Genomic DNA, 113,800 nt, shown 5'->3' on the forward strand with positions numbered 1-113,800 from the left:
GGTCCGGAAGCAGGCGTGAGGACCAGGCCGTGTGGCCGGGATCCGCAAGGCGGCGGCATTCCCCGCGTCTGAGGCACCACGCCGCTCGCGGGGGTTCTCCTGCCCCGACGCGAGGGTGGGGCATATCGCTGGGGTTATCCCCAGGTGAGATGGGACGGATGGGTGGCGTGCGCGGATAGTACTAGCACGTCATGTACCACACCCCGGAGGTCCCATTGCGCGCCACCGGCGCCTTAGCCGCCCTCTTGCTGGCCGGATCCCTTCTTGTTCACCCCCTTCCCGCCAGCGCCGCCGAGCCCGGCGCGGGGACGGTGGTTCCGGTGCAGGTCACCGGGGATCCGGCCAAGCGTTTCAACCTGGTGCTTCTCGGTGACGGGTATACCGAGAGCGAGCAGGCCGCCTTCAAGACCGACGTGGACCGGCATCTCAACGTGATGTGGTCCATCGAGCCGTTCAAGAGCTACCGGAACTACATCAACGTCTACCGCGTGGACATCGTCTCGGCCGACTCGGGGATCAGCTGCGATCCCGATCTCGGTTCACCGCGTAAGAACACGCCCCTGAGCATGGGGTTCTGGGGGCAGTGCAACGCGCAGAGCGTGCAGCGGCTCATCACGATGAACAACTCCGCCGCCAACCGCTACGCCAACATGGTCACGGGCACCACGCCGGGCAATCGGCAGATTCTGGCGCTGGGCAACAGCAAGACGTACGGCGGCGCGGGCGGCTCCTACGCCACCGCCTCCGGCAGCAACGCGATGTCGGCCCTGATCAGCCCGCACGAACTGGGCCACTCCCTCGGCGGGCTCCAGGACGAGTACGACTACTACCAGCGCGGCGTCCCGGGCGGTGCCTACGCGGGGCCGGAGCCGTCCAGCGCGCACCACTCGTTGCTGACCGAGCAGCAGATGCTCGACCAGAAGCGCAAGTGGTGGCGCTGGCTGGGCGAGGAGAGCGAGTCCGGCGGGCCGATCGCGCGGTTCGAGGGCGGGCTGTACGCCTCGACGGGGGTGTGGCGGCCCTCGCGGCACTCGATGATGAAGTCGCTCGGCTACTACTTCGACCAGGTCAGCCGCGAGGTGATGGTGCAGCGCATCACCGCGAAGACGGACGTGATCCAGGGTTCGACGCCGGTGAACGCGCCGGTGGGGGCGGACCGGGTGCTGTGGGTGGAGCCCATGCGGCCGCTGGGTCACGCGTTGAAGGTGGCCTGGAGTGTGGACGGCGCCGCCGTACCCTCGACCGAGGATGCTCTTGACCTGCGTGCCCTGAACCTGTCGCCCGGGACGCACACGGTCACGGCGACGGTGGCGGACACCACGGAGTTCGTGCGGGACCCGGCGGTGCGCGCCGCGCTCACCCGCAGCAGGACCTGGACGGTCGACACCGCGCTGACCACGCCGCCCGACGGGCTGGCTCCCGGCATCGTCTCGGCCGCCCCCGCGACCAGGCCGGCCGGGCGCGACGACGTCATGTACGTGGAGACCACGCATCCGGCGCGGCAGCTCGTCCCGGTGACCTGGAAGCTGGACGGCACGAAGGTGGGCGACTCGGGCAGCGACTTCGTGCTCAAGGACCTGAGCCCGGGGGTCCACACGCTCACCGCGAGCGCCGGGGCGGACACGGTGACCTGGACCGTTGACGGCACGCCGCCCACGACCGGCTACGAGTTGTCCGAGCCTGTGGTGAAAGACGGTGATCTGTATCTGTACAACGGGCCGTTCACGATGCGGCTGACCGGCCGCGACGACAAGGACGGCTACGTGGTGTCCGAGTCGCGCGTGGACGGCGACGGCTGGTTCAACTACTTCGGCTGGCCGACCTCGGCCGACCTGCCGTGGACGTTCAGCGAGAGCGGCACCGTCATCGACCATCTCGTGTACGGCAAGCTCGCGCGCGGCCGCCACACGATCGAGTACCGATCCATCGACGCCGCGGGCAACTACGGCAGGGCCGGCAGCTTCCGGGTGGCCACGATGGCGCCGCCGCCCGCGTGCGACCGCACGGTCACGGGCACCCACCGCGGCGCGCTGGTGGTCACCTCCGGTGTCACCTGCCTGGAAGGAGCGAAGGTGACCGGTCCCGTTTCGGTACGGCCCGGCGCCTCCCTGGTCATGCGGGGCGGAAGCATCTCGGGCGTTCTGAGCACGTCCAAGGCGGCACAGGTGCACCTGCTGAAGGGCCGCGTGAACGGCGCGGCGGAGATCAAGGGCACCACGGACGCCCTGGTCATCGCCGGGACCGAGGTGCGCGGGGCGCTCGTTCTCACCGGGAACCAGGCGCCGGCGCTGGCCGGGAGCACCGTCCGCGGCGCGCTGGTGTGCACCGGAAACAGCGCGGCCCCCGCCAACCTGGGCGCGGCGAACCGGATCACCGGCGCCGCCACCGGCCAATGCGCGCACGCGGGCCGTCCCGACCCGGCCGCCGCCGTCTCCGGCGCGATGGCCAAGGTGGCGGCGGTGCCGTACACGGCGGTGGAGAACTCCGCGGAGCCGCAGCACGGCGACGACGGCCACCGGCACTGACCTCGAAGGGGCGGGCGCTCCCCTCCCGCGCCCGCCCCTTCGACTCCCCCGGCGGCTACTCGAGGTTGCCCAGCCGCAGCGGCTCGCCGACCTCGTGCATGTGCTGCAGGGCCTCGCGGTGCGACTGGATCAGGCTCGTCTCGTAGTAGGGCACGTCGATCTCGGCGCAGTGGTCGCGGACGATCGACTGGGCGAGGGGCAGGTGCGGGCTGGGCATGTTCGGGAACAGGTGGTGCTCGATCTGGTAGTTGAGGCCGCCCATCGCGATGTCGGTGACGACGCCGCCGCGCACGTTGCGGGTGGTCAGAACCTGGCGGCGCAGGTAGTCGAGCTTCTCGCCCTGCTTGAGCGTGGGCATGCCCTTGTGCCCGGGGGCGAAGACCGAGCCCATGTACAGGCCCCAGAGTCCCTGGTGGACGGCGAGGAAGATCAGCGCCTTCACCGGCGACAGCACCATGAACAACGCCGCCAGGTATCCGACCACGTGAACGGTCAGCAGCACGCCCTCGATGGCCTTGAACTTGAGCTTCGGGTTGGTCAGCGAGCGGAAGCCGGACACGTGCAGGTTCAGGCCTTCGAGCAGGAGCAGCGGGTAGAACAGCAGCGCCTGGCGGGGGCCGATGATGCGGGCCAGGCCCTTGCTGGAGCGCGCCTGCTCCTTGGACCAGACGATGACGTCGGGGCGGACGTCCGGGTCGAGTTCCTCGTGGTTCGGGTTGGCGTGGTGGCGCGTGTGCTTCTCCATCCACCAGCCGTAGCCCATGCCGACGAGCAGGTTGCCGGTGACCCAGCCGGTCATCCTGGTGGGCTTCTCGGTACGGAAGACCTGACGGTGGGCGATGTCATGGGAAACCAGCGCGACCTGGGCGAACATGACGGCGAAGAACACGGCCACGCCCACCTGCCACCAGGAGTCGCCGAGCGCGAAGAAGGCGGCCAGGCCGCCGGCGTACAGGCCGAGGATGAGGCCGATTCGCACCACGTAGTAGCCGGGGCGCCGGCGCATCAGGCCGGCATCGGTCACGCGCTGGAGTAGCCGGGCGTAGTCGCTGCCGGTACCCGGCCGCGCGATCGTCTCGGTGGTCATGCTGATGAGTCTGTTGAAGATCTCCCCCCGTTCTAAGCCCGTGGACACCCCGAACCATAGGGGGGCTAGCCCTACCTTCTGACGTGGACCCGGCAGCGGGCCTGGTACTTGTCCTCGCCGCCCACGTGCTCGGCGACCACATCGGTCGCGCTGCCGTCCACCTGGGTCACCCGCTCGTGGAAGATCGCGTCGTTTCCGCAGACCAGGCAGATCGCGGTGAGCTTCGTCACGTGCTCGGCCAGCGCCATCAGAGATGGCATCGGCTCGAACGGCCGGCGGTCGAAGGTCACGTCCAGACCGGCGACGACCACGACGGCGCCGCGTACTGCCAGCCGGTCGGCGACCTCGGCCAGATCGGGGCCGAAGAACTGGGCCTCGTCGACCGCGACCAGATCGGCGGCGGGGTGGGCCATGGACTCGATCTCGGCGGCGGTCGCGGCCGAGCGGGCCGGGTGGCCGGCGCCGGCGTGGGAGGAGATCCGGTCCGCGCCTCTGCGCACGTCCAGCCGGTGGGTGAACACCTCGACCCGGCGGCCGGCGATGACGGCCCGCCGTACCCTCCGCAGGAGCTCTTCGCTCTTGCCCGCGAACATCGGCCCCGCGATGACCTCGACCCGTCCCTGGCGCACCCGCACACGTTAACCGCAACCGTGGCCAGGGCGGGGTGACACACGCCCTAAGCTAGAGGGCATGGCCGAGTACATCTACACGATGCAGCGCGTACGCAAGGCGCATGGCGACAAGGTTGTCCTGAACGACGTCACGATTTCGTTCCTGCCCGGTGTGAAGATCGGCGTGCTCGGCCCGAACGGCACCGGCAAGTCGACTCTGCTGCGCATGATGGCGGGCCTTGATCATCCCTCCAACGGCGACGCCAAGCTCATGCCCGGCTACACCGTGGGCATGCTCCAGCAGGAGCCGCCGCTCAATGAGGACAAGACCGTCCTCGGCAACGTCGAGGAGGCGGTGGCCGAGACCAAGGCGATGCTCGACCGCTTCAACGAGATCGCCGAGCTGATGGCCACCGACTACAGCGACGCGCTGCTGGAGGAGATGGGCAAGCTGCAGGACGAGCTCGACCACCGCAACGCGTGGGAGCTCGACTCGCAGCTCGAGCAGGCGATGGACGCGCTGCGCTGTCCGCCGCCGGACGCCGACGTGACGACGCTGTCCGGTGGTGAGCGCCGCCGGGTGGCGCTGTGCAAGCTCCTGCTTGAGGCGCCCGACCTGCTGCTGCTCGACGAGCCCACCAACCATCTGGACGCCGAGAGCGTGCAGTGGCTGGAGTCGCACCTGGAGAAGTACCAGGGCACCGTCCTGGCCGTCACCCACGACCGCTACTTCCTGGACAACGTGGCCACCTGGATCCTCGAGCTCGACCGTGGGCGCTGCTACCCCTACGAGGGCAACTACTCCACGTACCTGGAGGCCAAGGCGCAGCGTCTGAAGGTCGAAGGCCAGAAGGACGTCAAGCGCAAGAAGCGCCTGGAGGACGAGCTGGAGTGGGTCCGCTCCAACCCGAAGGCCCGCCAGACCAAGAGCAAGGCCCGTCTGCAGCGCTACGAGGAGATGGCCGCCGAGGCCGACAAGCACCGCAAGCTGGACTTCGAAGAGATCCAGATCCCGCCGGGCCCGCGCCTGGGCACCACGGTGATCAGGGCCGAGAAGCTCACCAAGGGCTTCGAGGACCGCGTCCTGATGGAGAACATCACCTTCGACCTGCCCCGCAACGGCATCGTCGGCATCATCGGCCCGAACGGCGTCGGCAAGACCACGCTGTTCCGCATGATCACCGGCCAGGAGAAGCCCGACAACGGCGCGATCATCGTCGGCGACACTGTCAAGATCTCCTACGCCGACCAGTCGCGTGGCGGCATCGACCCGAGCAAGAACGTCTGGGAGGTCGTCTCCGACGGCCTCGACTTCATCAAGGTCGGGCAGGTCGAGGTGCCCTCGCGCGCGTACATCGCGGCGTTCGGCTTCAAGGGCCCCGACCAGCAGAAGAAGGCCGGCGTGCTGTCGGGCGGCGAGCGTAACCGCCTCAACCTCGCACTCACCCTCAAGCAGGGCGGAAACGTCCTCCTGCTCGACGAGCCCACCAACGACCTCGACACCGAGACGCTGGGCTCACTGGAGAACGCCCTGCTCGACTTCCCGGGCTGCGCCGTCATCACCTCCCACGACCGGTGGTTCCTTGACCGGATCGCCACGCACATCCTGGCTTGGGAGGAGGGCTCGAACTGGTTCTGGTTCGAAGGCAACTTCGCCGACTACGAGAAGAACAAGATCGAGCGCCTGGGCGCCGACGCCGCCCGCCCCCACCGCGTCACCTACCGCAAGCTCCACCGCGACTAGCCCGTTTCTGGTCGCTCGCCGTACAAGGCCGCCGTCCTCGTCCGCGAGGGTGGCGGCCTGCGCGTTTCAGGCGCTTCTCTGGTTCCCGGTCGTGGGGCGTTTCAGGCTCTGGTGCGCGCCTTTCTCCGGCCTGTGATGGATGGCTGGTGGTTCGCGGCCGCTTGAGGTGTTTCGCTCCGTGCGCCGCCCATCCGTTACGGCGGAGCCGCCCCCACGCCACCCGCCGACGTGCGCTCGCGCCGATCGGGGGGATCGCTTCTCACGTCGGACGTGGTACCCGCCGTCACGGCCCCGCCTGCCCAGACAAGTGCCACAACGGGACCGGCGGCGATCACGAGCATGGTGAGGGCGGCGGCGCCCAGAGGCGGGGTCGCCTGCATGAGGGTTCGCAGGAGGGCGAAACCCCGGCCGCGCAACGGGGCAGGGATCCTGGCCATCCTGAGCGACTCGACGACGACCTGACGGTCGTTGGGCCACTGCTGGAAGTGCTCGTGGACGGCAGCCTGCGCCTGGACGAGGCCGCCGACCCGCAGCAAGCCGGCAAGCGGCTCGCCGACCTCCCCGGCCTGGGCGAGCGGGAGGCCGCCCTCATCCGGATGCGCGCCCTGCACGACCCGGACGTCCGCCTCAACCACCCCGGCGAGGACCGATGGCGCCCCTGGCGCTCCTACGCCGCGCAGCACCTGAAAGCCGCGCAGAGCCTGTAAGCCACGCAGCACCTGAAGGCCGCGCAGCAACCTGTGAACGCCGCGCAACATCGGCCCGCCGCGCGGCACCTGCCCGTCCATGTCTAGAATGAAATTCTAGATGGCGCGAGAGGAGCCCAAGCGTGGGACTGGAACAAGATCTTGACGGCCTCGGCGTGACGTTCGACCACACGGCGGTGGCCGCCCCCCGGATCAGGGACCTGCTCCCGATCTACCAGGACCTTCTGGGCGGACGGCACCTGGGCGGCGGTGGCGACAGCCGGGCGGCCGGGTACCGGACCGTGCAGCTCACCTACACCGGAGGCGGCAAGGTCGAGCTCATGGAACCCCTGGCCGGATCGGCCTTCTTCGACAGCTTCTTCGAGCTGACCCGCGGCAGGGGCGGGGTCCATCACCTCAACTTCCACGTCACGGACATGGACGCGGCGGTGGCCAGGCTGACCGGGAAGGGGTACCGGCTGCACGGGCTGAACACCGGCGATCCGCGCTGGCGCGAGGTGTTCCTGCACCCGAAGGAGGCGCACGGCGTGCTGATCCAGCTGGCCCAGTCCGACGGCGACCACGGCGGGACCCGGGTGAGCCTCGACGATGTGCTGGCCGGACGTGGATTCGACGGCAACGGCATCCCCAGCCCATGACCACGCGATGACAGTCGATAGCGTGGTGGGGTGGTCAAGAGATCCCCGGCCAAGCGGCACATCTTCCCGAGGATGGTCAGGTTCGCCGACATCGACTCGCTCGGGCACGTCAACAACGTGCGGTTTTTCGACTATCTGGAGGACGCCCGGCTGGGGATGCTGCACATCGACCCGTACCGTGCCGGGGACGCGCCGTTCAAGGGGCTCGTGGTGTCCCGGCATGAGATCGACTACCGGCGGCCGCTCACGTTCCGGGCGGATCCGGTCAGCGTGGAGACGTGGGTGACCGAGGTGCGGCCGGTGCGGTTCACGCTGGAGTACGAGATCCGGGACGAGCACGAGGTCTTCGTGACCGCCCGGTCGGTGCTCGTGGCCTATGACGTGGACCGTGCGGCGCCGCGCCGGCTGCTGGAGGACGAGCTCATCTATCTCAAGCGGTATCTCGCGGAGTAATACGGGCTCGCGCAAACAGCCTCAGGTCGTGAAATATCGGAGGTTGTGGGCGATAAGAGGCGTTGGGGGATGCTGGGACTCGGCGTCAATGCCCACACGAGCGTCACGCTCGGGCTCTTCGGGCTTCCGCTGGTCATGCCGGACATCCAGCGCGACTTCCAGGTGTCGCTGCCCGTCGCGGCGGTGATCGGGAACGCTCCCGGCATCGGGATCCTGTTCGCCCTCGTCGCCTGGGGCGTGCTGGCCGACCGGCGCGGCGAGCGGGTGGTGCTCGGCGCCGGGGTCGGGCTGGCCTCGGTGTTCTTGGCGGCGGCGGCGTTCGCGCAGGCGGCGTGGGCGGTCGTCGCGCTGCTCGCGCTCGCGGGCGCGGCCGGATCGGCGGCCATGGTGGGCGGCGGGCGCATCGTGCTGCGCTGGTTCGACCCGCCGGAGCGCGGCGTCGCGATGGGGCTGCGGCAGGTCTCCTACACGCTCGGGATGGCGGTGGCGGGCTTCCTGCTGCCGGCGGTGTCCAGCGCGTACGGGCTGTCCGGCGTGCTGCTGGTCTGCTCCGGGTTCTGCCTGGTCGCGGCGGTCCTGGCCGGGCTGCTGCTGGCCGAGCCGCCGCGCGAACTGTCCGCGGCGAGCGCTCCGCAGGCGGCCTCGCCGTACCGGAAGAGCGTGTTGTGGCGGGTGCACGGCACGAGCGCGCTGCACGTCGTGCCGCAGATCGCGGTCAGCACGTACGGCGTGGCCTGCCTCGTCGGCACCTACGGGTGGGACACGGTGCACGCGGGGCAGCTTTTCGGGGCGGCGGCCATCGGGGGAGCGGTGGTGCGGATCGCGGTGGGGCGCTGGTCGGACCGGACCGGGTTGCGGATGGCGCCGTTGCGGATCCTCACGGTCACGACGGCGGCGGTGCTGGCGCTGCTGGTCGGCGCGCAGGCGGCCGCCGGGGCGGCGGCGATCGCGTGGGCGGGGCCGGTGACGCTGGCGCTGGCGGCGGTGCTCACCGTGGCGGGGAACGGGCTGGCCTATCTCGCGGCGGGGGAGCTGGCCGGGCCCGGCTGGGCGGGGCGGGTGCTCGGCACGCACAACGGCATCCAGAACGTCGTCGCCCTGGTCGCAGCGCCGCTGCTCGGTGTGCTGATCGCGCACGCGGGGTTCTGGGCGGGGTTCGGGGTCGGGCTGGTGTTGTGCCTGGCCTCGCTGCCGGTGGTCCCGGTCGGGTCGGAGCGGGGCCGGGGGGCGCCATGACGCCCGCGGGCTGTCCAGTGCTGTGACCGGGACGTCCACCGTGATCGGAAGGCGGCTCGCGGGACGAGCGCACGCGCAACGGCTGGTATTACTGGGGCATGCAGGAAGAGACGGCACGCTCCGCGATCGACACGTTCATCTCCGCGTTCAACGCCTCGGACGACAGCCATGTGACCGCCCTGCTCTCCCAGGCCCTGACCTCAGACGTGGTCTTCTGGGGGCCGTTGGGCCGCAGCGAAGGAATCGCGGCGGTCGAGCGGTTCGTACGGGACATTCGGCGCCACCCTGCGGGGACCGGCACGATGGTGCGCTGCTCAGCGGTGGACATGCCTGACGAGTGGGCCCGGTACAAGTGGGTCTTCACCACGCCGGGCGGAGGCCCCCGCCTGGCGGGAACGGACGTCGTCCATCTGCGGCGGAGCCTCATCGACCAGGTCATCGTCTTCGCGGGGGAGATCGGGCCGTCCGCCTCCTGAGCCGTTCTTCTGTCGCCGTCCTTCGCGGGAACTTGTCCCTTTCGGCACTCCTGGACTGCGGTGTTGAGGGGGCGCCCGCCACCGCCGGCACAGGTAGCGCGTAGGTCGGGGTGAGGCACAGCAGAAGCCTGCGGTGGGCCGGATCCCAACCTACGCGGTCACAGCGCTAGGGGCGCTGGAGCCAGGCCGCCGTGTCGGGCGGGAGCAGGCCGCCGTCGAGCGGGCCGCTCGACAGAAGCACGCTGTCGTACGGCGGAAGCCGCACGGGTTCCAGGCCGCAGTTGAGCACGCAGGTCAGCGGGCCACGGGTAAAGAAAAGCGCGCCCTCGGGGGAATCCAGCCACTCCACGGTGTATGGCAGGGAATGTACAAGTTCACGGCGGGTGGTCAGGGCTTGGCGGTAGAACTCGAGGGTCGAGGTGGTCTGCCCGGTCTGGGCTTCCGCGCTCAGTTCGCCGAAGGCCTCCGGCTGGGGGAGCCAGGGTTTGACGTCGCCGGGGGAGAAGCCGAACGAGGCGCCTCCGGCGGTCCAGGGAATCGGCACGCGGCAGCCGTCGCGGCCGGGGAGCTTGCCCTCGGACTGGAGGAAGACCGGGTCCTGGCGGGCTTCCGGGGGAAGATTCTTCACCTCGGGGAGGCCTAGTTCCTCCCCCTGGTAGAGGTATGCACTACCGGGCAGGGCAAGCATGGTGAGCAATGCGGCTTTTGCCCGCTTGAGGCCGGTGCCCGGGTCTTCGGTGTCGTAGCGGGTGCGGTGCCGTACGACGTCGTGGTTGGACAGCACCCAGGTCGCGAACGGGACCGTCGCCATCGTCTCGTCGATCACCTTCTTGAACGCCGTCGGCGACCACGGCGCCTGCAGCCACGCGAAGTTGAAGCTCTGGTGCAACTCGTCGGGGCGCACGTACTGGGCCAGATCCTCCGCCTTGTCCGTCCAGACCTCGCCGACGGCCATCCGCTCGCCGGGGTAGGAGTCCAAAACCTTGCGCCACTGCCGGTACACCTCGTGCACCTCCGGCTGCCCCCACACCGGCGAGACCGACGTGAACGACTGGTCCTCGACGTCGGGCAGCCCCTCGGCCTTGTACAGGCCCATGGCCACGTCGATGCGGAAGCCGTCCACACCGCGATCCAGCCAGAACCGCAGGACGTCCAGGAACTCCGCGTGCACCTCGGGATCGCGCCAGTTGAAGTCCGGCTGGCCCGGCGCGAACAGATGCAGATACCACTGCCCGTCCGCCGCCCGCGTCCACGCGGGCCCGCTGAACGTCGACTGCCAGTTGTTCGGCGGCAGCGCCCCGCCCTCCCGGAACAGGTAGCGCTCGCGCCGCTCGCCCCGCAGCGCCTCCTGGAACCACGGATGCCGGTCGGAGCTGTGGTTCGGCACGATGTCCACGACCACCCTCAGCCCGAGCTCGTGCGCGTCGGAGACCAGCGACTCGAAGTCGCCCAGCGTCCCGAACAGCGGATCGACGTCACGGTAGTCGGCCACGTCGTACCCGCCGTCGGCCATCGGCGAGGTGTAGAACGGCGTCAGCCAGATCGCGTCCACACCCAGGTCTCTGAGGTACGGCAGGCGCTCCCGGATCCCGGGGAGGTCGCCGACACCGTCACCGGAGGCGTCGGAGAAGCTGCGGACGTAGATCTCGTAGACGATGGCATCACGCCACCAGGGGATATCCATGTGGCGTGTCATGCCCGCTATGTCGGAGTGTTCACCATGCTGTGCGCCGCGTACACCAGATAGTCCCAGAGCCGCTTCTCCAGGTCCTCGGCCAGCTCCAGATCCTCGACCGCGTCGCGCATGTGCCGCAGCCAGGCTTCCCGCGCGGCCTCGTCGACCTGGAACGGCGCGTGGCGCATGCGCAGCCGCGGATGGCCGCGCTCCTGGCTGTAGGTCGTCGGCCCGCCCCAGTACTGGATCAGGAACCCGCGCAGCCGGTCCTCGGCGCCGGTGAGATCCTCCTCCGGGTACATGGGCCGCAGCAAGGGGTCCTCCTTGACGCCCTCGTAGAAGCGGTGCACGAGGCGCCGGAACGTCTCCTCGCCTCCGACGGCGTCGTAGAAGGAAATCTCAGTCACGGTATAAGCCTAAGTGTTAGGGAGCGATGGCTATTCCCGCCGCGTCCAGGGCGGCCTTGACCCGGAGCCTCAGCTCGCGGGCCACCTCGGCCTGGCGGGCCGGCAGCGTCTTGGCCGAGACCCGGAAGACCAGCGAGCTGTCCGACAGCTGCTCCACGCCGAAGACGCTCGGCTCCTCCACGATCACCGACTCGCGGTACTCGGGGTCCTCCCACAGCTCCGCGGTGACCCGCTGCAGCAGTTCGCGTACGGCGGCCACGTCGGAGTCGTAGGCCACCGGGACGTCCATGTAGGCGCGCGACCAGCCCTGCGACTCGTTGCCGACGCGGGCGATGGTGCCGTTGCGCACGTACCAGACCCGGCCGTCGGCATCGCGCAGCCGCGTCACCCGGAGCGTGACCGCCTCCACCGTGCCCACGGCGGCGCCCACGTCCACGACGTCGCCGACGCCGTACTGGTCCTCCAGCAGCATGAACATGCCCGCGATGAAGTCCTTGACGAGTTCCTGCGCGCCGAAGCCGATCGCCACGCCGAGGATGCCGACGCTGGTGAGCAGCGGGGCGATGGGGATGGTCAGCCGGTCCAGGACGGTCAGCACGGCGGTGCCGATGATGACGATCGAGGCGATGTGCTTGAGCACCGAGCCCATGGTCTCGGCGCGCTGCTTGCGGCGCTCGCTGAGGAGGGCGTCGATGCCGTCGGTGGCGGCGCCGTTCTTGCGGAAACGGCCGGCGATCGGGGTGGTGTTCGACGCCCGGTTGACGACCCGGCCGATGAGGCGGTGCGCCACGTTCCTGATGACGATGGCGATGACCAGGATGAGGATGATCGTGATCGTGGTGGCCACGACGGGCGCCCAGCCGCTGTTGCCCATCAGTTGCGCGAGGCCACTGCAGAACACCGTGTCCTTGCTGCAGAGGTCGGCCATGCCCGTGCCGAACTTGTCGATCGTGTCACTCAAGCCGGTGGAGGACGACGGCGACGGCGACGGTGATGGCTGTGGCGTGACGAGCACGAGGTGGATCCCCTCCGGATGCGGTTCGGTCGACGGTCACTAATGAGCAAATCGCCTCAAAAGATACCGCCGACCGAACCGGCCGCCGTCACATCACGCCGGGGAAGACGGGGTCGCCAGGGCCCGGGGCCGCGGAGGGCGGGCTTGGCGCTCCGGTGACGGACAGCTCGGACGGGACACACACCCGGAAGCATGTCCCGTGCCGTTCTCCGGGAGGGATCCCCCGATGCACCCTCCGGTTCGACCCGGAAGGCGGTCCAAGCGTTACGAGCTGAGAAAGGGCCGGAACCGGCGAGATGCCCAAGGATTCCGCAAACGGAAACCCTCCGCACCGGGCACCCCGCCGGCTCCGAGAGGCCGCGCTGGGCGCGGTGAGCCGAGGTGGCTGCGCTCCACCCGGATCACCGCATGGTCACTCCCCCACCGCGGCGAGCACGCGTGCGACCTTGGTCGCTGCACCGGCCGGATCGTCGGCCGTGTGCATCCGTTCGCCCCATGACCAGCAGTACCACCAGTCGGGGACGTCGGCGTTCGGCCGGCAGGTGACGTTTTCGGACAGGCTGGTGGCCGCTGGATTGATGACCCGTACGAAGAGCCGGCCGGACTGCGTCCGCACTACTCTGGCGAGCAGCCCATGGCTGCAGAGTTCCGCCGCGAGCCTCTCCAAGTGTCCGACGTTGTCGCCTCCCACCTCGATGCCTCCCTTGAATCGTTGCTGGTGAGCAAAAGATGACTCAAGTCGGCCGGTGACGCAACGAGGCCCCCCCGTGCACAGGGAGCGACCTTCTCCCTAGTGGGTTGTAAGAAACAGTCCGCGGGGGGACGATCCTTAACCGTAAGCTTCAAGAGGACGTTTTCAACCTGTCATTAATGGGCCATAGTTCTTGGTAGGCGCAGTGCTATCTTCGGATTACGCTGCGTCAGCGGTAGCGGACCCGTCGGGACGTGTGTGAGAGGGGCCGGGATGTCCGGCAGACAGCACAGGGAAACGGAAATGGCACGGCGGATCCGGGCCAAGGGCCTCGCCGCCGGCCGGACCGCTGCCCAGATCGCTGAGGAGATCCACGAAGCCTGTGAGCCACAGTTCGGGACGACCAAGATCAAAGGTCATCGCCTGAGCCACGGCATCGCGCTGGCAGACGTCATCGAGCAGGTGCGCGCCCTGTTCGAACGAGATGAGAAGCCGCCGCCGGGCATCGGTGAGACGTTGCTGTCGGCGTACGAGAGCGGGCTCAAGCGGCCCGGACCCGAATACCTCCACTACCTGTGCAGCGTCTACCGGGTCGAGCCCAAGTCGCTCGGTTACGACGGCCCCTGCATCTGCGGACACGGGCACCGGATGCCCGGCGTGGTCCGCAGCGAGACGATCGACACCATCGAGATCGACCGCCCGCGCGACATCTGGGTCCCGGCCTCCTCGGCCGAGCCGACGGACGAGGCCGGGGAAGAGCACGAGAACGTCATGCGCAGGACGTTGTTAAAGCTGCTCAGCGGCGACACGTCGCTCAAGCTCGACGCCCAGGTCATCGGCGCCGCCGAGGGCATCAGGAGACGGATGGACGAGATGCTGGTCTCGTCCTCCGTCTCCGCCGCCATGCTCGACCAGTGGGAGGACGCCACTCTCGCGTTCGGCCGGCAGTACACCACGACCGCCCCGCTGCGGCTCCTGTGCGACGTGCTGCTGGAGCTGAGCGCGGTGCGCACCGCGATGTCGCGCAGGCAGCCGATCGACCTTCAGGAACGGCTGTGCCGCATGGCCGCCCAGCTCGCCGGGCTGAGCGGCATGATCATGATCAACCTGGGCGACCACCGGCTGGCCCGATCCTTCTTCCGCACCGGCCGTACCGCGGCCGACGAGACGGGCGACCGGGCCCTGCGCGCGTGGGTCACCGCTCGCGAAGCCCTCGTACCCCTCTATTACGGCGACGCCCGCGAAGCGCTCAACCTCGCGAAGAAGAGCCGCGACCTGGCCGGCCAGACGTCCTGCGCGGCGCAGGCCATGGCGCCGGTCGTCGAGGCCCGCGCGCTCGCCATGATCTCCGGCACCGACAGCAAGAAGGAGATCGTCGACCAGGCCAAGCGCGCGCTGACGCGGGCCAGGACGGCCTTCGCCCACATGAAGGCGCACGAGCAGGAAGACGTCGCCTTCGGCTACACCGAGAAGCAGCTCTACTTTTATCAGGGTGACGTCCTCACCAAGCTCGGGCAGACGCTCGAAGCGGAGGTCGTCCTCGGCCAGGCGCTCGACAAGTACTCCGACCACATCCTCGACCAGACGCTCATCCGCCTGGACCAGGCGCAGTGCCGCCTGATCGAGGGCGACGTCGACGAAGCCCTCAAGATAGGCACGGCCGCTCTCACGAAACTGAGCGACGAGTACCGCACCGAACTCGTCATGCGGCCCGCTCTGCAGCTGGAGCAGTCTGTGAGAGCCAAGGAACCCAACCACCCCGACCTGCCTGGCTACCGGAGTCAGCTCTTCAAGGCGCCCGTCGGGGAAGGGAGCAATGGTGCATGAACCTGAAGATCAGGCGCTACCGCTGGTCTGACCTTGACACGATCCTCGCTCTGCACCGGATCTGCCTCGCGGAGGTGGGCCTGGCACCGGGCGACGGCGTCTACTACGACGACGACTTCCCTCGCATCCAGGAGATCTACCTGGCCTGCGGCGGCGAGTTCCTCGTCGGCGAGGTCGACGGCCGGGTCGTGGCCATGGGCGGTGTCAAGCCCGTCGACGCCGGCATGGCCGAGATGTGCCGCCTGCGGGTGCATCCGCAGTTCCAGCGGCGCGGGTTCGGCCGGGCCATGGTGCAGGCTCTGGAGGCGCGGGCACTGGAGCTCGGCTTCCACAGCGTCCAGGGCGACACCACGCTCAACCAGAAGGCCGCCTTGGCGCTGTACTTCGCGCTGGGGTGGCTGGAGGTCTCACGGCGGCGCGTGGGGTCGCTGACCGTCGTGTTCATCGAGAAGCGCCTCACCTCCGCGGCGGTCGCGGACCGCTGATCCGTCCTTCTCCGGGCGCCAGTCACCACTGGCGCCCTTTCCGCGTCCGGGGGCGCGTGGGAAGAGATGCCCAAGGTGGGCGGGAGAATTGTGGGGAATGGACGATTCGTCAAAGGGGCCGGGTAGGGGTGTGCGGACCCGTGAGTGAGGCCCTTCACTCCGAGTGGTAGAGGAGCCTCACCAGCTCCGGGCTGTACACCGGCGGCTGCTGATTGTAGTGCCATGCTTTTCCCATGGCAGGCGTGCCCGCTCCCCGACCCCTCCTGGGAGCCGTGCTTCTGTTGTTCGTCAGCGCCGCTTGGGGGTCGGCGTTTCCGCTGATGAAGGACCTCATTCACCGGTTACCAGTGGAGGATCTGCTCGCCGAGCGATACACCATCGCGGCGATCACACTCGTTCTCCTCCGGCCGGGGTGTCTGCGGGGGCTTTCGCGGTCCACCTGGACCAACGCGATCGTTCTCGGGGTGATGTTCGGTGTGGGGCAGACGGCCCAGGCGGTCGCGCTGGAGAGTCTGCCCTCCTCGGTGTCCGGTTTCGCGGTGGGGTGCAGCGTGATCATCACGCCGCTCCTCGCGCTGGCGCTCTTCCGGGTCCGCGTCCCGACGCGGGTGTGGATGGGAGTGGCGCTGGCGATGGCGGGGATGACGGTGTTCACCCTGCTGAGCGGGGCCGAGGACCACGAGCTATCCATTGTCGCGCTGGCCGTCACGCTCGGGGCGGCGGCGCTCTACTCGGGGCACACGCTGCTGCTGGCGCGGGTGTCCAGGGCCGGGCAAGGCTACGACGCCTATGCCGTCACCGTCATCCAGCTGGCCACGATCGGCCTGTTCACCGGCGCCTTCGCGGCGCGCGACGGGATCGTGGTCCCGTCCACCGGGGGCGACTGGATGATCCTGGCGCACCTGTCCGTGGTGGCGTGCGCGCTGGGCTTCCTGGCACGTTCCTACGGGCAGATCCACGTGCCGGCGGTGCCGAGCGCGGTGCTGATGTCGTCGCAACCGCTCTGGGTGGCGGCGATCGCGGTGCTGTGGTTCAGCGAGCCGGTCGGGATGAGCCTGATCATCGGCGGCGGGCTCATGGCGGGGGCGATGCTGCTCGTCGTGCCCGGCCGCGGCGGTCCGCCGATGGCGGGCGAGGCGGAGAAGACCGAGCAGCCGCCGCCGGGCTCCGACGCCGGGCTGCTGCGGGTCTCGCGCCGCGCGGCGAAGGTCCTCGCGGACCTTCGGGTCAAACGCGACGATCCACTCAGGTTGGTCCGTACGGCGCTGCCGATCGTTCCGGTCAAGGCGATGGCCTGCGCGGAACGGGAGTCGTGCCCATGGAACAACCGAGCCGTCAAGGGCAGCGGCGAGCCGAGTCTCGACCGCCTGCTCCAGCGTGCCACGGCGATCGTCCGGGCGCGCTCGGCCACGGGACCGGGGTGCTGCCAGTCGGTGACCTTGCTGGGTCGCTGCCTGTGCACGCTCATCGAGGAAGCCGAACAGCAGAAGGTCACGGCCGCAAGCTGGTTTCGGCCCAACTAATCAACAAATAACGGCCAATAAGCTACAACAAGTTCTAACCTATTGGCCTCCGGCTTATTCCTTATAAATCTTGATATTCGGTGGAGTGTCCGAATAATGGTGAATTACCCCGTACTAGAGAGGTACACCATGAAGCGCATCGTCGTCCGTAAGCCAGGAACCGCGAAGCTTACCGGGACCTCCAGCGTCATTCACCAGGGGTGATCGAGAAGAGGTCCCATCTCAGGGTTCAGGGTGCACCACCGGCCCGAGTGGACGACATGGCGTTGCTGGTGCCGCCGATCGACGCGCACCGGCTGCCTCATGGTCCCTATACCGTCGGGGCAGCGCTACTGCACCACCTCGTGCCGGCCGCCATGGAACGTTCCGAACGTCTCGTGGCGGCCCACGACATCGAGATCCGTGCGGCGGCGCCCGGTCTTCGCGACCGGGTGCCGGCCCGCCGGGTGACGCTCGACGCCGAACTGCCCGACGACGAGCGGATCCTGGTCCCCGCGCCCCGCCGTACGCTGAGGATCGCCAACGGACTGGCCGAGTTCGTGCGCGCCGCCGCTGCGCCCGGCGGCGCCGTCGTGGTGAGCAACGCGGCATGGGCCGACCCCACCGACGCCGAACTGCTGACCGTGCTGATGCGCAGGGTTCCGGCGGAGGTGCTGAGCTTCACCGTCTATGAAGACGGTCCCGACCATCCCGGCGACGAGCGCGACGCCGAGGAACTGTGGCGCGTCGTCGATCGGTGCGTGCGGGAGGGATTCCTGCACGCGGTGGCCGAACTGGGCGAGCGCGGCATGGACCGAGCCCCGGCCGGAGGAACCCTGTGGTGGCGCTTCGCCCAGCGCACCGCGACCGCGCTCGGCGGGCTCGGCCGTACCCGGGAGGCGCGGGCGCTGTGGGAGCATGTGCGGCGCGTGAGCCAGGATCCGGCCGTCCACGCCGCCGGCGCGTACGGCACCGCCATGCTGGACGCCCGCCACCCCGATCCCGCGCAACGCGACCTGGGCCGGGCCCGCGCCTGGCTCAACCAGGCGATCGCCATCTCGACCCTGCTGCCCGACCCGGTCGAGCGCGCCTTCAAGCTCGGCTTCGACCGCAACGGCCTGGCCCTGGTGGAGCTGCGGCTCGGCAACGCCGGGCGGGCGCTGGAGCTGGTCGAGTCGGCGCTTCAGCTGGCCAAGGAACTGGGGGAGCGGCACCCGGTGCACCGGATGGTGCTGCTGGCCAACCGCGCGCAACTGCTGGCCGGAGCGGGCCGTACACGCGAGGCGCTCCAGGACTACGACGCGGCGATCGCGCTGGACCCGGCCTTCCCCGACTACTACGTCGACCGCGGGAACCTGCGCTTCCGGCTCGGCCGGTACGCCGAGGCGCTGGCCGACTACGAAGCGGCGATCGAGGCGGGCCCGCCGCTGCCCGAGGCGTACTACAACCGGGCCGAGCTGCGCCTGGCCGAGGGCGACGAGGAAGGCGCCCTGGCCGACCTGGGCCACGTGATCGTGCTGGATCCCGGCTACCTCGACGCCTACATCAACCGAGCCGGCCTGCTGGCCGCCGCCGAGCGGGACGAGGAGGCCAGGACCGACGTGACGGCCGGGCTGCTGCTGGCGCCGGGCAACCCGCACCTGCTGGCCGTGCTCGGTCAGCTGGAGACGTCCGCGGGCCGGTACGACGCCGCGCACGAGGCGTTCGAGCTGGCCCTCGCGGCGGCGCCCGAGCTGGCCGCGGCCTGGGCCAACCGGGGCGTGCTGCGCTACGAGACGGGAGATCTGGAGGGCGCGGTGGCCGACCTGACGCGGGCGCTGGAGCTGGAACCGCAGGCCGACGTGCACGCCAACCGGGCCGTCGCGCTGCGCGAGCTGGGCCGGACCACGGAGGCCGCCTGGGACGAGAAGCGGGCCGCCGACCTCGCGTAGATCACGATGATTGGCCATGATGGGGCCATGCGGGGGCGGTGGGCGAGGGCGGCGGCGGTCTACGCCGCGCTGGGGCTGGTGTGGTGGGCCAGTGTCGAGCTGGTCTACCAGGCCGTCGGCTGTGAGGACTGGGGATGCCTGGCCACGCTGCTCGGGTCCCAGGCGGCGATCTCGGCGGCGGTGCTGGTCGGCGCCGGGTACCTGCTGCGGCTGGTGAACGTGGCACGGGCGGCGGCGACCGGGTGGCTGGCCGCGGTGCTGGCCGCGCTGGTCCTGCTGGGGCAGTGGGTGCTGCCGGTGTGGACCGACACGGTGCCGGACAGCGTGTCGGCGGTGATGGCGTTCGGGCTGAGCGGGGCGGCCGCGGCGGTGGTGACGGAGCGCGGGCTGCCGGGATGGCTGCGGGTGCTGGTGCTCCTGGTCGTGGGGTCGGCTGTCCCGCTGACGCTGGCGTGGGTCCTGGCCACCGGAAACGGCTGACCGGGGTGAACGCCGGGCCGCGTTCGCGCTGGACGGTCGGGGTGGGCGCCTGGGCGGGCTTGTGCCGGGCGATCGGGTGAGCACCCGGCGGGGCCGTACCGGAAAAGTCAGGCGGGGAAGACCTGGACGTGCGCGTCGGCGACGCGCAAGCGGACCTCGTCGCCCGGTGTGAGGCCGGATGCCGCGCGCGAGGAGATGTCGGCGAAGACCGTGGCGGGGTGGCCGTTGACCTGGACCTGTGTGTAGACGCGGGTGGTGGCGCCGAGGAAGACGGTGACGTCCACGGTGGCGCGGGCGCCCTCGCCTTCGCCTTCGCGGGAGAGCTCGACGTCCTCGGGGCGGAACATGGCGAGGACCCGCTCCGACGGCGCGGGCACGTCGAACGCCCCGCCCGCGCGCACCCTGCCGTCGACCGCGGACAGTTCGAGCGTGTTGCGGTTGCCGACGAAGCCGGCGGCGAAGCGGGTCGAGGGCGCGGTGTAGATCTCGGCGGGCGGGCCGCACTGCTCGATGTCGCCGGCGTTCATGACCGCGACGCGGTCGGAGATGGCCAGCGCCTCGGCCTGGTCGTGGGTGACGAAGACGGTGGTGATGCCGACCTGGTGCTGGATGCGGCGGACCTCGTCGCGCAGCCGGGTGCGTACCTGGGCGTCGAGGGCGGACAGCGGCTCGTCGAGCAGCAGCACCTCGGGGCCGGGCGACAGGGCGCGGGCCAGCGCGACGCGCTGCTGCTGGCCGCCGGACAGCTGGTTCGGCAGCCGGTCGCCCAGCTGGTCGAGGCCGACGAGGGCGAGCATCTCGTCCACGCGCTCCCGCGTGCGCCCGCGGTCCTCCTTGCGCACGGTGAGCGGGAAGGCGACGTTGCCGCGGACGGTGAGGTTGGGGAAGAGTGCGTAGGACTGGAAGACCATCCCGATCGGCCGCTTCCTGACCGGCACACCGGACATGTCGGCCCCGCCGATGGTCAACCGGCCGCTGTCGAAGGCGGTCAGGCCGGCGATGCAGCGCAGCAGCGTGGTCTTGCCGCAGCCGGAGGGTCCGAGCAGCGCCAGCATCTCGCCCTGTTCCACGTGGACGCTGACGCCGTTGAGCGCGGTGTGGCCGGAAAAGCGCTTGGTGATGCGGTCGAGTACGACATGGCTCATGAGATGGTGTTCCCTCCCATGCTCGCGCTCACCCGGCCGCGGCCGAGCCAGACGACCAGGGCGGACAGCGCGAACAGCAGGCCGAAGGTGAAGATGGTGACGACGGCGAGCGCGTTGGGGTCGCCGAGCGTGCGGGAGACGAACTGGCGGGCCGACCACAGCGGAAGCGTCTCGAAGCTGACGCCGGTGAGGATCTTGGCCAGCGCGAACTCGTTCATGGCGGTCGCGATGACCAGCAGCGCGCCGGAGACGACGCCGCCGCGGATGGCCGGCACGATGACCTTGACCAGCGTCCGCATCGGGCCGGCCCCGCACGTCGCCGCGGCCTCGCTCAGCTGTACGGCTCCCGCCGCCAGCAGCGAGCTCTCCACCGCCCGGTACATGAACGGGAAGGCGATCGCCGCGGTCGAGGCCGCCAGCAGCCAGAACGTGCCGAACAACTGCGGCGCCACCGACTTGGTGACGAGCTGGATCCCCGCCCCCACGACCACCCACGGGATCGCGAACGGGATGACGGCGATCGTCTGGATCATCGAGCCGATGCGCGGATTGTGCACCACCGACCAGTACGCGGCGGGCACGACCAGCACGATCTCGATGGCGACCACCACGGCCGACAGCAGCAGCGAACGCCCGAGCGCGCCGACCACGTCCGGCTTGGCGAAGACGTTGATCCAGTGGCTCAGCGTGTAGCCGTCGGGCAGCGGGGTGTCGGTCCACCGCGTGGCCACCGAGTAGAGCAGCGCGGCCAGCAGCGGCAGGCCGAAGTAGACGGCCAGCAGGCCGAGGAGGACACGTCTGGTCACAACCACCTCGCGGCGCGCTTGAGGCAGAGCCGGTAGAGCACGGTGGCTCCGATGGCCAGGATCATGAGCAGCACCGACAGGACGGCGGCGCGGCCGAGGCCGAAGACCGAGGTCTCCAGCGTGGTGCCGATCTGCAGGGTGATGAGCTTCTGCGAGCCCGGCGAGGCGGCCACCGCGTACGCGACGGCGTAGACCCCGATCGTCCAGGTGAAGACGAGCAGCCAGCCGGCGGCCACGAACGGCGCCAGCACCGGGACGCCGACATACCGCCAGAACTGCCAGCGGGTCGCCTTGCAGACCTCGGCCGCTTCCTGCCAGTCGTCCTTGAGCACGCTCAGCGCGGGCAGCGTGAGCAGGACGAACATCGGCACGTTGAAGTACAGGTAGACCAGGTTCATGCCGTTGAAGGAGCCGGTCGAGGGGAACGGGTTGCCCGCGATGCCGAGCAGCGCCTTCAGGATGAGCGTCAGCATGCCGGTGGAGCCGATCAGCGCGACGAAGCCGAAGGCCAGGCCGATGCCGGCGAAGTTCGACGCCACGTTCATGAGCGAGAGCCAGAAGGCGCGCCCGCCCAGCCGCATCCGGGTGATCAGCCAGGCCGCGGGGGCGCCGATCGCGGTGGCCAGCGTGGCCTGCGCGACGCCGAGCGCCAGCGAGCCGCCGATGGCCTGGCGGTCCACGGGGTTGCTCGCGACCTTGGTGATGTGCTCGAAGCCGAGACCGCCGTCCGGCAGCGCGAAGCTCTCGTACACCAGCATGATCGCGGGCAGCACCAGCGTGGCCGCCGTGAACAGCAGCAGGGGCAGCGCGGGCCCCCACCTGGTGAGGAATCTGCGGGGGGATGACCGGCGCGTGAGGATCGCCGGTCGTCCCTCTACGTGGGAGGTCACGCGAGAACCTTGGCCTCCCAGTCGGCGACGATCGTCTCGACGTTGACCTTGGTGATCTCGATCTCCTTCACGGGGGCGTACGCGCTTTCCGGCAGCCAGTTGGCCTTCGCCTCGGCCGGGACCCGGAGGTCGCCGTTCAGGGCGCGGATGGGGCGGGCGCCGAACTTGGCGAACAGGAGCTGGGCCTCGTCGGACAGCACGTACTCGAGGAAGCCCTTGAGAAAGTCGCCCTTCTGGGTGTTGTACCTGTTGATGATCAGGCCGGAGGGCGACCAGACGGAGCCGTCGGCCGGGATGATCACCTCGACGTTGACGTTCTTCTCCTTCAGCGCGGCCTTCTGCGCGATGCCGTTGAAGTCGTAGTTGATCTGGATGGGGGCCTCGCCCTTCTCCAGCGTCTCCTCGCTCATCTTGACGTCGCTGAGGTTGCCGGCGTCCTTGAGCTTCTTGAAGTAGCCGTAGGCGGGGGCCAGGTTCTCGGCCGAGCCGCCGTTGGCGACGGCGGCGGCCACGACCATGGCCTGGCCGGTGCCGGACGAGGCCGGGTTCTTGGTGGAGATCATGCCCTTGTACTCGGGCTTGAGCAGGTCGGCCCAGCTCTTGGGCGGGTTCTTGACCTTGTCGGTGTTGACCACGAAGGCGGGCGCGCCGACGAAGGTGGCGACCCAGCCGCCCTTGCCCTTCTGCCAGTCCTTGAGCTTGGCCGCCGACGGCGGCTGGTAGACGGGCACCACGCCCTTGGCCTCGGCGACCGGGCCCCACATCAGGCCGATGTCGCTGGCCGTGGCGATGGGGTTGGCCTTCTCCGCGTCGATGCGGACGATCTCCTCCGAGGAGGACATGTCGGTGTCCTTGTGGGCGCAGGTGCCGTTGTGCTTGGCGCAGAACGCCTTCACCACCTCGCCGTAGTTGGCCCAGTCGGGGGCCAGGCCGTACGTGGGCAGGTCCTTGCCCTGCTCGGCGATCTTCGCTGCGTCCGGTGCGGCGGCCCAGTCGTAGTCACTCGCGCCCGCTCCGCCACAGGCCGTCAGCGCGAACAGGGATGCGAGAGCAACCCCGATACGAAGTTTCATCCTTTATCTACCCTTCTGAGGGATTTCGCACCGAATGCTGGCTTATGTCGGATATCCCTCGGGCTTCAAGGAGGTGAATTCGGGGTGAACTCGCGCCTTGCCATCGAGAGGGGTGGCTTTCGGCATGTCTAGTCCAGGTGTACGGCCCGGCCAATGTGTGAATTGCCTATGGCGGCCATAGGCAGAGGCGTATAGCCGCTGTCTATCGGGGGCATCAGGCTTATCCCCCTTGTCCGGAACATCCCTGGCAATGAGGCTTTGCCGTACTAGACCATGAGAGGAAAGGAACTCGATGGCGACGATCCCGAGTCGCTACCTGCTCAACCACATCGGAGGCGAATGGCGTGCCCCCGAGAGCGGGCAGACCCGGCCGAACATCAACCCGGGCGACGTCTCCGACCACATCGGGGACTTCGCCGAGTCCGGCGGCGCCGACGTCGAACTGGCCGTCGAGGCGGCCGCCGCGGCCATGCCGGCGTGGAAGGCGCTCGGGCCGATCAAGCGGGCCGAGTACCTGCGGGCAGCCGAGCGCCTCATCGAGGAACGGGCCGAGGACTTCGCCCAGGCGATCACCCGTGAGCAGGGCAAGCTGCTCAAGGAGGCCCGCGGCGAGGTGAAGCGGGCCCTCGCCATCCTCGACTTCACCGCGGGGGAGGGGCGGCGGCTCAAGGGCGAGACGCTGCCGGCGGAGGAGCCGCGGACGTTCGCCTACACCTTCCGCACGCCCATCGGCGTCGTCGGGCTGGTCACGCCGTGGAACTTCCCGCTGGCCATCCCGATGTGGAAGGTCGCGCCCGCGCTGCTGGCCGGGTGCGGGGCGGTGCTCAAGCCGTCGCCGTTCACGCCGCTGACCGCGGCGCTGCTGGTCGAGGCGTTCGTGGACGCGGGCGTGCCCGCCGGGGTGCTCAACCTCGTGCAGGGCGACATCGCCGCGGGCGAGGCGCTGGTCTCCCACCCGAGGGTGGCCGGCATCAGCTTCACCGGATCGCTGCCGGTGGGCCTGGCCATCCACACCGCCGGCGCGCCCCGCCTGCTGCGCACGCAACTGGAACTCGGGGGCAAGAACGCCGTGCTGGTGCTGGCCGACGCGGACCTCGACAAGGCGGTGAAGGCCACGGCGTTCGGCGCCTTCGGCCAGTCCGGGCAGCGGTGCAGCGCCACCTCACGGGTCATCGTGGACAAGGCCGTCAAGGAGCGGTTCCTGGACAGGCTGGTCGCCGAGGTCGCCCAGATCAAGGTCGGCGCCGACATCGGCCCGGTGATCAACGAGGCGCGCATGCAGGCCTGCCTGGACGCGATCAGAACGGCCCAGGAGACCGGCGCGAAGGTCGTGGCGGGCGGCGGCCGCGCTCCCGGCGACGGCTTCTACGTCGAGCCGACCGTGCTGCGCGACGTGCCGTGGGACAGCGAGATCGCCCAGGAGGAGATCTTCGGGCCGGTGCTCTCCGTGGTCGACTGCGACGGGTTCGACGACGCCATGCGCATCTCCAACTCCGTCAAGTACGGCATGAGCGGCACCATCTTCACCCAGGACCCGGCCCTCATCTTCGAGGCGCTGGAACGCTTCGAGGCCGGGATGCTGCACGTCAACCGGCCAGGTGTGGGCGCGTACGCGCACCTGCCGCACATGGGCGCCAAGTTGTCGCAGTTCGGCCCGCCCGAGTGTTCGCCGCAGGTCTGGGACTTCTACACCGAGTGGCGGTCGGCGTGCGTAAGTTACTGACCGCCACCGAGGCCGTGTCCCGGTTCGTCGAACCCGGCGCGGTCGTCGGGATGGGTGGGCAGAACATCAACCGTTGCCCGATGGCGCTGGTCCACGAGGTGATCAGGCAGGGGATCGGCGGGCTCACCGTGGTGGGCTGCAACCTGTCGCTGCCGCTGGACATGCTGGTCGCGTCCGGGCTGGTCGCCCGTACCGAGCAGGGCACGGGCAACCTTGAGCGGTACGGCACGCTGTTCGCCTGGCGGCGGGCGGTGGAGCGGGGCGAGGTGTCGGTGGGCGACCACTCCCACCTGGCCATGGCCACGCGGTTCGCGGCGGGGGCGCTCGGGCTGCCGTTCCTGCCGACGCGCAGCCTGCTCGGGACGGATCTGCTGGAGGACCTGGTGACCTCCGGGGTGGCCGTCGAGTCGGTGGATCCGTGGACGAACAAGCCCGTGGTGCTGCTGAAGGCGTTGACACCGGACGTGGCGGTGATTCACGCGAATCGCGCCGACACTTCCGGAAATATCGTGATCGAGGGGGTTACGTCGCATGAAGTGGACATGGTCCGGGCGGCGCGCGTCACCATCGTCTCGGCCGAGCAGGTGCTGCCCGCCGGCGCCTTCGCCGACCGGCCCGAGCAGGTGACCATCCCCGAGGCGTACGTCACCGCCGTCGTCGAGCAGCCCTTCGGCGCCTTCCCGACCTCCGTGTACCGGGCCTACGACTTCGCCGAGGCGGAGATCAAGGAGTACCAGGCGCTGGGCCGTACCGGGGACGGGGAGTTGCGCGCCTGGATCGCGGCCAACCTCGGCGGCGGTTTCGACGACTACCTCAAGACCCGCGACGCGTCCGGCGCCCTGCGCGACGGCCTCGTGGAGCAGATGCGGAGACTGGTGTGAGCGACGTGACCAGGGGAGGCGGCGAGGCGCTGCCGCGCGAACTGCTCGTGGTCGAGGGCGCCCGGCAGATCCGCGACGGCGACCTGGTCATCGTGGGCACCGGGCTGCCGCTGCTGGCCGCCACCCTGGCGCAGAAGACGCACGCCCCCGAGGCCAAGCTGGTCATCGAGTCGGGGGTGGTGTTTCCCAAGGTGGTGCCCACCCCGGTCTCGGTCGTGGACCCGAGGCTGATGCGCGGCGCCGCCCGGCACGGCTCGCTGTTCGAGGCCCTCGGCGGGCTCGTCCAGCGGGGGCTGGTCAGGACCGGGTTCCTGGGCGGCGCGCAGGTGGACGAGTACGCGAACATCAACTCCACCTGGGTCCCCAGGCCGGACGGCTCGCAGGTGCGGCTGCCGGGCAGCGGTGGGGCGAACGACATCGCCAGCCATTGCTCGCAGGTCGTCATCCTGACAAATCATGAAAGGCGGCGGTTCCCGGCTCGGTGTGACTACATCACCAGCCCGGGGTTCCTGGGCGGGCCGGGGGAACGCGCCAAAGCCGGACTCGGCCCCCTGCGCGTCAAGGTCGTCACCGATCTGTGCGTGATGGAGGCCGAGGACTCGGCCCTCACCGTCACGGCGCTGATGCCGGGCGCGACGGCGGACGCCGTACGCGAGCACACCGGGTTTGTCCCGAAATTTCGTGAGTCGCTGGACCTTGTGGTCCCGCCGGACCCCGAGGAGATCCGCCTCCTGCGCGAGGAGATCGACCCGGCATGTGTGTACTTCCCAGAGAGGAAACCCCGTTGACCGACAAGAAGCCTTTCGCCTGGGAAACGGCGATCGCGTGGAAGAACAAGGACCGCATCGTCGTACGCGGCTACGACGTCAACGAGCTGACCGGCAACATCTCCTTCGCCGAGCACTTCCACCTGGTGCTGAAGGGCGAGCTGCCCACGCCCGAGGTCGGCAGGATGACCGACGCGATCATGGTGAACATGGCCGAGCACGCCATGTCCCCCTCTTCGGCCACGGTCCGCTTCGCCACCAGCGGCGGCGCCGAGCTCAACTCCGCCGTGGCCGCCGGCGTCGCCGGCATCGGCCGCCTGCACGGTACCGCCGACCGCCCGGCCGAGCTGTTCCTGAAGGTCGCCGCGCGGGCCGAGGCGGAGGGCATCGCCGACACCGAGGCCGCCGCGAAGGTCGTCGCCGAGATGCGCGCGATCAAGGAGCGCATGCCCGGCTTCCACCACGCCCAGCACATCCGCGACCCGCGCACGGTCCGCCTGATGGAGCTGTCGGACAAACTCGGCGTCACCGGCCGGTACGTCACGATCGCCCGCGCGATGGAGGACGCCACCGAGGCCGTCTTCGGCCGCCGGATCTGGATCAACGGCCCCGGCGCCATGGGCTGCATCGGCCTCGACATGGGCTACGAGCCGCCGCAGCTCAAGGCGTTGTTCATCGTGTGCAGGTCGCTGTCGCTGTGCGCGCACTCGATCGAGGAGATGACCAGGGAGAAGGGCTGGCGCGCCTCGTCGAACTCGCACATGGTCCAGCCGCTGGACCTGTCGATGCAGGGTCCGGACAACTACGACGGTCCGGCCGACCGCACGCTCGGCTAACCAGCGGTGACGCCTGGGACCAGTGATGTCCATTAGCGGACAAAGGGCATTCTGGTCCTCCGGGTAGGCGATAACGTGATCGCTTCGGGGTCGGGGGGCTTCGCGCTCAGGCCTGGAGGCACGCATGGCGGTGAGGTCTCCCGTGTCCGCGGTGATCTCGATGGTGATGGCGTTCGGACTCGGGACGGCGGGCGGGTGCGGCCACGCCGACCGGCCGGGAGCCCGCGTCCCCGAGACCGCCGCCCTGTCCTTCCTGCCGCAGGTCGCGGTGCCCGACCTCGTGGGGCGCCAGCTGGCGGTGGTCCAGCGTGAGGTGCAGGGCCTCGGTCTGGTCCTCACGCCGAAGGGCATCTCGCCGCTGTCGGTCTGCCGCCCGGACGAGGTCTGCCGCATCTTCGCGGTACGGCCCGCCCCCGGCACCAAACTCGCCTGGGGCGCCAAGGTGGAGGTCTCGTTCCTGACCGCCGCCGAGTCCCGCTTCTACCGCGAGCACCCCCGCATGCCGCGCGTCGTGGGCAGGAGCGGCGCCTGGGCGGCGATCGTGTTCCAGCCGGTCATGGGCCTGGTGGACGTGGCGACCCAGCCCGAGCGCGGCCTTCCGCGCGGCACCGACCGGGTGCTGCTCCAGTCGCCGCAGCCGGGCACTCCGCTGGTGTTCGGCCAGCCGGTCAAGTTCGTCGTGGGTGAGAGCCGGGCCGGCCGGCCGTGCGGCGTGCGCTGGTGGTGCTGACGCCGGTCACCCGGGCCGGTGATCACTGCCGTAGAGGTGCACCCGCCGGCCGCGGTAGTCGAGGTCGCGCAGGTGGCGGTGGCCGATGCGCTCGGCGACCGAGATCGAGCGGGTGTTTCCCGGCAGGATCAGCGAGATCACCTGTTCGGCGCCGAGTTCGGTGAAGCAGAAGGCCAGGGCGGCCCTGGCCGCCTCGGTGGCATAGCCCTTGCCCCAGTGCTCGCGGGCCAGGCACCATCCGACGCCCAGGCCGGGGAAGCCGTGCGGCTGCCAGGGTCCCGCCCGGCCGACGAAGCGGCCGCTCGCCTTCTCCACCAGCGCCCAATGGGAGTAGCCGAGGATCTCGCGATGGCCGATGAACGTGGCCAGGCTGCGCCAGGCGTCGGCCGGCGTGGTGCCCACGGTCTCGGCGAGCCCGCCGGCCACGTCGGGGTCGGCGAGCATGGCGGCGTAGGCGTCGAAGTCGGACCCGGTCAGCGGACGCAGAATCAGCCGTTCAGTTTCCATGATCCCAGTATTGACAGCAGGGCCGCGCGGAGAGACCGTGTTCCATATGCGGAACAACGCCCGCTTTGCCCATGTCCAGACCTTCGACATCGACCGGGTGGCCGCGGCCGCCGGAGCCGACCCCGACGTGCTGCGCATGGAGAACCTCGACACCGACGTGCCACCGCCGCCGAACGCCGTCACCGCGACCGCGCAGGCGCTGGCCACCGGCCAGGGCAACAGCTGGCTGCCCTTCAACGGCCTGCCCGTGCTGCGTGAGGCGCTCGCCGCCGACCTGCGCGAGCGTACCGGCCACGACTACGACCCCGCCCGCCAGATCGTCGTGACCTCCAGCGGCACCGCCGCGGTCATGCCCGTCCTGCTCGCCACCACCGAGCCGGGCCAGCGCGTGGTGCTCACCGACCCGACCTACGCCGGCCTCCTGCAGCGCGTACGGCTGGCCGCCGCCCAGCCCCACCTGGTGCCGCTGCGTGTCGACGGCGGCATGTGGCGCCTCGACCGCGACGCGCTCGCCCAGGTCACCGAGGCGGCGGCGATCATCATGATGAGCCCGTCGATGCCCGCCGGCGTCGTCCTCACCCACGAGGACTGGAGTGCCGTGGCCGAGGCGTGCGAACGCCTGGACGCCTACCTGATCTACGACGCGGCCATGGAGCGCATCGTCTTCGACGGCCACCCGAGGATCAACCCGTGCCGGGTGGACGGCCTGGCCGCGCGGACGATCGTCATCGGCTCCATGTCGAAGGAGTACCGGATGATCGGCTGGCGGATCGGCTGGGTGGCGGGACCCGCCGACATCCTGTCCCGCGTGCTGACCGCGGTCACCTACAACACCACGGTGGCCAGCGGCTTCGCCCAGATCGGCGCGGCCGTCGCGATCAGCGAGCCCAGCGGGGTGGCCGAGGCGGTCGCGGAGTACCAGGCCCGGCACGAGGCCGTGGTCGGCCAGCTCGCCGGCCTCCCGCTGGTCCGGGCGGCGGGCGGCTGGTCGTGCCTGGTGGACGCCGAGGAACTCGGCATCGGCGCCAGGGAGCTGTCCGACCGCCTGCTGGCGCGCGGCAGGATCGCCGCCACCCCGATGACCGCCTGGGGCGAGGAGGTCGCCCGCCGCTACGTCCGGCTGGTGTACAGCAACGAGCCGGTCAAGCGGCTCAACGAACTGCGCGACCGGTTCGCCGCCGCCCTCGCCTAACCCGTCCGGGGGAGCAGCAGGGTCTTGCCGGTGACCGTCCTGGCCTCCATGGCGGCGTGCGCGTCGGCCGCGCGCGCCAGCGGCAGCCGCCGGCCGATGACCGGCCGCAGCCGTCCCGCCGCGGCCTCCGCCATCGCCAGCCGGGCCAGTTCGCGCGGGTCCGTCGAGGGAAACGTGACGGCGGTGAGGCGCGCCTCTGGCACGGTCATGGGACCGCCCGCCATCCCGTAGGCGCTGATCCGGCCGCCGTCGCGCAGCAGCGCCTGCGCCGCCGCGCCGATCTCGCCGCCGACGCCGTCGAAGACGACGTCCAGCCCATCCGGTACGGCCGCGCGCACCCGCCCCGTCCAGCCCGGATCGGTGTAGTCGACGGTCAGCTCGGCGCCGAGTTCCTCCGCCAGGGCCCGCTTGCCCGCGCTGCTCGCCGCGCCGATCACCCGGGCACCCGCCGCCGCGGCCAGCTGCACCAGCAGACTGCCCACCCCGCCGCCGGCCGCCTCGACCAGCACCCACTCACCCGGCCGGGGCGCGGCGGCGGTGAACAACCCCATGGCCGTCCTGCCGTCGGCCAGCAGCGCCACCGCCTCCTCGGCCGACAGCCCGTCCGGCACCGGGATCAACTGCCCGGCCTGCGCGACGGCCAGTTCTGCGTAGCCCCCGGTGCCGCCCAGCGTCGTCACCACGCGGCGCCCGGCCGGCTCTCCGGTCAGCGCGCGGCCGGCCACGCCGTTGCCCAGCACCGCGGGCAGCTCGACCCGGCGCGGGCCCCGGCCCGCGCGCACCTGCGTCTCCACGAACGTCACCCCGGCCGCCGCCACTTCGACCAGCACCTCGCCGGGTCCCGGCACCGGATCGGGGACCTCCTCCTCGGTCAGCCGGTCCGGCCCGCCGTACTCCCGCAGGACGATCGCCTTCATCGCACACCTCACCTCAATAACGGAGCGCAACGCTCCGGAAAGAAATCTATAACGGAGCGGAACGCTCCGCAAACCGCTATCCTGACCGCATGAGAGGCAGGCAGGCCGAAGCCCGGCGTAACGACCTCAAGCTGCTCGAAGCCGCCCTGGAGGTCTTCACGACCCAGGGCTTCGACGCGCCCGTCTCGGCCATCGCCAAGCGGGCCGGCGTCGGCATGGGCAGCCTCTACCGGCGCTACCGCACCAAGGAGGAGCTCCTGCAGCGGCTCGCCGTCATCTCCATGGAGCGCGCGGCGGGCGCGGCCGAGGACGGGCTGCGGGAGGAGGACCCCTGGCTGGGTCTGGCCGGATACATCCGGGCCTGCGTGGACTTCGGCTCGGGCAGCCTGGCGCCGGTGGCCGGGACGATCGCGGTCACCGAGGAGATGTGGCAGGTCAGCGAGCGGGCCGGCGCCGCCATCGGCGAGCTCATCGGCCGTGCCCGCACCTCCGGCGCGCTGCGGCCCGACGTCACCGACCTGGACATCGCGCTGCTTATCGAGCAGTTCAACCGGCCCGTCGCCGGGGTGCCGCACCTCAGGGACCGGCTGCTCACCCTCGCCCTCGACGGGCTGCGCGCCCCGGAGCCGACGCCGCTGCCCGGCCCCGCTCCAGATCGTCATTGGTATGAATCCCGATGGGGTGAACGGCTACCGTAAGACACGTGGCGGTTACCAGTTTCGACGACCTCTTCCGCGACCTCGCGCCGGGCGCCAGCGCCCAGGCCGCCGGCATCGCGCGCGGCTACGCCGGTCCGCCGGCCAGATCCATCGCCGCCAGGGCCGGGCTCGACCGGCTGCGCTGCGCCTCCCTGCTCAAACCGCTCTACGCATGGGCCGCCGCCGGGCACATCGGCGACACCGAGCGCTGGCGCCGCCACGCCGAGCCCGCCGTCGTCGTCTCCTCCAACGCCGACACGCTCAACCTCTGGCTGTCGGTCGGGCCCCGGGTCATCCTCGACACGATCGCCCGCCGTACCGGGGTCTCCTGGTCGCCGCCCAACTCCGACCCGTCGCGCTTCGGCTCGGTCGAGATCGCCGCCGACGAGGTGGCCACCGCCTACGCCGTACTCGCCCAGGCCGCCCTCGCCGGTGAGCCCGTCGCCGCCGCGATCCTGGGCTGGATGCGCGCGGTCGGGACCGGGCAGACATACGGCGCGCGCGAGGCGCTGGGCGATTCCGGCGCCGCCGTCAAATGCGGCTGGTACGGCGCGGCCGACGAGACCTGCCTGCGCACGCATGCCGTCGGCGTCCTGCCCGGCCCCGGCACGCGGGTCGCGGTGGTGGTGGCGCTGACGGCGCAGCCGTACACCGACGAGATGGAACGGGAGATCTACCAGGCCAGGGTCGCCGAGGGCCTCGCGGTCGAGGCCGAGCATGAGAAGGTCGGCGGCGAGCTGCTGCGCGGCCTGATGGCCACCACCCTGTCCGAGCTGGGCGATCGCTCCGCCTAGAGGTCCAGCACGAGCCCGGCGCGGGCGACGGAGACCTTCCCGGCGAACTCCGCTCCGGCGGCCTCCAGCGCGGGCCGGTCGGTGTGGCCCGGCCACAGATGGGTCAGCACGAGATGGGCCACTCCGGCCGTGGCGGCGACCGTCCCGGCCTGCCGCGCGCTGGACAGGTAGGGCGCGTCCTCCTCGGGAACCGTCTCCGGATAGGTGGCCTCGGCCAGGTAGACGTCGGCCTGCCCGGCCAGCTCGGCCAGTGCCGGGCTCGGCCCGGTGTCACCGGTGTAGGCGAGCGTGGCGCCACCGGCGCTCAGGCGCAGGCCGGCGTTGGGCACGTGGTGCGGCAGGTCGAAGACCCGCAGCCGGAAGGGGCCCACCTCGCCGTCGGCCACCTCGTTCAGGCGGAAGCTGCCCGCCAGCATCCTCGCCTTGTCCAGCGCCAGGACCGCGTCGAGCGCGCCCGGTGGCGCGTACACGGGCAGCGCGGCGGGCGGCCGGTCGCCCAGGGCGCGGGCGCGCAGCAGGGGATTGAGGTCGGCGCAGTGGTCGGGATGGCCATGGCTGACCAGCACGGCGTCGATCTGCTCGGCGGGAACGATCTCCAGGAGCCTCGGCAGCGTGGCGTACCCGGGATCGACCAGCACCCGGAAACCCTCGTGCTCGACGAGGTAGCCGCTGCACGCCTCGCCCGCGGCGGGCCAGGCCCCACATCCGCCCAGAACGGTCAGTCGCATCAGATCATGCTCCCATGTGCGGGCACACGCGTACCCACACATGGGAGGGACATGTCTGGCGGGGGCTGGGCCTGACTACGGAATCGGCCGGATCAGATCGTCGAATTCGCCGTCCTTCATGCCGAGGCGGAAAGCCTCCCACTCGGCTTCGGTGAAGTACAGCCGCGGTCCGTCGGGGTCCTTGGAATCGCGCAGGACGAAGAGCCGGTCCTGGTCGGACTTGTGCGTGGCGGTGTCCCCGGTTGCGGCGAGGACGGCCACTTCAACGCAGTCTCCGCCGTTGCTACCGCTTCGGCGGGACTTACGCCAATGGAGAGCGCTCATATCTCCTCCTCTACCTTCGACAGCAAATCTAGGCTTGGGTGAACGGGTAAGGCGAGTGACCGGATGACGTCATACCTCCGTACGATCGACTCGACATCCGGGGGACGATCGGATACGTACCCCTCCCTGGCCGATTCCACGTAGACGAGATCGGGTTCTCCCGGGACTTTCGCGATGACGAACGCGCCGGTGAGCCCGGCCAGCGCCGGGGACTCCTTGGGGACCACCTGGACGCTGACATTGGGCAGGTCGGCGGTCTCCAGCAACGCGCGCACCTGCCCGCGCATGGTGGCCGCCGAGCCCACCTGCCGGTGGAGCACCCACTCGTCGAGCACCGCCCAGTACATGGGCGGGTCCGGCCGGTGCAGGATCGCCTTCCTGGTCATGCGCGCCGCCGCGGCCTCCTCGGCCCGCTCGGCGGTGGCCGCGGGTTCACGCATCAGCACCTCGCGGGCGTAGTCCTCGGTCTGCAGCAGGCCGGGGACCAGCAGGGGCTGCCACGTCTGCAGGGTGCTGGCCGACTCCTCGATCTCCAGCCATGGGCGGAACCAGGCCGGGTAGGCCGCCTGGCGTACCAGCGGCCACAGCCGGATCAGCTCGCCGCGGGTGTCGAGGACCTCGTCGGCCCGCTCGGCGAAGTCACGCGAGGGCGTGCGCTTGGCGAGTTCGACCGCGCACACCAGCGACAGCGAGTAGTTGAGCCGCTCGGCGAGCTGCTCCTGCGACAAACCCACGCGAACGCGATGTTCGCGGAGCTCCGCGCCAAAAAAGGCAAGCGGGCTCGAACCAGGATCGAGTTCGCGAGCGGAGGGCATCGGGTGCTCCAGGGGGTTCTACACGGTTCTACAAACGAAGCATCGAGCCATACAGTCTTGTTCTTCCTTGTACCTAGGGTAGTCATCCGAGTGCACTCTGGTATCAAGAATGCGCCAACGACAAGGACATGAGGTACCAATGTCTGCTGTCCACACAGAACGGTCGGAGGATGAGCAGCTGGAGCTGCTCGGCTGGGTCCAGGAGGGCCTGGCGGCTCTGGGCGTGCGGGCCCTGCTCGTACGCCGGCTGCGGCTCACCCTCGCGCAGAACCGCTACCACCCGCCCGAATCCGACGGGCCCGTGCTCGTCGCCGGGCCCGTCACCATCAGCGTCGACGGCGGATACGTCGTACGCCGCGGCGACACGGTCGCCGTCCTCGGCGAGGTCGGCGAGACCGTCGCCTACATCAGTTCCCTGATCACCTCGGCGAGCTCCGGCGGCTCGACCGAATCGGGTAGCGCGTCCACGGCGAACCACCCGTAACCCAGGTAGGTCTGACGCTCCTCGAGAGTCAGCGATTGGTCGGTGCATACAGGCGACACCGACCTCAATCGCGCCAGGAAGAACGGTTCCGTCTTCACATACCGGATCCCCAGCCAGGTGAAGTCGCGGGCCACATCGACATAACGGTCGGTCACGACGTCCCCCGGCAGTCCGGTCTCCTCGGACAGCTCCCTCCGGGCCGCGTCGATCGGCTCGTCACCCGGGTGGAGTCCGCCACCCGGCGGCTCCCAGAGATCCAGGCCGCTGACATGGTCGCGCCAGTGCATGAGCAGCACCGAGCCCTCGCTGTCCAGGCAGACGACGCGCGCGGCAGGACGGTCGCTGGTGCTCAATTGGGCCCCCTGAATCCTTGATGGAGAACATCGGAAAGATGGTCTTCACGTCTCTCCCGCCGCCGGAGATCCTCAATCGGAGCCCCAAGCTCGGAGCCCTCGACTCGGAGCCCCGAGCGACTCGACCGGAACCGCGAGCGAGGAGAGAAACGCCCGTGCGCAGAATCGCGTCAGCCGCCTTATTGGTCCTGGCCGCCGTGGTCGTCCCGGCACCCGCCGCTTCAGCCGATCCCGGAACCCCGGAGAACAAAGTACTCAACTCCAGCGACGCCCCTCTCGGCGCGGTCGCCGTACCGGCCGTGGCCGACGGCATCAGCTCCGACAAAGTACTGGTCATCGGCATGGACGGCCTGCGCCACGACCGCATAGCCGCCGCCGACGCCCCCAACCTCGACAACCTCATCGCCACCGGCACCTTCGGCGCCAGCCTCCTGTACACCAACCCCATGGCCGCCACCTCCAGCGGCCCCGGCTGGTCCACGATCGCCACCGGCGTCTGGCCCGACAGGCACGGCGTCAAGGACAACTCCTTCAGCGGCAAGCGCTACGACCTCTACCCCGACTTCCTGACCCGGCTGGAGAACCTCAGCCCCGCCTACTCCACGTTCGCCGCTCTCGACTGGAAACCCCTCGGCGACCAGGGCACCTTCGGCACGAAGATCGACTCCAGAGTGATCCTGGACGGCGACGCCAACGGCTACCCCGCCGAGGACGCCCGCATCGCCACCGCCGCCGAGACGGTCCTGCGCCAGCAGAACCCCGACGCCGCGTTCGTCTACTTCGGCAACACCGACATCGTCGCCCACAACAGCGGCGCCGCCAGCCAGGCCTACCTGCGCGCCATCGCCACCCAGGACGCCTACGTCGGCCGCCTCCTGACCGCCATCAAGGCCCGGCCCAGCTACCCGGGCGAACGCTGGACCATCGTCCTCACCACCGACCACGGCCACACCGACGGCGGCGGTCACGGCGGCTCGTCCATGGAGGAGCGGCGCACCTTCGTCCTCGCCGCGGGACCGGGCATCGCCGCCGGCGCCCGGCCGCTCGACACCAGGCTCGTGGACGTGACCGCCACCGTCTTCAACGCCCTCGGCCTCGCGGCGCCCGCCGGAATCGACGGCAGGCGGATCGACCAGCGGACCGGCGACCCGTTCGAGAACGTGCCGCTGTCGGGACGGGTCGACGAGACCGGCATCCCGGCCGGGGTGCTGGGCTTCAGCCACAACGTGCCCGCCTCCTGGACCCTGGACACCTCGCGGATGCCCGGCGGAGGCGTGCAGGAGTGGCGCGGATGGTCGCTGACCACCGACGAGTTCTGGTCGCGGGCACAGCGGGACCAGTGGCGGGAGCTCAACGTCCGCGGCCGAGGGACGTTCGCCGTTGCCGACTCCGACGAGTGGGACGACAAGTCGCACGGTTCCGGGCCGTTCGACTCCACCCTGGTGACCGGCGGCTATTCCGTGGCCGGGAAGGCGTCCGTACGGGTGGGATACACCACGCACTACCGGCCGGAAGGGGCACAGAAGGCGCAGGTACTGGTGTCCTTTGACGGCGGGGGCGACGTGCTCGTCAAGAACTACACCGCCGAGACTGTTTCCCAGGTGGAGAGCCTTGTGGTGGGTGTGCCGGCCGGGGCTTCGACCATGAGGGTGAAGTTCCGGTACTTCGACGCCTCCAACAACTGGTACTGGGCAATCGACCAGGTCACCGTCTCCTGACCACCTGTTCTGGTCCGGCTTTCTGGTACGGCGGGGGCCGCCTGGTGGGCGGGCTCCGCCGTACATGCTGGGGGGTCACACCACCCAAACCCCTCACCCGCCCAGCCTCTCCACACCCGCCCCAGCCCCGCCCCGCACCTGACCCGCACCCGCACCCGCACCCGCACCTGACCCGCACGCGGCCCCCGCCCGCACTCGACCGGCGCCCGCACTTGACCACCCTGCACTCGCGCCTGACCTGCGTCGATGCCGCGCTGACCCACGCCGCTATTGCACGCACTGACCCGCGCCCGCTTTCGCACGCCCGGCGGCACCGGCCCCGCGCGCGCTCACCCCTGGGACTGCCACGCGGTCGTTTCGCGCAAGTGCCGGAGGAGATCCGCGCCGTTGGGATGGCCGCGCCCTAAGGCTCCGGTGCGTCCTCGTCCTCGCCCAGGACGAGCGTCAGCAACCCGGGGAACCTGGCGTCGAACTCAGGCCTGCGTAGCCGGTTGAGGCGACGGGCGCCTTCGTCGCGTTGTTCGAGCAGCCCGACGCCGCGCAGCACCGAGAAGTGGTGGCTGAGCGTGGACTTGGCGATCGGCAGGTCGTGGAACGTGCCGCAGGGCCGCGTCCAGTCGGGCACCGACGCGAGCTCGCGTACGATCCGCCGCCGCATGGGATCGGCCAGGGCATCCAGGGCAGCCTGCAGGCTCACCTCGACCGGAGAGGTGTGGCTGAGCGACCGTGTTCTGTTCGACTGCGGTCGAACACTCGTGTACTGTTCCATCTCAGTCGAACACTCTACCCTCAAGGAGGCCCCGACCATGGACGGTCGCATCGGCGTCTGGCACCCGCTCCTGGGCCGCGGCCCCGCACAAGCGTCACGGCAGGCCGCCGCCAAGCTGGAATCCCTGGGCTACGGCACGCTGTGGGTCAACGAGGGCCCAGGCAGCCGGGAGCCGTTCGCGGCCGCCGCCATCCTGCTGGCCGCCACGCAGCGGGTGGCGGTGGGCACCGGCATCGCCAACATCTGGGCCAGGGACGCCACGGCCATGGCCGCCGGTGCCGCCACGCTGGGCGAGGCCTTCGAAGGCAGGTTCATCCTGGGCATCGGCGTGAGCCACGGCGTCTTGGTGGAGGGCAGGGGTCACACGTACGCCAAGCCGATCAGCGCCATGCGTTCCTATCTGGACGCCATGGACCAGACGGCCACCGACGTCCCCACCCCGGTGCACCCGGCCCCACGCCTGCTGGCGGCGCTGCGTCCGAAGATGCTGGAGTTGTCCCGCGACCGGGCCTCCGGCGCCCACCCCTACTTCGTCCCCCCGGAGCACACCGCGAAGGCCCGCGCCCTCCTGGGTAAGGACCGCCTGCTGGTGCCGGAGCAGGCCGTACTCCTGGAGCCCGACCCGTCAAAGGCCCGCCAGATCGCCCGCGCCCACATGCACCCCTACCTACAGCTCCCCAACTACACCAACAACCTGAAAGACCTCGGCTTCACCGAGGCCGACCTGGCAGACGGCGGCAGCAACCGCCTGGTGGACGCCATCGTCGCCTGGGGCGCCGAAGAGTCGGTGGTGAAGCGCATCCAGGCCCACTGGGACGCGGGCGCCGACCACGTGGCCCTCCAGCCCCTGTCCCCAGAACGCCCCAACCTGGACCACGCCCTCACCCAGCTGGAACACCTGGCCCCGGCTCTGTCCCTGTAGCCGTGGGTTCACCGCTTCATGGCCCCGTCGGCGATGGCGTCGGCAGCGTCCCCGATCGCCATCCCGACAATCTCCAGCCGCCGTACGAGCTCCCGCTCCTTGAGCGCCAGGGAAGTGACCTCCCCAGAGAAGATCCGCGAAATCTCGTACTGGTACATCCGCCGGACAGCCCCACCAGCCTTCTTCGCCTCCAGCGCGTCATGCGCAACGGCAGAAGGCCGAGCCGCGAGATTCCGCACCGCATCCTCAAGCGCATCAATCCCCACGATCACCTGATCAAGCATCGGCGAAAACCGAATCTGATCAGGCACCCGATAAAGATGCGACTCCCGCACGAAGTCCCGCAAAGAATCCAGCACATCATCAATGGACCGCGACAGCCGAAACAAATCCTCCCGATCAATAGGCGTGACCAGCGCGCTCTTCAACTCATCCACAAGCCTGCGCCGCTCCTCATCCCCCAGATGCTCAATGGCCCGCATCTGCTCATGCGCCCCGGTCCGCCCCACCTCCCCACCGATCATCGCCATGGCCAGCCAAGCCCCGTCCTTGGTCGCCTCAAGCTGCCCCAGCAACGCCCCGGTCAGCGCCCGATCCATCCGCCCCGCAACAAGATCCCGAACCCGCCGCAACCGCCCCACCACACCCACCCTCCGCTCCACCCACCCACTCACCTAAAGCTCTTGCGATGTGGGCGGGTTCGGGTATGTGAGGTCATCGGGTGGGTGTGGTTCATGGGAGGGCGGCCTTGGCTGTCCAGGCGGCCATTCCGGCCAGGAGGGCGCTGGCGGGGAGGGTCAGAAGCCAGGCGGTGGCGATCTTGACGGCGGCGTACCAGCGGACTCGGCCGCCGCCCCCGGTCATGCCGGCGCCGATGAGGGCGCCGGCCACCACTTGGGTCATGCTGACCGGCATGCCGGCGGCGGCGCTGGCGATGACCGTGCCGCCCGCGGCGAGTTCGGCGGCCACCCCGTGTAGGGGCCGCGAGACGATGATCTCGCGGGACAGGAGGCGGCCCGCCTTCGGGAGGCCGTACAGGGCGCCCAGCCCGAAGAGGGCGGCGGTCAGGGCGGTCGTGCCCAGGTCGAGGTCTGGGGTGCCGCCGGCGATGATGAACACCGCCAGCATCTTCTGGCCGTCGTTGGCGGCATAGGCCACGCATTGCACGATGAACGCCACCCGATGCCGACTGGGCAGGCTGTGAGCGTTGGCCAGGCGGAGCAGCAGGAGCGTCACCGCCCACGCCACCAGTGCGCCGACCACCGGGGCCGCCATCCCGAACCCCAGCACCAGCGCCACCGAACCTGCGGACACCGGTAATCCCCAGCCGAGCCCGGCGCCGGTCAGTCCGCCGACGATGGCCAAGGTGAGGCTGGTGGGACGGCCCTTCGCACTCAACACCAGCACGACTGTCAGCGAACAGATGACGGCGATTGTCATCGCATATCTGCCGCCCGGATCGTGGAACGTGGCCAGACGATTGACGAACGTCAACGCCACCTGATGCGTTGCCAGGGGGATCAGTGCCACCATCGCGACGAGGGTGAGGATTCCGGTGGCGGGCCGTACCGTCGGGAGTTTGAGGCCCGTGGCCAGGATCGCGCCGCCGTCGTTCATGCCGGAAACGATCGCGAACAAGCCCGCGACCACGACCAGCACGATGACGTCCAACGGCATGCGCTCCATCCCATTCCGCCCGGCCACGCCCAGGCAAGAGGCATTCGGCTATGGCGCCCATAGCCCCCTCCGCCCTCTGCCTCCCTTGCCGCCGCCTCGCGCCTGTCACGCACGCCCCCTCGGGCTCACGGCGCGCGCCTCTGCTCCCGTGGGCAACCGGTATGTGGGACTCCGCCCCGGAACTGCTGCTCTTCGGCGGGTGATCGCGTTTGCCCTGCTTCGAGCCGCTTGCTGGGTCGCGGCAGGTTCCGGTTGCGTTGGGCGGTGTGGCGAGGCCGTGTGCCCCGGCTCACGTGGATGCGGGCCGAACGGCCGATGCGGGTGGAGCGCGGGGGCGGGCCACGTCGTGCTGCGGGGTCGGGGGCGGGCTATGTCGTCCGGCCGGGTCGGGTGCGGGGCCGGCGGTGCGTGGCGGGGGTCGGGTGTGGGCCTGGCGGGATCGGGTGTGGAGGCGGTGGTGCGTGGTGAGGTCGCGCGGTGGGCGGTGGGCGGGGGTCGGGTGGGCGGGGTCACGGGAGCGGGCGCAGTGGGTGGGCAAGAACGCGGGGAGATGGCGTGGGCAAGCGGTGGGGGACGGAACGGGTTGGGGGAGGAGGGGTGGGCAAGAGCGCGGGGAGATGGCGTGGGCAAGCGGTGGGGGACGGAACGGGTTGGGGGAGGAGGGGCGGGGAAACGGGGCGGGGATGGGGTGGGCGCGGTGCGGGGGAACGGGCTGGGCGAGGAAGGGGGCGAGGGTGTGGGGCGGGGGAACGGGCTGGGCGGGGAAGGGGGCGAGGGAATGGGTGGCGGAGGAGGGGGGTGGGGGTGGGTGGGCAAGGGGGAAACGGTTATGGGGGGTATAGGGAAAGGCGGCTGTCACTACGGTGACCTGGCCAAGTAGCGTCCGTAATGCCCGATACCTTCCCAAGATCGAGTGGATGATGGACGAAGAGCTCATTCTGTTGAATCCCGGTCCGGCCTGTACCTCGAAGCGGGTCAAAGACGCCCTGCTCCGCGGCGACCTGTGCCATCGCGAGCCGGAGTTCACCGAGCTGCTGTTCAGGATCCGGGAGGCGCTGCCCCGTTCCCTGAACCTCGGCGACACCCACGAGGCGCTCCTGGTCACCGGCTCCGGGACGGCGGCCATGGAGATGGCGGTCATCAGCTCCGTCCGTCCGGGCCGCGGCGTGATCATCGTGAACAACGGCGTCTACGGTGACCGGATGATCAGGATCGCCAAGGCGCACGGCATCCCGTTCCACGAGGTCAGGAGCGAGTGGACGGTCCCGGCCGATCCACGGGCGGTCGAGGCGGCGCTCGCGGAGCACGCGGACGTCGATGCCGTCGTCTGCGTGCACCACGAGACCACCACCGGCCTGATCAACCCGATCAAGGAGATCGGCGAGGTCGTGGCTGCTCACGGGGCGTTGTTCGTGATCGACGCCATCTCCGGCACGGCGATCGAGGATCAGGACCTGTCCGAGGTCAAGGTGGATGTCGTCTGCGGCACCGCCAACAAGGGGCTCCATGGGCAGCCGGGCATGTCGTTCATCCTGTGCGGCGAGCGGTCGATCGAACGCGTCCAGGAAGTGCCCGAGCGCAGCCTTTACCTGAACGCGGCCAGCTACCTGAAGGGCCAGCGCAAGGGCGACGTGCCGTTCACCCCGGCGGTCCAGGTCTGCTACGCGCTGGACGAGGCGATCAAGGAGTACGAGGAGGCGGGCGGGTTCGCGGCCAGGACGAAGCTGTATCGGGAGCGGGCGGCGCTGGTGCGGGGGCAGTTCGAGCGGCTCGGGCTGCGGATTCTGGTTGATGAACGGTTCCGGTCCAACACGGTGACGATGCTTCACCTGCCGGAAAGCGTGACGTACGCATCCCTTCACGACGAGCTCAAAAAGCGTGGATACGTTATCTACGCTGGTCAAGGGCAGCTTTCGCGAGATTTCTTCCGGATCTGCACCATGGGGGAGATCCCCTGGCACCGGCTGGAGCAGCTGGAGGACGCGCTCCGGGAGTCCATCGAGGCAGCTAGGGGATAACGCGATGCAGCTCAACCTGCACCGGCTCTGGATCTTCATGACCGTGGTCGAATGCGGCGGCTTCTCGGCGGCCGCGCAGAAGCTCTACCTGAGCCAGCCATCGGTGTCGCACCAGGTCAGGCAGCTTGAGCAGTCGCTTCGCACCACCCTGATCGACCGCAGCGGCGCGCGCATCAGGCTGACGCCCGAGGGCGAGGTCATGCTGGAGTACGCCAAGCGCGTCTTCCTCCTGGCCGACGAGGCCGTGGCGGCGATCCGCCAGGTGTCGGGCCTGCAGACCGGCACGCTGGTCGCGGGCGGCACCACCACGGTCGGCACGTACCTGCTGCCTCCGCTCCTGGCCGCCTTCCGCGACCGGCATCCCGGCATCGAGATCGGCATCCAGGTCGGCAACGCGCAGCAGGTCGAGCGCGGGCTGGTCGACGGTGAGATCGGCGTCGCGGTGCTGGCGGGCGAGCCGAGCGCCGCGCAGCTGGTCAGTGAGCCGATCCTGGAGGATCGCCTCGTCCTCATCACGCAGCCGGGCCACGAACTCTCCTCCACGGGTACGGCGGAGCCGCACGAGCTGGCCGGCGAGCTGTTCCTGATCCGCGAGCCGGGCTCGTCCACGAGGGAACTCCAGGAAGAGGCGCTGGAGACGTGGGGTCTGGAGGCGGCCGGCCGTACCGAGATATGGGGCCCGGAGACGATCAAGCAGGCCGTCGCGGCAGGGCTGGGCGTCTCGCTGCTGTCGGAGCACTGCGTGGAGCAGGAGCTCGCCGACGGGCGGCTGGCGGCGGTGGTGGTCTCGCCGGTGCCGAAGCCGCGCCCGATCGTCCTGGCCCACCGCCGCGACCGCCTGCTCGGCCCGGCCGAGCAGGCCTTCATCGCCATGCTGCGGAACGTGCGCAGCTGGCCGGGGATCAACAGGTTGAGGAGCATTTCTTGAAGGCGCTGCCCTCCCGCGCGCAGGTTGTGATCATCGGTGGCGGCATCGTCGGCGCCAGCGTGGCCTACCACCTGGCCGAGCTCGGCTGGACCGACGTCGTGGTGCTGGAGCAGGGGCAACTGTCCTGCGGCACCACCTGGCACGCGGCCGGGCTCGTGGGCCAGCTGCGCGGCACCGAGAGCATGACGAGGCTGATCCGGTACAGCACCGACCTGTACGCGAGGCTTGAGGCGGAGACCGGCTTCGGCACCGGCTGGAAGCAGTGCGGCAGTGTGAGCGTCGCCCGTACCCGCGAACGTATGACGCAGCTCAGGCGCACCGCCGCCCAGGCCCGCAACCACGGCGTGAGCGCAGAGGTCATCACCGCGGCCCAGGCTCAGGAGTTGTGGCCGGTTATGCGGGTGGACGACGTCGTGGGCGGCGTCTGGCTGCCGGGCGACGGCAAGGCCAACCCCTCCGACCTCACCCAGGCGCTGGCCCGCGGCGCCCAGCGGCGCGGCGTGCAGGTGATCGAGCGCGTCCGCGTCACCGGCGTCACCGTCAAAGACGGCGTGGTGAGGTCGGTGAGCACGTCCGAGGGCGAGATCGAGGCCGGTTACGTCGTCAACTGCGCCGGCCAGTGGGCCAAGGAGATCGGGCGCATGGCCGGGGTGACGGTGCCGCTGCACTCCGCCGAGCACTTCTACGTGGTCACGGAGCAGATCGAGGGCGTCCGTCCGGATCTGCCCGTCCTGCGCGACCCGGATGGCTATGCCTACTTCAAGGAGGAGGTCGGCGGCCTGGTCGTGGGCGGGTTCGAGCCGGACGCGAAGCCGTGGGGCATGGACGGCATCCCCTATCCGTTCGAGTTCCAGCTTCTGGAGGAGGACTGGGACCAGTTCTCGATCATCATGGAGAACGCGATCCACCGCGTCCCCGCCCTGGAGACGACCGGCGTGCGCATGTTCTACAACGGCCCGGAGTCGTTCACGCCGGACAACATGTTCCTGCTCGGCGAGGCGCCCGAGGTGCGCGGCTTCTTCGTCGGCGCCGGTTTCAACTCCGCGGGCATCGCCTCGGCGGGCGGCGCGGGCCGGGCGCTGGCCGAGTGGATCGTGAACGGCGCGCCGACCAGCGACCTGTGGCCCGCAGACCTGCGCCGTTTCGCCCGCTGGGCGGACAACGACACCTGGCTGCGGGACCGTGTCACCGAGACGCTCGGCCTGCACTACGCCATGTCCTGGCCGAACAAGGAGCTGGAGACGGCCAGGCCGCTGCGCCGCTCGCCGGTGCACCACCTGCTCGCCGCCGCGGGCGCGTGTTTCGGCTCGAAGATGGGCTGGGAGCGGGTCAACTACTTCGGTACGGCAACGCCGTACACCTTCGACAGGCCCGAGTGGCAGCCGCGGGTGAACGCGGAGATCAACGCGTGCAGGACGCAGGCGGCGCTGTTCGACCAGACGTCGTTCGGCAAGTTCACGCTGAAGGGCCGGGACGCGGCGGCGGCGCTGCAGTGGCTGTGCACGGCCGACGTGGACGTCGAGGTGGGCCGGGTCGTCTACACGGGCCTGCTCAACGACCGGGGCGGCTACGAGTCGGACCTGACGGTGACGCGGGTGGCGCACGACGAGTACCTGATCGTGACGGGTTCCGCGCAGAGCACGCGCGACTTCGACGTCATCTCCAAGGGCCTCGGCGAGCACCGCGCCGTCCTGGTGGACGTCACCGGTACATACGCCGTCTTCAGCGTCATGGGCCCTAAATCACGAGAAATCCTGCAAAGCGTGTCGAAGGCGGATTTTTCGGCATTCGCCGTCGGCTCCTCGCGGCTCGTCGACCTCGGCTACGCCACCGTGCGCGCCACCCGGATGACCTACGTGGGCGAGCTGGGCTGGGAACTGTACGTCCCGTCCGAGTTCGCCGTCACCGTCTACGAGACCCTGCTCGCGACCGGCCTCACCCAGGCCGGCTACTACGCCATCGAGGCCATGCGCATCGAGAAGGGCTACCGCGCGTGGGGCCGCGAGCTCGGCCCCGAGGTCACGCCCGCAGCGGCCGGACTCCGCTTCACCTGCAAGAAGACCGGCGGCTACCGAGGCGCGGACCGGGCCATGGACGACCCGGACCGTCACGTCGTCTCCATCGTGCTCGACGACCCCGAGGCCCACCTGTGGGGCGGCGAGTCGCTGCTGCGCGACGGTGAGCCGGTCGGCTACGTCACCTCCGCCGCCTACAGCCCGACGCTCGGCACCTCGGTCGCGCTCGGTTTCGTGAGCGATGCCGCGATGGAGAAGGCTCAGGTGGATGTCGCCGGAGAGATGTACTCTGCCCAGATCAGCCGTAAGGCGCCCTACGATCCCACCTCTTCGAGAGTGAAGGCATGAGCACATCCGAATTCGTCCTGACGCTGTCCTGCCCCGACCGGCCCGGCGTCGTCGCCGCGGTATCGGGTCTGCTGGCAGAGCACGGCTGCAACATCAAGGAGAGCCAGCAGTTCGGTGACGTGCGGTTCTTCATGCGGGTGCAGTTCACCGCGCCCCTGGCCGAGGACGAGCTCAGGGCGGCCTTCGCCGCCCTGGCCCCCGAATTCGCCATGGAGTTCACGCTGCGCGACGTGGCGCGCAAGATGCGGGTGCTCATCATGGTCAGCAAGTTCGACCACTGCCTGAACGACCTGCTCTACCGGGTGCGCTCCGGCGCCCTGGACATCGAGATCGTCGGCGTCGCCTCCAACCACCCCGACCTGCGCCCGCTCACCCAGTCCTACGGCATCGACTACCACCACCTGCCGGTCACCCCCGAGACCAAGCAAAGGCAGGAGGCCGAGGTGCTCACGCTGGTCGAGCACTACCAGGCCGAACTGGTCGTGCTGGCCCGCTACATGCAGGTCCTGTCGGAGGACCTGTGCGAGAAGCTCGCCGGGCGGGCGATCAACATCCACCACTCGTTCCTGCCGTCGTTCAAGGGCGCCAAGCCGTACCACCAGGCGCACGCGCGCGGCGTCAAGCTGATCGGCGCGACCGCCCACTACGTCACCTCCGACCTCGACGAGGGTCCCATCATCGAGCAGGAGGTCGCACGGGTCAGCCACGGCAACACGCCCCAGGATCTCGTGCGGATCGGGCGGGACGTGGAGTGCGTGGCGCTGGCCAGGGCGGTGAAGTGGCACACCGAGCAGCGTGTGCTGCTCGACGGTCACAAGACCATCGTCTTCCCCTGAGAACGCCTATGGGCGATAGGTGCCGAAGTACCAGGTGTTGCCCCCGGGGTCGGCGCAGCCGTACTCGCGCGAGCCGTAGGACTGGTCGACCAGCTCCATGGTGATCGTGGCGCCCGCCGCCTTGGCGTGGTCGTGGTGGGCGTCGGGGTCGTCGACGGCGACGTAGATGCCCGGCCCGCCCGGCTGCCCCTTGCCGATCATGATCATGTCCTCGCCGATCAGCAGCTCGGCGTGTACGACCGCGCCCGAGTCGTCCTTGCTGACCTGGTGGGCGGCGAAGCCGAAGGCGGCGGCCAGGAAGTCGATGGCCTTGGCCGGGTCCTCGTAGCGCGCGAGCGCGAAAACGGTGCGTGTCATACGGCCGAGTCTGCCGTGGCCGCCGCCGGAGGTCTTGGAAAAATCTGACCGGGCGTCTCCCCGCAGAGCAGGCGGAAGTCCCTGTTCATGTGCGCCTGGTCGTAGTAGCCGCACGCCGCCGCGGTCTGGGCGGGCGGGACGCCGGAGCCCAGCATCCGTCGCGCCCGGTCGAACCTGATCAGCCGTGCCGCCGCCTTGGGCGCCAGCCCGATCTCGTCGTGGAACCGCGCGACCAGATGCCGATGGCTCCAGCCGATCTCGTCCGCCAGGGCCGCCGCGCTCACCGAGCCGCCGGACTCCAGCAGCCGCCCCCAGGCCCAGCCGACCTCGCCGCGCGGCTCGGGGCCGCCGTGGATGCGCGTGGTCAGCATCGACTCGAACAGCGCCAGCCGTTCCGGCCAGCCCTCGACCTGGCCGAGCCGTTGCGTCCAGCCCGCGAGCAGGTCGTCGGCCGGGAGCACCAGGTTGGTCAGCTCACGCATCGGCACGCCGTACAGGCGACGTGCCCCGAAGGGGGTGAGCAGCGCCTCCACGCCCTCGGTGGGCGCCTGGGTCGTGGTGACGGTGTAGCGGTCGGACAGGCCGCCGGTGAAGGAAGTGAACCGGCCGCCGTCGACCTGCATCGGCGCGCCGAACCCGATGATGAGCACCGCGCCCGGCAGGGCCGGTTCCAGGCGGACATGGGGCTGCGCGTACCGCTCGCGGTAGGCGTACAGCCCCATGACGTACGGCCGCAGCGCGGGCCCGGGGACCCGCTCGACCACCGTCAGGTCGTCCACACTCCGACTATAGGTGCCCGCTCTTCGGCCGCGCGCGCAGCAGTTCGAGCCCGCGGTCCACGACCTCCGAGCGCTCCAGCCTCTCCACCCCGGCCAGCGGGAACCACGCCGCCTTGTCGGTGCTGCCGCCCACCTCGAAGCGCAGCTCCCCGCCCACGACGCGCGCCTCCCAGAACAGCCGCACCGCCTGGAACTCCGGCCGGGGATGGAAGCTGTTGACGCCGATCAGCACCTCGGGCACGACGGTGTATCCGGTCTCCTCCTCGACCTCGCGCACCACCGCGTCGTAGGGGTCCTCGCCGTGCTCGACGCCGCCGCCGGGCAGCGTCCAGTGCCGGGTCTCCCCGTTGACGTAGTGGGCGAGAAGGATCTCCTCGCCGCGCACGATCATGCCGTACGCGGCCAGCCGCCGCCGGTTCACAGCCCCGTGTTCCGCGCCAGGAAGGTCAGGGTGTCGGCCGACAGGTCGATGGTGCGGCTCAGGGAACGCGCCCCGTGCCCGACCTCGGTCTCGTTGCGCAACAGCACCGGCCGCGAGGCGCCGCTCGCGTGCTGCAGGGCCGCGCACATCTTCCACGCGTGCAGCGGGTGCACGCGGCTGTCGGACTGGAAGACGGTGAACAGCGTCGCGGGGTACGGCACGCCCTCCCGCACATGGTGATAGGGCGAATAGCTCCACAACCAGCCGAACCCCTCGGGGTCGTCGGCCGAGCCGTACTCCACGTTCCACGTCGCGCCCAGGCCGAACAGCTCGTAACGCACCATGTCGAGCAGCGGCGCCGAGCAGACCACGGCCGCGTAGAGCTCCGGCCGCTGGGTGAGGGCGGCGCCGACCAGCAGGCCGCCGTTGGAGCCGCCGGAGATGCCGAGCTGCGCGGAGGTGGTGACGCCGGTGGCGATCAGGTGTTCGGCGGCGGCGTGGAAGTCGTCGAAGACGTTCTGCTTGTTGCCGAGCATCCCGGCGCGGTGCCAGTCCTCGCCCTCCTCGCCGCCGCCGCGCAGGTTCGCGATGGCGTAGACGCCGCCCGCCTCGACCCAGGTCAGGATCGAGGCCGAGTAGCCGGGCGTCATGGAGATGCCGAAGCCGCCGTAGCCGTTGAGTATCGTCGGGCGCGGGCCGTCGCGGTCGACCGGCTCGATGATCAGCATGCGGACCTCGGTGCCGTCCTTGGAGGTGTAGACGGCCTGCGAGGTCTTGACCGGCGGTACGTCGACCGCGCCGGGGGAGGCCGCCCACAGCGTGGTCTCGCCGGTGCGGGCGTCGTAGCGCTGGATGGTGGGCGGGGTGGTGTTGTCGGTGTAGCCGAACCACGCCTCGTGGCCGCCCTCGGGGCGCTCGGAGATGCCGCCGATCGAGCCCAGCCCCGGCGTCGGCACCTCGCCCAGGCGCTCGCCGTCCTCCAGGCGGTGCACGCTGATCTCGCTGATCGCGTGGCGGGTCCAGCCGACCAGCATGACCGGGCTGGTGAGATCGTCCAGGATCGCGAAGTCCGACAGCACCGCCTCGGCGTCCTCCGGGATCAGGTCGCGCCAGACCTGCGGCTCGGCGGGGTCGGCGAGGCAGATCCGGCCGCGCGGGGCGTCGCGGTCGGTGTGCACGTAGAGGCGGCCGTCGCGGCCGAAGTGCAGCCCGGTCTGCGCGTCCACGCCCTCCTGGACGACGACCAGGCCGGGGTCGTCGAGAGGGGAGGTGGTCAGGTCGGCCACCCAGAGGTCGTTGCGCGGAGCCGTACCCTCTGAGGCGGAGATCTGCAGCCAGCGGCCGTCGCGCGAGACCGAGACGCCGTAGTAGTTCGTCATCTTCAGCCCGGCACCGAAGATCATCACGTCGTCCTCGGTGGAGGTGCCGACGCGGTGCAGGTAGACGCGGCGGTGGAACTGCCGCTCGTTCTCCGGAACCTCCGTGCTCGGCAGGCGGCGCACGTAGTAGAAGGCCTCGCCGCCGGGCAGCCACGCGATGGGGGAGTAGCGGCAGCGGTCGATCGGCCCCTCCAGTCGCGCGCCCGTCGCCACGTCGATGACGTACAGCACCGATTCCTCGTCGCCGCCCACCGAGATCTGGTACGCCAGCAGCCGCCCTTCCTTGTCGGGCTGCACCGCGTCGAGCGTCGTCAGCCCCGAGGGGTCGATCGCCATGGGGTCGATCAGGGGGCGCTCGGCGCCGTCGGGATCCACGACGTAGTAGACCGCGTGCTCCTGGCCGGGCATGCGGCGGGAGAAGAAGTACCGCTCGCCGCGCCACACCGGGACGCCGACCGAACCCGACTGCAGAAGCTCCTCGATCCGCTCGCGGAAACGCTGCGGTTTCACCTGATCCCGGTACAGCGCTTCCTGCCCGAGCAGCCAGCCCTGGGTCTCCGGGCTGTCCGGGTCCTCAAGCCAGCGGTAGGGATCGGGCACCGGGGTGCCGTGCAGGTCGTCGACGAGCTCTTCTCGGCGTGCGGTCGGATACATGCCTTGACCCTACCGGCGGGGCGTAAAGCGCAGGTGATCCGGGCATAAAACACACCGTGCGTCCCTCTAGTTCGTTAAGAGGTGGCGGGATGCGCTCTTTTGACGACAGACTTGGGCAGAGGGCGGCGCCGTGGTGACACCATCCGTCGGGCCGTCCGGCGGAGGTCCACGTGACGGAAGCATCAGTGCCCCAGGAGGGGCCGCCAGCCGGGACATGCCACGGCATGTCCCCTTTGATACGCGCCCAGCGGGGAGAGTCCTCGTGATGCGCCAGGTCCTGCTGTTGAACGCCACCTATGAGCCACTGACCACGCTCTCGCTGCACCGTGCCATCGTGCTGGTGCTGAGGGAGAAGGCGGACGTCGTCCACCGTGACGGCAGGGGAGCGGTGCTCCGCTCGGCCAGCCGTACGCTGGAGGTGCCTTCGGTGATCAGGCTCAGGAGATATGTCCGTATTCCCTACCGGTCCCGCATCCCCCTGACCAGGGCCGCACTCATGCGCCGCGACGACTTCCGTTGCGCCTACTGCGGTCAGAAGGCCGAGACGATCGACCATGTCATCCCGCGCTCGCGGGGTGGCACGCACACGTGGGAGAACTGCGTCGCCTCCTGCACCCCGTGCAACCATCGCAAGGCCGACAAGTTCCTGGAGGAACTGGGGTGGTCGCTGCGCGTGTCCCCGGCGGTTCCGCGCGGTGCCCATTGGCGGCTGATCGGCGCCTCCATGGTGGGCGACCCGCAGTGGGCGCCGTACCTGGAAGCCGCTGCCTGACGAAACCGCTTGGAGACCACATGCCGCGACCTGCGAGGATCGCGGCATGTGGTCTTTCACGGCGGACCTCGCTGCCTTCCCCGACGCCGCCACCGCCTTCCTGCTCGACGATCCCCTTCGCAACACCGTGCCGCTCACCGTGATGGCGGTCATCCGCGCCGGCATGCCCGCCGAGGGGGCCTACTACGGGTGGTGGAGCGTGGACGGGCAGGTCCGGGGGGCCGCCTTCCGTACGCCTCCGGCTCCGCTCGGGCTGGCCGCGATGCCCCCCGAGGCCGTCGAGGAACTGGCCGGGGCCCTGGCCGATCGGGAGATTCCCGAGGTGATGGGGCCGCGCGAACTGGTCTCCGTCTTCACCCGGTCGCGCGGGGCGGTGCTCGCCGGCGCCGTCGAGGAGAGGCTGTACCGGCTCGGCCACCTCACCTGCCCCGACGTCCCCGGGCAGGCGCGCCGTGCCGTACCGGGGGATCTGCCGTTGCTCGTGAGCTGGTACCACGCGTTCGGCGAGGAGGTCAGCGTCTCCGCCGACCGCGGCGACATGACCGAGCGGGTGCTGCGCAGGATCGCCGCCGGTGACATCTTCCTCTGGGTGTCCGGCGGGGCTCCGGTGTCGTTCGCGGCGCTCTCGCCCGCACAGGGCGGGGTCAGCCGCATCGGGCCGGTGTACACGCCGCCGTCCTGCCGCCGTCGCGGGTACGGCGCCGCCGTCACCGCCCACGCCAGCCGGGCCGGCCTCGGCGAACGGGCCAAGGAGATCGTGCTCTTCACCGACCTCGGCAACCCGACGAGCAACGCGATCTACCAGTCGATCGGCTTCGAACCGCACGCGGACTACACCCACGTGACCTACGCGCCCTAATGTAGGGGCATGCCGCGTTACGACTTCCGCTGCCGCGCATGCGGCTCCACGTTCGAGGTGTCGCGCCCGATGGCCGCCTCCGACGACCCCGCCACCTGCCCGGACGGGCACGAGGACACCGTGAAGCTGCTGTCCACGGTCGCGATGACCGGCGGCGCCGCCGCTCCGCGTGGCGGTGGTGGCGGGGGCGGGTGCTGCGGAGGCGGCTGCTGCGGCTGATCCCGCAGGCCGTGTCAGCGGCCGTGTCAGGACGGTGACGGCGCCGCATCAGAGCGGTCGGCGACCGTAGCGGTCATGAACGGTTCCGCCATCGCCGCCCAGGGGCTGCGAAAGGCCTACAAAGACAAAGCCGTCCTCGACGGCATCGACCTGAACGTCCGAACCGGCACGATCTTCGCCCTGCTCGGCCCCAACGGCGCCGGCAAGACCACCACGGTGAACGTGCTGAGCACGCTCCTGACCCCCGACGCCGGGAAGGCGGTCGTCGCCGGGCACGACATCGCCACGCAGACCAAGGCGGTGCGCGCGGCGATCGGGGTCACCGGCCAGTTCGCCGCGGTGGACGAACTCCTCACCGGCGAGGAGAACCTGCTGATGATGGCGGATCTCCTGCACCTGCCCAAGGCGAAGGGCAAGCGCGTCACCGCCCGGCTGCTCGACCGCTTCGATCTGGCCGAGGCGGCGGGCAAGCGGGCGGTGTCCTACTCCGGCGGCATGCGCCGCAAGCTCGACCTGGCCATGACGCTGGTCGGCGCGCCGCAGATCATCTTCCTGGACGAGCCCACGACGGGACTCGACCCGCGCAGCCGCCGCACCATGTGGGAGATCATCCGGGAACTGGTCGCCGAAGGCACCACCATCTTCCTCACCACCCAGTACCTCGAAGAGGCCGACCAGCTCGCCGACCGCATCGCCGTACTCGATCAGGGACGGATCGTCGCCGAGGGCACCGCCGACGAGCTCAAGCGCCGGATCCCCGGCAGTCACATCCGGCTGCGGTTCGCCGACCGGCGCGCCCTCGACGTCGCGGCGCAGGTCCTGCGCGGGGCCACGAAGGACGACGACGAGCTGGCCCTGCGCGTCCCCGGCGACGGCGGGGTGCGGTCGCTGCGCGCGCTGCTCGACCGGCTCGACGCCCAGTCCGTGGAAGTCGAGGAACTGTCGGTGCACACACCGGACCTCGACGACGTCTTCCTCGCTCTCACCGGCCACGGCAACCAGGAGGTCAGCTCCCGATGAACGCCATCTCAGCTTCTTTCGCGGATTCCGCGACCATGATGCGGCGCAACTTCCGGCACACGATGCGCAACCCGCTGGCGCTGTTCAACGCCATCATCGTGCCGGTCTTCGTGATGTTCCTCATGGTCTACGTCTTCGGCGGCTCGTTCAGCGTCGGCACCGACTACGTCGACTACGCGACGCCGGGCCTGATCATCTTGACCATCGGCTACGGCATCGGCCCCACGGCCACAGCGGTGAACTCCGACATGACGACCGGATTCATCAACCGGCTGCGGGTCATGGACGTGTCACGGGCCGCGGTGCTGAACGCGCACGTGATCGCGATCATGCTGCGGACCCTGGTGTCCATCGCGATCATCATCGGGGTCGCGCTGCTGATGGGATTCAGCCCGACGGCGAGCTTCCCGCAGTGGCTCGGCGCGATCGGCATCGTCGCGCTGACGGTGCTGGCGATCGGCTGGCTGACCGTCGCGTCCGGACTCTCCGCGAAGACCCCGGAAAGCGCGGGTCTCGCCGGTGTCCCCCTGATGCTTCTTCCCTTCCTGAGCAGCGCGTTCGTGCCTGCCGACAAGATGGGTCCCGGCGTGCGGGAGTTCGCCGAGTACCAGCCGTTCACCCCGATCATCGAAACCCTGCGCGGGCTGCTGACCGGCACGCCGTCGACGGGCTCGGCCATCGCGGCCGTCGCCTGGTGCGTGGGGCTCTCGCTGGTCGGCTACCTGTGGGCGCGCGCGGCGTTCACGAAGCGAGCGTGACCTCGGCCAGCTCCCGCCAGTCCCGCTCCCGTCCGGCCAGAACCGCCTCGGTGAACGCGGTTTCACCGAGGCGATCGCGCGTCTCCCTGCTGATCCTGGAGGCGTCCGGCTGCGACAGGTCCGCGGCGCCGCGCACCCCGTCGCTGGCCGCGAGCAGCCGCGCCGCCTGCTCGTACTCGCCCCGGCGCAGCGCGAGATCCGCGATCCCGATCAACACCTCGGCCACCAGCGGCGGATACATCGCCTCCTCGGCCGCGCGGAGCGCCTCGCCGCGGTGCGCGCGCGACTGCTCCAGGTCCTCCTCGAGATAGCCGAGCAGGTCCAGGGACTTGGTGCGGGTCAGGAGACTCGGGCCCTCGTCGCCCGTCAGCGTCCGCACCGCCTCCACGTGCCGGCGTGCCTCGTCCGGTTCGCCGCGCCAGCGGGCGAGCTGCGCCTTGGACAGCTCCAGATCGGCCAGCTCCTCCGGCCAGGTGATCCCGCTCGCGCTCCGCTCCGCGTCCGACATCGCGCTCACGCTGGATCGCTCGTCGCCGAGCAGCCAGTACAGCTGCGCCTGCCGCGCCCGCAGGCTGGCCACTTCCTCCCGCACGCCCAGCTCGCGCAGAGCAGTCGCCGCCTCTTCGTAGTGCTCACACGCGCGGGCGAAATCGCCGCGCATGGCGAGCCGGTCGGCCTGGAAGGTCAGCGCCAGCGAGGTCCCCATCCGTTCGCCCAGCCCGCGGAACTCGGACAGGGAGGTCTCGATGTCGGTGTCCACGTCGGTCTCGTCGGCGCCGAGCGTGAGCCGCATCCGGCCGCGAGTGAGCCTGGCCTGCGCACGCACCCAGGGATGGTCACCGGTGATGAGCGGCTCCAGCGCACGCAGGAACTCTCCGGCCGGCTCGCGCAGCATCTGCTCCCACAGCTCGACGAACCCGAGCAGGGGATGGCGCGACCTGCTGCGCTGGGTGAGCCGGTGAGCCTCGTGGATCCAGTCCTCCGCCTGATACTGGTCGCGGCCGATCCCTGAGGTCAGGAACATGGTCAAGATGGCGTACGCCAGCGCCCGCACCTCGTCGGTGGCCTCACCGGGCACGGAACAGGCCGCCACGCTCAGCTCGGTGCCCTCGGCCCGGTGCCCGGCCAGGAACCAGTACCAGCCCGCGGCCCCGACCAGCCGCATCGCCTCCTGGGCCCATCCTTCGGCGATGGCCACGCGCACGGCCGTACTGATGTTGTCGTGCTCGGGCGTGATCGTGCGCAGCCACTCCAGCTGCGCGGCCGTACGCAGGTGCGGATCGGCCGTCTCGGCCAGCTCGGTGAAGTAGGCCACGTGCGCCCGGCGGGCCGACTCGGTCTCCCCGGCCTCGGTCAGCCGGTCGGCCGCGTACTCCCTGATGGTGTTGAGCATCCGGTAGCGCGGCGCGCCCTCGTCGTCGGTGAGCAGCAGCGACTTCTCGGCCAGCGCGGTCAGCACGTCGAAGACCAGCTCCCCGTCCAGCGCCTCCTCCGGGCACACGCGTTCCGCCGCCTCCAGGCTCACGCCGCCGGAGAACACCGAGAGCCGCCGCAGCACGCCGCGCTCGGCCTCGGTCAGCAGGTCCCAGCTCCAGTCGACGACCGCGCGCAGCGTCTTGTGCCGGGGCAGCACCGTACGGCTGCCGCTGGTCAGCAGCCGGAAGCGGTCGTCGAGCCGGCGGGCCAGCTGATCGATGGACATGGTCCGCAGCCGCGCCGCGGCCAGTTCGATCGCCAGCGGCACCCCGTCGAGCGCCCGGCAGATCCGCTCCATGGCCGCCAGCGTGGCCGGGTCCGAGCCGATGTCCTTGCGGACCAGATCCGCGCGGTCGCGCAGCAGCCGCACCGCGGGTGAGGATCCGATCTCGGCGGGCTCGGCGCCCTTCGCGGGCAGCGCGAGCGGCTCGACCTGCCACAGCACCTCTCCGGTGATGCCGAGCGGTTCCCTGCTCGTGGCCAGGATCCGCAGTCGCCGGCACTCGCCCAGCAGCCGGTCGGCGAAGGCCGCGGCCGCCTCGATCACGTGCTCACAGTTGTCGAGGACCAGCAGGATCGTGCGCTCGCGCAGCGCGGTGAGGAGCCGGTCCATCGGCTCCCCGCCCCTGGCGCCGCCGAGCAACGGCTGGTCACGCAGGCCCAGCGCGGTGAGGGCGGCCTGCGCCAGCTCACCGCCCGCCTGCACCGAGGCCAGCTCGACCAGCCACGCCCCGTCGGGCAGCTCGCCGAGCATCGTCCGCGCGGTCTCCGTGGCCAGCCTCGTCTTGCCGGAGCCGCCCGATCCCGTCAAGGTGACCAGGCGGTGCCCCATGGCCAGGCCGGCGACCGCGCCGACATCGCCGTCCTTGCCGACGAAGCTCGTCAGCTCGGCGCGCAGGTTCGTCCTGCGGTTCTCCGTCCGCTCGCCCAGCTCGCCCCGCAGCAGCGCCGTGTGCAGCGCCGACAGCTCGGCCGACGGGTCGGCGCCCAGCTCCTCGGCGAGCCGCTCGCGCGTGCGCTGGAACACGGTCAGCGCCTCGTTGCCCCGCCCGGCCTCGGCCAGCGCCCGCATGAGGGCGGCCACGAACCCCTCACGCAGCGGGTACGTGGCGACCAGATCGGTCAGTTCGGAGACCAGCTCCGAGCCACGGCCGAGCCGGATGTCGGCGTCCACTCGATCGCCGAGCGCGGCGACGTGGAGCTCGTCCAGGCGCGCGACCACGGCGTCGAACACGTCGCTGTCCTGCAGGGCGATGTCCGCCATGGCCGGGCCGCGCCAAAGCTCCAGGGCCGAGCGCAGCAGCTCCGCCCGATCGGCGGGCTCGGCGGCGCGGGCCTGGCCGACCAGCTGCTCGAACCGGGCCACGTCCACGGCATCAGGCGCCACGGCCAGCCGGTAGCCGCCGGCGTCCGCCTCGATGACACCGTCCGGCAGCACCCTGCGCAGCCGGGACACCAGCGCCTGCAGGGCGTTCACCTCGTCCGCGGGCGGCTGTTCCCCCCAGATCCAGTCCACGAGCCTCGCCCGTGTGATGATCCGGCCGGGTTCGAGGGCGAGTGCGGCAAGAAGCGCGCGCAGCCGAACGCCGGGCACCTCGACCGTGGCCCCATCGCGGTTCCGGACCTCGAAGGGCCCGAGCAGTCCAACTCGCACATCGGTCATTGTGCCGAACTTGCGGACGAGCTACTAATCGTCGTCGCAAGGAGGCCGTAAACCACGGCCGACCTTCATCGGATCGTTATGGCGCGGGAGCGGGCTTCGTCATCGTCCTGACCACCAGCCGTGCCACCGCCTCGACCGTGGCCACGCCGTACCCCATAGCCGGGCTGCGCTCCGACAGCACCGCGAGCAGCAGGTCGTGGCCGCCGGTCTGGAGGCGGCCCACGCTGTTGACCGTCCACAGGCCGTCGTGGGCGCTGGCGGGGAGCCAGCCGTTCTTGAGCGCGACCTGCCCGGACCCCGCCGCCGCGCTCACCCCCCAGTCCTGCCCGGGCACGACGCTCGACATCAGCTCCAGGGCGAACCGCCGGTTGGCCGCCGTCAGCGGACCCTCCGGATCGGTGAGCCGGTCGAGCACCTTCACCTGGTCCGACGGCCGGCTGCGGGTGGTGCCCCAGGAGTTCTCCGGCCAGGTACGCCGGACCCCCTGCTCACGCAGCACCGCGGTCAGCCCGTCGCGGCCGCCGACCGCCCGGTACAGATCGTGGGCGCAGTCGTTGTCGCTGACCCGGATCATCCTGCCCGCCACGCTTCGCTCGCGCTTCGTCAGCCGCCGCCCCTCCTCCTGCGCCTTCAGCGCGAGGGCCAGGAGGATGTCCACCTTGGCGACACTGGCCAGCATGAACGGCTCGCGCTCCCGGTAGGCGTAGCGGGTGGCCGCGACCCGGTCGTACACGGCCACGGCGGCACGGCCGGGCCGCGAGGCCAGATACCGCCCCAGCGCCCTGTCCAGCTTCCCCCGCAACTCGTCCGGCAACGGCCGCCCGCCGTCACCCGGCACCCCAAGCACCCGCTCGCCCGAGCTCGCCGCCGACACACCGCCAGGAAGACTTGGCTGCGTGTAGCTCCGAGGGCCGTCCTGCCCGCCAGAGGGGCCGGGCGCCCATCCGGCGGGCAGGACGGCCGCAAGGCCTGTCAGAGGTGCGGTCGTCAGGCCGGCCGGTGACCCGGACACCAAGCCCGTCGGCGGCCACCGGAACGCCGGCTCGAAGACCGCGGCGATCGTGTCGCCGGGCGCCGCGGGCCGGCCGGCGGCTGCCGGGGGGCTGGTCTCCACGCCGGAGCAGGCGGCCATGGTGACCGTGAAGGCGGTGATGAGCGAGATCCCCCGAACGCGCATGAGCGCGAGCCTGCCAGCCACCACGCCAACGACCATGGGCGGAGTAGGTCACCCAACCCCCAAGATTCCCCACCCGGCATGGGGGTGCCCCGGCCGGCGGGCAGCTGGGGCACGGGGCTGGGGTCAGGCTGGGGTCAGGCGACCTTGCGGCGTTGGAACGGGAGGAAGCGGTCGGCCAGGTGGGGGCGGGACGGGGTGAGGGTGGGCTCGACGGCCAGTACGCGGTCGAACCTGAACGCCCGGATGCCGCGCCGCATCCGGCACACTCCCACCAGGTACCAGTACTCCCGGTGGACCAGGCAGGTCACCGGCTCCACGTCACGGATCGTCACGTGGCCGGAGGCGTCCTGGTAGTGCAGGCGGATCATGAGGCGGCTGGTGATCGCGTCGGCGATGACGCGGGCGCGGGAGGCCACGTCGGAGGGCAGGGGATCGGTGAGCGTGGCCAGGGTGGTGGCGATAACGTCGTCGTCGAGGTCGAGGTGCTCGAAGACGTTGCGCAGGCCGCGCCGGGCGGTGACGGCCTGCGGGCCGGCTCCCAGGTGCGCGAGGGAGAGGGCGAGGGCGGCGATTTCGGCGGTCGTCAGCGGGCGGGTGTGAGACTTCACATCGATACCCATACCCAAACACTAGCTCCTGGCACCGACAATTTTCGAAAGCCTGTGCGGACTTCGCGCCGCCCATCCCGGTCACGCGGTGCTCTCGGCTGGTGCCGCCGGTCCCGGTCGCGTGGTGCTCTCGGCCGGTCCGGGCGTGCGCGCCGCCCCTCGGCCGTCTCGGGAGTCCGGTCGTCGAACGGCCCGCGTCCGGGCGGGGTGCCGGCCGGCTGAGGAGGGGCCGGGCCGTACACGGGACGTCAGATCCAGCCCTTACGGCCGGCGGCCACACCGGCGGCGAAGCGGGTTTCCGCGCCCAGGGCGCTCATGGCCACCGCGATGTGCCGCCGGACCGTGCGGACGCTGATCCCCGTCTCGTGCGCGATCTGCTCGTCCGTCTTGCCCGCCGCCAGTTGCAGCACCACCCGCCGCTGGGCCCTGGTGAGGGGGATGTCCTCGCCTTCGGCGTCCACCGAGTCCCGCCACATGAGGTCGAACCAGTCCGCCAGCATCCTCAGCAGGTCGGGCGAGGTGACAAGGAGGGCGGGCAGGCCGGTCGCGGTGGCGGCGACCAGGGCCATCGCGTCGTCGACCAGGATCATTTTGGTGGGGATGGCTCTGCGCATCCGTACCGTCTCACCGGCCACGGCGGAGTCGCTCATCAGCCGCCGGCCCCAGGGGACGTTGCTGTAGGCGGCGTCGTACAGGCCGAGGTAGCGGGCGCCGCCTTCCAGAGCGGCCGGAGGCGGGAGGAGGAGGCGGTGCGGCGTGGGCTCGGTTTCGAAGGCGATGGTGAAGGCGGCGCGGACGAGGCGGGTCCCGGCGGCGTACAGTTCCACGGCCTTGGCGGCGGCCTCCGCCATCGTCGGGATGACCTGGATGCCGCTGATCGGCGCCGAGGCGGGGTGGTCGTCGTGGGCGCCCCAGCGGCCGGCGAGCGCTCGCCAGCCCGCGGCGAGACGGGCCTGGCGGCCGGTGAGTTCGGCGTGTTCGCGGTCGAGGAGCGTGCGGAGCGCGGCGGCGATGCCGACCGGTCGGAGCAGGGCGTCGCCCTCACCTCCGCGGAAGGCGACGCCCATCGAGAGCAGTTCGAGGGTCTCCGGAGCCTCTCCGTCGACGTCCACGTCCAGTTCCAGCGCCCCGCTGGAGGTGAGCCGGTCGTAGAGCGCCTGTGCCTGCGGGCTCACCAGCCCGGCGAGGCTGTTCTCCGCCATCGGACCCTCCTATGGTCGTGGGATCAGCCCCAGCCCACGCCGTCGTCGAACCACAGCATGACTTCCTCCCCCGTATCTATGTGGAACTTCCTGACATGTCCTTTGTAGGAGAGGCCGGGAAGGCGCACAGCCTGGAGGGTTTCAGGGGAGGCCGGGGAACCGTCAGCGGCGGGCGGTCGCCTGTTCGCCCAAGGCGGCGATGCCGTACAGGAGACCGCCGACCAGATCGCCCACGCTGAACGCGGTCGCCATCGACATCGCGGTCAGCCGGCAGGCCCCGTCCGACAGCCGCAGCCGGGCGCTCTCGCCGGTCACGATCTCCAGGGCCCTGCCCTCCAGGTCCACCAGGACGACCACGCCGTTGACGGCGTCGTCGCCCAGCGCCGCGTGCAGGCGTTCGGCGAAGTGGCGGCGCCCGCCGACGGGTCTGCCGAGGAAGACGCCGAAGCGCAGCCCGCTGCGGCGCTCGGCGAGCAGAAGGGCCTGGCGCAGGTCGTCGGCCTGGGCCGCGGTCAGTACGCGCATCGTCTCACCATCCAGCCGTCGCCCCGCCGATGTTCCTGCCCGGTTCCGCGGTCTCGGCCGCGCTCACCCAGTCGACCTCCGGCGTCCGCGCCCAGTGGGCGGCCCGGTCGGCCAGCACCAGGTCGGAGGTGCTGACGCCGGACTCGCTTCTGGACGGCCCGCCGAGCCAGACCGGCCCTTCCGCCGTCCTGCGGGCGCCGCCGCGCCCCGGCGCCAGGACCAGCAGGCTGATCAGCACGAAGATGCCGAGGGATGCACCGATGAGGAAGCCGAGGATCTGCCACGCGCTGCTCACACCATGACCGTAATCCCGGTTCGGCTGCCCGGCCAGACCTCATATGAGAGAGTCGGGAACCAAGATCCCCCACAAGAGGTCAAAACTGCTGTGGACACCCCAGAATCGATCGGTCGTTACCCGGTTGAGCGTGCCCTCGGCGCCGGCGCCTTCGCGTCGGTGTGGCTGGCGCGTGATGACCAGTTGCAGTCTTACGTCGCCATCAAGGTGCTCGCCGAGAACTGGTCGGTGGAGCCCGCGGTCCGGGAGCGGTTCGTCAAGGAGGCCAGGCTTCTGCGCCAGGCCGACTCGCCGCACATCGTGCAGGTTCATGACATCGGCGAGCTTCCAGACGGCAGGCCGTACTTTGTCATGACCTATGCGGACATGGGGACACTCGCCGGACGCCTCGCGGACGGGCCCCTGCCCGTACCGGAGACGCTGCGGCTGCTCGGCGAGATCGCCGGCGGGGTCGGCGAGCTCCACCAGCTGGGCATTGTGCATCGTGACCTGAAGCCGTCCAACGTGCTGTTCCGGACGGTGACGGGTGGCGGCGAGCGGGCGATGGTGGCCGACCTCGGCGTCGCGCGGGCGCTCGCCGACGCCACGAGCCACACGATCGCCGCGGGCACGCCCGGCTACATGGCCCCCGAGCAGATGCGACTCGACGGCGCGCCCGACGAGCGCGCCGACGTGCACGGGCTGGGGGCCCTCGCCTATCACCTGCTGACGGGCCAGGTTCCGGGCTCCGGCGCGGTACGGCTGGCGCCCCACCGCCTGCGCCCCGAGGTGACCGAGCGGATCAGCGCGGCGGTGATGAAGGCCATCGACCCCGACCCGGATCGCCGCTGGCGGAGCGTGGCCGACTTCGACGCGGCCCTGCGCGGCACCGAGCCGGACGTGGCCGCCGACCTCCCCGGCGACGACTCCGAGCCGAAGCCCGGGGAAACGGCCGCCAAGCCGCGTACGCCACCGGGCAAGGCGCTGCTGGCCGGCGGCACGGCCCTGGTGCTCGCGGGCGCGGTCGTGGCCGTCCTCCTGACCCGCGGCGGCGGCCCCGAGCAGCCGCCCGGCACCGGCGGCACCACCCCGAGCGCGGCGCCCCAGCCGCACAACGACCTGCGCGACGACGCCCCGGTGCCCCAGCAGTACCGTCAGATGATCATCGAGGCCGGAACCTGGTGCGCCGACGTCAAGGGCCTCTCGCCCGCGCTCATCGCGGCGGTTCTGAAGGTCATGAGCGACTTCGACCCCGACCTGACCGACAAGGAGAACGACGAGTTCGGCATCGCCCGCTGGACCCCCAGAGTGCTGCGGCACTGGCAGCCGTACGGTCTCGCCCAGCCCGAGCCGCGCCCGCCCTACAGCGTGGAGCTGTCCGTGCAGTCCATGGGCCGCTTCTTCTGCGTCCTCGGGCCGCAGATCTCCAACATCAAGGGCGACCCGGCGGCCAACCTGGCCGCGCTCTTCCTGTCCGGCGTGGAGCCGATGAAGCGCTCCAAGGGCATCCCTCCGTTCACGAAGGAGCGAGTGGACCTGATCATGAAATATCGGGGCGAGTACCAGAAGAGCTAGGGCAGCAGCCGTAGATCCGTGTCGATCACCAGGTTGAAGCGGAGCGCCAGGTTGATGAGGGCGGCACGCTGCCAGTCGGCCTTGCCTCCCTCGTCGGCCTGCTTCACCCGCAGTTTCGTCCTGGCCAGGTAGTCGATGTGGAAGTTGGCTCCGCTCCTGGTCAGGCCGTGTCCTGACAGCCGCTCGATGAGCTGCGGCACCGTCGGCACCACGGTGCTGGACGGGTCGCGCAGCCGGGGCTCGCAGAGCGCGACCAGGATGAGGAAGTACTTGGCGGTCCGGTCCAGCGGGAAGACGCCCATGGTGGTCGCCCCCGATCCGGCCACGGTGGCGGCCTTGCCGTACACGTGCTCGGGGGCGAAGACGAGGAAGCCGGTCGTGCCGTGCTCGGCGGGAAGGATCACCCGCGAGAACTCGAACGGCACCGGCATGCCCATCCGCTGCGGCGGCACCTTGACGAACTCGCCGCCGCCCTCGGGGTTCTCGACGACGTAGGTGCGGTCGGTGGTGAGGTTGGCGATCAGCCAGTAGTCGTCGACGGCGGTGATGCGCCCGGCCATGCGCGACACGGCCCGGTCGGCGATCACGATGTCCACGGGGACGTCGTCGGCGCCGCGGCCGAACGTGGCGGATTCACCGGGATTGAGCTCGGCCGCCACGGCCGTGTCGGTCTGGATGAGAACGGTGCGCATGGCCATGGTTGTAACGTCCTCGCCCTCTGTGCGGCCATCTGTAAGGTTCCAGGGTCTACCAGACCTCGGGCCGCCGATCACCCCAGAATCCGCCCCGGTACGCCTCGACCTGAGCCGACAAGGAGATCAAAACCCCCTCCTCCCCGGTACGGCCGGCCAGCATGACCCCGATCGGCAGCGCGTCCTCGGTCCAGTAGAGCGGCAGGTTCACCGCCGGCTGCCCGGAGACGTTGTAGATCGCCGGGAAGGCGGCGAAGCGCTTCATCCGCTCGAAGGTCAGCTCGGGGTCGTCGCCCTCCTCGAACCAGCCGACGGGCCGGGGCGGCAGGGTGACGGTCGGGGTGAGCACGGCGTCGTAGGCGTTCGTGACCGTGAGCGCGATCCTCGTGGCGAGCTGGAGCGCCGACTGCGCCTGGAGGAAGGACGGCGCGGGGGTGGCGAAGCCGCGCTCGCGCAGCCATCGGGTCAGCGGCCTGAGCGTGTCCTGCCGGTCGTCGGCGACCGGATGCATGCAGGCGAAGGCGTACCAGAGCGTCACGAACTGCGGCACCAGCTCGGGCCCGAACGGCGGCGCGATGTCGACGACCTCGTGCCCGAGCGCGGCCAGCGTCTTCGACGCCTCCTCGTAGGCCGCCAGGACCTCGGGGTCCACCTCGGTGCCCGGCACCACGGGCTCGGCGTAGCGGGCGACGCGCAGCCGTCCGGGCTGCCGGGTGGCGCACTCCAGGAAGGTGCCCGCCTGCGGTGGGGCGAGGTAGAGGTCGCCGGGGTTGTTGTGGGCCATCACGTCGAGCAGCGCCGCGGCGTCGGCGACATTCCGGGCGATCGGCCCGTTGGTCGACATTCCCGCGAGGTCAGGGATGATCGGGGCGAAGCTGATGCGGCCGCGGGTCGGCTTGATGCCGAACAGGCCGCACACGGAGGACGGGATCCTGATCGAGCCCGCGCCGTCGCTACCCTGCGCGACGGGCGCCAGACCGGCGGCCACGGCGGCCGCCGCGCCGCCGCTCGAACCGCCCGCCGAACGCGTGAGGTCCCACGGCGTCCGGGAAGGAGGTGACACATTTGTCTCTGTGTAGCAAGGCAGCCCGAACTCGGGGGTCGCCGTCTTGCCGAGCATGACCGTGCCGGCCTCGCGCAGCCGTTCGACCACGGTGTCGTCGACCGGCGCGACGAAGCCCTGGTAGCTGCCCGATCCGAACATGATCGGCACGTCCTTGACCAGATTCAGGTCCTTGATCGGCACCGGGACCCCGGCCAGCGGGCCGTCGGGCAGAGCCTTCTCCAGCGCCCGTGCCTGGGCGATCGCCCGCTCCGCCGTGACGGTGACGTACGCGCCCACCTCGGCGTCGAGACGGTCGATGCGATCAAGGTAATGACGGGTCAGCTCGACCGGCGACAGCTCGCCGTTCCTGATCGCTTTGCCCTGGTCAAGAGCCGAGAGATCGTGAATAGCACTCACACTACTGAACAGTAGGGATCTCTAGCGGAGAATGTAATAGATACCCGGAAATCGGACGAGGAACACGATGACCTGGGCCATAAAAGTATGGACGCCCTAACACTAGGAAACCCGACGATCAGCAAGCTACCTTGAGTTACGTGGACTCCGACCTCCAGCGAGAAGACGGTCACAATACGTCACCGATCTGGGTGAGCGACAGGCCGGAAGATGAGGCCCCCGCGGCCAAGAAGTCGCCGGCCGCGACGCCCGCGTCGACGTATGCCCCCATCGAGCGCGCCTCGGTGCGCGCGCTGCTGCGGCAGCCTCGATATCGCCGCCTGCGCAACCGCGCGCTGCTGGCGATAGGCGTCGGCGTGGTCGTCGGGATCCTCGTCCGGGACTGGCGTATCGGCGTCACCGCGGCGATCGCCGCGGCGATCGCCGACACCGTCTACCGCGCCCGATCCGCCTCGACCGTGCCCGCCTGGCGCCGTTCCTCCGTGGCGGAACGCCGTACGGAAGGCCAGCTCAAGAGGCTCGAACGCAGCGGCTACCGCACGCTCCACGCCCGCGCGATCCCCGGCAGCGAGGCCCAGATCGACCACCTGGTCATCGGCCCCACCGGCGTCTACGCGGTCGACTCGGAGAAGTGGGACAAGCGGCTGCCCGTACGCGTGCAGATGGGCAAGAAGCTCTTCCACGGCCCCTTCGACATGAAGCCCAGGATCACCGAGGCCAAGCTGGAGGCGTCGCAGGCCGCCGAGCTGATCAGCAAGGCCTTCGGCCGCGAGATCGCCGTCGTGCCCTCGCTGGCGATCTACGGGCCGCCGGTGCCGTGGAAGGTCATGACCATCCGCGGCGTCGACGTCTACGAGGGCACCCGGGCGCGCAAGTGGATCACGAAGCGGGAGCACGCGCTCACCGAGGAAGAGATCGACCGCCTGTACGAGATCGCCGAGAGCGTCCTTCCTCCTCGCTACGGCGACGGCTGAGGCGTTCGGCCAGGTCGTCCAGGTCCCCGGCCAGCTCGTCGCTGGCCGGGATGCCTGTCTCCGGCACCCGGGACAGCATCGCGCTGCCGAAGCCCGCGACGATCACCGCCTGGTCGACCAGTTCGTCCACGTCCGGCCACGGGAAGCCCGGCTGCGCCAGCACCAGCGCGACGCACCCGTGCATCGACGACCACAGCGTGAGCGCCAGCCGCCTCGGGTCGCCGCGCAGGATGCCCGACTCCACGCACCGCTCGACGACGGCCACCATGTGCCCGAAGCAGGCCGCCGCCGCCTCCGGCACGGCCACCGCTCCCCTGGGCGCGGCGGCGCGGTCGCCCGGGGGTGGCTTCATGAGCAGCACCCGGTACTGCACGGGATGGGCCAGCGCGAAACGCGCGTAGGCCCGGCCGCAGCGGCCCAGGGCGCGGAACGGGTCGCCGTGGTCGTTCTCGCGGAACAGGCGGGCCAGCTCGTCCCAGACCCTCAGGCAGACCGCCTCCAGCAGGGCTTCCTTGTCGGCGAAGTGCAGGTAGACGGACGGCGTCGAGATGCCGGCGCGGGCGGCGACGGCCCGCAGCGTCAGTGCCTCCTCGGTGCCGGACTCGGCCAGCAGGTCCTCGGCCGCCCGCAGGATGTCCTCGCGCAGGAGCGCTCCCTCGCCGCGCCGGGCTCTGGTCCTGGTCATGCATCTCACATTGACGTTGTTAAGTTAACGATGTCAACCTGAGCGCATGGCGATATTTCGTGATGCGACCGCTGTGACCCCCCAAGACGGCGGATACGCCGCCACCCTCGACCCGCAGTGGGCCGTGGGCACCAAGCTGCACGGCGGCTACCTGCTGGCCGTCCTGGGCCGCGCCGCGGTGGCCGAGGTCGGCGCCGGGCACCCCCACGTGACCGCCGTCAGCGGCGCCTTCATCGAACCGCCCGGCTTCGGCCACGCCGAGGTGAGTGTGACCAGGCTGCGCGTGGGCAAGAGCGTCGCCCAGGTGCGCGCCGACCTGTCGCAGGAGGGCAGGCCGCGTGTCTCCGCCCTGATCACGCTGGGCCGCCTCGACGACTCCGATCCCTGGTGGACGGCCTCGGAGCCGGTGGACCTGCCGCCCGAGCAGGAGTGCTTCCTGTCGCCGGTCGACCCGCCCGGCGCGCCGTTCCCCGTGCCGCTGATGGGCGTGGTCGAGGAACGCATCAACCCCGGGCACCTCGCCTTCGCCTTCGGGCAGCCGAGCAAGAAGGGCGTGATCGCCACCTGGCAGCGCCTCGGCGACGGGTCCGACTGGGACCCGCTCAGCCTTCTCGTGGCCCTCGACCCGGTGCCGCCGGTCACCTTCGACCTGGGGCTGCCCGGCTGGATGCCCACCATCCAGCTGTCGGCCTACGTCCGCCGCCTGCCCGCGCCGGGGCCGGTCCGCGTCAAGCTGGAGGCCACCGACGTCGGCGGTGACCGCATCGACCAGGTCGCCCACGTCTGGGATGACAAGGGACGCCTGGTGGCCCAGTCCACCCAGCTGGCCGCGGTCCGGCTGCCCGCCTGATCACCGGTACTTCTCCGCCACCTCGGAACACCAAGGACTCGACCCGGCGGGCGGGCCGCAGGCGCCCACCTGCTGGGGGCGTTCCGCGCCCTTGGCGCGCAGGATCAGCACGGGCTTGTCGCGCGGGTACTGCCGGGCCGTCCCGCCGCCGAAGTCGATGCCGCCCGTCGCCCCCTGGATCGCCGGACCGGAGGCGGTGTGCAACATGCTGAGCTGCCGCCACACCGTGTACGAGTTCACGGGCACCGCGTGCCGCACCGGGCCGCCGAGCCGCCGGATCGCGGTGATCAGCGTCTCGGCGGCGTCGTAGGACAGGGCGGCGTGCCCGTCGAGCGTGCGCCCGGCGCCCGGCTCCTGGCACTCGAAGGTGAACGTGCGGAAGAGCTGGTCGTAGAAGTCGTGCGGCTGCGGCTGACCGCACCGGTTGGGCGCCACGGCGAACGACTGGTAGTAGAAGGGCACCTGGCCCACCTCGCCGCGCAGCCGTACGTCGGCGGCGTACCGGGAGATGTCGTCCCCGGCCAGGATGGTGGGCGGGGTGGCCGGGCAGGTCTCGTTCACGCCCTTGATGAAGGCCTGGAAGTCGGGGATGCCGCGCCCGGCGAAGTACACCAGGCCCTTCGCGTCGCACGCGCTCACCCCGGCCTGGCGGGGCTCGCCGGCGTAGGGGTGATCGTTGGGGTCCTCGGGGCCGGGCTTGGGGCTGCCGATGGGGGTGAAGCGCCGGTTCTCCACCGCGAACCCGGCCTCGGTGAAGCGCGCGGACACCTGCTTGCGCAGGTTGTCGCTGTAGTAGTCGCTGACGTCGTGGGAGTAGTAGAGGCGCGCCCGCGCCGGCAGGCCCAGCGTGGTCGCGAAGGCGGCGGCGACCGCGGCCTGCCGCTTGTTCTGCGGCGCCACCTGGAAGTAGAACGGCGACTCCTCCACCAGCCGGTCGGCGGAGAGCGTCGAGGCGACCATGGGCAGCCCGGCCTTGCCGAGCGCGTGGATGGTGGCGACGGTCTGCCTGCGACTCTGGTCGAGCCCGACGACGCCGACGATGGGCGCCTCGGCCTCGCTGGAGGAGACGAGCAGGCGGGCGATGGCCTCGCCGTACTGCATGCGACCGCCGCCGTTGGCGACCAACAGCCGCACGATGGGCTCGCTGGCGCCGGAGGAGTCGTTCTGGTTCTTCTGCGCGATGGCCACGCCCGCCAGCCCCTCGCGCACCGCGGCGAGCGAGTCGCGGTTGCCTGAGGTCAGCGCGGCGAGATAGACGATCGTCACGTACGGCCGCGCCGCCTGCGCCTGATCGGCATGCAGGGTGGCGGCCCGCTGGTTCTCCTCGTGGATGCGCCGGTGAACCTGGGCGATCTCCGCGGTGCTCGGCGTGAACAGGTACCCGGGCTCGGCCACGCCGACGCACTCCGCGCCCATGAGCTGCCTGCCCGACTCCGCCCACGGCGTCCACAGCCCGGTGGCGCACGAGGTCCGCTGCCAGGCCACGGTCTGCCCCGCGTAGGCGCCGGCCGTCGCGGCCAGCACGCTCCAGAACAACGCGATCGCCACCGGCGTGGACCACCAGGGCGGCTTCCTGGTCGGCGGCACCCAGAACCGGCTCGCGGTGCTGAGCACGACCGGATCCTTCGGCAGGCCGGGCGCCCGCACGTCGAGCGGCTCGCGCAGCACCTGCAGCGCCGCGGCCCGCCCGGAGGCGACGAGCTCGCGCCGCCAGCGGATCAGCGCCGAGACCGGGTCCTCCTCCTCGGCGGTGGGCGGGTCACCGCCGGGCAGGTAGGTGACCACCACGACCGGGTCGAACGACTCCAGGTTGGAGCGCCGCTCCGCGATCAGCTCGACCAGTTCCCCGCCGTGCTCGTTGAGCAGGAGCAGCGGGTAGAAGACGTGCCCGGCGCCCCGTACGTGCAGCGGCGTGCGCCGGTACTGCAGGCTCAGGTCGTCGAGGAAGGCCGACAGCAGCAGCCGGTCGACCCGCCCGGAGTCGGCCGGGTCGAGGTCGGCCAGCAGCGCGGGCAGCCCGGCCTTGGCCGAGTCCTGGGCCAGCGCCGTCCGCAGCGCGCGCAGCCGGCCGCTGAGCAGGGGCGCCTTCCCGCTGAGCCGCCAGTCGTGCAGGAACGGCGGAGCCAGCCTGAGCAGGACGTTGAACGGGAACGGCACGCTCTCGCCGCCCCGCTCGGCCGCCTCGATGCCCCAGCCCCAGGTGCGGTCGACCGCGCGCAGCGCCTCGCGGGCCGCCTCCTCGGTGTCGGGGCCGGCGTCGGCGTGCCGGGCCGTCCAGGCGGCCAGGACCTTCACCGTCATCCGGTAGCGCGGGAAACGCAGGCCGGGCATGCGCCTGAGCTTGCCGTCGGCCGACGAGCGCCGCTCGGCGCCGGCGCTCAGGTCGGCGACGATCCTGGCCAGGATGACGGGCACGGTGTCGCCGGGCGCGATCTCGGGCTTGGAGCGCCGGATGCGGGTGGAGATCACCGGCCGTAACGCGACGGCGTCCCTGACCAGGAACTCGGGCCAGTCACCGGCGTTGCGCAGGCGCATGATCGGGATGCCGCGGCGGCCGGTGTGCTGGGGGCGTTCCTGCGGTTCCTCCTCCTGCCGCTCGAAGCCGGCCGGGACGTGCGGGGAGTCCTGCACGCCCTCTCCCCGGGCCGGTCGCCGGCACAGCCGGTCTATCGTGTGGATGAAGTTGCCGACCCTGGCCGTGAGGTCGGACTCGACGCGCCCCGAAGTCATGCGAACCTCGATAGCACCGTCGGTCGATCTTGTCACCGTTATCCCGAGCCGTGGACATGCGTCTCAGCTGTCGGGCGATAGCCGTACCATGGTGAGGACTCACTCACGATGGGAGAAGCTCAATGCCCGCCCTCAGGTCACGTACGGTCACCCACGGTAGGAACATGGCCGGAGCCCGGGCCCTCCTCCGGGCGACCGGCGTAGCCGGGAGCGACTTCGGCAAACCGATCGTCGCGGTGGCCAACAGCTTCACCCAGTTCGTGCCGGGCCACGTGCACCTGCGCGAGGTCGGCGACGTGGTCGCCGGGGCGATCAGGGAGGCGGGCGCGATCCCGCGCGAGTTCAACACGATCGCCGTCGACGACGGCATTGCGATGGGCCACGGCGGCATGCTCTACTCGCTGCCCAGCCGCGAGCTGATCGCCGACGCCGTGGAGTACATGGTCGAGGCCCACTGCGCCGACGCCCTGATCTGCGTCTCCAACTGCGACAAGATCACGCCGGGCATGCTGCTGGCCGCCATGCGGCTGAACATCCCGACCGTCTTCGTCTCCGGCGGGCCCATGGAGGCGGGCAAGACGCTCGGCAAGAAGCTCGACCTCATCGACCCGATGATCGCCTCCGCCGACGACAGCGTCTCCGACGCCGAGTTGCTGGAGATGGAGGAGAACGCCTGCCCGACCTGCGGTTCGTGCTCGGGCATGTTCACCGCCAACTCCATGAACTGCCTCGCGGAGGCGATCGGCCTGGCCCTGCCCGGCAACGGCACCATCCTGGCCACGCACAAGCGGCGCGAGCAGCTCTTCAAGGACGCCGGCCGCACGATCGTCCAGCTGGCCAAGCGCTACTACGAGGACGACGACGCCAGCGTGCTGCCGCGCGCGATCGCCACCCGCGAGGCCTTCGAGAACGCGATGGCGCTCGACGTGGCCATGGGCGGCTCCACCAACACGATCCTGCACATCCTGGCCGCGGCCCGCGAGGGCGAGGTCGACTTCGGGCTCAAGGAGATCAACGAGATCTCGCTGCGGGTGCCGTGCCTGTGCAAGGTGGCGCCGGCCACGAACAAGTACCACGTCGAGGACGTCCACCGCGCCGGCGGCATCCCGGGCATCCTGGGCGAGCTCGACCGCGCCGGGCTGATCCACCGCGACGTCCCGACGGTCAACGGCGGCACGCTCGGCACGCTCATCGAGGAGTGGGACCCGGTCTCGCCGACGGTTTCGCCCGAGGCCGTCGAGCTGTGGCACGCCGCGCCCGGCAACGTGCGCACGATCAAGCCGTACTCCCAGGACAACCGCTGGGACGACCTCGACCTCGACCGCGCGGATGGCTGCATCCGCGACCGCGAGCACGCCTACAGCGCCGACGGCGGCCTGGCCGTGCTCTACGGCAACATCTCCCGCGACGGCGCGGTGGTGAAGACGGCCGGCGTGGACGAGTCGATCTGGAAGTTCTCCGGCCCCGCGGTGGTGTTCGAGTCGCAGGACCACGCGGTCGAGGGCATCCTCGGTGGCAAGGTCAAGGCGGGCGACGTGGTGGTCATCCGCTATGAGGGCCCCAAGGGCGGACCCGGCATGCAGGAGATGCTCTACCCGACCTCGTTCCTGAAGGGCAAGGGCCTCGGCAAGGTCTGCGCGCTGGTCACCGACGGCCGCTTCTCCGGCGGCACCTCGGGGCTGTCGATCGGCCACGCCTCGCCCGAGGCGGCGGAGGGCGGCGCGATCGCGCTGGTCGAGGACGGCGACATCGTCGACATCGACATCCCCGGCCGCCTGCTGGAGCTGCGCGTGCCCGAGGCCGAGCTGGCCGCCCGCCGCGAGCGCCTGCTGACCGAGCTGGGCGGATACCGCCCGCGCGACCGCAAGCGCCCCGTCAGCGCGGCACTGCAGGCCTACGCGGCGATGACCACGTCGGCCTCGACGGGCGCCTCGCGCGACCTGTCGCAGCTGTCGTCACACCTCGTCCAGCGGTAGCGAGGCGAAGCCCGGCACCTGCTCGGGAATCACCAGCTTGCCTCTTGAGGTCAGCAGGGAGGTGGTCAGCGCCGTGGCCACCTCCTTCAGCGCCGCGCCGACCGGCCGGGTGCGGTCGGCCAGGAAGGCGCCGTGGGTGGCGACCTGCCGGATCGTCTCCGCGTTGCAGTCGCCCACCCCGAAGGCGATCACGTTCGGCCGGGCGGAGAAGGCGGGCGAGAGCAGATCCCGGTAGGAGGTGGTCCAGCTCTCGTCGTTGGGCCTGCCGTCCGACAGGAAGAAGACCGTGGGCCGGTAGACCGTGCCGCCGTCGGCCTTGATCAGGAAGACGTCGCGTTCGATGGTGGCGCGCAGCAGCTCCATGGCGGGGCCGTAGCGGGTGCCGCCGCGGGCGCGCAGCTGGGGGAGCACGTCCAGCGCGGCCAGGTCGGCCAGCGGGAGCAGTACCTCGGCGGTGCCGGAGAAGCCGACCACGCACAGCCGGGTGGCGGCGGGGGCGTGGGCCATCTCCAGCCGCAGCGCCTCCAGCCCGGCGTTGACCGCGTCGAGCGGCTCGCCGATCATCGAGGCCGACTCGTCGCAGACGAAGTAGAACGGCAGCACGTGCTCCGGCGTGGCCGAGACCATCTCCGGGGCGGCCACCGGGGGAACCGGCCGGCGTAGCGGCTCGTCGTACCCGACGAGGGCCTGGAAGAGCTCCATCACGGTCGGGCGGCGCGCGGACCGCTTGGCCAGGCAGCGCTCGACGAGCGTGCGCAGCGTGCCGGACAGCGGCCCGAGCTCGGGCTCGGCGTGCGCGATGCGGTTGGCCAGCGCGGCGAAGTGCCCGCTCGTGCCGAACGGCGGCATGCCCGACGCGGCGAAGACCATCGTCGCGCCCCACGCCCACACGTCCGCCTTGGGCCCGAGCGGGCCCCCGCCGAACTGCTCGGGCGCCATGTACGGCGGAGTGCCGATCTGGGTGTGGCGGGAGAAGTCGGTGGCCTCCAATGCGCGGGCGATGCCGAAGTCCACCACGCGCGGCCCGTCGGGACCGATGAGCACGTTGGCGGGCTTGAAGTCGCGGTGCACGATGCGGGCGCCGTGGATGGCGGCCAGCGCGGTCGAGGTGAAGATGGCCAGGCGTTCGAGCGCGGCGCTGGAGAACGGGCCGTCGCGCTTGACCGCGGTGTCCAGCGAGGGTCCGTTGACGAACTCACTGATGATGTACGGCATGTCGCCGTCGATGTCGGCGTCCAGGATGACCGCGGTGCACGCCCTCGGCACCTTCAGCGCGGCGGCCAGCTCCCCCGCGAAGCGCCTGCGCGCCTCGGCGTCGTGGGTCCAGCCGGCCCGCAGCACCTTGATGGCGGCCAGCTCGCCGGTGGGGGAGCGGCCCAGGTAGACCAGGCCCTGGCCGCCCTCGCCGAGCCGGTTGAGTATCTCGTAGCCGCCGACGTGGCGGGCGTCGCCAGGACGCAGGTCAGCCGGCACGCCAGACCGCCTGCCTCGCCCAGTCGGCGCCGATCTTGCCGGCCTGCCGCAGCAGGTTCGCGGCCAGCACGCACTTGGCCGCCGCCGCGTTCAGCATCGAGGCGGCGGCCCGCGCGCCGGGGTCGGGTAACGCGCCCACCAGCGCGGCCAGACGGGTGATCCGCCCGGCGGCCACGTAGAGCTCGGCCGCGATCCGGTCGGCCTGCCCCAGGCTCTCCACCAGGGCCCGCGCGATCCGCTCCAACTCCGAGCCGTTCATCTCACACCCGGTTGGCGTAGTCGGTCGCGGTCTTGGCCGCGCTGTGCAGCGAGCCCGCCGCGGCCTTGACCGCCCGCGAGGCCTCCTGCAGCACCGCGATGATCTGCTTGTCCGCGGCGGTGGCCGAGCCGCCGATGAGCTCCTGCACGCGCGCGACGGCCTGGGAGAACTTCACGTCGAAGGCCTGGATGCCGCCCGCCGCCTGCCTGGATTGGTAGGCGACGTCGTGCAGCTGCTGCTTGACCTGCTGGATCTGGGACATCTATACGGCTCCGATCACGAGGACCAGCACGATGACGAGCGCGACCGCCCCGATGAGGGCGTACATCCAGACCGGTCGCCGGGACGGCGGCGCCACTGGCCGGGGCGGCGGAGGAGGGGGCGGCGGCGGATTGGCCGTGACCAGGGAACGGGCCGACCGAAGCTCGGCGAGGCTCTCGTTCAGCCCCTCCTCCAGCCGCTCCAGCGTGGCCAGCGCGGCCCTGGCCGTGGTGGGAACCCCCAGGTCGAAGCGGTCCGCGAGGCCCTCACGAGGCACCTCGCCCTCGGTCATGACCTTGTGGCAGAGCCCGTCGAGCTGCCCGAGCCGCCTCTCCACCTGCTGCCTCTCCTGTACGGCCGTGGCCAGCCGCTTCTCCGCGGCCGACACCGCCCGCCCGGCGGCGGCCTCGACCGCGTCCAGCCGGCCCCGCCCCGCCTCGGCCGCCCGCGCCAGCACCCCGAGCGCCTCGGTGTACTCCTCCCACGCGCTCACCCGAAGATCACCACCGGCAGCGGCTCCCCGGACAGCCCGTCGTGCAGCAGCCCCCGGCCGGGCCGCGCCGACCAGGCGACCAAGGGCCCGCACACCTGCTGGACGGCCTCGACCGGGTGGCGCAGGAACAGGTAGGAGCTGACGTGGCAGCGGTCGAAGCCGAGGTGCTCGGTGCACACGTTCATGCGGTTCCACCAGCCGTAGAAGAAGACGCCCACGTCCGGCCCGTCCTTGACGATCTCCTTCAGCGTGTCGGCGGGCGAGGTGAAGTCGTCGCCCATCCGCATCCTGGCGCGGTGCATGCCGAAGCCGAGCACGTGCACCCACGGCTCGCCGCCGTCGCGTTCGCGCATCTCCTCGCGCAGCTCGGCCAGTTGCCCGGGGACGGCCCGCGCCTCCTCGAGCCCGTCCAGCCAGACGAACCGGTCGGCCGGGCGCGCCTTGCCGATCGAGGCGCTGAGCCCGGCCAGCACGCCGCGGGCCGCGGCCGCGTCGTCGCCCAGGATGAGCAGCCCGGCGCTCGGCTCCTGACGCACGTCGAAGGCGGCGGGACGCTCGGTGACGGCCACCGGCACGCCCACCCACGGGCGGACCAGGCCGGGTCCCGACTCCACCGGATGGTGCAGCAGAGCGGCCAGGTCGGCGGGCTCGTCCTGCTTGAACACGCGCGGGCGGCGCTCGGCGCGGGCGTGGTGCCACAGCTCGGCCCGCAGCGCCGCCAGTTCCTCCTCGCGGGCGTGCGCGATCAGCGCGACGCGGTTGGCCTCCGGGGAGCCGTAGTCGTCGTTGAGCACGGCCTGGCCGCGAAAGCGCAGCCCGGCGGCGGCCGTGTTGTGCGAGGACAGCAGCGACTGGGAGTCGGCGGCGGTGGTCTTGAGCACGATCCGGTTGGGGACCTGGCCGAAGATGGCCTCGCGCTTGGTGGCCAGGCGCTGGATGCCCTCGATGGTCTGGGTGGCCAGCACCACGTGCACGCCGTAGGCGCGGCCGAGCCGGACGAGCTTCTCCAGCAGGGCGGTGGCCTCGTCGGCGATCGGGTCGTCCTCGGCGAGCATCACCTGGAACTCGTCGAGCACCAGCAACAGGCGCGGCGGACGGTCGGGGCCCGGGTCCATGCCGGCGATGTCGGTCACGCGCAGCCGCTTGAACGTCTCGCTGCGCAGCTCCATCTGCTCGTGCACGTGCCGCAGCACCGCCAGGCCGAACTCGCGGTCGCTGAAGACGCCCAGCACGCGGGCGTGCGGCAGCCAGCGCTCGCCGCCCAGCCGCTCGAACTCCAGGCCCTGCTTGAAGTCCAGCAGGTACATCTCCAGGTCGGCGGGGGAGTAGCGGGCGGCCAGGCCGTGGATGAGCACTAGCAGCAGGTTCGACTTGCCCTGTCCGGCCGAGCCGCCGATGAGGATGTTGGGCAGGGGCGGGTTGCTGCTGCTGAGTCGTACCCAGGCGGGCTCGCGCCCTTCGGCGCCGACCGCGATCCGCAGGCCGTCGCCCTTCTCCACCCGCGCCCACCAGTCGCGGCGCGGCGGCAGCGTCCCGGCGAACGGCACCCTCGGCAACTGCGCGCCCGCCGCCGCCCCGGCCACCGCGGCGAACAGCTCCGGCCCCGGCGGCGGGTCGGGACGGCAGGCCACGTTCTCCAGCCCGGCCACCGCGATCCGCTCGCGGCCCGCCTCCACGCGCCGCAACAGCGCGGCCAGCCGCTCGGGCTCCACGCCGCGCTCGGGCTGGATCGCCGCGTTGTGCTGGACGAGGAAGCAGACGCCGCGCCCGGCCGCCGACTCGGCCACCCGCAGCAGGTCCCGCTGCACGCTCTCGTCCACACCCGCCGGGTAGTCGAGCACCACCATCAGCCGGTACGGCTCCGCCAGCTCCTCGAACGCGCACCCGCCCGACTGGGCGATGCGCTGGGCCCGCGAGTGCAGGGTGCGGACCAGGTCGCCGACCCGGTCGGCGAGCTCGGCCACACCGGACAGCGAACGAGGCAGCGCCTCGCCGAAGACCCCGAGCGCCCCGGTCAGCCTGGGGTCGTACGAGTCCACCTGGACCCGGCCGGCCGGAGCGGCCGCCACCGCCCTGAGCACCGCGCCCAGGATCAGGCCGGCGGCGCCGTCCCCCGCGGCGTACCAGCCCGCGGTGGGCAGCAGCGGGACGACGACCGGCACTTCGCCGCAGACGCCGACCCGCACATGTGTGGGGGCCGCGGTGCCGAGAGACCCCCACTCGGCCCCGGAGAAGGGCAGACCGGCGACGCCGGGCGCGAGTTCCGCGGTTGTGGCAGCCGCCGTCTCCCTCGCGCCGTCCATCGCCCGCCGCACCGCGGCCTGGATCCGGTGCCGTTCCGCCTCGGCCGTACGCTCGGCCCGCCGGACGGCTTGTTGCCTGTCGCGTTCCGCCCCGAGCTGCGCCTCGGCCGCGACCTTCCTGGCCACGGGCGCGTAGGCGCGAAAGGCCGCGACCAGTCCCCTGATCGCGGCCTCGCGATGGGCGACGCTCACAGGGCCACGACCACCCTGGCCGGCCGGAACACCCAGCCGTGCCGCGCGTACCCGCGGTTCCACACCTCGAGGATGGCGCCCGGCTCGCTGCCCTCCTCCGGGCGGGCGGCCGCCGCCTCGTGCGTGGCGCGGTCGAAGGCGGTGTCGGTGGGCACCTCGCGGATGCCGTTGACGGCGAGCAGTTCGAGCAGCTCGTCCCTGATCGCCAGGGCGAAGTCGCCCTCCTCGGCCTCGTGGCGGTCGATCCGGTCGATGACGGTGGCCACGCCGAGCACCAGCGGCAGCTGCAGGTCGCGGAAGAGCGCGCCCTCCGCCTGCTGGATACGGCGGGCCTGCTCCTCAAGGAGCTTGCGCTTGTCCAGGTCGTCGGACAGGCGTCGTTTGAACAGGTCGGTCAGGACGTCGAGTTTCTCGGACAGTTCCTCACTCATAGGATCTCCAGGTCGCGCATCGCGTTGCGCATCTGCTCGACGGCGTGGGCCCCCAGGTTGTTGTCGCGTTGCAGCTCGACGGCGCCCAGCGACTGCCCGGTCGCGCCCAGGAACACCTCGGCGTGCACGACGCCGTCGATGTCGTAGGCCATGACCACGCGGATCTCGGCCTCGTCCGGCAGGCCGGGCGGCAGCATCAGCTCCGTCGACTTCAGGACCGTCACGTAGCGCAGGTCCTCGTCGTCGCCCTCGGTCAGCTCGAAGTCGACCACCCGCTGGCCTGGCTGGACGGTGTAGAAGCTCTTCTCCCGCTTCACCGGGATCTTCGAGTTGGCCGGGATGATGATGGAGTTCTGCGCGATGTTGCGCTCGTTGAGCGCGATGGTGCCGAGGCTCTGCGAGGTCACGTCGCTGACCGCGACCGGGATGCGGGCGATCGCCCCGCTGGCCGCCGCGCCCAGCGTGTCGGCGTAGACGGCCGCGCCCAGCGCCACCGCCTCGTCCGGATTGATGCCGATGTCCGGCACCCGGCCGGACATGCGCTGCACCATCGTGCTGACCATCGGCATCCGGGTCGAGCCGCCCACGAGCAGAATCCGGTCGATCTTGTCCCAGTCGACGCCGGCCTTCTCCATGACCTCCTCGACCGTCACCTCGGTACGGCTGAGCAGGCTCGCGGTCAGCTCCTCGAACTCCGCCCTGGTGACCGGCACCTGGAAACTCGCTCCCTCGGCGCTGACCCGCACGATCGTCTGCGGCATGCTGGTCAGGCGCCGCTTGGCCTGCTCGCACTGGCCGCGCAGCTCGGCCTCGCCCTTGTCCGACTCGCGCACCTCAGGCCCGCCCTGCTCGCGGATGCGCGTGGCGACGTGGCCCATGAGCAGGTTGTCGAAGTCGAAGCCGCCGAGGTTGCGGTCGCCGCCGGTGGCCATGATGTCGAACTCCGTGCCGGTCACCCGCATGATCGTCACGTCGAAGGTGCCGCCGCCCAGGTCGTAGACGAGGAAGACGCCGCTCTGCTGCTTGTTGAGCCCGTAGGCGATCCCGGCCGCGGTCGGCTCGTTGATCAGGCCGAGCACGTTGAGCCCGGCGATCTCGCCGGCGTCCTTGGTCGCGGTACGGCGGGCGTCGTCGAAGTAGGCGGGCACCGTGACGACGACGTCCCTGACCTCCTCGCCGAGCTGCATGGAGGCGTCGGCGGCCAGCCGCTTGAGCACCAGCGCGGAGACCTCCTCCGCCCGGTACTCCTTGCCGTCGGCGTCCACGTACGCCGCCCCCGGCTCGCCCATCTTCCGCTTGACGAACTCCACGCAGTCGTCGGGCAGCACGGCGGCCAGCCGCTTGGCCTCCACACCGACCAGCGGCGTGCCGTTCTCGAACACCACGACGGACGGCGTGAGCCGCTCGCCCTCGCGGTTCTCCAGGATCTCCGGGGAGGGCCCGCGCACGATGGCCGACGCCGAGTACGTGGTGCCGAGGTCGATGCCGATGACCGCCATCAGCGCCCCCGGACGATCTTGGCGTTGATGCGCCACTGCGGAAGGTAGTGGTTGCGGATCTGCAGGTGGATACGCAGCCAGGCGACCCCGCCGCCGAGCAGCACACCCAGGAAGAATCCCCCGGACCCCGCGTTGCTCAGGATGCCGACGATGACGAAGGCGATGATCGCCCAGAGGATCACGGTCTTGGTGATCTTCCAGGCGGTCACGCCGAACAGGTGCTTGGTCTCCATCGCGATCAAGTACTGTTCCTGGTCGGCGAGGCGCATCATGATCTGCTCGTCGTCGCTCAGCGTCCTGACCCGGTTCAGCACGATCCGGATCTGCGCGATCTCCTCGGCCGAGGTGATGTAGTACCCGTCGTCCTGCTTGGCCACGGGGATCGTCTCGGCGTGCGCGAGCAGCACGTCGGCCAGGTAGTAGGCGGCCATGCGCTTGTTGGAGCCGTGCAGGTGGAGCTTCTCCAGCACCGGGATGGCCTCGGAGTAGCGGCCCTGGTTCGCGAGGCTGCCGGCGATGCCCAGGTCGGCCTCCTCCGAGCCGCCGGTCAGCCGGTTGACCTGCTCGTAGCAGGACAGCGCCCGGTCCCATTGCTCCAGTTCCTCGTAGACGCCGCCGAGCTCCAGTTGCCGGTCGGGGTTGGCCGCGTCGAGCGAGGTGGCCTGCTGCGCCTCGTACAGCGCTTCGTTGAGGTTGCCCAGGCCCGCGTTGGCACGTGCCAACAGGCTCCAGACCTCGGCGGAGGCGCCGAGCGTGTTGCGCGCCTCGCGGGCGCAGTAGGCGGCGGAGTTGTAGTCGCCGATGGCGAGATAGTCGCGGGCCTGCTGCAGCCAGTCGCCGCTCGCCGACGAGGCGGTGACCGGCGCCTGGGAGCCGCCGCCCGCGGCCAGGAACGCGTTGAGCTGGAGGTCGTAGCCCTTGCGCCGGGCGTCGTCGAGCAGGATCTCTCTGGCCTTGGTCAGCAGCGCCACCTTTTGCTCGGCCTCCTGCCGCTTGCTGAGGTCGGAGCTGTTGGTGCGCTTCTGCCACTGCCGGAGCTCGTTGGTGATCTTCTTCTTGATGACGTCGGCCGGGTCGTTACGCTCCGCGCCGACGATGGCGTAGTAGTTGTCCATGCCGCGTCTCCATGACCGGGGGATCTCCATGCTCGGAAGCCAGATCGCGGCCCGCCAGTGCTGTTGCGGCCAATGGCAAGAAGATGACGTTATGTCACGCGCGACGGCGGCCTATGCTCCGGTCGTGGAAGTGATCACGGTCCAGCGCGACTTCCAGGGCAGCACGGCCGTCGAAACCCGGCACCTGCGGCCAGGAGAATCGCTCACCTTCGGTCGCGGCACCGCCGATACCCCGGTCGACCTGCCGCTCGACGACCCGGCCGTCTCGCGCAAGGCGGGACTGCTGCGGGCTGTCAAGGACTACTGGGAGATCTCCAACCAGTCGCGCCGCTACGCCTACGTCGTGGAAAACCTGGAAGGCGGCGGATTCGTCCGGCTGTCACCGGGCACGGTCGACGCGCCGATCCCGTTCGAGACCGCCAGGGTTCGCGTGCCCGGCCGCCAGGACCAGCTCACCTTCCTCGTGCTGGCCCCGCTCAAGCGCCGCCTGGCCACCGAGCACGACCCCGGCGGCGCCACCGGCACCCCGCAGCCCTACCCGCTCGACCCCGCGGCCAAGTACTTCCTCGTGCTCGCCGCACTGTGCGAGCCTCAGCTGCGCGACCCCGCCCGCGACCGCGTGCCGAGCGTCCCCGAGGTACGCCAGCGGCTGGCCGCCCTGGGACTGAGCCGCTCGGCCATCAACTACCACGTGGACTTCCTGGCCGGCACGAAGTTCCGGCTCCAGCCGCCTGGCCAGGGGGCCGGGGTCGACTGGAAACCCCGCTCGATCGTCAAGCACGCGCTGCGCTTCGGCCTGATCACCCCCGCGCACCTGGTCCTGCTACCCCCGGACTAGCAGACTCGCCACGTGGTCGCTGACGCCCTTCAGCAGCGTCGAGGGCACGATCGGGTGGTCGGCGATCGCGGAGAACAACGAGGGCAGGCCCGGCAGCGGAAAACCGTCGTCCTTCAGCGCAGCCGCCCCGACGTCGTTCTTGTCCAGCGCGCCCCGGCTGCGCTCCCACGCGTCGAGCACCTCCTCGGGGGAGGGCACGCCGAAGCCGTGGCCCACCGGGGCGGCGTGGCGCAGCCGTACCAGAGGGGTCTCGGCGAAGGCGAGCGCGCTGCGGGCGCGGACGCCGAGCTCGCGGCGCGGCCCGGGAGCGATCCAGTCCATGGCCGTGCACGGCTTGCGGCAGGTGGCCACGCACACCGCGAGCGCGCCGGCGACCTGGCTGTGCTGGCGGTCGAAGTAGGCCCGCCAGCCCTCGGGCGGCTCACCGGCCACCCGCAGCGTACGGTTGGTCGCCGACTGCTCGGACTTGGTGTGGTCGCAGTCGCGGTCGCCGATCACGCCGAACCTGCTGCCGTCGGCGCTCAGCCCGTCCGGCCAGCGCGCCGGGTCGCCCGCGTGGCCCAGCTGCGGCTCGAAGGCCAGCAGCGGCAGGTACTCGCTGGCGATGTGCACCGCGGCGATCATCGGGCTCAGCTCGCGGCGGTGCCACCGGATCGCGATGACCTCCAGCAGCAGGCCGTAGGCGGGGCGCAGCGACTCCAGGGCGCCGCGCGGCGTCTCACGCGGCGTCTGCGGCATGTGGCAGGCCCGCGCCCGGCGCTTCAGGTCGGCCGGCACGCCCCGTGCCTCGACGGCGAAGTCCTCGGCGTCCAGGGAGAGCAGCCGCTGCCCGAACTCGCACACGGCGGCCACCTCCTCGTCCGAGGAGAGCGCTCCGAGGTCGGCGAAGGCATAGCGGTGGGCCAGCGCGACGAGCAGATCACGAGTCGTATCCACGCGATCACTCTCTCACGGCTCGGAAGCCACCCGCGTCGCCCCGGGGCCCGGGAGCGCGCGGTGTGTTCTGACGGTCACCCTGCAAGCTTAGAGATGGTCCGCAGGGCCCCGGAGCGATGCACTAGCTGTCATGGATATGCACTGGACAGATCAGAACCCGAAGTCGGGCACCACCCATCACGACGGGCAGGGCTCGCGGACGCACTGAATCTCGCCCGGCTGGCCGGTGGGGTCGCCGGTCGGCTCCTCCGGTCCTGGCGTCGTGGGCTCGACCGTGGGCGTGGGCTCCGCGGTCGGGGTCGGCTCGGCGGTGGGAGTGACCGTGGGGGTCGGTACGGTCGGCGTCGGCTCAGGCTCGTTCGTGGCCGTCGGGGTCGGCTTGGGGGTGGGCGAGGTCTTGGCGGGCGGCAGCGCCGGCTTGCCCTTGACCTGCTCGCGCTCGGTCGGCGGCGTCACCGTGGCGTTGCCGCCGGGAGGCAGGATGCTCTGCTGCTCGAGCGGCGCCACCGGGCGCAACCACAGAGAGCCCACCACGGCCGCCGTGGCCAGCACCGCGGCCGAGACGGTCAGCGCGCCGACCAGCGCCCGGCGGCGGCGCGGCGCGGGCGAGGCGTGGGGGTCGGCCAGCGCCCTGCGCGCGGCCTCGCCCATGTCGGCGGCCGAGGCCCAGCGCCGGTCGGGTGTCTTCTCCAGCGCCTTGGCCACGACGGCGCGCGGGCCCGGCGGGATGTCGTCGGGCAGCGTGGGCGGCGGCTGGTGCAGATGCTTGTAGATGATCTGCACGGGGGTGTCGCCGTCGAACGGCAGCCGCCCCGTCAGGCACTCGTAGGCCACCACGCCCAGCGCGTAGACGTCGACGGCGGGCGTGACGTCGCTGGCGGTGGCCATCTCCGGCGCGCAGTAGCCGGCCGAGCAGAGCATCGCGCCGGTGGCGGTGAGCTGCCCCGCCGAGACCGAGTGGGCGATGCCGAAGTCGGTCAGCGCCACCCGGCCGTCGGGCCGCAGCAGCAGGTTGCCCGGCTTGACGTCGCGGTGCACGATGCCCTGGGCGTGGGCCGCCGACAGCGCGTCGGCCACCTCGGCGACCAATCGCATCGTGTGGGCGGGGGTGAGCGGCTCGCGGTCGAGCGCCCGGTCGAGCGACTCGCCCTCGACGTACTCCATCACCAGGTAGCTCAGCGTGCGCTCGCCGACCGTGGCCAGGCCGTAGTCGTAGACGTCGACGACGCCGGGGTGACGCAGGGTGGCCATGGCCCGCGCCTCGTTCTGGAAGCGCTGGGCGAAGGTGGCGTTCTCGCTCAGGGCGGGCGTGAGCACCTTGAGCGCGACCTCGCGGCCGAGGACCGTGTCGGTGGCACGCCAGACCTCGCCCATGCCGCCACCGCCGATCCGGGTGGTCAGCTGGTAGCGATCGTTGAGTGTGGTCCCCGAGCCGAGCACGCCTTCAACGCTAACACCGGCGCCTGCCTGCCACGCGGGAATCAAGAAGCGGGCGCCCCCCGGAAGAGGGGAGCGCCCGCATTGTTCAGAACGCGCCGGTCGTGGTGCCTCCGCTGCCGGTGGCGGGGGTGGTGAAGGCGCTGTTGGCGCCCGGCTGCCACTGGTCGGCGGTGTCGGGGAAACCGGCCTCCTGGCGCTTGACGCACTTCCACTCGACCGGGGTGTTCGGCGGGAGCTTGCCGATCGTGCCGGTCCAGGTCGGGTACGCCGTCGGCGACAGCTTGACCGCGTTCGCGACCGACCAGTCGCCCAGTTGCGGGACGCCGCCCACGGCGTAGACGGACTGGCCGGGCGTGGTGGTGCCGTTGGCGCAGGAGAACGTCATCGACACCGGCGCCTGGCCGAGCGTGAACGCGAACGTCTTGGCCGTGGTGACGCTCACGCTCGCCGACTTGGCCACGACGAGGTTGCCGCCGGCGTTGTACCAGCCGCTCGCGGCCGCGTCGAAGGCGGCCTTGTTCGCGTGCTGGGTGAGCGGCGTGCCGTTCAGCGTGACCGCCGAGGCCTGGGTGTCGGCGACCAGCTCGACGACGTTGCGCCGCGCGGCCGGCGCGCCCGTGTACGTGCCGCTGGACGCGGCCACCGTGACGGTCGCGGTCGAGCCGCTGAGCTGCTGTCCGAGCTGTGTCGTCCGTACGGCCCCGCCCTGGTAGGCGGTGGTGGCCCCGTCGTCCTCGTAGAGGGTGAAGTTCGAGGCCGCCGGATCGGCGTACACCCGGGCGACCAGCTCGTCGCGGGTGCTGGAGTCGGTCCGCTTGCCCAGCACGTTCATGGTCTTGTCGTCCACGAACATCTTGGGGATGATCGCCCCCGCCCTGGCGAAGGCGGGCAGCCGGAACTCGCCGCCGACCCACAGGGGCCGGTCGTTGAACCACTGGCCGGTGCTGGTCAGCTTCTCGCCCGTGCGGTAGTCGAACCATGTCCCCGCGGGCAGGTACATGTTCCTCTTGCGTTCGTTCTTGCCGGCGACGACGCCGACGAGCAGGTCGCGGCCGATGAGCTTCTCGCTGCCCATCTCCCGGACGTTCGGGTCGTTCTGGTAGTGGTAGACCAGCGGCGGCACCAGCGGTTCGCCGGTCCGGTTGGCCCGGTGCGCGAGCGAGTAGTAGTAGGGCGTGAGCTCGTACCTCTGGCGGAGGTTGGCGAGGTTGCTGGGCACGTGGCCGATCTGGTCGGGGGAGGTCTGCGCGCAGTTGCACAGGTTCTCGGTGTGCGGGCGGACCGGCACCTCGAACCAGGCGCCGTTGGCCAGCCACTGGGTGTAGAGCTCGTTGAGGTCGGAGTCGAGCATCTCGCGGCGGAAGCCGCCGATGTCGGAGCCGAAGTAGTCGATGCCGGACATCGACATGTGCATCTGGACGTTCTGCTGCTGGGCCAGCGCGGTCAGCTTCGAGCCGATGTCGGCCGACCACATGGCGACGCCGTGGCGCTGCATGCCGGCGGCGCCGGAGCGGGCCAGCAGGAAGGGGCGCTTGGTCGTGCCGGCGGCGTAGCCGCGGGCGATGCTCTCGGCCCACTTGAGGTTGTAGACGTTGTGGTAGTCGGCGTGGGCGTGCTTGCCGGGCAGGACTCCGGCGGTCCAGTCGCCCGCGTCGTACATCTCGGGCTCGCCGAGGTCGAGCCAGTGGCCCTGGACGCCCTGGTCGATCAGCGGCTTGCGTTTGGTGGTGTGCCAGTGGTCGCCGGCGGCGTCCTGGGTCCAGTCGATCATGCCGCCGCGGCCCCACCAGTCGTTGGTGGTGAGGTAGGCGGGCAGGCAGGTCGCGCAGCCCGCCCGGTTGAGGTAGCCGCGGGCGGCCATGTCGGAGTGCTCCGGCCGGTTCTTGCCGATGTAGGACTCTTCTATGGTCATCAGGCCGATGCCCTTGTTCGCCTGATAATCGGAAATAGCGGCAGATGGGTTGGGGAAGGCTGATGTATCCCAGGAAAGTGAGCCCATGCGGGTGTTGTCGGAACCGGCGGTCACCCCGCCGAACCACGGCAGGTCCAGCACGAAGCCGTCCACCGGGAACTTCGCCGTCCGCAGGCCGGTGAGCCGGTTGTCGATCTCGGCCCAGTTGTCGTAGCCGAACTCCGACACCCACAGGCCCAGCGACTTCTTCGGCGGCACCGGCGGGCGGCCGGTCAGCTCCAGGTAGTCCTTGCGCAGGTCGGGCAGGTCGGCGCCGGTCATCGTGTACCACCGGAGCTGGTCGCCCCACGTGTCGACCGTCCAGGGGTCGCCGGTCAGGTTCCACTCCTGCTTGTAGACCTGGTCGAGCAGGAGGCCGTAGTTGAGGTTGCTCGCGCCGACCGCGAACAGCACCGGGATCTGGGCGTTGCCGACCGGGCCGTTGTCGGTGTCGTAGGCCATGGCGTTGCCGTACTGGCCGCCGGGGGTCCGGGTGCGCCCCACCCAGTCGCCGTCGGCGCTGCCGCCCATGAAGAACTGCTCGCCGAGGCCGTAGGCGTTCTGGATCTGGCCCTTGGTGAGGCTCAGGCCCTTCCACGCCTGGCCCAGGTTGCGGGGGCAGGCCTCGTACAGCTGACGCGTGGGGTCGGAGACCTTCACGCACAGCGTGCCGGGGGTGACCTCGACCTTCATCGCGGCCGTGGTGAGCGTGTTGCCCGACTGGTTGAAGCTGGTCGGGCCGGTGTAGTCCTTCTTGGCGATCTGCGGCGTGGTGAACAGCGGCGCGCCGGTTCCCGGGCTGCTGCCGTTGGCCAGTTCGAAGTGCACCAGGTCGTCGTCGAGGAACTCCACGATCAGGTAGGTCGAGCCGCTGGTGAACTGGACCCGCTGCACCGCCGCCTGCGCGGGCAGGGCGATGAGCAGCGGGGCCAGCAACGCGGCCAGGAGGATCAGGACGCGTCTCATGGCCGGGCCACCGCCAGGTTGTCGAGGTTGATCCCGTTGCTCGCGTACTCGATCTTGATGGTGTGGGCGCCCGCGGTCAGGCTGACCGGGAGCGTGGCCGTGCCCCAGGTGTCCCAGTTCGGCTGGGCGGGCAGCGGCAGGGTGCCGGCGGAGACGCCGTCCACGTACACGGTGCGGGTGGCCGCGACGGTCGTGGAGTAGCGGAACTTCAGCTGGTGGCTGCCCGCCGCGTCCGCCTTCACCTGGAAGGTGACCGCGTCGCCCGCCTGGGCGAAGCCGTCCACGAAGCCGGTGCCGGTGTAGCCGGGGTGGTCGTTGTTGGTGCTCGTGCCGGTCCCGGCGGCGAACTCGGCCTCGTAGGCGGCCTTGTCCACGCCGTTGAGCACGATCGTGCGGTTGCCGGTGGCACTGGCCAGCTTGACGTGCGTGAGCTGCTGGACCGGGTCCCACCACCAGCCCTCGGACGCCGCCTTGAGGTCGGCGAGCGTGGCGCGCGCCGTGGCGCCGGTGACCGTGCCCGGCTTGGTGGAGGCCACCTGCAGCGTGCTGGTGGTCGTCAGCGCGGGGACCGTGACCGTGGCCGTGTGCGCGCCCCAGTTCTCGGTGCTGGAGATGGTACGGCTCACGCCCGCCGAATCCTCGAAATACGAGTAGGAGGTGGACCCCGCCGGATAAATCCGGAAGGCGAGATTGGTGTAGCTGGAGACGCTGCTACCGATCTCGCCGCCCAGCTCGTAGTCCGCGTTGAGGTTCAGCGGGATGATCGCGCCCGGCTTGGCGTAGACCGGGATCGTGTCCAGCCCGGCCGCGTACGTCTTGGTGCCCGGACCGGTGAAGCGCCCGCCGTTCCACAGGTCGTACCACTCGCCCGCGGGCAGGTAGACGTTCCTGGACGAGGCCCCCTGCGCGGTGACCGGCGCCACGAGCAGCTGCGAGCCGAACATGTACTGCTGGTCCTGCGCCGCGGCCGCCGCGTCACCGGGGAAGGAGTAGCTCATCGCGCGCATCATCGGAGCGCCGGTGACCGAGCCGGCCTTGGCCTCGGTGTAGAGGTAGGGGATCAGGTTCATCCGCACGTTGGCGAACTTGCGGAACGTCGGCACGACCGTGGTGTCGCCGGTGCGCGCCTGCACGTTCCACGGCGTACGCGCCTCGGAGACCGACGGATTGGCCTTCTCCGAGTGGTACTGCATGACCGGCGAGAACACCGCCTGCGCCGCGCTGCGCAGATACAGCTCCGCGCTCGGGAAGTCGCCGGTGAAGCCGGCCAGGTCCCACGCCGTGTACGGCACGCCCGACTGCCCCGCCGAGATCATCGCCCGCACCGCCTCCTGGAAGGCGGGGAAGCTGGAGTTCTGGTCACCCGCCCAGAAGATCGAGTTGGCCTGCGCGCCCGCGGTGCCGGCCCGGCTGAAGATCGTGTTCTGCGCGTTCTTGCCCTTGACGTAGGCGTTGTAGGCCTGGGTGTAGCTGTTGGGGTAGGCGTTGTGCATCTCGTCGCCCTTGCGGCCGTCGGCGAACTGCACGCCCCTGCCGAAGATCGCCTCGCTGCCGTCGGTCTTGAAGCCGTCGATGCCCACCTCGTCCATGAGGTAGTCGCGCTTGCTCATCCACCAGCTGGTCGCCGCCGCACTGGTGAAGTCCGGCACCGTGCTGTCGCCGAACCACTGCCCGGTCGGAATGCGGTAGGGGCCGTTCGTCGGGTTCTTCACGACGTAGTTCTGCGCCTGCGCGTAGGCCCTGTCGTTGAGGTGCTGCTGCGGGGCGGTCGGCGGGTTGCTGTCGAAGTTCTCCTTGAGCACCGGGATCTGCCAGAGGATCACCTTCACGCCCTTGTTGTGAGCGTTGGTGACCATGGCCTTGGGGTTCTGCCAGGCGGTGCCCGCGGGGAAGCTCAGGTTGGCGTAGGAGAGCTTGCCGCTGCCGGGCGTCGGCGTGTACGTGGCGCCGTGCCAGACGTAGAACGTGGCCTCGTCACTCCACTGCTCCAGCACCAGGGCGGTGTGCGGGATCTTGTTCGTGGTGACCAGGCCGAGCTCGCTCTCCACCTCGGCCTGCGTGTTCCACTCGTTGGCCGACATCCACACGCCGAACGCCCACTTGGGCGGCAGCTGCGGGCGGCCGGTGACCGCCGTGTAGTCGTCGACGATCTTCGCGGGCGTGCCGGTGAAGACGTGGTAGTCGAGGGTGGAGTTCAGGGCGCCGCCGGTGTCCACGGTGAAGGCCGCCCGGTCGCCGGGGGCGAAGCGGGCGTAGCGGCTGGTGTTCACGTAGAGGCCGTAGCCGGCCGAGTTCAGGAAGAACGGGACGCTCAGGTAGGTGCGCCGGGTGGCGCCCTGGTCGCGGTACTGGTTGTAGACGTAGTTGTGAACCTCGGTGCCGCGCTGGTCGAGGCGGTCGTAGCGCTCGCCGTACCCCTCGAAGCGCTCTCCCGAGGGTGAGCTGTACGCGTCCTCGATCTTGGTCACGGTCGTGGCGCCGTCGCTGGCCCAGCGCAGGTTCGCCGCGTCCTGCCGGGTGATCAGCGTGGTGCCGTCGGACTTGTAGACCGACAGCCGGTACGGCGACTTCTGGAGCTTCAGCACCATCGCGCTGGTCGAGATCGTCAGCGTGCCCGCCGAGTCGGACACGGTGTAGCCGGAGGCGCCGGAGATGTTCAGGCCCTGGCCGTTCGGCGCGACCTGGGTGCGGAAGCGCTCGGCGGCCGGGAAGGCGAAGCGGATCTTCGGCGTGAGGCCGCCCGCGCTGTCGCCGGTGGTCACGTCGACCGAGGTGCCGTTGTTGGTGAAGCCGGTGATGTTGGTCGGCGAGCTCCACGAGGTGACCGTGAACGGGAACGGGCCGACGGACTTCTGGCCGCCGCCGTTCACGTCCGCGTTGACCGTGTAGCTGATCTTGTCGCCGCGGGCGAAAGTGCCCAGGTTGATCTTCCAGTAGCTGTTGTTGCCGCTGTTGTGGTCCCAGGCGGCGCCGACCGGGGTCTGGTTGACGCCGTTCTTGGTCCAGGTGGCCCAGACCGTCTGGCCGGGCTCGATCGGCCAGGTGGTCGCCTTGACCGTCACCGCCTCCCCGGCCATCGGGTCGCGCGGCGTGCGCTCGTGGGGCTCGCTGGAGTACAGGTCGTCGATGCCGGTCGGGTGGTGGAAGACGCCGTCGAGGGCGTACGCGGGGACGGTGACGAGGGAGGCAAGCAGGACGATCGCCGCGACGACGACGCCCGACCGTAAGCGGATCACGGGTGGAGCACCTCTCAGACGGAGAAGACGGCGGACAGCTCGGGCCAGCGCTCGGCGGAGCAGAGCACGGGCGGGCGGTCGAGGGGAGCGGGCAGCGTGACCTCCTGCCCGCCGTCGAGGCGCGTGCCGGTCCAGACGTCGACCCACGCGCCTTCAGGTAGATAGACCGAGATTTCCGAAATGTCGGGATCGGTGACCGGCGCGACCAGCAACGCGTCCCCCAGCTTGTACTGCAGCGGGAAGCGCCAGATCGCCGGATCGTCCGGGTGATCGAAGAACAGCCCCCGCATCAGCGGCGCGCCCCCGCCGACCGCCTTGCGCGCCTCCTCCACCAGGTACGGCACCAGCCGCTCGCGCAGATGGGCGAACCGGCGGAAGACCGGCAGCACCCGGTCGTCACCGGTGCGCTCCGCCACGTTCCACGGCGTGCGGTCCCGGCTCGGCGTGCGGTGGTGGTTGAACTCCGAGTGGTATTGCATGATCGGCATGAAGCACGAGGTCCCCGCCGCCCGGAGATAGAGCTCCGCCCCCGGCACCTCCCCGGAGAACCCGGCCAGGTCCCACCCCCAGTAGACGATCCCGCAGGCGGAGGCGGTGATCCCGGCCCTGATCGAGTTGCGGAACGCCGGCCAGGTCGAGTCCTCGTCCCCGGCCCAGAACGCGCCGTGCGGCTGCGACCCGGTGAACCCGGCCCTGCTGAACGTCACCGGCGCCTTGCCGGAGGCCCGCAGCAGGTCCCCGAACGCCCGCGCGTAGTGCACGGGGAACAGCCCGTTGCCCTCCGCGCCCGAGCGGCCGTCGGCGTAGCGCAGGTCGTGGCCCCACGCGTGCTCGCCGCCGTCGGTCTTGAAGCCGTCGACGCCGACCTCCTCGACCAGGTAGCGGCGCTTGGCCGTCCACCAGTCCCGAACCTCGGGCGAGGACAGGTCGGGCATCAGCGCCAGCGGGAACCACCAGCCGCGGTTGCGGTAGGGCCGTCCGCCGGACTCCTTCACGCCGTAGCCGCGCTCGGTCAGCTGCCGCGCGTCCACCGCCGCCTGATGGCGGGGGTGCGGGCGCGTCTTCTGCAGCGGGATCTGCCACAGCAGCACCTTCACGCCGCGCTCGTGCAACTCGTCGACCATGCCCTTGGGGTCGGGCCACGGGCCGTCGGAGGGGAAGGTGTAGTCGGCGTAGCGGTGCGGCTCCTCGGCCGGCTCGTAGACGGCGCCGCGGAAGGCGGTGAACGTGCTCTCGTCGCTCCACGCCTCGATGACCAGCGCGCCCACCGGGATGTCGTGCTCGCGGTGCCGGTTCATCTCGGCCATCACCCGCTGCCGGGTGTTCCACTCGTTGCCGCTGGCCCAGAGCCGGAACACCCACGCGGGCAGCTCCACCGGCCGCCCGGCGTCGTCCAGGAAGGCGTCGAGCACCTGGGCGGGGCCGCCGTCGTAGGTGCGCACGGTCAGTTCCGCCTCGGGCCCGACCTCGGCTTCGACCCGGATCGTGTCGCCGATCTCGTACCAGGTGCGGCGGCTGGTGACCACGTGGAAGCCCCAGCCGCCCCCGCCCACCACGAGGGCGAACGGCATCGGCAGATAGGTGCGGCCGTGCTCGCCCTGCGCCTTGTACTGCTCGAACACCACCGCGTCCAGCGCGCGCCCGCGCTGGTCGACGGCGTCGAAGCGCTCCCCGAACCCGACGACGTGCTCGCCGCGGTCCAGCTCCAGCTCGAACCGCACCCGCCGCACGCCGTCACCGTCGCTCAGCCACCGCACGCTGCCCGGCACGATCCGCTCGCCGTGCAGCTTCCCGCCGCCCTCCGACCAGACCGCCGCCGTCACCTCGAACCATCCGCTCGTACGGCTGCCGCCGTCCGCCAGCCGCGCGCGGAACCGGTAGCGGTACCGCCTGCCCGCCTCCAGCGCCGGGGTGGTGACACTCCACGACCCCGCCGCGGCCCGCGCCGCCCTGGCCTGAGCGGCGGCCAGATGCCCACCGTCGAGCTGGTTGTCGTCACCATCAGGCTGGGTGCCGGCGGGCTGGGTGCCGCCCGTGCGGGTCAGCGTGAGGCCGGTCGCCGGGGCGCCTTCCTCGTGCCACTCGCACTCGATCGCGCTGACCTTGGCCGACGCCCGCACCCGCAGCTCGACCGCCTCACCCGCGAGCGGCGAGGCGGGCACGCGCTGGTCCTCGGTCAGCGCGTACGGGTGGCCGGAGCCGAAGGGCCGGTGACGGATCATGAGGAGACTCCCAGCTCGTCGGCGAGGATCAGGTACATGCCGTGCGACCACAGCAGCGGCGTGGCCACGGTGCCCCAGCGGTCCAGCCACTCCCGCTCGTACTCGGGGGCCAGCAGCAGGTCGGACACCTGCTCGGGCAGGTCGCCGGAGGGGGTGGCCTGGGCGGCCATCCAGTCCAGGTAGCGGCGGGCCTCGTCCGGCCGGCCGGACCGGGCGTGGTTCCAGCCGAGGAATCCGGCCAGCAGCACCCAGCGGCCGCCGCCGTAGAAGGTGTCCTTCAGGTAGCGGTAGACGCCGCCGTCGCGGGCCAGTTGCCGCTCCACCTCGGCGACCGTGGCCGCCCCGACCGGATGAGCGGCCGGGTAGAGACCGAACGGCTCCACGCAGGCCAGCAGGCTGCCGTCCACCGCGTCGCTGCCCAGCCACTTGCGCAGCCGTCCGTCCACCACGCCTTCGGCCGACACGAGCGCCTCGATCCCGGCCACGGCTTCGGCGGCGGCCGTACCCTCGGAGGGGGAGAGCGCGCCGAGCGCCCGCGCGGCCCGCAGACCGGCGTGGATGGACCCGAGGGTGGCGACGTGCCGCCGCTCGACGTTCTCCTCCCACCAGTCGTAGCAGGGCAGCGACCAGAAGGCCGACAGGTAGCGCGCGGCGGTGCGCACGCCCTTCTCGGTCTCCGGCACCGCGCCGTGGCGGCGGGTGTGCTCGGCCAGCGCCCACAGCCAGGTGCCGTAGCCGTCGAGCTGGAAGTCCCACCACCCGTCGTCGCCGTTGAGCCCGTCGAGGGTGAAGCGGGTGGGCAGCATGTCGCCGGGCGGGATCGGGCCCTCGCGGGAGACCAGCGACTCGACCTGCCCGGCGCGGTCCGCGATGACGCCCGCCGACCAGCGGTGGAAGGCGGCGGCGCCGTCGGCGTCGCCGTGCCTGCTCACCCCCTCGGCGATGAACGCGCCGTCGCGCAGCCAGGAGAAGCCCTGGTAGGCGGAGAAGGACGGCGAGGCCGGGTAGGCCCCGCTGGACGACTGGTACCTGCGGATCACGTCGAGGCTGTGGGCGACGAGGGACACGGGTGCGGAACTCCTCAGCAGATCTGTTCGGTCAGCCCAGCAGGGCGTCGACCTTGGCGGCGGCGGACTTGAGCGCTTCCTCGACGGGCTTGCGGCCGGCGGCGGCCTCGGTCAGCTCCTTGGTCACCGCGTCCTGCATCTCCTGCTGGCGCTTGATGACCGGAGGAAGCGCGATCGACTTCAGCGAGTCGAAGACGGCCTGCCGGTTGGCGGGCTTGGGGTCCTTGAGATATCCGGCCAGCAGTTGCTGGTCGGAGACGGGTGGCAGCTCCCACGAGGAGGCGATGCGGGTGTTGGCCGCGACGTCGGAGGAGCTGAGGAACTTGGCCCAGGCGTAGGCGGCCTTGCCGTTCTTGGTGGTGGCCGAGGCGGCGACGGCGTTGTGGAAGACGGCGCTGGCCTTGGCCGAGTCACCGGGCTCGACGACGACGTCCCACTCGAACGGCACGTCCTTCAGCCCGGCGAACTGCCAGATGCCGTTGTGCCACATGGCGAGCTTGCCGGACTTGAACAGGTTGGTGTCGTAGTCGGCGGTGCCGCCGATCTCGGCCTCGGTGGGCATGGTCTTGCCGACCTTGGACACCAGCCAGGTGGCGGCCTTGACGCCGGCGGGGGAGTTGAAGGCGGACTTCTTGCCGTCGGCCGACAGGAACTCGCCGCCGGCCTGCTTGAGCGTCTTGTAGAACTCGAAGAACTGGACCGGCTGGTAGTCGCCGTACACCTTGGCCTTCTTGTCCGTGAGCTTCTCGGCCGCGGCCTGCTCGTCGGCCCACGTCCAGTCGGCGGTGGGCGGCTCGATCCCGGCCTTCTCGAACAGGTCCTTGTTGTAGAAGAGCACGACGGTCGAGAAGGAGGCGGGCAGCGCGTACTGCTTGCCGTCGTGCTTGAAGGAGTTGAGCGACTCGGCGGCGTAGGCGGAGCTGTCGCCGTCGCCCGCGACGGCGCCGAGGTCGAGCAGGGAGCCGGCGCCGGCGTAGGTGACGAAGTTCTCGTAGTTGAGCTCGAAGGTGTCGGGGGCGGTGCCGCCGGCGATGCTGGTCTGGAGCTTGGTGAAGTACTGCTCGTAGGGGGCGGTCTCCACCACGACGTCGATGGCCGGGTTGGCCTTCTCGAAGGCCGCGGTGATCGCGTCGAGGTCCTTCACGTGGTCGGGGGCGGCGGAGAAGGTGAAGTAGCGCAGCGTCGTCTTGCCGCCCTCGCCGGTGGGGGCCTTGGTGGCCGATCCCTGGGAGCACGCGGTGGCCAGCAGCGCGGTGGCGACCAGAGTGGTCATGATCTTTCGCGACATATCCGTGTTCCTTTATTTGAGCCCTGTTTGGGCCACGCTGGCGATGACGTGCTTCTGCGCGAAGACGTAGAGGATGAGGATGGGCACCACGCTGACCACCGAGCCGGCCATGACCACGTCCCACTGCGTCGTGAACTGGCCGTGGAGCGTGGCCAGGCCGAGCGGCAGCGTCATGAACTCCGGCGACTTGATGATGATCAACGGCCACAGGTAGCTGTTCCAGCTGGCCATGAAGCCGAAGATGGCGAAGGTCGCCAGCGCCGGCCGGATCAGCGGCAGCACGATGTACAGAAAAATCCGGAAATGACCGGCCCCGTCCAGCACGGCCGCCTCGTCGAACTCCTTCGGCACCTGGTTGATCGCCTGCCGCAGCAGGAACACCCCGAACGCCGAGGCGATCGTCGGCGCCAGCAGCGCGAAGTAGGTGTCGACCAGGCCCAGCGTCCGCATCTCGATGAACAGCGGCACGACCAGCACCGGCAGCGGCATCATCAGCGTCGCCAGATACACGCTGAACAGCGCCCCGCGCCCGGGGAACGGCAGCCTGGCGAAGGCGTAGGCCGCCATCGCGCTGGTCAGCAGCTGCAACACCGTCGAGGCCACGCCGATCCACACGCTGTTGAGCAGGATCCGCCAGAACGGCAGCGTCTCCATCAGCTTGCGGTAGGCGTCCAGGCCCGCGCCGTCCGGCGTGAAGTCCGGCGGTACGGCCAGCACCGCGTCACCCGGCGTCAGCGAGGTGATGACCGCCCAGGCGAACGGGAACAGCATCACCGCCGCGCCCAGCGTCACCAGCAGATACCTGGCTGCCCTACCCATAGGTCACCCACCTGCGCTGCGCCCTGATCTGGACGGCGGTCACGACCAGCACCACGGCGAACAACAGCCACGAAAGGGCCGAGGCCATGCCCGCCCTGCCGTACCGGAAGGTCAGGTCGTAGATCTGCGTGACCACCACCTGCGCGTTGCCGCCCGCCATGATCCGCACCTGGTCGAAGACCTGGAAGCCGTTGATCAGCGAGATCACCACCACGAAGAACGTCGAGGGCGACAGCAGCGGCAGCGTGATCCGCCGGAAGCGCTGCCAGGCCGACGCGCCGTCCACGAGCGCCGCCTCCTGGTACTCCTTCGGGATCGCCTGCAGGCCCGCCAGCAGGATCACCATCACGAACCCGAGGTCCTTCCAGGCCGAGGCCAGGATCACCGAGGGCATCGCCCAGTCGGGGTCGGTCCACCAGCCGGGCCCGCTGACGCCCACCAGCCCGAGCGCCCAGTTGACCAGGCCGCTGGCCGGGTTGAGCAGCCACTTCCACATCAGCGCCACGACCACCCAGCTGGTGATCACCGGCAGGAAGTAGATGCCGCGCAGCAGGCTCCTGCCGCGCATCGCCCGGTTGAGCAGCAGCGCCAGGCCCAGGCCGCCGGCGTAGACGAGGGGGAGGTATCCGGCGATGAAGTACAGGGTGTTGCCGAACGCCGTCAGGGTCTGGGGGTCGCCCAGCAGCTCGGCGTAGTTGCCGAGGCCGACCCAGCGCATGTCGGTGATCAGGTCCCACTCGTGCAGGCTCGTCCAGAGGGAGCCCAGCATCGGGATGATCGTGTAGAGCATCAGGGGGATCGCGCTGGGCAGCAGGAAGACGGCCACGGTCCCGGCGTAGCGCCACCTGCCGCCGCGCCTGGGTGAGACGGGCTTCATGGGGGCCGCCCGTACCGCGGTCCTGGGCGCCGTCGTGGTCGGGGGGCCGGTCACGTCGCGGCTCCTATCAGCCGGGCGCGGACCAGGCGGCCCTGCTCGCCCGCCGCCCCCGCCGCGTCGAACGGGGTGGCCAGCACCAGCGCCGCCGCGCCCTGCGCCCAGCTCGTGTCGTCCCAGCTCTCCACCTCGACCGCGATGTCGCGCCGCCCAGGCAGCAGGTGCGCGCGCAGCGTGGCGTGGAAGCTCTCGCTCCAGTGCGCCCACTGCGCCGTGCCCTCGCCCAGGACCACCACGACCTCGGGGTCCACCACGTTCACGAGCCCGGCGGTGGCGCGGCCGAGGATGGCGGCCGCGTCGGTGAACACCTCGCGCGCCGCGCCGGGGTGGACCGCCGCCCGTCCCAGCTCCCTGATGGCCGCGCCCTCGGTGACCTGGGCCGGGTCTCCGGTCCGCAGGCCCTTGGCGCGGGCGGCGGCGGCCAGGCCCGCCGCGCCCACGAACGCCTCCAGGCACCCGGTCGCGCCGCACCCGCACACCGGCCCGTCGGGCGCGACGGGGACGTGGCCGAACTCGCCCGCGCCGCCCCTGGCGCCGCGGTACACGCGCCCGTCGGCCACCACGGCGGCGCCGACGCCCCGGCCTATCGTCAGCACGAGGAAGTCGCGGTGGGTGCGGCCTCTGCCGTACAGGCGCTCGGCAGCGGCGAGGGCGTTGACGTCGTTCTCCACCAGCACCGGCAGGTCGAGGCGGCGGCGCAGCCGGTCGCCGACGGGCATGGCCTGCCACCCGAGCGTGGGCGCGTTCACGGTGCCGACGGCCTGGTCCTCGACGCTGCCCGGCACCCCGACGCCGACGCCGAGCAGCGGCGGCGCGCCGTCGATCTCCTCCAGCACCGAGGCGATGGCCGCGCCGAGCTCGTCGAGGCAGCCGGGGGCGGCCGGGTCGAAGGGCCGCTCCCAGGAGCCGAGCACCTCGCCGTCGAGCCTGACGTCCACGAGCACCAGGTGGTCGGCGGTCACCTTCACGCCGAGCGCCCGGCCCGCGCTGCCGACGAGGCCGAGCCGCTGCGCGGGCCGGCCGCCGCGCGACGGCTTGAGGTCGAGCTCCTCCAGCATGCCCGAGCCCATCAGCTCGCGGGTGAGCTGCGTGACGCTCGCGGGGCTGAGGTCCAGCTCCCGTGCGATCTCGGTACGGCTCAGCGGTCCCACCGTGCCCAGCAGGGCGAGGATCGCCGTCCGGGTGAGGTCGCCGCGGTCTGTGCCTGCCATTCCTTCGACTGCCCTCGACTTTCTTTAGTCATAAAGTTAGTGGTGAAAATATGCGGCCGGGGCTCCTCACCTGTCAAGAGGGGAGATGTGCGGACTTTTGTGAACCTGGAAGGTTAGAGGTGTTCCGTCCAGGCGGGCGTCGGCAAGGTGGAGGCACGGGGGACACGGGGGCGGTACTGGCTGTGGCGGAGGCGGTGATGTCAGCGACCGCACCGCTCCGGCCAGTGCCAGCGAAGACGAGCTGGGGGGCGCGTCAGCGTGAGACCGCGAAGCCCCCGCCGGACGGGACCCGGCGGGGGCTTCGCGGTGCCCGTGGTCAGGAGGCGGCGGCGTCCGTGGCCCGGTTGCGCAGCGCGCGCCGGACCCCGTCCTCGCCCTCCAGGATCATGCGGCGCAGTGCCTGCGGCACGTCGCCCCCGGCCAGATACGCCTGGGCGGCGTCCAGCGTCTCCTGCTCGACCTGCAGCGCGGGGAAGCAGCCCACCGCGAAGCCCTGCGCGACGTCGAAGCTCCACTCCTTGTAGACACGGCCGACCTCGGCGAAGTACTTCTCCCTGAACGGCGCCAGCAGCTCCGGGTGGTGCGGGTCCTGGAACCCGCCGACCGTCGTACGGAAGACGGCGTTGGCCAGCTCCCCGCCCACGATCGCGGTCCAGGCGGCCTGCTTGGCCTCGGGCGTGGGGATCGCCGCCCGGCACAGCGCCGCAGAACGCTCGCCGGTCGCGGTGGCGTCGCGCTCGAGCTCGGCGGCGATGTCCGCCTCGCCCAGCCGCCCGCCGGAGACCAGCGCGTGGATGAGCGTCCAGCGCAGGTCCGCGTCGACGGTCAGGCCATCCGGTACGGCGGAGCCGTCCACGATGCCCGCCAGCACGTCCAGGTCGCCCTCGCCGACGGCCACGCCGGCGAAGGCCTGCACGTAGGCCAGCTGGTAGTCCGAGCCCGCCTCGGCCCCGGCGATGAGCTCACGCGCCATCGTGGCCAGCTGGGCCAGGCCCTCGGGCCGCCAGGCCGGGTCGGCGTACTGCTGGACGGCCAGACGCGCCTGCCGCAGCACCGTCTGCAGAACCGTGAGGTCCTTGACCGTGCCGCCGCCGGAGACGACCAGCCTGACGTAGTCGCGCGTGGACATCTCGCCGTCGCGCGTCATGTCCCAGGCGGCCGACCAGCACAAGGCCCTCGGCAGCGAGTCGGCGAACTTCGTGATGCCGCCCTCGACCAGCGTGCGCAGCGACCGCTCGTCCAGGCGGATCTTGGCGTACGTCAGGTCGTCGTCGTTGACCAGCACCAGGTCCGGCTGCTGCTCGCCGACCAGGTCGGCCACCGCGGTACGGGCGCCGACGACATCCAGCTCGACCCGCTTGGTCCGGGTGAGCACGCCGTCCACCAGCGAGTACAGGCCGATCGCGACGCGGTGCGAGCGCAGCGTCGGGTAGTCGGCCGGAGCCTCCTGCAGCACCTCGAAGCTCTCGAACCGGCCGTCGGCCGACACCGTGAACGAGGGGCGCAGCGTGTTGACCCAGGAGGTCTCCAGCCACTCCTTCGACCACGACGACAGGTCACGGCCCGAGGTGCGCTCCAGGGCGCTCAGCAGGTCCTTGAGCTCGGTGTTGCCCCAGGCGTGGTCCTTGAAGTAGTCGCGCACCCCGGCCAGGAAGTTGTCCAGGCCGACGTAGGCGACCAGCTGCTTGAGCACCGAGGCGCCCTTGGCGTAGGTGATGCCGTCGAAGTTGACCTCGACCGCCTGCATGTCGACGATGTCGGCGGCGATCGGGTGGGTGCTCGGCAGCTGGTCCTGGCGGTAGGCCCAGGACTTCTCCACGTTCGCGAACGTCGTCCACGCGCCCTGGCCCCAGCGGGTGGCCTCGGCCTGGCACAGCACGGACATGTAGGTGGCGAACGACTCGTTCAGCCACAGGTCATCCCACCAGCGCATGGTGACCAGGTCGCCGAACCACATGTGCGCCATCTCGTGCAGGATCGTCTCGGCGCGGCGCTCGACCACGGCGTCGGTGACGCGGGAGCGGAAGACGTAGTCCTCCAGGAACGTCACGCAGCCCGCGTTCTCCATCGCGCCGGCGTTGAACTCCGGCACGAACAGCTGGTCGTACTTGCCGAACGGGTACCGGACCCCGAACACCTTGTGGAAGAAGTCGAAGCCCTGCCGGGTGACCTCGAGGATGTTGTCGGCGTCGAGGTGCTCGGCCAGCGAGGCCCGGCAGTAGATGCCCAGGGGGATGCCGTCGTGCTCGGCGGTGACCTTGTGGTACGGCCCCGCCACCAGCGCCGTGATGTAGGTGGACATGACGGCCGTGGCCGGGAACACCCACTTGCTGTCCGCGTGGACCGCGCCGTGCTTGCCGCCCTCCTGGGGCAGCGGCTCGACGTTGTCCGCCGCGGCGTTGGAGACGACCTCCCAGTCGGCCGGCGCCAGCACGGTCAGCTGGAAGGTGGCCTTCAGGTCGGGCTGGTCGAAGCAGGCGTACATCCGGTGCGCGTCGGCGGTCTCGAACTGGCTGTGCAGGTAGACCTTCTGGTCGACCGGGTCGACGAACCGGTGCAGGCCCTCGCCGGAGCGCGTGTAGGCGCAGTCGGCGTCGATGCGCAGCTCGTTGCTCTCGGCCAGGCCGTCGAGCGGGAAACGTCCCTTCTCCGCGTCGTAGGCGGCGGCGTCGAGGTCGACGCCGTTCAGCGTCACCTGGCGCACGCGCGCGTCGTGCAGGTCGATGAACGTCGAGGCGCCCGGCTGCGCGTTGAAGCGGACGGTCGTCACGCTCTCGAATCGTTCTTCGCCTTCGGTCAGGTCGAGCGCGACCTCATACGATTCGACCTTGAGCAGCCGGGCGCGCTCGCGTGCTTCGTCCCGGGTAAGGTTCCCTGCCAAGTTCCGCTCCTTCTACACCACTTCATCGGGTTTTGCCGGAATCTTCCCATGATGGGAATAGCCTTCATTCCCCTCCAGGTTATGACCCTGCGTGACTGAGAAGACTCCTGTAGATCTCTGGTTCGATCCTTTCTGCCCCTACGCGTGGGTCACCTCCCGGTGGCTCATCGAGGTGGCGCAGGTCCGTCCCATCGAGATCCGCTGGCACATCATGAGCCTCAACGTGCTGAACGAGGGCAAGGATGTGTCCGAGGCCTACCGCGAGCAGATCGCGCGGGCCATCGAGCCGGTCCGCGTCGTCGCCGCGGCCAGGCAGAAGTACGGCGAGGCCGCCGTCGGCCCCCTGTACACCGAACTCGGCACCCGCCTGCACAACGAGCGCGGCATCAAGCGCCTCGCCAAGCTGCGCGAACTGGTCGAATCCGCGCTGAGCGCCGCGGGCCTGGACCCCGAACTCGCCGCCGCCATGAACTCCGAGGAGTACGACGACGACGTGCGCGCCTCCCACAACGAGGGCATCGGGCTGGTCGGCCAGGAAGTGGGGACCCCGGTCATCCGCGTCGGCTCCAACGCCTTCTTCGGCCCCGTGATCACCTCGATCCCGCGCGGGGAGGACGCCGGCCGTCTCTGGGACGGCGTTCGGCTCGTGACCGGGTTCGAGGACTTCTTCGAGCTCAAGCGCACGCGTACCAGGGAGCCCGTATTCGGGTAGAACCCCTGCGTGGGACGATTCGGGGGAATCGGCGACTACCTCTCACTGAAGCCGCGTGGGGAGCGCCTGCGGGACACGATCTGGTTCGTGCCGCTGCTGATGATGTCCGGCGCCTACCTCGGCGCGTACGCGGTCGAGGAACTGCAGGTGGCGCTGGAACGCAGCACGGCCGCGCAGGCGCTCCTGGAGGAGCTGGAGCTTCACCAGTTCACGTTGCCCGCCGACGCCTCGACCCTGAGCGACCTGAAGGAGGGCGTGAAGGGCAGCCTCGCGACGCTGACCGGCGCGCTGATCAGCTCCATCACGCTGCTGATCTCGCTCACGCTGGTCGCCGTCCAGCTCGCCTCCTCCCAGCTCGGCCCGCGCCTGATCGGCGACTTCCTGCGCAACCGGGTCGTCCAGGTCACCATCGGGCTGTTCCTCGGCACCTGGATCTTCGGCAACCGCACCACCAGCTCCATGAGCCGCGACGTGGTCATCCCGTCGCTCGGCCTGTTCGCCACCCAGCTGCTCACCGGCGCCTGCCTGGTGATGCTCGTGCTGTTCGTGCAGGCGGTCGTCAGCGAGGTCCGCATCCCCGTCGTCCTGCCCCGCCTGGTACGCGAGGTCGACTGGCTGCTCCACCGCGACTTCGAAGGCGAGCCCGCCGAACCGCCCGCGGCGGAGGGCAGCGCGATCCTCGCCGCCCGCTCCGGCTACCTGGACCTCGTCCACGACCGCCCGATCGTCCGCTGGGCGGTGCGCCGCGACACGGTCGTCACGCTCGTCCACCTGCCCGGCACGTTCGTCATCCAGGGAACGCCCGTGGCCGTCACCTCCACCCCGGTCGCCCTCACCCGCGGCGACCTGCGGCGGATGGACCGCTGGATCACCCTGTGCCCGCTGCCCCGCACCGGCTCCACCGTCGTCGGGCCGGTCAACCGGATCGTGGAGATCGCCCTGCGCGCGCTGTCCCGCGCGATCAACGACACCAACACCGGGCTGGCCTGCGTCGAATGGCTCGGCGAGGCCTTCCGCCGGCTCATCCCGATCCCGGCCGAGCCCGAAGGCCGCACCGACCGGCGCGGACGGGTACGCCTGGTCACCTGGCGCACCGACACCGCCAGGCTGGCCGAGCACGCTTTCGGGATGATCCGGGTGTCGGCAAGGGACAATCCCGTGGTGCTGGTGCGAATCCTGCGAGTTTTCCGGGATCTCGGACATCTGCCGCTTTCCACGGCGCTTCGCCGTACGCTGCTGGAAGAAGGTGACCGGGTCCTGGCCACGGCCCGCACTCACGTCCGGCCGGAATGCGACGTGCGAGCGGTGGAGCAGGCCCACCACGTGATGCGCCAAGCCCTCGCAATGTGACGGCGGGCGCGCGAGGATGGGGGCTATGCGTCAGCTCTATATCGGCGGTGCCTGGACCGCTTCCGCGTCGGGAGAAGCGATCGACGTCGTCAATCCCGCGACAGAGGAGATCATCGATCGGGTGCCGGCGGGCGCTCCCGACGACGTCGAGGCCGCCGTCAGAGCCGCACGCGCGGCCTTCCCCTCCTGGTCGGCGACCGACGGCGGTGAACGCGGCAAACTGCTGGCCGCCGCCGCCGACCTGCTGACCGAGCGCGCCGGGGAGATCGCCCAGACCATCGCCACCGACATGGGCGCGCCGCTCGGCTTCGCGCTGAAGGTGCAGACGCTGATGCCGGCGGGCGTTCTGGCCGGTTACGCCGAACTGGCCGAAACCCACCCGCGCGAGCAGCGTGTGGCCAACTCCCTGATCGTCAAGGAGCCCGTGGGGGTCGTGGCCGCGATCACCCCGTGGAACTACCCGCTCCACCAGATCATCTGCAAGGTGGCCCCGGCCCTGGCCGCGGGCTGCACGGTGGCCCTGAAGCCCAGCGAAGTGGCGCCGCTCGCCGCCTACGCGCTGGCCGACATCTTCCACGCCGTGGGCCTGCCGCCGGGCGTCTTCAACCTGGTCAGCGGCCGCGGCCCGGTCGTCGGCGAGGCCATGGCCACCCACCCCGAGGTCGACCTCGTCTCCTTCACCGGCTCCACCACCGCCGGTCGCAGAGTGGCCTCGCTGGCCGCCGAAACGGTCAAGCGGGTCGCCCTGGAGCTGGGCGGCAAGTCCGCCAACATCATCCTCCCGGACGCCGACCTGCGCGCCGCGGTGAAGGTCGGCGTGGCCAACTGCTTCGTCAACTCCGGCCAGACGTGCTCGGCGTGGACCCGCATGCTCGTCCACCGCGACCAGTACGACGAGGCGGTGGGCCTGGCGGTGGAGGCCGCGGCCAAGTACACGGTCGGCGACCCCTTCGACGAGGACAACCGCCTGGGCCCCCTCGTCTCCGCCGCCCAGCGCGACCGCGTCGTCCACTACATCAACCGGGGCCAGGAAGAGGGCGCCCGCCTGGTCTACGGCGGCACCGAGCCCCCCCACCCCACGGGCTTCTACGTCGAGCCCACGATCTTCGCCGCGGTCTCGCCTGGGATGACGATCGAGCAGGAGGAGATCTTCGGCCCGGTCCTGTCGATCATCCCGTACCTGTCGGAAGACGAGGCCGTCCAGATAGCCGACGGCACCAAGTACGGACTGTCGGGCGCCGTATGGGCCGGCTCGGAGGACCGCGCGGTGGCCGTGGCCCGCCGCCTACGCACCGGCCAGGTAGCCATCAACGGCGGCTCCTTCAACCCCCAGGCCCCGTTCGGCGGCTACAAGCAATCCGGAATCGGCCGGGAAATGGGCGAACTCGGCCTGGACGAATACCTGGAAACCAAAAGCCTCCAACTCTGACCACCCCCCCTCTCCCCACGCCACAACGCGCCCCACATCTCACGAGACGCCTCTGCACCTGGCCCTGCGGTGGCGCACCCCCACGCTCTTCCCCGGCGCCGCGCGGTGGGACGGGGGTCGGTGGTGTTCGGCGCCGTCTTGCGGCGGGCGGGGTGGGGCATGGTGGGTGGGTAAGGGCGGAGTTGTTACGGCGGGCGACCCCGTGAGCCCTCACGACCATCGCTCGACAGACCCCAGCCCACAACGGCGGGGCGGGCAAGCCAGGCCCCGCCGTAACACAGCACCCAAGGCCCGTAACACCGCACAAGGCCCGCAACACAGCATGAAGGCCCGTGACAGGCACCGCCGCAAACGAGCACAACAAAGCGGGAAAAGGGCCTCTACGGGGCGTCGGGGAGGGCTGGGAGCTGGCCGATGGTTTCGTAGGTTTCGAGTTGGGCGATGCGGCGGCTGTGGCGTTCGGCGCCGCTGAAGGTGGTGGTGAGGAAGACCTCGACGAACCGGGTGGCCTCCTCCGCCGTGTGCATGCGCGCCCCCACGCTGATCACGTTGGCGTTGTTGTGTTCGCGGGCGAGCTGGGCCGTCTCCTCGCTCCACGCCAGCGCCGCGCGGATGCCCCGGACCTTGTTGGCCGCGATCTGCTCCCCGTTGCCGGAACCGCCGATGACGATGCCCAGGCTGCCCGGGTCGCCGGCGACGCCCTCGGCCGCGCGCAGGCAGAACGCCGGGTAGTCGTCCTCCGCGTCGTAGACGGCGGGGCCGCAGTCGATCACCTCGTGGCCGTTGTCCTTCAGCCAGGACACCAGGTGGTTCTTCAGCTCATAGCCGGCATGGTCGGCACCGATGTAGACACGCACCGGACCAGTCTTCCACACGGTCCGCCGCGGCAGGCCGTACCTGACCGCGCGCTGGCTAAGGTAATCAGCGTTCGTCTACGGCAACCCTTACGGAGCATCCATGCGCGAGATCCGCGTGATCGGCGACCCTGTCCTGCGTACACCGGCCGAACCGGTCGGCGACTTCGACAGGGAACTGCGCAAGCTGATCGACGAGATGTTCCAGGCGATGTACGCGGTGGACGGCGTCGGCCTGGCCGGTCCGCAGATCGGGGTGTCGCGGCGGTTGTTCGTGTACGACATCAGCGGACGCAAGGGACACATGGTCAACCCGGTGCTGACCGTGGACGACCCCGCCCCGGTCATGGACGAGGAGGGCTGTCTGTCGGTGCCGGACCGTACGACCGGCAAGCCCCAATACGCCCAGACCCCCCGCGCCGCCGGGGTCACCGTGGAAGGACTCGACCGGCTGGGACGCCCGCTACGCGTCAGGGCCCGCGGCTCCCTGGCCCGCTGCTTCCAGCACGAGACGGACCATCTGGACGGTAAGTTGTACATCGACCATCTGTCCAAGGAGGCCGCCCGCAAGATCATGCTGCGGGCGTAGGTTTGTTCCCATGACTGATCTTTCGGGCAAAGGAGCATTGGTAACAGGTGGTTCGCGCGGCATCGGCCGCGCCGTCGTCGAACGCCTTGCCGCCGACGGCGCCCAGGTCGTCTTCACCTACCGCAGCGACGCGGACGCCGCCCGCGAGGTGACGGAGTCGACCGGCGCCCACGCCGTACAGGCCGACCAGGGATCCCGCACCGACCTCGACCGGCTGTTCGCCGAGGCGGAGAAGATCCTGCCCGGCCTCGACATCCTCGTGAACAACGCCGCCGAAAGCACCCCGACCCTCATCGGCGACATCGACGACGAGGCGTTCGACCGGGTCTTCACCGTCAACGCCAAGGCCACCTTCCTCGCCATCCAATGGGCCGGGCGCGTCATGCGCGACGGCGGCCGGATCATCAACGTCTCCACCCTCAACACCGCCATGCCCGCCCCCGGCTTGACCCTGTACGCGGGGAGCAAGGCGGCGGTGGAGCAGTTCGCCAAGGTCGCGGCACGTGAACTGGGCGGACGCGGCATCACCGTCAACGCCGTCTCCCCGGGCGCGACGGACACCGACCTGCTCCGCTCCACCAACCCACCCGAGGCCCTGGCCACGATCCCCGCCTACACCGCCCTCCAACGCCTCGGCACCCCCGCCGACGTCGCCAGCGTGATCGCCCTCCTCTGCAGCCCCGACGCCGCCTGGCTCACCGGCCAGAACCTCCTCGCCACGGGGGGACTGTTTCTCTAGCTTTGTGCTCGTGTTGCGGGCCTTGGTGCTGTGTTGCGGGCCTTGTGCGGTGTTACGGGCCTTGGGTGCTGTGTTACGGCGGGGCCTGGCTTGCCCGCCCCGCCGTTGTGGGCTGGGGTCTGTCGAGCGATGGTCGTGAGGGCTCACGGGGTCGCCCGCCGTAACAACTCCACCCTTACCCACCCACCATGCCCCACCCCGCCCGCCGCAAGACGGCGCCGGACACCACCGACCCCCGTCCCACCGCGCGGCGCCGGGGAAGAGCGTGGGGGTGCGCCGCTGTGGCGCTGCCGCGTCGTCGTGCGGGATGGTCGCGGGTGCCGCGTTGTCGCCGTCCTGCGTCCCGTCGCCCGGGGCACCGCCGGCCGATCCGTGTCCCGGTGTGTGGTGCCGGGACGAGGCGTGGGGTGCCGGCTTGGTGGGGGTGTGGGGTCAGTGGGGTTGGGGGGTGGGGCGTTTGGGGTCGCGGCGGGGGGTTTCGTCGCGTAGGGGGCGGCGGTCGGCTGCTTCCTGTTGTTCCTTGCTCGGCCGTGACACGTCTCGTGCGCGCATCGCGGTGATCGCGGTGATTTGCAGGCTCTGCAGTGCCATGCCCCCGACCCTACGTCAGAAGACCATCCCCGCCCACGGCTTCGGGCTCCACGACATGGCCGTGGCCAGCGTACGGACCGTGCCCGCCGTGTGCTCCGACAGCAGGCCCGCCTCCAGCAGCGTCGTCAGCTGGCCGTCGCCCAGGTACGCCGTGCCCAGCGCCGACGCCGGCAGCGTGATGTCGGCCGGCTCCTCCGTCGCCTTGCAGGAGGCGCTCGTGGTGTCGGCGGTCAGCCGCCAGCGGCGGGCGTTCCACTCGCACACGTCGTCCTCGACCTCGATGACGACGTCCACGGGAGCCGAGTAGGCACGGGCGGACAGCGCCTTCTCCACGTCCACCACCCGTACCCACAACTCATCCGACCACCCGGCGCGCAGCTGGCGCGGGTCGGCGAGGAGCGCGGTGATGGGGTCGTCGACCGCGATGCCGGCGGTGACCTTGGTGACGAGGTCGCGGTCCAGGACGCTGCGCCACAGCGCGGCATGCGCGGCGGGGTCCTTGGCCTCGATCTCGTAGAGCTTCAGCTCGCCGTTCGGGATGCCGTCGTCGTCCCACGACGACTTGATGCGGAACAACGCGTATCCCCGTACGCCGCCGGCGTCCTCGGCCAGGATGCAGCGCAGGGTGCCGTTGCCGCCCTGGTCGGGTTCCTCGTCGGCCAGGGCGCCGTTCCAGAAGTGCTCGTTCCTGGCGTAGCGGCCGGGGCGGCGGGTGATGACCTCGGAGAGCAGGTTCTCCAGCTGCTCGCGTACGTCGGCCGGCTTCGCCACCCGCAGCCGCAGCTCCGGGTCGGACGGCGCGTCGCGCTTGAAGGCGGCGCCGGTCTTGTTGATGGACACGCTGAGTTCCGACGCGGCCCTGCCGTACCCGTAGCGGCCGTAGATGGCCGACTCGGAGGCGTAGAGTGCCGCTACGGCCTCGCCCCGTTCGTGCACGTCGTTGAGCTGGCGGCGCATGAGTGAGGTGAGCAGGCCGCGACGGCGGTGCGAGGGGAGCACGCTGACGGCGGTGACGCCCGCGACGGGCAGTGTTCCGCCCGGGATGGTCATGGTCAGGCTGAAGACGGCGGTCACGCCCGCCACGGTGTCGCCGTCGAAGGCCGCGAGCGTGCGGGGGAGTTCGGTCTGGGCCTTGAAGCGCTCGTTCTGCACCGGGGCGGGGGTCCAGCCGAAGCCTTCGCCGAGTACTCGTGAGTACGCGGACCACTCGGACTCATCGATGGGACGGATCGGGTACGTCATCCGTCCACCGTAAGAGCGGGCAAAGGGGTAGGGCCACCCAATATCCGTTCGTAATGATCAAGGCGTTGGTCAAGTGGGCTGCCCAAACGGGTATGAGACCGATACAGTCATCCGCATCATGAGTTCCCGTCCGGCGCCGCTGATCCCGCCACGGCTCCGCGCGCTCCTCGTGCGGGTGCCGTTTCTGGTGCCCGTTGTCCGGTTCCTCAGGCGGGGACCGCTGGCGCGTGACCGGAATCTCACGATCACCCTCAGTGTGCTGACTCTGGTCGTCGGAGGTCTGGCCGCCCGGGTGTCGACCGAGTGGTTCTCGCCCTCGCTGCTGATCCTCATCACGCTCGTGGGCGGGCTGCAGCTGCGGCTGCGGAGCCTGGCCAAGCTGCTGGTCGTGGTGGCCGTCGCGCTGGGGTACATCGCGATCACGCTGGGCGTCGGCAGGGTCGGGCTCGGGCTCATGGTGACGATCGGGTTCACGACCGTGCTGGCCGTGCTCATGGCGCGTACCCGCGGCAAGCTCGGCGTGCAGGGCCTGCGCGGCGACGCGATGCTGCTGGAGCTGCGCGACCGGCTCAAAAGCCAGGGCGAGCTGCCCGCGCTGCCCAAGGACTGGGGCGGCAAGGTCGTGCTCAAGCAGGCGGGCGGCTCCTCCTTCGGCGGCGACTTCCTCGTCTCGATGCGCGACGGCGACAACCTGGAGATTGCGCTCGTGGACGTCTCCGGCAAGGGCGTCGACGCCGGCACCAGGGCGCTGCTGCTGTCCGGTACGTTCGGCGGGCTGCTCGGCTCCGTCGACGACTTCCTGCCCGCCTGCAACACCTACCTTCACCGCCAGCGCGGCGACGAGGGCTTCGTGACGGCGGTGCACGTACGCATCAACCTGGCCACGGGCGCCTACACGATCACCTCGGCGGGGCACCCGCCCGTGGTCAAGCTCGACGCGGGCACCGGCGGCTGGCAGGTGGCCACGGCCAAGGGCGTGGTCCTGGGCGTGGTGCCCGACCTGCACTGCGAGCCGGACAGCGGCGTGCTGCGCAAGGGCGACGCGCTGCTGCTCTACACCGACGGGCTGATCGAGCAGCCGGGCCGTGACATCGACGCGGGCCTGGACCGCCTGCTGGGCGAGGCCGAGCGGCTGCTGCCCAACGGCTTCCGCGACGGCGCCCGCGCGCTGGTCAACTCGATGTCGTCGGGACACAACGACGACTGCGCCCTGGTGCTGATCTGGCGGCCGTGACGTTTCACACGGGTGACCCTGTGTGCTCTTTCATGCGCAGATGGTGTGCGCGGTCACTGGCAGGGGCCGGTGGCGGCCTGAGATTCTCAGAGGGTCAACCCCCCGTGCCGCGCGGAAAGAGGCGCAATATCGTGCGGCTCCGCTGAGAGCAGCTCAAGATCCCCGGGTCCCGGGGGAGCGGCGCGGTTCCGCCGGGGCCCGGCCAGAAGCCAGGTGGCCCCGTGGTCGCTCGCGGGCCGCGCGTCTGTGGTCGGTGTGGCCAACGTGGGGGAGGCCGCCGCCGTGCTCGGCCGCGGGCACCAGCCGGAGCCTCGGCTGGTGTGCCACCTGCGAAGATCCTCAGAGCCAGCCGGAGTCGCTGGCGATGCGGACCGCGTCGAGCCGGTTGCGCGCGCCCGTCTTGCACATGATGCGCGACAGGTGGTTGCGTACCGTCCCCACTGAGAGGAACAGCTGATCGGCGATCTCCGTGGACCGCGCTCCACCGGCCGCGATCCGCAGTACGTCCAGCTCGCGCCGGGTCAGCGGGTTGGCCGCCGACTCCAGCGCCGCGACGGCCAGGTCGGAGTCCACCGCCCGCCGGCCGGCCGCGATCTGCCGCACGCCTTCCGCCAACTGCTCGGGACCCACGTCGAGGCTCATGAACCCGAGCGCGTGCGCCGCGAACGCCCCCCGCACCTGCCCCGCGTTGGGATGGGCGGAGACGACGAGCACCTTGCAGCCGGGCGCCTTCTCGTGCAGCCGGGTGGTGACGGCCAGGCCGCCGCCGGGCAGGTCCAGGTCGATGACGGCCGCCGCCGGCAGGTGCGTCAGGGCTTCCGGCACCACGTCCTCGCCGTTGCCGAGCTCGGCCACGACCGACAGGTCTGCCTCGGCTTCCAGCGAGGACACCAAGCCTCGCCGTACGAGCGGCAGGTGTTCGGCAACGAGGATCCGGATCAACGTGCTCCCTTCGTCATACCCCAGGGTGATCGCGCGACTGCGCACTGTCAACGCAGTTTGTCGATTCCGCAAAGCGTGCGCAAGCCATTCAGGTGTGGAGACTTCGACTACTCTGGGGTTGTCAAGACCTTCCGTGACCCTGGAGCGCCCCTAGATGATCTGGCTCACCATCGCGGGATTCGCCTTGTTCTTCCTTGGTCTGGCGGCCTCCATCGCGCTGCACGAGCTCGGCCACATGGTCCCCGCGAAGATTTTCGGGGTGCGGGTGACGCAGTACATGGTGGGCTTCGGTCCGACCCTGTGGTCGAAGCGGAAGGGCGAGACCGAGTACGGGGTCAAGTGGATCCCCCTCGGTGGCTACATCCGGATGATCGGCATGCTGCCGCCGCGTCCCGGCGACGACCCGGCGAAGCTGCGCCAGGTCTCGACCGGGCCGTTCCAGGGACTCATCGACTCCGCGCGTGACATCGCGCAGGAAGAGGTACGGCCCGGCGACGAGAACCGGGTCTTCTACCGGAAGAAGTGGTGGCAGAAGGTCATCATCATGTCCGGCGGCCCGCTGATGAACTTCGTGCTGGCCTTCGTCTTCTTCGCCATCGTGCTGATGTATTTCGGCGTTCCGGTCCTCAAGCCGGTCGTCTCGCCGAAGTCCACCACCTGCGTGATCCCCGTCGCGGAGCAGCGCCTGGAGTGCAAGCCCGGTGACCGGCCCACCCCCGCGGCCCAGGCCGGCCTGAAGGTGGGCGACGAGATCGTCGCCTTCAACGGCGTGAAGATCACCTCGTGGGACGACGCGACCGACAAGATCCGCGCGTACGGCGCGGGCGCGGTCAAGCTCGGGATCATCAGGAACGGCCAGCCGTCGACGCTGGACGTCAACCTGATCGCACAGGACCGGCCGAACCGAGACGACCCCAAGAAGATCGACAAGAATGTCGGCTTCCTCGGGGTCTACCCAACCGAGGTCTACGAGACGCAGTCCATCGGCTTCGTGGCCGGGCACATGGTCAGCCTGACCGGGCGGGTGGCCGCATCGCTGCTCGACCTGCCGGAGAAGATGGTCGGCGTCTGGCACGCCGCCTTCTCCGGCGAGGAACGTGACCGGCAGGGCCCGGTCGGCGTCGTCGGCGCGGGCCGGATGGGCGGCGAGATCCTCTCCTCCGACCTGCTGTCGGGCCAGGAGAAGATCGCCACCTTCATCAACCTGCTGGCCGGCTTCAACCTCGCGATCGGCGTCTTCAACCTGATCCCGCTGCTGCCGCTGGACGGCGGCCACATCGCCGGCGGCCTCTGGGAAGGGCTCAAGCGCGCCTTCGCCCGCGTCTTCCGCCGGCCCGAGCCCCGTCACGTGGACATCGCCAAGGTGCTGCCGCTGACGTACGTGCTGGCCATGGTGATGATCATCATGGCCGGTCTGCTCGTCTACGCCGACCTGGTCAACCCCATCCGCCTGTCCGGCTGAGGCCCCTACTCGCCCGTGGCCCCGTCGATCCGCTCGCGTAGCAGGTCGGCGTGGCCGTTGTGGCGGGCGTACTCCTCGATCATGTGGAAGTAGACCCAGCGCACCGACACCGTCAGCGGCTCGCGGGTGCGGTGCACGACCCCGTCCAGCGGCACCCCCGCGGCCGCCTCGCGGGCCGCGGCCACCTCGCTCTCCCACGTCTTGAACGCCCCCGCCCGGTCGTCCTGGTCCACGCGGTCGAAGTCGGCGTCCGGATCCTCGTCCGTGACGTAGATGAACGGCAGGTCGCTCTGCCCGCCGAGACGGCGGCGGAACCAGGCCCGCTCCACCTCCGCCATGTGCCTGATCAGCCCGAGTAGCGACATCGTGGACGGCGGCAGGGCCCGCGTCCGCAACTGCTCGTCGGTGAGCCCCTCGCACTTCCAGGCCAGTGTCTGCCGGTGGTAGTCGAGGAAGCCTTCCAGCGTGCTTCGCTCGTCGCCGTCCACGGGTGGTTCGATGCGCATAGCCTAAGACTATGGACCAGCTGGAACGCCTGCGGAATCTCTGCCTGGACCTGCCGGAGACGACGGAACGGCTCAGCCACGGCGAGCCCACCTGGTTCGTACGGGACAAGAAGACGTTCGTGACGTTCGCCGACCACCACCACGACGACCGGCTCGGCTTCTGGTGCGCCGCGCCGCCTGGCGTGCAGCAGGAACTGGTGGCGGAGGACCCGGAGCACTACTTCCGCCCGCCGTACGTGGGACACCGGGGCTGGCTCGGCGTCTACCTGGACGTGGACGTCGACTGGGCAGAGATCAAGGAGATCGTCACCGACGCCTACCGGATGATCGCCCCCAAGACCCTGGTCAGGCAGCTCGACGCCGGGATCGGACCGCCACAGTAGGCAGAAAGGTGTAGGCCGGATTGGCTCGCGCGTAGGAGTCGGGGCGCCGGTCGCGGCGGCAGGATGGGTGACCATGACGACAACAGTCCTCCTGACGCTGGTGGGGCTCGCCCTGGTGGACAGCACGAGTTTCGGCACACTCGGTGTGCCTCTGGTGATGATGCTGGCCTCCGACCGCAGGCAGGTCGGCCGGATGATCATCTACCTGGCCACGATCACGCTCTTCTACTTCCTGGTGGGCGTGGCGCTCATGCTGGGCCTGTCGGCGTTGCTGGAGAACTTCGGTGACGTCTTCCAGAGCCGTACCTTCCTGTGGGTGCAGTTGGTGGTCGGTGTGGGCCTGTTCCTGCTGAGCTGGCGCTTCGACTCCAAGAAGCAGAAGAAGCGGTGGGAGCCGCGCCTGGGCGGGCCGGGCACGATGGTGTCGCTGGCGCTGACGATGGGTGTGGTCGAGGTGGCCACGATGGCGCCCTACCTGGCCGCGATCGGCATCATGACCGCCTCCGGGCTGACGCCGATGCAGTGGGGGCCGGTGCTGGCCGGGTACGTGCTGGTGATGGTGCTGCCGCCGCTGGCCCTCATGGCCGGGCGCGGCCTGGCGGGCGACCGGCTGGAGCCGAAGCTGGCCAAGCTGCGCGACTGGATCCTCAGGAACGCCGCCTCCATGGTCGGCTGGACGCTGGCCATCGTGGGCTTCCTCATCGCCCGCGACGCCGCCGCCCGCCTGTTCGGCTGGCTCCAGTAGCCGTTGTTCATCCACATGGGGTGGTTCGCGCGCGTACGGGTGCGATAGAGAGAGATCCATGTACGAGAACGGGCACCCCATCGGCGAGATGCTGACTCAGGCCCTCCAGGCACTGGAGCAGGCGGAGGAAGCGCCCGCCGACGCCGTCTTCCAGGGCGACGGCGTGGCGGCGGACGGGCAGGTGCGGGCGGTGGCCGGGCCGGACGGGCGGTTGCACGAGCTGCGTCTCAACCCCCGGGTCATGCGCATGGCCTCGGAGGACCTCGCGCGGGAGATCCTCAGCGCGGTCAACGCCGCCCTGGACGACCTGCGGGCGAACGCGCCGGGACTGGAGGCGGCCGATCCCCGGCGGCTCGCCCAGACGATGGGCGGAACGCGCGACAGCGTGCTGGGGCGGCTGGAGGAGTTCGCCGACGGGGTGGAGCTGGTCGTGCGCCGGCTGGAGGAGCGGTGACCGGGTTCGACCGGGGCCCGGACGTCTCCCACGCCGACCTGCGCGGCACCGGCGCGGGCCTCGGCCAGACCGGCGCGACGTGGCTGGAGGCGGTGGCGGAGCTGCGCGCCGGTCTCGAGGGAGAAGGAGACCCCTGGGACGAGGTGCCCGCGACCATGGTCAAGGCCGCCTACCTCGAGGTCACCAAGAAGGCGCTGGAGGTCTGCGAGGCGCTGGGGGAGCGGCAGGTGGCCTCGGGCGAGGACGTGCGGGTCATGGAGGCGAACTACAAGGCCGCCGAGCGGCGCGGCGAGGAGGAAGTCGCGCGCGTCAGACGGCTGCTGGAGCGGTCATGACCGGCATGGCTCCACGCCGGTCACGACTGGCGTAGCTCCGCGGGGCCGAGGAGCACACCGGCGGGCCCTTCCGGGTTGACGACGACGCCCACGTCCGCGGGCAGGAGCGCGACCAAATCGCCCCCGCGCAGGCGCTGCCAGTCCATGGCCCCGTCCGGCAGGGACCGCGGCAAGTGGTCCTGGGCCGTGTAGGCGAACGCCGCCCGGCCCTCGCCCGTGTCGAACACCGGCACCCCGCCGCCCGGCCCGGCGGCCACGATCACCTCCGCCGCCAGCAGCAGCGGCACGACGTCGCCGCCGGTGGCGTAGCCGGTCGAGGCGAGCTGCAGGGCCCGGTCGAGCGGGTCGGTGGGCTCGGGGTGGCCCAGCGCCACCGGCGAGGGCCGGTATCCGCCGTTGTGCTGGAACTCGCCGGTGATCTCACCGCGCTCGTCGACCTGCCAGGCCCCGATGATGCCGTACGGCGGGACCTCCCCACCGGGGTCGAAGAACGGGTCGATCGCGTACATCCAGCTCCCCGGGTTCTGCCGTGCCTGCCGCCGCAACTCGTCGGTGATCGGCGGCGGGGGCGGTGGGACGTCGTTCACGGCGATCCTCCGGGGAAGGGGTCGTAGTGCGGGTTGCGGATGAAGTTCTGCGGCGTTTTGGGCACCCCTTGCGGCCAGGCGCCGGTGATGTATCTCCGATGCACTCCGCCGGGGAAGGCGATCTCGCGCTCGTGGGCCAGATGGCGGGCGGCCTTCACGGTGTCCTGGACGTCGATCCCGCCCGGGGCGTCGACCTCGTAGACGTAGCGGCGCGGGACGGCGTTGTCGATGTCCATCCGCGTGCTGGTCCCGACGAAGGCGGACGGCTTGGACTTGAGCACGTAGTCGGACAGGTTCGTCATCGACGGGTCGCGCGGGCGCAGGCCCCGCTCGAAGATCTCGTCGGGAGACCTGTCCTCG

At 70.7% G+C, this 113,800-nt stretch carries 106 protein-coding genes (1 of these 106 only partly in view); 48 read left to right on the plus strand and 58 right to left on the minus strand.

Features of this window, described 5'->3' with window-relative positions:
* Positions 1-191 precede the first annotated feature (191 nt).
* Positions 192-2,525, plus strand: coding sequence for a M64 family metallopeptidase (locus tag ACIBI5_RS40670; RefSeq protein WP_397255005.1), 2,334 nt, complete (start codon positions 192-194; stop codon positions 2,523-2,525).
* Positions 2,526-2,580: 55 nt separating this feature from the next.
* On the opposite strand, the gene ACIBI5_RS40675 is transcribed toward ACIBI5_RS40670, so the two are convergent.
* On the minus strand, positions 2,581-3,612 hold the full coding sequence (locus ACIBI5_RS40675; RefSeq protein ID WP_397255007.1) for a fatty acid desaturase family protein: 1,032 nt from the start codon (positions 3,610-3,612) through the stop codon (positions 2,581-2,583).
* A 71-nt stretch (positions 3,613-3,683) separates the two neighbouring features.
* Positions 3,684-4,241, minus strand: a complete 558-nt coding sequence (locus tag ACIBI5_RS40680; protein ID WP_397255008.1) for a thymidine kinase — start codon at positions 4,239-4,241, stop codon at positions 3,684-3,686.
* Between the two features lie 61 nt (positions 4,242-4,302).
* Between ACIBI5_RS40680 and ettA the strand changes: the two genes are divergently transcribed.
* The 6 genes from ettA to ACIBI5_RS40710 all read left to right on the plus strand — a co-directional run bounded on the left by ettA (position 4,303) and on the right by ACIBI5_RS40710 (position 9,477).
* Positions 4,303-5,967, plus strand: a complete 1,665-nt coding sequence (gene ettA / locus ACIBI5_RS40685) for an energy-dependent translational throttle protein EttA (RefSeq protein ID WP_397255010.1) — start codon at positions 4,303-4,305, stop codon at positions 5,965-5,967.
* A gap of 491 nt (positions 5,968-6,458) precedes the next feature.
* Entirely contained in the window at positions 6,459-6,674 is a 216-nt protein-coding gene (locus tag ACIBI5_RS40690) for a hypothetical protein (protein ID WP_397255012.1), read from the plus strand.
* 122 nt (positions 6,675-6,796) lie between these two features.
* A complete protein-coding gene (locus ACIBI5_RS40695; RefSeq protein ID WP_397255014.1) occupies positions 6,797-7,312 on the plus strand; it encodes a VOC family protein in 516 nt (171 codons plus the stop codon).
* Positions 7,313-7,342: 30 nt separating this feature from the next.
* Positions 7,343-7,765 (plus strand): acyl-CoA thioesterase, encoded by a 423-nt coding sequence (locus ACIBI5_RS40700; protein WP_379614879.1) that lies wholly within the window; start codon positions 7,343-7,345, stop codon positions 7,763-7,765.
* 69 nt (positions 7,766-7,834) lie between these two features.
* Positions 7,835-9,001 carry an MFS transporter gene (locus ACIBI5_RS40705; protein WP_397255016.1) on the plus strand — a complete coding sequence of 389 codons (1,167 nt, stop codon included), beginning with the start codon at positions 7,835-7,837 and terminating at the stop codon, positions 8,999-9,001.
* A gap of 98 nt (positions 9,002-9,099) precedes the next feature.
* Positions 9,100-9,477, plus strand: coding sequence for a nuclear transport factor 2 family protein (locus ACIBI5_RS40710; RefSeq protein ID WP_397255018.1), 378 nt, complete (start codon positions 9,100-9,102; stop codon positions 9,475-9,477).
* A 166-nt stretch (positions 9,478-9,643) separates the two neighbouring features.
* Here the strand turns inward: ACIBI5_RS40710 and ACIBI5_RS40715 are convergent, their stop codons facing one another.
* The 4 genes from ACIBI5_RS40715 to ACIBI5_RS40730 form a co-directional block, all read right to left on the minus strand.
* Complete coding sequence (locus ACIBI5_RS40715) at positions 9,644-11,161, minus strand: alpha-amylase family glycosyl hydrolase (RefSeq protein ID WP_397255020.1); 1,518 nt, start codon at positions 11,159-11,161, stop codon at positions 9,644-9,646.
* A 17-nt stretch (positions 11,162-11,178) separates the two neighbouring features.
* Positions 11,179-11,559, minus strand: coding sequence for a globin (locus tag ACIBI5_RS40720; RefSeq protein ID WP_397255022.1), 381 nt, complete (start codon positions 11,557-11,559; stop codon positions 11,179-11,181).
* A gap of 16 nt (positions 11,560-11,575) precedes the next feature.
* Positions 11,576-12,520 (minus strand): mechanosensitive ion channel family protein, encoded by a 945-nt coding sequence (locus ACIBI5_RS40725; RefSeq protein ID WP_397255024.1) that lies wholly within the window; start codon positions 12,518-12,520, stop codon positions 11,576-11,578.
* Between the two features lie 466 nt (positions 12,521-12,986).
* Positions 12,987-13,241, minus strand: a complete 255-nt coding sequence (locus tag ACIBI5_RS40730; protein ID WP_397255026.1) for a hypothetical protein — start codon at positions 13,239-13,241, stop codon at positions 12,987-12,989.
* Between the two features lie 297 nt (positions 13,242-13,538).
* Here ACIBI5_RS40730 and ACIBI5_RS40735 point away from each other — a divergent pair, with 297 nt between their 5' ends.
* From ACIBI5_RS40735 to ACIBI5_RS40755, 5 genes are all read left to right on the plus strand, one after another.
* On the plus strand, positions 13,539-15,092 hold the full coding sequence (locus tag ACIBI5_RS40735) for an XRE family transcriptional regulator (protein ID WP_397255027.1): 1,554 nt from the start codon (positions 13,539-13,541) through the stop codon (positions 15,090-15,092).
* Positions 15,089-15,577, plus strand: a complete 489-nt coding sequence (locus ACIBI5_RS40740) for a GNAT family N-acetyltransferase (protein WP_397255029.1) — start codon at positions 15,089-15,091, stop codon at positions 15,575-15,577. Before ACIBI5_RS40735 ends, ACIBI5_RS40740 begins: the two co-directional genes overlap by 4 nt.
* Before the next feature lie 233 nt (positions 15,578-15,810).
* Positions 15,811-17,100, plus strand: coding sequence for a DMT family transporter (locus ACIBI5_RS40745; protein ID WP_397255031.1), 1,290 nt, complete (start codon positions 15,811-15,813; stop codon positions 17,098-17,100).
* A gap of 260 nt (positions 17,101-17,360) precedes the next feature.
* Positions 17,361-19,010, plus strand: coding sequence for a tetratricopeptide repeat protein (locus ACIBI5_RS40750; protein ID WP_397255033.1), 1,650 nt, complete (start codon positions 17,361-17,363; stop codon positions 19,008-19,010).
* Between the two features lie 27 nt (positions 19,011-19,037).
* A complete protein-coding gene (locus ACIBI5_RS40755; RefSeq protein ID WP_397255035.1) occupies positions 19,038-19,490 on the plus strand; it encodes a hypothetical protein in 453 nt (150 codons plus the stop codon).
* 107 nt (positions 19,491-19,597) lie between these two features.
* On the opposite strand, the gene ACIBI5_RS40760 is transcribed toward ACIBI5_RS40755, so the two are convergent.
* The 4 genes from ACIBI5_RS40760 to ACIBI5_RS40775 are packed head-to-tail and all read right to left on the minus strand — an operon-like array spanning position 19,598 to position 23,404.
* Positions 19,598-20,635: an ABC transporter ATP-binding protein gene (locus ACIBI5_RS40760; protein WP_397255037.1), complete on the minus strand. Its 1,038-nt coding sequence runs from the start codon at positions 20,633-20,635 to the stop codon at positions 19,598-19,600.
* Positions 20,632-21,441, minus strand: coding sequence for an ABC transporter permease (locus tag ACIBI5_RS40765; RefSeq protein WP_397255039.1), 810 nt, complete (start codon positions 21,439-21,441; stop codon positions 20,632-20,634). The genes ACIBI5_RS40760 and ACIBI5_RS40765 overlap by 4 nt, the downstream gene beginning before the upstream one ends.
* Positions 21,438-22,331, minus strand: coding sequence for an ABC transporter permease (locus tag ACIBI5_RS40770; protein ID WP_397255041.1), 894 nt, complete (start codon positions 22,329-22,331; stop codon positions 21,438-21,440). Before ACIBI5_RS40770 ends, ACIBI5_RS40765 begins: the two co-directional genes overlap by 4 nt.
* A complete protein-coding gene (locus ACIBI5_RS40775) occupies positions 22,328-23,404 on the minus strand; it encodes an extracellular solute-binding protein (RefSeq protein WP_397255043.1) in 1,077 nt (358 codons plus the stop codon). The genes ACIBI5_RS40770 and ACIBI5_RS40775 overlap by 4 nt, the downstream gene beginning before the upstream one ends.
* Positions 23,405-23,696: 292 nt before the next feature.
* Between ACIBI5_RS40775 and ACIBI5_RS40780 the strand changes: the two genes are divergently transcribed.
* From ACIBI5_RS40780 to ACIBI5_RS40800, 5 genes are all read left to right on the plus strand, one after another.
* Complete coding sequence (locus tag ACIBI5_RS40780) at positions 23,697-25,127, plus strand: aldehyde dehydrogenase family protein (protein ID WP_397255045.1); 1,431 nt, start codon at positions 23,697-23,699, stop codon at positions 25,125-25,127.
* Positions 25,112-26,008, plus strand: coding sequence for a CoA transferase subunit A (locus ACIBI5_RS40785; RefSeq protein ID WP_397255047.1), 897 nt, complete (start codon positions 25,112-25,114; stop codon positions 26,006-26,008). Before ACIBI5_RS40780 ends, ACIBI5_RS40785 begins: the two co-directional genes overlap by 16 nt.
* Positions 26,005-26,796, plus strand: coding sequence for a CoA-transferase subunit beta (locus tag ACIBI5_RS40790; RefSeq protein WP_397255049.1), 792 nt, complete (start codon positions 26,005-26,007; stop codon positions 26,794-26,796). Before ACIBI5_RS40785 ends, ACIBI5_RS40790 begins: the two co-directional genes overlap by 4 nt.
* Positions 26,793-27,611: a citrate/2-methylcitrate synthase gene (locus tag ACIBI5_RS40795; RefSeq protein ID WP_397255051.1), complete on the plus strand. Its 819-nt coding sequence runs from the start codon at positions 26,793-26,795 to the stop codon at positions 27,609-27,611. Before ACIBI5_RS40790 ends, ACIBI5_RS40795 begins: the two co-directional genes overlap by 4 nt.
* Before the next feature lie 124 nt (positions 27,612-27,735).
* Entirely contained in the window at positions 27,736-28,341 is a 606-nt protein-coding gene (locus ACIBI5_RS40800; protein WP_397255053.1) for a hypothetical protein, read from the plus strand.
* A gap of 6 nt (positions 28,342-28,347) precedes the next feature.
* Here the strand turns inward: ACIBI5_RS40800 and ACIBI5_RS40805 are convergent, their stop codons facing one another.
* Positions 28,348-28,848, minus strand: a complete 501-nt coding sequence (locus ACIBI5_RS40805) for a GNAT family N-acetyltransferase (RefSeq protein WP_397255055.1) — start codon at positions 28,846-28,848, stop codon at positions 28,348-28,350.
* A 46-nt stretch (positions 28,849-28,894) separates the two neighbouring features.
* On the opposite strand from ACIBI5_RS40805, the gene ACIBI5_RS40810 reads away from it, so the two are divergent.
* Positions 28,895-30,040, plus strand: coding sequence for a pyridoxal phosphate-dependent aminotransferase (locus ACIBI5_RS40810; protein ID WP_397255057.1), 1,146 nt, complete (start codon positions 28,895-28,897; stop codon positions 30,038-30,040).
* Here the strand turns inward: ACIBI5_RS40810 and ACIBI5_RS40815 are convergent.
* On the minus strand, positions 30,037-30,957 hold the full coding sequence (locus ACIBI5_RS40815) for a zinc-binding dehydrogenase (protein WP_397255059.1): 921 nt from the start codon (positions 30,955-30,957) through the stop codon (positions 30,037-30,039). The two genes, ACIBI5_RS40810 and ACIBI5_RS40815, sit on opposite strands and share 4 nt — an antisense overlap.
* An 89-nt stretch (positions 30,958-31,046) precedes the next feature.
* Between ACIBI5_RS40815 and ACIBI5_RS40820 the strand changes: the two genes are divergently transcribed.
* Together ACIBI5_RS40820 and ACIBI5_RS40825 are read left to right on the plus strand one after the other, a co-directional pair.
* Positions 31,047-31,655, plus strand: a complete 609-nt coding sequence (locus ACIBI5_RS40820) for a TetR/AcrR family transcriptional regulator (protein WP_397255061.1) — start codon at positions 31,047-31,049, stop codon at positions 31,653-31,655.
* Positions 31,656-31,660: 5 nt separating this feature from the next.
* On the plus strand, positions 31,661-32,449 hold the full coding sequence (locus tag ACIBI5_RS40825) for a hypothetical protein (RefSeq protein WP_397255063.1): 789 nt from the start codon (positions 31,661-31,663) through the stop codon (positions 32,447-32,449).
* Here ACIBI5_RS40825 and ACIBI5_RS40830 read toward each other — a convergent pair.
* From ACIBI5_RS40830 to ACIBI5_RS40840, 3 genes are all read right to left on the minus strand, one after another.
* Complete coding sequence (locus tag ACIBI5_RS40830) at positions 32,446-33,177, minus strand: MBL fold metallo-hydrolase (RefSeq protein WP_397255065.1); 732 nt, start codon at positions 33,175-33,177, stop codon at positions 32,446-32,448. The two genes, ACIBI5_RS40825 and ACIBI5_RS40830, sit on opposite strands and share 4 nt — an antisense overlap.
* A gap of 75 nt (positions 33,178-33,252) precedes the next feature.
* Entirely contained in the window at positions 33,253-33,501 is a 249-nt protein-coding gene (locus tag ACIBI5_RS40835) for a DUF397 domain-containing protein (RefSeq protein WP_397255067.1), read from the minus strand.
* On the minus strand, positions 33,498-34,316 hold the full coding sequence (locus tag ACIBI5_RS40840; protein ID WP_397255068.1) for a Scr1 family TA system antitoxin-like transcriptional regulator: 819 nt from the start codon (positions 34,314-34,316) through the stop codon (positions 33,498-33,500). Before ACIBI5_RS40840 ends, ACIBI5_RS40835 begins: the two co-directional genes overlap by 4 nt.
* Before the next feature lie 139 nt (positions 34,317-34,455).
* Between ACIBI5_RS40840 and ACIBI5_RS40845 the strand changes: the two genes are divergently transcribed.
* Positions 34,456-34,800, plus strand: coding sequence for a hypothetical protein (locus tag ACIBI5_RS40845; protein ID WP_397255070.1), 345 nt, complete (start codon positions 34,456-34,458; stop codon positions 34,798-34,800).
* On the opposite strand, the gene ACIBI5_RS40850 is transcribed toward ACIBI5_RS40845, so the two are convergent.
* Positions 34,719-35,153 carry an NUDIX domain-containing protein gene (locus tag ACIBI5_RS40850; RefSeq protein WP_397255072.1) on the minus strand — a complete coding sequence of 145 codons (435 nt, stop codon included), beginning with the start codon at positions 35,151-35,153 and terminating at the stop codon, positions 34,719-34,721. The two genes, ACIBI5_RS40845 and ACIBI5_RS40850, sit on opposite strands and share 82 nt — an antisense overlap.
* A 155-nt stretch (positions 35,154-35,308) precedes the next feature.
* Here ACIBI5_RS40850 and ACIBI5_RS40855 point away from each other — a divergent pair, with 155 nt between their 5' ends.
* A complete protein-coding gene (locus ACIBI5_RS40855) occupies positions 35,309-36,871 on the plus strand; it encodes an alkaline phosphatase family protein (protein WP_397255074.1) in 1,563 nt (520 codons plus the stop codon).
* A gap of 403 nt (positions 36,872-37,274) precedes the next feature.
* On the opposite strand, the gene ACIBI5_RS40860 is transcribed toward ACIBI5_RS40855, so the two are convergent.
* Entirely contained in the window at positions 37,275-37,568 is a 294-nt protein-coding gene (locus tag ACIBI5_RS40860; RefSeq protein WP_397255076.1) for an ArsR/SmtB family transcription factor, read from the minus strand.
* A 109-nt stretch (positions 37,569-37,677) separates the two neighbouring features.
* Between ACIBI5_RS40860 and ACIBI5_RS40865 the strand changes: the two genes are divergently transcribed.
* Positions 37,678-38,562 (plus strand): TIGR03620 family F420-dependent LLM class oxidoreductase, encoded by an 885-nt coding sequence (locus ACIBI5_RS40865; RefSeq protein ID WP_397255078.1) that lies wholly within the window; start codon positions 37,678-37,680, stop codon positions 38,560-38,562.
* An 8-nt stretch (positions 38,563-38,570) separates the two neighbouring features.
* On the opposite strand, the gene ACIBI5_RS40870 is transcribed toward ACIBI5_RS40865, so the two are convergent.
* Positions 38,571-39,212 (minus strand): DUF47 domain-containing protein, encoded by a 642-nt coding sequence (locus tag ACIBI5_RS40870; protein ID WP_397255080.1) that lies wholly within the window; start codon positions 39,210-39,212, stop codon positions 38,571-38,573.
* A gap of 82 nt (positions 39,213-39,294) precedes the next feature.
* Positions 39,295-40,239 carry an anion permease gene (locus ACIBI5_RS40875; RefSeq protein WP_397255082.1) on the minus strand — a complete coding sequence of 315 codons (945 nt, stop codon included), beginning with the start codon at positions 40,237-40,239 and terminating at the stop codon, positions 39,295-39,297.
* A 917-nt stretch (positions 40,240-41,156) separates the two neighbouring features.
* On the opposite strand from ACIBI5_RS40875, the gene ACIBI5_RS40880 reads away from it, so the two are divergent.
* The 4 genes from ACIBI5_RS40880 to purU are packed head-to-tail and all read left to right on the plus strand — an operon-like array spanning position 41,157 to position 46,384.
* Positions 41,157-42,257 (plus strand): pyridoxal-phosphate-dependent aminotransferase family protein, encoded by a 1,101-nt coding sequence (locus ACIBI5_RS40880; protein ID WP_397255084.1) that lies wholly within the window; start codon positions 41,157-41,159, stop codon positions 42,255-42,257.
* Between the two features lie 4 nt (positions 42,258-42,261).
* Entirely contained in the window at positions 42,262-43,185 is a 924-nt protein-coding gene (locus ACIBI5_RS40885; RefSeq protein WP_397255088.1) for a LysR family transcriptional regulator, read from the plus strand.
* The gene (locus ACIBI5_RS40890) at positions 43,182-45,548 is read left to right on the plus strand and encodes an FAD-dependent oxidoreductase (RefSeq protein ID WP_397255090.1); all 2,367 of its coding nucleotides are present in this window, start codon (positions 43,182-43,184) and stop codon (positions 45,546-45,548) included. The genes ACIBI5_RS40885 and ACIBI5_RS40890 overlap by 4 nt, the downstream gene beginning before the upstream one ends.
* A complete protein-coding gene (gene purU / locus ACIBI5_RS40895) occupies positions 45,545-46,384 on the plus strand; it encodes a formyltetrahydrofolate deformylase (protein ID WP_397255092.1) in 840 nt (279 codons plus the stop codon). Before ACIBI5_RS40890 ends, purU begins: the two co-directional genes overlap by 4 nt.
* Before the next feature lie 6 nt (positions 46,385-46,390).
* Here the strand turns inward: purU and ACIBI5_RS40900 are convergent, their stop codons facing one another.
* Genes ACIBI5_RS40900 through ACIBI5_RS40915 form a run of 4 tightly spaced genes read right to left on the minus strand, consistent with a single transcriptional unit; the run spans position 46,391 to position 49,974 of the window.
* Entirely contained in the window at positions 46,391-46,741 is a 351-nt protein-coding gene (locus ACIBI5_RS40900) for a VOC family protein (RefSeq protein ID WP_397255094.1), read from the minus strand.
* On the minus strand, positions 46,738-47,520 hold the full coding sequence (locus tag ACIBI5_RS40905; RefSeq protein WP_397255096.1) for a helix-turn-helix domain-containing protein: 783 nt from the start codon (positions 47,518-47,520) through the stop codon (positions 46,738-46,740). Before ACIBI5_RS40905 ends, ACIBI5_RS40900 begins: the two co-directional genes overlap by 4 nt.
* 7 nt (positions 47,521-47,527) lie before the next feature.
* Complete coding sequence (locus ACIBI5_RS40910) at positions 47,528-47,941, minus strand: NUDIX hydrolase (RefSeq protein ID WP_397255098.1); 414 nt, start codon at positions 47,939-47,941, stop codon at positions 47,528-47,530.
* Complete coding sequence (locus ACIBI5_RS40915) at positions 47,938-49,974, minus strand: prolyl oligopeptidase family protein (RefSeq protein WP_397255100.1); 2,037 nt, start codon at positions 49,972-49,974, stop codon at positions 47,938-47,940. Before ACIBI5_RS40915 ends, ACIBI5_RS40910 begins: the two co-directional genes overlap by 4 nt.
* 265 nt (positions 49,975-50,239) lie before the next feature.
* Between ACIBI5_RS40915 and ACIBI5_RS40920 the strand changes: the two genes are divergently transcribed.
* The 5 genes from ACIBI5_RS40920 (at position 50,240) to ACIBI5_RS40940 (ending at position 53,602) form a co-directional block, all read left to right on the plus strand.
* A complete protein-coding gene (locus tag ACIBI5_RS40920; protein WP_184959584.1) occupies positions 50,240-50,746 on the plus strand; it encodes an HNH endonuclease in 507 nt (168 codons plus the stop codon).
* 46 nt (positions 50,747-50,792) lie between these two features.
* Positions 50,793-51,605 (plus strand): GNAT family N-acetyltransferase, encoded by an 813-nt coding sequence (locus ACIBI5_RS40925; RefSeq protein WP_397255102.1) that lies wholly within the window; start codon positions 50,793-50,795, stop codon positions 51,603-51,605.
* Between the two features lie 9 nt (positions 51,606-51,614).
* A complete protein-coding gene (locus ACIBI5_RS40930; protein WP_397255104.1) occupies positions 51,615-51,824 on the plus strand; it encodes a zinc ribbon domain-containing protein in 210 nt (69 codons plus the stop codon).
* 75 nt (positions 51,825-51,899) lie between these two features.
* On the plus strand, positions 51,900-52,844 hold the full coding sequence (locus tag ACIBI5_RS40935; protein WP_397255106.1) for an ATP-binding cassette domain-containing protein: 945 nt from the start codon (positions 51,900-51,902) through the stop codon (positions 52,842-52,844).
* Complete coding sequence (locus ACIBI5_RS40940; protein ID WP_397255108.1) at positions 52,841-53,602, plus strand: ABC transporter permease; 762 nt, start codon at positions 52,841-52,843, stop codon at positions 53,600-53,602. The genes ACIBI5_RS40935 and ACIBI5_RS40940 overlap by 4 nt, the downstream gene beginning before the upstream one ends.
* On the opposite strand, the gene ACIBI5_RS40945 is transcribed toward ACIBI5_RS40940, so the two are convergent.
* From ACIBI5_RS40945 to ACIBI5_RS40970, 6 genes are all read right to left on the minus strand, one after another.
* Positions 53,586-56,741: a BTAD domain-containing putative transcriptional regulator gene (locus ACIBI5_RS40945; RefSeq protein WP_397255110.1), complete on the minus strand. Its 3,156-nt coding sequence runs from the start codon at positions 56,739-56,741 to the stop codon at positions 53,586-53,588. The genes ACIBI5_RS40940 and ACIBI5_RS40945 overlap by 17 nt on opposite strands.
* Positions 56,742-56,817: 76 nt before the next feature.
* Positions 56,818-57,918 carry a serine hydrolase gene (locus ACIBI5_RS40950; protein ID WP_397255112.1) on the minus strand — a complete coding sequence of 367 codons (1,101 nt, stop codon included), beginning with the start codon at positions 57,916-57,918 and terminating at the stop codon, positions 56,818-56,820.
* 134 nt (positions 57,919-58,052) lie between these two features.
* A complete protein-coding gene (locus tag ACIBI5_RS40955; RefSeq protein ID WP_379614975.1) occupies positions 58,053-58,538 on the minus strand; it encodes a helix-turn-helix transcriptional regulator in 486 nt (161 codons plus the stop codon).
* A 236-nt stretch (positions 58,539-58,774) separates the two neighbouring features.
* Positions 58,775-59,728, minus strand: coding sequence for a response regulator transcription factor (locus ACIBI5_RS40960; RefSeq protein WP_397255114.1), 954 nt, complete (start codon positions 59,726-59,728; stop codon positions 58,775-58,777).
* Positions 59,729-59,890: 162 nt separating this feature from the next.
* On the minus strand, positions 59,891-60,253 hold the full coding sequence (locus ACIBI5_RS40965; protein ID WP_397255116.1) for a DUF5130 family protein: 363 nt from the start codon (positions 60,251-60,253) through the stop codon (positions 59,891-59,893).
* A 4-nt stretch (positions 60,254-60,257) separates the two neighbouring features.
* Entirely contained in the window at positions 60,258-60,548 is a 291-nt protein-coding gene (locus ACIBI5_RS40970; protein WP_397255118.1) for a hypothetical protein, read from the minus strand.
* Positions 60,549-60,638: 90 nt separating this feature from the next.
* On the opposite strand from ACIBI5_RS40970, the gene ACIBI5_RS40975 reads away from it, so the two are divergent.
* Positions 60,639-62,102, plus strand: a complete 1,464-nt coding sequence (locus ACIBI5_RS40975; RefSeq protein ID WP_397255120.1) for a serine/threonine-protein kinase — start codon at positions 60,639-60,641, stop codon at positions 62,100-62,102.
* Here ACIBI5_RS40975 and ACIBI5_RS40980 read toward each other — a convergent pair.
* Positions 62,099-62,794 carry a winged helix-turn-helix domain-containing protein gene (locus tag ACIBI5_RS40980; protein ID WP_379614985.1) on the minus strand — a complete coding sequence of 232 codons (696 nt, stop codon included), beginning with the start codon at positions 62,792-62,794 and terminating at the stop codon, positions 62,099-62,101. The two genes, ACIBI5_RS40975 and ACIBI5_RS40980, sit on opposite strands and share 4 nt — an antisense overlap.
* 55 nt (positions 62,795-62,849) lie before the next feature.
* Entirely contained in the window at positions 62,850-64,256 is a 1,407-nt protein-coding gene (locus ACIBI5_RS40985) for an amidase (protein WP_397255122.1), read from the minus strand.
* Positions 64,257-64,447: 191 nt separating this feature from the next.
* Here ACIBI5_RS40985 and ACIBI5_RS40990 point away from each other — a divergent pair, with 191 nt between their 5' ends.
* On the plus strand, positions 64,448-65,230 hold the full coding sequence (locus ACIBI5_RS40990) for a nuclease-related domain-containing protein (RefSeq protein WP_397255124.1): 783 nt from the start codon (positions 64,448-64,450) through the stop codon (positions 65,228-65,230).
* Here the strand turns inward: ACIBI5_RS40990 and ACIBI5_RS40995 are convergent.
* Positions 65,157-65,915 (minus strand): TetR/AcrR family transcriptional regulator, encoded by a 759-nt coding sequence (locus tag ACIBI5_RS40995; RefSeq protein WP_397255126.1) that lies wholly within the window; start codon positions 65,913-65,915, stop codon positions 65,157-65,159. The genes ACIBI5_RS40990 and ACIBI5_RS40995 overlap by 74 nt on opposite strands.
* Before the next feature lie 73 nt (positions 65,916-65,988).
* Here ACIBI5_RS40995 and ACIBI5_RS41000 point away from each other — a divergent pair, with 73 nt between their 5' ends.
* On the plus strand, positions 65,989-66,765 hold the full coding sequence (locus ACIBI5_RS41000) for a thioesterase family protein (RefSeq protein ID WP_397255128.1): 777 nt from the start codon (positions 65,989-65,991) through the stop codon (positions 66,763-66,765).
* On the opposite strand, the gene ACIBI5_RS41005 is transcribed toward ACIBI5_RS41000, so the two are convergent.
* The gene (locus ACIBI5_RS41005) at positions 66,766-69,495 is read right to left on the minus strand and encodes a hypothetical protein (protein WP_397255130.1); all 2,730 of its coding nucleotides are present in this window, start codon (positions 69,493-69,495) and stop codon (positions 66,766-66,768) included.
* Between the two features lie 122 nt (positions 69,496-69,617).
* On the opposite strand from ACIBI5_RS41005, the gene ilvD reads away from it, so the two are divergent.
* Positions 69,618-71,471: a dihydroxy-acid dehydratase gene (ilvD, locus tag ACIBI5_RS41010; protein ID WP_397255132.1), complete on the plus strand. Its 1,854-nt coding sequence runs from the start codon at positions 69,618-69,620 to the stop codon at positions 71,469-71,471.
* Here ilvD and ACIBI5_RS41015 read toward each other — a convergent pair.
* Genes ACIBI5_RS41015 through ACIBI5_RS41050 form a run of 8 tightly spaced genes read right to left on the minus strand, consistent with a single transcriptional unit; the run spans position 71,451 to position 79,497 of the window.
* Positions 71,451-72,944, minus strand: coding sequence for a protein kinase (locus ACIBI5_RS41015; RefSeq protein ID WP_397255134.1), 1,494 nt, complete (start codon positions 72,942-72,944; stop codon positions 71,451-71,453). The genes ilvD and ACIBI5_RS41015 overlap by 21 nt on opposite strands.
* Positions 72,934-73,203, minus strand: a complete 270-nt coding sequence (locus tag ACIBI5_RS41020; RefSeq protein WP_397255136.1) for a hypothetical protein — start codon at positions 73,201-73,203, stop codon at positions 72,934-72,936. Before ACIBI5_RS41020 ends, ACIBI5_RS41015 begins: the two co-directional genes overlap by 11 nt.
* Position 73,204: 1 nt before the next feature.
* Positions 73,205-73,465: a hypothetical protein gene (locus ACIBI5_RS41025; RefSeq protein WP_397107920.1), complete on the minus strand. Its 261-nt coding sequence runs from the start codon at positions 73,463-73,465 to the stop codon at positions 73,205-73,207.
* Entirely contained in the window at positions 73,466-73,957 is a 492-nt protein-coding gene (locus ACIBI5_RS41030) for a hypothetical protein (RefSeq protein WP_397255138.1), read from the minus strand.
* Positions 73,954-76,452, minus strand: a complete 2,499-nt coding sequence (locus ACIBI5_RS41035; RefSeq protein WP_397255140.1) for an FtsK/SpoIIIE domain-containing protein — start codon at positions 76,450-76,452, stop codon at positions 73,954-73,956. Before ACIBI5_RS41035 ends, ACIBI5_RS41030 begins: the two co-directional genes overlap by 4 nt.
* The gene (locus ACIBI5_RS41040; protein WP_397255142.1) at positions 76,449-76,883 is read right to left on the minus strand and encodes a nucleotide exchange factor GrpE; all 435 of its coding nucleotides are present in this window, start codon (positions 76,881-76,883) and stop codon (positions 76,449-76,451) included. Before ACIBI5_RS41040 ends, ACIBI5_RS41035 begins: the two co-directional genes overlap by 4 nt.
* A complete protein-coding gene (locus ACIBI5_RS41045) occupies positions 76,880-78,382 on the minus strand; it encodes an Hsp70 family protein (protein WP_397255144.1) in 1,503 nt (500 codons plus the stop codon). Before ACIBI5_RS41045 ends, ACIBI5_RS41040 begins: the two co-directional genes overlap by 4 nt.
* Positions 78,382-79,497, minus strand: coding sequence for a hypothetical protein (locus ACIBI5_RS41050; protein ID WP_397255146.1), 1,116 nt, complete (start codon positions 79,495-79,497; stop codon positions 78,382-78,384). Before ACIBI5_RS41050 ends, ACIBI5_RS41045 begins: the two co-directional genes overlap by 1 nt.
* A gap of 124 nt (positions 79,498-79,621) precedes the next feature.
* Here ACIBI5_RS41050 and ACIBI5_RS41055 point away from each other — a divergent pair, with 124 nt between their 5' ends.
* Positions 79,622-80,335, plus strand: coding sequence for a hypothetical protein (locus ACIBI5_RS41055; protein WP_397255148.1), 714 nt, complete (start codon positions 79,622-79,624; stop codon positions 80,333-80,335).
* Here ACIBI5_RS41055 and ACIBI5_RS41060 read toward each other — a convergent pair.
* The 11 genes from ACIBI5_RS41060 to pepN form a co-directional block, all read right to left on the minus strand.
* Positions 80,321-81,271: a hypothetical protein gene (locus tag ACIBI5_RS41060; RefSeq protein WP_397255149.1), complete on the minus strand. Its 951-nt coding sequence runs from the start codon at positions 81,269-81,271 to the stop codon at positions 80,321-80,323. The genes ACIBI5_RS41055 and ACIBI5_RS41060 overlap by 15 nt on opposite strands.
* A 177-nt stretch (positions 81,272-81,448) precedes the next feature.
* Entirely contained in the window at positions 81,449-82,711 is a 1,263-nt protein-coding gene (locus ACIBI5_RS41065) for a serine/threonine-protein kinase (protein ID WP_397255151.1), read from the minus strand.
* Positions 82,712-82,796: 85 nt separating this feature from the next.
* Positions 82,797-85,628 carry a TIM-barrel domain-containing protein gene (locus tag ACIBI5_RS41070; RefSeq protein WP_397255153.1) on the minus strand — a complete coding sequence of 944 codons (2,832 nt, stop codon included), beginning with the start codon at positions 85,626-85,628 and terminating at the stop codon, positions 82,797-82,799.
* Positions 85,625-88,864 carry a TIM-barrel domain-containing protein gene (locus ACIBI5_RS41075; protein WP_397255155.1) on the minus strand — a complete coding sequence of 1,080 codons (3,240 nt, stop codon included), beginning with the start codon at positions 88,862-88,864 and terminating at the stop codon, positions 85,625-85,627. Before ACIBI5_RS41075 ends, ACIBI5_RS41070 begins: the two co-directional genes overlap by 4 nt.
* Positions 88,865-88,878: 14 nt before the next feature.
* Positions 88,879-91,086 (minus strand): TIM-barrel domain-containing protein, encoded by a 2,208-nt coding sequence (locus ACIBI5_RS41080; RefSeq protein WP_397255157.1) that lies wholly within the window; start codon positions 91,084-91,086, stop codon positions 88,879-88,881.
* On the minus strand, positions 91,083-92,153 hold the full coding sequence (locus ACIBI5_RS41085; RefSeq protein WP_397255159.1) for a glycoside hydrolase family 15 protein: 1,071 nt from the start codon (positions 92,151-92,153) through the stop codon (positions 91,083-91,085). The genes ACIBI5_RS41080 and ACIBI5_RS41085 overlap by 4 nt, the downstream gene beginning before the upstream one ends.
* Positions 92,154-92,184: 31 nt before the next feature.
* Positions 92,185-93,441 carry an ABC transporter substrate-binding protein gene (locus ACIBI5_RS41090; RefSeq protein ID WP_397255161.1) on the minus strand — a complete coding sequence of 419 codons (1,257 nt, stop codon included), beginning with the start codon at positions 93,439-93,441 and terminating at the stop codon, positions 92,185-92,187.
* A 12-nt stretch (positions 93,442-93,453) separates the two neighbouring features.
* Complete coding sequence (locus ACIBI5_RS41095) at positions 93,454-94,260, minus strand: carbohydrate ABC transporter permease (protein WP_397255163.1); 807 nt, start codon at positions 94,258-94,260, stop codon at positions 93,454-93,456.
* Positions 94,253-95,191: a carbohydrate ABC transporter permease gene (locus ACIBI5_RS41100; RefSeq protein ID WP_397255165.1), complete on the minus strand. Its 939-nt coding sequence runs from the start codon at positions 95,189-95,191 to the stop codon at positions 94,253-94,255. Before ACIBI5_RS41100 ends, ACIBI5_RS41095 begins: the two co-directional genes overlap by 8 nt.
* Positions 95,188-96,405, minus strand: a complete 1,218-nt coding sequence (locus ACIBI5_RS41105) for an ROK family protein (RefSeq protein WP_397255166.1) — start codon at positions 96,403-96,405, stop codon at positions 95,188-95,190. The genes ACIBI5_RS41100 and ACIBI5_RS41105 overlap by 4 nt, the downstream gene beginning before the upstream one ends.
* A gap of 316 nt (positions 96,406-96,721) precedes the next feature.
* Positions 96,722-99,286 (minus strand): aminopeptidase N, encoded by a 2,565-nt coding sequence (pepN, locus tag ACIBI5_RS41110; RefSeq protein ID WP_397255168.1) that lies wholly within the window; start codon positions 99,284-99,286, stop codon positions 96,722-96,724.
* 91 nt (positions 99,287-99,377) lie between these two features.
* On the opposite strand from pepN, the gene ACIBI5_RS41115 reads away from it, so the two are divergent.
* Genes ACIBI5_RS41115 through ACIBI5_RS41125 form a run of 3 tightly spaced genes read left to right on the plus strand, consistent with a single transcriptional unit; the run spans position 99,378 to position 102,777 of the window.
* Positions 99,378-99,998 carry a DsbA family protein gene (locus ACIBI5_RS41115; protein WP_397255170.1) on the plus strand — a complete coding sequence of 207 codons (621 nt, stop codon included), beginning with the start codon at positions 99,378-99,380 and terminating at the stop codon, positions 99,996-99,998.
* 9 nt (positions 99,999-100,007) lie between these two features.
* Entirely contained in the window at positions 100,008-101,348 is a 1,341-nt protein-coding gene (locus ACIBI5_RS41120; RefSeq protein ID WP_397255172.1) for a DUF2254 domain-containing protein, read from the plus strand.
* 25 nt (positions 101,349-101,373) lie between these two features.
* Complete coding sequence (locus ACIBI5_RS41125; RefSeq protein ID WP_397255174.1) at positions 101,374-102,777, plus strand: aldehyde dehydrogenase family protein; 1,404 nt, start codon at positions 101,374-101,376, stop codon at positions 102,775-102,777.
* A gap of 380 nt (positions 102,778-103,157) precedes the next feature.
* On the opposite strand, the gene ACIBI5_RS41130 is transcribed toward ACIBI5_RS41125, so the two are convergent.
* Entirely contained in the window at positions 103,158-103,634 is a 477-nt protein-coding gene (locus tag ACIBI5_RS41130; protein ID WP_397255176.1) for a ribose-5-phosphate isomerase, read from the minus strand.
* Positions 103,635-103,734: 100 nt separating this feature from the next.
* On the opposite strand from ACIBI5_RS41130, the gene def reads away from it, so the two are divergent.
* Positions 103,735-104,220, plus strand: a complete 486-nt coding sequence (gene def / locus ACIBI5_RS41135; RefSeq protein WP_397255178.1) for a peptide deformylase — start codon at positions 103,735-103,737, stop codon at positions 104,218-104,220.
* Between the two features lie 10 nt (positions 104,221-104,230).
* Positions 104,231-104,959, plus strand: coding sequence for an SDR family oxidoreductase (locus tag ACIBI5_RS41140; protein ID WP_397255180.1), 729 nt, complete (start codon positions 104,231-104,233; stop codon positions 104,957-104,959).
* Positions 104,960-105,565: 606 nt separating this feature from the next.
* Here the strand turns inward: ACIBI5_RS41140 and ACIBI5_RS41145 are convergent.
* The gene (locus ACIBI5_RS41145; RefSeq protein WP_397255182.1) at positions 105,566-106,792 is read right to left on the minus strand and encodes a GNAT family N-acetyltransferase; all 1,227 of its coding nucleotides are present in this window, start codon (positions 106,790-106,792) and stop codon (positions 105,566-105,568) included.
* Positions 106,793-106,910: 118 nt separating this feature from the next.
* On the opposite strand from ACIBI5_RS41145, the gene ACIBI5_RS41150 reads away from it, so the two are divergent.
* Positions 106,911-108,026, plus strand: coding sequence for a PP2C family protein-serine/threonine phosphatase (locus ACIBI5_RS41150; protein WP_397255184.1), 1,116 nt, complete (start codon positions 106,911-106,913; stop codon positions 108,024-108,026).
* A 339-nt stretch (positions 108,027-108,365) separates the two neighbouring features.
* Here ACIBI5_RS41150 and ACIBI5_RS41155 read toward each other — a convergent pair whose 3' ends face one another.
* Positions 108,366-108,968 carry a response regulator transcription factor gene (locus ACIBI5_RS41155; protein WP_397255186.1) on the minus strand — a complete coding sequence of 201 codons (603 nt, stop codon included), beginning with the start codon at positions 108,966-108,968 and terminating at the stop codon, positions 108,366-108,368.
* A gap of 154 nt (positions 108,969-109,122) precedes the next feature.
* On the opposite strand from ACIBI5_RS41155, the gene ACIBI5_RS41160 reads away from it, so the two are divergent.
* A complete protein-coding gene (locus tag ACIBI5_RS41160; protein ID WP_397255188.1) occupies positions 109,123-110,430 on the plus strand; it encodes a M50 family metallopeptidase in 1,308 nt (435 codons plus the stop codon).
* Positions 110,431-110,435: 5 nt separating this feature from the next.
* On the opposite strand, the gene ACIBI5_RS41165 is transcribed toward ACIBI5_RS41160, so the two are convergent.
* Complete coding sequence (locus ACIBI5_RS41165) at positions 110,436-110,936, minus strand: DinB family protein (protein WP_397255190.1); 501 nt, start codon at positions 110,934-110,936, stop codon at positions 110,436-110,438.
* 11 nt (positions 110,937-110,947) lie between these two features.
* Here ACIBI5_RS41165 and ACIBI5_RS41170 point away from each other — a divergent pair, with 11 nt between their 5' ends.
* The 4 genes from ACIBI5_RS41170 (at position 110,948) to ACIBI5_RS41185 (ending at position 112,853) form a co-directional block, all read left to right on the plus strand.
* The gene (locus ACIBI5_RS41170) at positions 110,948-111,319 is read left to right on the plus strand and encodes an MmcQ/YjbR family DNA-binding protein (protein WP_397255192.1); all 372 of its coding nucleotides are present in this window, start codon (positions 110,948-110,950) and stop codon (positions 111,317-111,319) included.
* 73 nt (positions 111,320-111,392) lie between these two features.
* Positions 111,393-112,064 carry a GAP family protein gene (locus tag ACIBI5_RS41175; protein WP_397255194.1) on the plus strand — a complete coding sequence of 224 codons (672 nt, stop codon included), beginning with the start codon at positions 111,393-111,395 and terminating at the stop codon, positions 112,062-112,064.
* 58 nt (positions 112,065-112,122) lie between these two features.
* Positions 112,123-112,518: a YbaB/EbfC family nucleoid-associated protein gene (locus ACIBI5_RS41180; RefSeq protein WP_397255196.1), complete on the plus strand. Its 396-nt coding sequence runs from the start codon at positions 112,123-112,125 to the stop codon at positions 112,516-112,518.
* The gene (locus ACIBI5_RS41185; RefSeq protein ID WP_397255198.1) at positions 112,515-112,853 is read left to right on the plus strand and encodes a hypothetical protein; all 339 of its coding nucleotides are present in this window, start codon (positions 112,515-112,517) and stop codon (positions 112,851-112,853) included. The genes ACIBI5_RS41180 and ACIBI5_RS41185 overlap by 4 nt, the downstream gene beginning before the upstream one ends.
* Positions 112,854-112,873: 20 nt before the next feature.
* On the opposite strand, the gene ACIBI5_RS41190 is transcribed toward ACIBI5_RS41185, so the two are convergent.
* Positions 112,874-113,440: a type VII secretion system-associated protein gene (locus tag ACIBI5_RS41190; RefSeq protein ID WP_397255200.1), complete on the minus strand. Its 567-nt coding sequence runs from the start codon at positions 113,438-113,440 to the stop codon at positions 112,874-112,876.
* Positions 113,437-113,800 carry the end of a hypothetical protein gene (locus tag ACIBI5_RS41195; protein ID WP_397255202.1) on the minus strand. It continues 689 nt past the right edge of the window, so only the last 364 of its 1,053 coding nucleotides appear in the window; the start codon falls outside the window, past its right edge — the gene reads right to left on this strand; it ends in the stop codon at positions 113,437-113,439. Before ACIBI5_RS41195 ends, ACIBI5_RS41190 begins: the two co-directional genes overlap by 4 nt.

The organism is Nonomuraea sp. NPDC050540, assembly GCF_044457485.1.
GTDB lineage: Bacteria > Actinomycetota > Actinomycetes > Streptosporangiales > Streptosporangiaceae > Nonomuraea.

Coding starts and splice junctions, on each gene's coding strand:
- ACIBI5_RS40670 (WP_397255005.1), top strand. CDS start 192: ATGTACCACACCCCGGAGGTCCCATTGCGCGCCACCGGCGCCTTAGCC.
- ACIBI5_RS40675 (WP_397255007.1), bottom strand. CDS start 3,612: ATGACCACCGAGACGATCGCGCGGCCGGGTACCGGCAGCGACTACGCC.
- ettA (WP_397255010.1), top strand. CDS start 4,303: ATGGCCGAGTACATCTACACGATGCAGCGCGTACGCAAGGCGCATGGC.
- ACIBI5_RS40705 (WP_397255016.1), top strand. CDS start 7,835: ATGCTGGGACTCGGCGTCAATGCCCACACGAGCGTCACGCTCGGGCTC.
- ACIBI5_RS40710 (WP_397255018.1), top strand. CDS start 9,100: ATGCAGGAAGAGACGGCACGCTCCGCGATCGACACGTTCATCTCCGCG.
- ACIBI5_RS40715 (WP_397255020.1), bottom strand. CDS start 11,161: ATGGATATCCCCTGGTGGCGTGATGCCATCGTCTACGAGATCTACGTC.
- ACIBI5_RS40735 (WP_397255027.1), top strand. CDS start 13,539: ATGTCCGGCAGACAGCACAGGGAAACGGAAATGGCACGGCGGATCCGG.
- ACIBI5_RS40740 (WP_397255029.1), top strand. CDS start 15,089: ATGAACCTGAAGATCAGGCGCTACCGCTGGTCTGACCTTGACACGATC.
- ACIBI5_RS40745 (WP_397255031.1), top strand. CDS start 15,811: ATGGCAGGCGTGCCCGCTCCCCGACCCCTCCTGGGAGCCGTGCTTCTG.
- ACIBI5_RS40750 (WP_397255033.1), top strand. CDS start 17,361: ATGGCGTTGCTGGTGCCGCCGATCGACGCGCACCGGCTGCCTCATGGT.
- ACIBI5_RS40755 (WP_397255035.1), top strand. CDS start 19,038: ATGCGGGGGCGGTGGGCGAGGGCGGCGGCGGTCTACGCCGCGCTGGGG.
- ACIBI5_RS40760 (WP_397255037.1), bottom strand. CDS start 20,635: ATGAGCCATGTCGTACTCGACCGCATCACCAAGCGCTTTTCCGGCCAC.
- ACIBI5_RS40775 (WP_397255043.1), bottom strand. CDS start 23,404: ATGAAACTTCGTATCGGGGTTGCTCTCGCATCCCTGTTCGCGCTGACG.
- ACIBI5_RS40780 (WP_397255045.1), top strand. CDS start 23,697: ATGGCGACGATCCCGAGTCGCTACCTGCTCAACCACATCGGAGGCGAA.
- ACIBI5_RS40800 (WP_397255053.1), top strand. CDS start 27,736: ATGGCGGTGAGGTCTCCCGTGTCCGCGGTGATCTCGATGGTGATGGCG.
- ACIBI5_RS40805 (WP_397255055.1), bottom strand. CDS start 28,848: ATGGAAACTGAACGGCTGATTCTGCGTCCGCTGACCGGGTCCGACTTC.
- ACIBI5_RS40810 (WP_397255057.1), top strand. CDS start 28,895: ATGCGGAACAACGCCCGCTTTGCCCATGTCCAGACCTTCGACATCGAC.
- ACIBI5_RS40815 (WP_397255059.1), bottom strand. CDS start 30,957: ATGAAGGCGATCGTCCTGCGGGAGTACGGCGGGCCGGACCGGCTGACC.
- ACIBI5_RS40820 (WP_397255061.1), top strand. CDS start 31,047: ATGAGAGGCAGGCAGGCCGAAGCCCGGCGTAACGACCTCAAGCTGCTC.
- ACIBI5_RS40830 (WP_397255065.1), bottom strand. CDS start 33,177: ATGCGACTGACCGTTCTGGGCGGATGTGGGGCCTGGCCCGCCGCGGGC.
- ACIBI5_RS40835 (WP_397255067.1), bottom strand. CDS start 33,501: ATGAGCGCTCTCCATTGGCGTAAGTCCCGCCGAAGCGGTAGCAACGGC.
- ACIBI5_RS40840 (WP_397255068.1), bottom strand. CDS start 34,316: ATGCCCTCCGCTCGCGAACTCGATCCTGGTTCGAGCCCGCTTGCCTTT.
- ACIBI5_RS40845 (WP_397255070.1), top strand. CDS start 34,456: ATGTCTGCTGTCCACACAGAACGGTCGGAGGATGAGCAGCTGGAGCTG.
- ACIBI5_RS40865 (WP_397255078.1), top strand. CDS start 37,678: ATGGACGGTCGCATCGGCGTCTGGCACCCGCTCCTGGGCCGCGGCCCC.
- ACIBI5_RS40875 (WP_397255082.1), bottom strand. CDS start 40,239: ATGCCGTTGGACGTCATCGTGCTGGTCGTGGTCGCGGGCTTGTTCGCG.
- ACIBI5_RS40880 (WP_397255084.1), top strand. CDS start 41,157: ATGATGGACGAAGAGCTCATTCTGTTGAATCCCGGTCCGGCCTGTACC.
- ACIBI5_RS40885 (WP_397255088.1), top strand. CDS start 42,262: ATGCAGCTCAACCTGCACCGGCTCTGGATCTTCATGACCGTGGTCGAA.
- purU (WP_397255092.1), top strand. CDS start 45,545: ATGAGCACATCCGAATTCGTCCTGACGCTGTCCTGCCCCGACCGGCCC.
- ACIBI5_RS40900 (WP_397255094.1), bottom strand. CDS start 46,741: ATGACACGCACCGTTTTCGCGCTCGCGCGCTACGAGGACCCGGCCAAG.
- ACIBI5_RS40915 (WP_397255100.1), bottom strand. CDS start 49,974: ATGTATCCGACCGCACGCCGAGAAGAGCTCGTCGACGACCTGCACGGC.
- ACIBI5_RS40920 (WP_184959584.1), top strand. CDS start 50,240: ATGCGCCAGGTCCTGCTGTTGAACGCCACCTATGAGCCACTGACCACG.
- ACIBI5_RS40925 (WP_397255102.1), top strand. CDS start 50,793: ATGTGGTCTTTCACGGCGGACCTCGCTGCCTTCCCCGACGCCGCCACC.
- ACIBI5_RS40930 (WP_397255104.1), top strand. CDS start 51,615: ATGCCGCGTTACGACTTCCGCTGCCGCGCATGCGGCTCCACGTTCGAG.
- ACIBI5_RS40935 (WP_397255106.1), top strand. CDS start 51,900: ATGAACGGTTCCGCCATCGCCGCCCAGGGGCTGCGAAAGGCCTACAAA.
- ACIBI5_RS40940 (WP_397255108.1), top strand. CDS start 52,841: ATGAACGCCATCTCAGCTTCTTTCGCGGATTCCGCGACCATGATGCGG.
- ACIBI5_RS40945 (WP_397255110.1), bottom strand. CDS start 56,741: ATGACCGATGTGCGAGTTGGACTGCTCGGGCCCTTCGAGGTCCGGAAC.
- ACIBI5_RS40950 (WP_397255112.1), bottom strand. CDS start 57,918: ATGCGCGTTCGGGGGATCTCGCTCATCACCGCCTTCACGGTCACCATG.
- ACIBI5_RS40955 (WP_379614975.1), bottom strand. CDS start 58,538: ATGGGTATCGATGTGAAGTCTCACACCCGCCCGCTGACGACCGCCGAA.
- ACIBI5_RS40960 (WP_397255114.1), bottom strand. CDS start 59,728: ATGGCGGAGAACAGCCTCGCCGGGCTGGTGAGCCCGCAGGCACAGGCG.
- ACIBI5_RS40965 (WP_397255116.1), bottom strand. CDS start 60,253: ATGCGCGTACTGACCGCGGCCCAGGCCGACGACCTGCGCCAGGCCCTT.
- ACIBI5_RS40980 (WP_379614985.1), bottom strand. CDS start 62,794: ATGCGCACCGTTCTCATCCAGACCGACACGGCCGTGGCGGCCGAGCTC.
- ACIBI5_RS40995 (WP_397255126.1), bottom strand. CDS start 65,915: ATGACCAGGACCAGAGCCCGGCGCGGCGAGGGAGCGCTCCTGCGCGAG.
- ACIBI5_RS41005 (WP_397255130.1), bottom strand. CDS start 69,495: ATGACTTCGGGGCGCGTCGAGTCCGACCTCACGGCCAGGGTCGGCAAC.
- ilvD (WP_397255132.1), top strand. CDS start 69,618: ATGCCCGCCCTCAGGTCACGTACGGTCACCCACGGTAGGAACATGGCC.
- ACIBI5_RS41020 (WP_397255136.1), bottom strand. CDS start 73,203: ATGAACGGCTCGGAGTTGGAGCGGATCGCGCGGGCCCTGGTGGAGAGC.
- ACIBI5_RS41025 (WP_397107920.1), bottom strand. CDS start 73,465: ATGTCCCAGATCCAGCAGGTCAAGCAGCAGCTGCACGACGTCGCCTAC.
- ACIBI5_RS41040 (WP_397255142.1), bottom strand. CDS start 76,883: ATGAGTGAGGAACTGTCCGAGAAACTCGACGTCCTGACCGACCTGTTC.
- ACIBI5_RS41045 (WP_397255144.1), bottom strand. CDS start 78,382: ATGGCGGTCATCGGCATCGACCTCGGCACCACGTACTCGGCGTCGGCC.
- ACIBI5_RS41050 (WP_397255146.1), bottom strand. CDS start 79,497: ATGGACAACTACTACGCCATCGTCGGCGCGGAGCGTAACGACCCGGCC.
- ACIBI5_RS41070 (WP_397255153.1), bottom strand. CDS start 85,628: ATGAGACGCGTCCTGATCCTCCTGGCCGCGTTGCTGGCCCCGCTGCTC.
- ACIBI5_RS41080 (WP_397255157.1), bottom strand. CDS start 91,086: ATGATCCGTCACCGGCCCTTCGGCTCCGGCCACCCGTACGCGCTGACC.
- ACIBI5_RS41090 (WP_397255161.1), bottom strand. CDS start 93,441: ATGTCGCGAAAGATCATGACCACTCTGGTCGCCACCGCGCTGCTGGCC.
- ACIBI5_RS41095 (WP_397255163.1), bottom strand. CDS start 94,260: ATGGGTAGGGCAGCCAGGTATCTGCTGGTGACGCTGGGCGCGGCGGTG.
- ACIBI5_RS41105 (WP_397255166.1), bottom strand. CDS start 96,405: ATGGCAGGCACAGACCGCGGCGACCTCACCCGGACGGCGATCCTCGCC.
- ACIBI5_RS41125 (WP_397255174.1), top strand. CDS start 101,374: ATGCGTCAGCTCTATATCGGCGGTGCCTGGACCGCTTCCGCGTCGGGA.
- def (WP_397255178.1), top strand. CDS start 103,735: ATGCGCGAGATCCGCGTGATCGGCGACCCTGTCCTGCGTACACCGGCC.
- ACIBI5_RS41140 (WP_397255180.1), top strand. CDS start 104,231: ATGACTGATCTTTCGGGCAAAGGAGCATTGGTAACAGGTGGTTCGCGC.
- ACIBI5_RS41145 (WP_397255182.1), bottom strand. CDS start 106,792: ATGACGTACCCGATCCGTCCCATCGATGAGTCCGAGTGGTCCGCGTAC.
- ACIBI5_RS41150 (WP_397255184.1), top strand. CDS start 106,911: ATGAGTTCCCGTCCGGCGCCGCTGATCCCGCCACGGCTCCGCGCGCTC.
- ACIBI5_RS41160 (WP_397255188.1), top strand. CDS start 109,123: ATGATCTGGCTCACCATCGCGGGATTCGCCTTGTTCTTCCTTGGTCTG.
- ACIBI5_RS41165 (WP_397255190.1), bottom strand. CDS start 110,936: ATGCGCATCGAACCACCCGTGGACGGCGACGAGCGAAGCACGCTGGAA.
- ACIBI5_RS41170 (WP_397255192.1), top strand. CDS start 110,948: ATGGACCAGCTGGAACGCCTGCGGAATCTCTGCCTGGACCTGCCGGAG.
- ACIBI5_RS41175 (WP_397255194.1), top strand. CDS start 111,393: ATGACGACAACAGTCCTCCTGACGCTGGTGGGGCTCGCCCTGGTGGAC.
- ACIBI5_RS41180 (WP_397255196.1), top strand. CDS start 112,123: ATGTACGAGAACGGGCACCCCATCGGCGAGATGCTGACTCAGGCCCTC.